The organism is Neorhizobium galegae (assembly GCF_021391675.1).
Lineage (GTDB): Bacteria > Pseudomonadota > Alphaproteobacteria > Rhizobiales > Rhizobiaceae > Neorhizobium > Neorhizobium galegae_B.
Genome location: NZ_CP090095.1, coordinates 2,706,310 through 2,818,228, shown reverse-complemented (window position 1 = coordinate 2,818,228; position 111,919 = coordinate 2,706,310). Strand labels below are relative to the sequence as shown.

Sequence of the window (111,919 nt, the reverse complement as noted above, 5' to 3'; positions counted from 1 at the left end):
AGGATTTCGGCGGTGATCGACAGGGAGATGGCGATTGCCCAGGTGACGGCGTGGACGACCAGCCAGTAGCCGAGGCGGATGCCGAGCGTCATCCGCTCCAGCGTGCCATAGGGTCCGCTGACGACGAAGATCAGGATAACCAGCGTAAAGGTCGTCCAGAAGCGCCAGGAGCGGGTGAAGAGCTGCAATTCACGAAGCGTGGAGCTCAAAAACGGGTGATTCACGAAGTTTGTCCGTTGTCTGCGCCATTCTGGTTGAGGGTGAGCCAGTCATGGCGGAAACAGGCGATCAATTCAATCGCTTGGTGATTTCGAACAGGTATTCCCCATGAACCTCCAACCGCTCCTCGATGCTCCGTTCGCCGTCCAGATCCACGTCGCGGCCGTGCTGCCGGCCTCCGTGCTCGGTGCCTATATCCTGCTCAACCGCAAGGGCACTCCGGTACACCGCCTGCTCGGCAAGATCTGGATGGTGCTGATGGTGATCACCTCGATCTCCAGCTTCTTCATTCACGAGATCAATCTGTTCTACGGCTTCAGCCCGATCCATCTCCTGTCGGTCTTCGTGCTCGTCGGGGTGTGGCGGGCGATCAGCTCGGCGCGCGCCCATAATATCCGGGCACACAAGGCGGCTGTGATCGGCATGTATTTCGGCGGCATCGGGATCGCCGGCCTCTTCACGCTGATCCCGGGGCGGATCATGAACGCGGTCGTCTTTTCCGGCGGACCAAGCTGGATACTGATCCTGACGCTGCTTGGTATCGCTGGAACGGTTCTCCTCCAGCAGCGGCTGACGACGCGCCGGCCCTGATCCCCCGCATCAACAATTTCCTCAAAGCGTACCGTTCGGCGCCTTGCTGTCATGGACAGGCCCGACTTGCGGGATTAGTGCTGCACCTAAGAAACTTGCAGCAACGGCCATCCGCGATGACGACCGCTTGCGCGGAGGAAATTTTATGGCCGATGCAACATCCAAACCCGTTTCCGCCACTGCCGCCGAAGTGACGGTGCTGCCGATCATCCTGGCGGTCAGCTTCTGCCACATGATCAACGACATCATGCAGTCGATGATCTCGGCGATCTATCCGATGCTAAAAACGGATTATGCGCTCGATTTCTGGCAGATCGGCATCCTGACGCTTGCCTTCCAGTGCACCGCGTCGCTGCTGCAGCCGGTGATCGGCATCGTCACCGACAAGAAACCTTTCCCCTATTCTCTGCCGGTCGGCATGGGCTCGACCTTCATCGGCCTGTTCATGCTGGCGAACGCGCATTCGTATATGGTGCTGGTCATTTCCGCGTCGCTGATCGGCATCGGTTCGGCGGTCTTCCATCCGGAATCGTCGCGTGTCGCGCGGCTGGCATCCGGCGGTCGTTACGGGATGGCGCAGTCGGTCTTCCAAGTCGGCGGCAATTTCGGCCAGTCGATCGGTCCGCTGCTCGCAGCCTTCATCATCGTGCCGAACGGGCAGGGCAGTGTTGCCTGGGTTTCGGCCGGCGCACTTCTCGGCATCGCCATCCTCACAGGCGTGGCGCGCTGGTACAAGGCGCATATGCTTGCCAACCAGGGTCGCAAGCGAGTGCTGAAGGCCCATAACCTTTCAAAGCGCACGGTCGTCATCGCGCTGACCGTGCTGACCGTCCTGACCTTCTCGAAGAACGCCTACATGGCGTCGATCAGCAGCTATTATACCTTCTTCGTCATCGAGCGCTTCCAGGTCACGGTGCCGCAGTCGCAGGTCATGCTGTTCATCTTCCTCGGCGCCGTGGCACTCGGCACCGTGATCGGCGGGCTGGTCGGCGACCGATTCGGTTCGAAAGTGGTGATCTGGTTCTCGATCCTCGGCGTGCTGCCGTTCACGCTCGCCATGCCGTTTGCCAACCTGCCGGTGACGATCGCGCTTTCGGGCATTATCGGCTTCATCATGGCCTCGTCCTTCCCGGCGATCGTGGTGATGGCGCAGGAACTGGTGCCGGGCCGGGTCGGCATGATCGCCGGCATCTTCTTTGGGATCGCCTTCGGGATCGGCGGCATCGCGGCGGCGGTGCTCGGCGTCTTTGCCGACCAGTACGGCATCACCTTCGTCTACAATGTCTGCGCCTTCCTGCCCGTGCTTGGGCTGCTGACGGTTTTCCTGCCAGGGAAAAAGGCTCTGCGGGTCGCCTGAGGACGAATCTTCAGCTATGTGATGCTGGTACGGATCGCTTTTGCGGCCGCCAGCGTTATATCGCGCAACGGGCGTAACGTTGCCGAAGAGGAGTGAGCGAGATGGAATGGAAAGGCCGCCGGCAATCGGACAATGTCGAGGACCAGCGTGGCGCTTCCATGGGCGGCAGTCCGCTCGGCCGGGGCGGATTTCGCATTCCGGTCGGCGGTGGTGGCCGCCGCGGGGGCGGGCTCGGCATCGGCGGGATCATCGTCATCCTGATCATCTGCTGGATCACCGGCATCAATCCGCTTTCGCTGCTATCGGGTGAGCTCGGCATGGATGGCTCGGGCTTCGAGCAGCAGCAGACGGCCCCGGGCGCGCCGGCCAATGATGATACAACTGCGTTCGTGCGCACCGTGCTCGCCGAGACGGAAGATACCTGGAACGGCATTTTCCAGGCGAACGGCCAGCAATATCAGGAGCCGGTGCTGGTGCTGTTTTCCGGCCAGGTGAATTCCGCCTGCGGATTTGCGTCTTCCGCGACCGGGCCTTTCTATTGCCCCGGCGACCACAAGCTTTACCTCGACACCAATTTCTTCAAGGAACTCGAACAGCGCTTCGACGCGGCCGGCGACTTCGCCGAGGCGTATGTGATCGCTCACGAGGTCGGCCACCACGTGCAGAACCTGCTCGGCATCCTGCCGAAGTTCAACCAGGCCCGCCAGCGGATGAGCGAGGCGGACGCCAACCGCATGTCGGTGCGCGTCGAGTTGCAGGCCGACTGCTTTGCCGGCGTCTGGGGCAAGTTCACCCAGCAGAAGGGCATTCTCGACACCGGCGATCTCGACGAGGCGCTGAATGCCGCCCAGCAGATCGGCGACGATACGCTGCAGAAGCGTAGCCAGGGCTATGTCGTGCCGGAGAGTTTCAACCACGGCACCTCGGCGCAGCGCGCGCGCTGGTTCAAGCGCGGGTTTGATACCGGCGACATGAAGTCCTGCGATACGTTTTCGGGGAATGTTTGAGGTTTGTGGATCCTCGGGTTTAACCCGAGGATGACGACGGTGAGGGTGGAGCCAGGATGCCCCCCTCTGCCCTGCCGGGCATCTCCCCCACAGGTGGGGAGATCACAATCGGCGCGATCCCTGCCTCCAAAACATCGCCGCGAAGGATGCGACGCTCAATGGAGGGCTATGAGCAGGCTCCCAGCCCATCTCCCCACCTGTGGGGGAGATGCCCGGCAGGGCAGAGGGGGGCAGAATGGGCACTCCTTGAGATGTTTTGCTCCTAACGTGTCGGGCCTCTCGTGGGCAACTTACTTATACATCCCCTCGCGCAGGTTGATGCCGTATTCGACATAGGCCTTCATGGCGCAGAGCATCTGCGACCAGCCCTGGCAGTTGCCGTAGGAGGCTTCTAGCCCGCCCTTCGTTTCGCGCCAGCCTTCCTCGGCGATCGTCACCAGCGTGCGGTTTCCGTCAAGCGGCTCGAAGGTCATGGTGACCGTCGTCTTGTAGTCGGCGGGCGCGACGTTTTCCGGTCCCTGTTCGGCCGCATTGCCTTCCGTCGCATCCCAGCGCAGCACGATCTTCCTGTTCTTCTCCACCTCGACGACGTCGACCGGGAAGGCGCCTGGGAAATCGTGAAAATCCCAGGTGACCGTCGCGCCGGGTTCGAGCCGTCCCTTCGCGCCGCCTGTGGTGAAATAACCCGACAGCTTCTTCGGATCTGCGACAGCTTCGAACACTTCCTCGACCGGTTTTGAGATCCGGCCCGATACCTTGAACTTCAGTTCCATGATCTTTCTCCCTTGTTTCTCTCTCCATCATGTTATAAAAACATAACATGTCAAGCGATGAAAAAAATGACCTTATTTTCAAGGCCCTGGCGGCGCCGGTTCGCAGGGAGATTCTCGACGAGTTGAAGGATCGGCCGCAGACGACGGGCGATCTCTGCGCCCGGTTTCCCAAGCTCGACCGCTGCACCGTGATGCAGCATCTGAAGGTTCTGGAAGGCGCGGACCTGGTGCTGGTGAAGCGCGAGGGCAGGGAGCGCTGGAACCACCTGAACCCGCTGCCGATCAAGGCGATCCACGACCGCTGGATCGGGGCCTATGCGGCGCACGCGGTCGACATGCTCGACCGGATGAAGCGGGATCTGGAAGGTTAGCGGATCAGCAGCGCGGTGCCGTAAAGCCCGAGCGCGAAAACGGTGTGGGCGGCGAAATTGAGGAGACGTACTTTGTTCGGCCTCGGCGTTTTCGACGCGGCCCAGCCGAGACCGAGGCCCGGCTGCATCAGGAACCATCCGGCGCCGATGGTGACGATGCCGAAGATCCAGGCGGGAATGAAGGTCGGGGCGGCGAACCAGTTCGGCCCCACGATCAGGGCGAGGATTACCCCGTAGAGAAAACCGACGGCATAATGGCCTGCCCAGCCGAGCGCCAGCTCATGTTCGTAGGGTTCGGCTGCCGCGATGCTGTCGTGAAAGACTTTTGCCCGCCCCAGGTGCCAGAACCAGCGACCGGCCGGTGCCCAGTTGGCTTTTGGCTGGCCGAAGACCTTGTTCAGGACGATCGCCCAGAGATCCATCAGGATGGTTGCGCCAAGGCCGATGAGGATGCCGCGCCAGAGAAGTTCGATCATGAGAGAGGTCTGCCGGAGAGAAGGAGGTCACCTCCAATCTCTATGGGCTCCGATTCGGGCTGTCGAGCCCTTCCGGACTTCCGGACGGGAAACATCTTGCCGGCGGGTGCGCCCGACACCGAGATTGCCGAACCGGTTGAACGATGCCTGCGGTTGTGTCTTTCATCAAAAACTTTGCAATGTTCACGTATTGTTTCGATTTTCTTTTGCCGTTATGTAAGCAACCCGGCGAGCTGATCGTCTTTCCAGAAAACACCATTGCTAGAGAGACATTCTAATGCTCGACCCGAAATTTGTGCGCCGCGGCCTTTTCCTCGTCTTCATGATCCTTTTCCTCGATGTCATCGGAATCGCGATCATCATGCCCGTGCTGCCGGCCTTCCTGCGCGAACTGACCGGCGACGACCTGAGTGCGGCGGCGGTCGATGGTGGCTGGCTGCTGCTCATCTATTCCGCCATGCAGTTCCTGTTTGCGCCGTTGCTTGGCAACCTCAGCGACCGTTTCGGCCGGCGGCCGATCCTGCTCGCTTCGGTCCTTACCTTCGCGCTCGACAACCTGATCTGCGCGGCTGCCACGAGTTTCTGGATGCTGTTCGTCGGCCGTGTCCTCGCCGGCATTTCCGGCGGTAGTTTCGCCACCTGCTCGGCCTACATTGCCGACATCAGCAACGACGAGAACCGCGCCAAGAATTTTGGGCTGATCGGCATCGCCTTCGGCGTCGGTTTCACGGTGGGGCCGGTGATCGGCGGGCTGCTCGGCGAGCTCGGACCACGCGTGCCGTTCCTCGGCGCCGGTCTGTTGTCGCTTGCCAATTTCGTTGCCTCCTGGTTCCTCCTGCCGGAGACGCTCGACAAGGCGAACCGACGCAAGTTCGAGCTGAAACGCGCCAATCCGCTGGGCGCCCTGCGCCAGATGCGCCACTATCCGGGCATCGGCTGGGTCATGCTGGTGATGTTTCTCTATTGGCTGGCGCATGCGGTCTATCCGTCGGTCTGGTCCTTCGTGTCTGCCTATCGCTATGGCTGGAGCGAGGGGCAGATTGGCCTGTCGCTCGGGCTGTTCGGCATCTGCGCCGCATTTGTCATGGGGTTCATCCTGCCGAAACTGGTGCCGGTGCTCGGCGAATGGAGGACCGCGGTGCTTGGGCTTTGTTTCTCCTGCCTCGGCCTCACCGGTTATGCCTTCGCGTGGCAGGGGTGGCTCGTTTACGCCGTCATCCTCGTCACGACGATCGAGAACGTCGCCGACCCGGCGCTCCGCAGCATTGCCTCGGCCAAGGTGCCGCCGTCGGCGCAAGGGGAGCTGCAGGGCGCGATGACCAGCCTCACCAGCCTGACGACGATCGTCGGCCCGGCGATCTTCACGCTGCTGTTCAGCGCGTTTACCGGAGAGAATGCAGCAATGGAGTTCGCAGGGGCGCCATACATGATGGCGGCGATTTTCATGGCTTGTGCCATTTTGGTGTTTTTGACCCGGATTTCACGAAAGACGGCCGCGGGTCCGCTCGAAGGCGAGCTTACGCATCAGATTTCTTGAAGAGACGTCCAAAAATTCTGCTGAATCGCCTGTAAGTGTTGCCGCACGGATGATGCTCCTCTATAGGCTGCATCATCCGCCGCTCGCCAGTTTCTGGAAGCGGCTTTTTTCGTCTGCGGAGGAGTGTCATGTCGAGCCTTTCCACAACCATGGCTGTGACGACAACGGACAATTCCTGGTCCGCGCATATGCGCGCGACCCTGGCGCTCGGCGTGCCGCTGGTCGGGGCGCAACTGGCGCAGATGGCGATCAACACGACCGACGTGATCCTGGTCGGCTGGCTCGGGACAACCGAGCTCGCCTCGGTGGTGCTCGCCACCCAGATGTTCTTCCTAGTCTTCATCTTCGGCACCGGTTTTACCAGCGCCGTGGTGCCGATGGTGGCACAGGCGCTCGGGCATGGGGATACCCGCTCGGTGCGCCGTTCGGTGCGCATGGGGCTGTGGATCGCGCTTGCCTTCGGCGTGCTGACGGCGCCGCTGCTCTGGTTTTCCGAACCCATCCTTCTGGCGCTCGGGCAGCAGCCGGATGTCGCGGCGAACGCGCAGAGCTACCTGCGCATCGCCCAATGGGGCATTTTCCCGGCACTCGGGCTGATGGCGCTTCGAAGCTTTGTCACCGGGCTCGAGAAGGGCGGCATCGTGCTCTACGTCACGATCGTGATGTTCTTCATCAATGCCGGCCTCGCCTATCTGCTGATCTTCGGCCATTTCGGCGCGCCGGAAATGGGGCTGCACGGGGCTGCGATCGCTTCGGTCGCTGCCAACCTGTTCGGGTTCGTAGCCGCCCTCCTTTATGTGGAAAGCCAGCCGAAGATGCGCGCCTACGAGATCTTCGTGCGTTTCTGGCGGCCGGACTGGAGCATGGTGCGCGAGATCATCGTCCTCGGCCTGCCGATCAGCTTCACCATTCTGGCGGAGACCAGCCTGTTTTCGGCCGCTTCCCTGCTGATGGGCGTCATCGGCAAGCTGGAACTCGCAGCCCACGGCATCGCGCTGCAGCTCGCGGCGATCGCCTTCATGATCCCGCTCGGCCTGTCACAGGTGGCGACGGTGCGCGTCGGGCTTGCCAATGGCCGCGGCGATCTTCTGGGCGTCAAGCGGGCCGCCATCGCCGTGCTGGTGGTCAGCGTGCTCTTCACGACGATAGGCAGCGTGCTCTATGCGACGATCCCGCGCTTCTTCGGCAATCTCTTCCTGGATATACGCAAGGAGGATGCCGCGACCGTGCTGGAACTGGCGGTGCCGCTGATCGTGATCGCCGGGGCTTTCCAGCTGGTCGACGGGCTGCAGGTGGTCGGTGCCAGCCTGTTGCGCGGGCTCAAGGATACGCGGGTGCCGATGGTGCTGGCGCTGATCGCCTATTGGCCGATCGGTTTCTCCTGCGCCTGGGTATTCGCATTCCCGCTCGGTTTTCGCGGCGAGGGCGTCTGGTTCGGCTTCGTCACCGGCCTCGCAGCGGCTGCGGTTCTGCTTTGCGGCCGATTCTGGCTGCTGGTGAGACGCCAGGGCAGAACGACCCACTGAAGTGCCAGCGGGCCGTCTTTGTTGGTCAGGCCGGTAGGAGCTCTTCTAAAACCGCCCTGTGGTAGAAGCCGATATTGGTCTCCACGCCGAGGCGTCGGCTCAACGCCTGCCGATCGATGCCTGCCTCCTCATCCGATTTTGCGACTGCGGCGATGACCGGCTGAAGGACGTGCTCGCCTTCGAACTGGAGGATGGTGATGACGTTGAACAGTCCGGCGCTGGAAGCCTGTTCCAGGATCAGGTCGTCGACGAATCCCGGCTGGGCGCGGATTACCTGATGCGTCCTGTGCACCAGCGCCATGAATTCTTCGCGCCCTTCGACCGGGACCGCAAACCTGTTGACGCGAAAGATGCGTCGATTCTGTATTTCGCTCATAAGAAAAACCCCTGCTCGATCTTGAACAGGGGCGTTTATGGGACCTCAACCAATGTTGAGGTCAATAGGCGTCTGCGGATTTTTTAAGGTCGCCGGAAATCAGCGTTCCGCAAGGGCAGGTTCGCCCTTTTTCTCGCGCACCATGTTGATGAAGCGACGGAAGAGGTAGTGGCTGTCCTGCGGGCCGGGCGAGGCTTCCGGGTGATGCTGGACCGAGAAGACCTGCTTGCCGGTGACGCGCAGGCCGCAATTGCTGCCGTCGAAGAGCGAAATGTGAGTCTCCTCAACGCCTTGCGGCAGAGACTTCGAATCAACCGCGAAGCCGTGGTTCATCGAGACGATCTCGACCTTGCCGGTGGTGTGGTCCTTGACCGGGTGGTTGGCGCCGTGATGGCCCTGGTGCATCTTCTCGGTCCTGGCGCCGAGCGCCAGACCGAGCATCTGGTGGCCGAGGCAGATGCCGAAGGTCGGGATGTCGGTCTTGATGACGTTCCTGATCACCGGCACGGCATATTCGCCGGTCGCGGCCGGGTCGCCCGGGCCGTTCGACAGGAAGATGCCATCCGGCTTCAGCGCCATGATGTCTTCGGCCGAGGTCTGGGCGGGGACCACCGTCACCTTGCAGTCGAGGCCGGCGAAGAGGCGCAGGATGTTGCGCTTCACGCCGTAATCGACGCAGACGATGTGATATTTCGCGTCTTCCGGCTTCAGTTCGCCGTAGCCCTCGTTCCAGACCCATGGCTTCTGGTCCCATTGCGAGGACTGGCCGGAGGTGGCCTCCTTGGCGAGGTCGAGGCCTTCGAGCCCACTCCAGGCACGGGCTTCGGCCTTCAGCGCCTCGATGTCGAAGACGCCGTTCGGGTCATGGGCGATGACGGCGTTCGGGGCGCCGTTCTGGCGGATCCAGGCGGTCAGCGCACGGGTGTCGATGCCGGACAGGCCGATGATGCCGCGGGCCTTCAGCCAGCCGTCGAGATCCTTGGCGGCGCGGTAGTTGGAGGGCTCGGTGATGTCGGCCTTGAAGATCGTGCCGACCGCGCCGCGGCGGGCTGCCGGCGTCAGGTCCTCGACGTCTTCCTCGTTGGTGCCGATATTGCCGATATGCGGGAAGGTGAAGGTGACGATCTGGCCGAGATAGGAGGGGTCGGTCAGGATTTCCTGGTAGCCGGTCAGTGCGGTGTTGAACACTACTTCGGCCGGCACCTTGCCGGTCGCGCCGATGCCGGTTCCTTCGATCACGGTGCCGTCGGCCAGAACGAGCAATGCGGTGGGTTTCTTGGTGGTCCAGGGAGCGGTCGCGGTCATATCCATCCTTCTGCCTCACCGGTCCCGTCCCTTGAAGGAACAGGCTGTGAGGGCCATCTATGGTCGTGAGAGACGGGCGCGCGGAAATCCCGGCGCAAGCCCAAACCTCTAAATCTCGTGCAGGTGCCGGAAAATAGACAAAGCGGGCGAGGTGGTCAATCTCGCAGCCCAAGAATTCCATGGAGATTATAGACCATGGGATTCAACGGTTTGGGTGATTTGATTTGATCGGCCCGAGCCCGTCGTCTATGACAGCGGGGTGAATGCCAAGGAAAAGCCACAATTCACCCTGCCTGCGCCAGAGCTTTTCCCAAGGAGAAAAAACGATGTTGCGCGACAAGCTTTCCGATGCGCTCAAGGAATCCATGAAGGCCAAGGACACCCGCCGGCTTTCGACCGTGCGGCTGATCCAGACTGCGATCAAGGATCGAGATATCGCCAATCGCGGTCTCGGCAAGGACCCGGTCAGCGATGACGACATCCTGCAGATCCTGCAAAAGATGGTGAAGCAGCGCGAGGAATCGGCGAAGATCTACCAGGATGCCGGACGCGCCGAACTTGCGACGCAGGAGCGCGAGGAAATCGACGTCATCAAGGGGTTCATGCCGGAGCAACTCTCGGACGAGACAGTGCAGGGACTGATCAAGGCGGCGATCGCCGAGTCCGGCGCGCAAGGCCTGCGCGACATGGGCAAGGTCATGGCGGTGCTGAAGGAAAAGCATCCGGGCCAGATGGATTTCGCCAAGGCGTCCGGCGTGGTGAAAGAGCTTTTGAAATAAACGGCCTTTTTTGATGTCGGTAAACGAAAGGCGGGAATCCGATCATCTGCGTCCCGCCTTTTTGCTTTTCCGGATCTCGCCGGCCGGACTGCGGAGTTGCCGCCGGCGAGACGGTACGATTCCTATTTGTTACGGCGCTTCTGTTCGCGCATGTAGTGTCTGAGCACCGCGTTGATGCGGGTCTGGTAGCCTTTGCCTGTCGACTTGAAGAAATCGATGACGTCCTCATCGACACGCAGCGAGATGGATTTCTTGGGCTTCGGCACGACAAGCACCGCCTTGGACCAGTCGATATCCTTGAACTCCGCCCAATCGGGGTCATCCGCAATCGCGCGGTCGATATCCTCATCGGTCATGGCATCGACACGCGCCCAGTCGGTCTTGCTTTCGCCTCTCGCGACTATTGCGTCGATGTCTTCAGCCGAATATCTGACGATACGCTCTTTGCTCATGTTCGCTCGCAGTTCTGGCGGAAATGATCCTGCAGACCTCGCCGCGCATCGTGTAGACTACGGCGATCAGGCGTTGCTGCTCGGGACATATGGCCAATGTCCGGATTTCTCCGTTTCGTTGGGTCTCAACCTCTATATGGGGCGACTTCAACGCTTTTGCCGCGTCCGGAAAGTCTATTCCATGTTTCTGAAAGTTGGTCTGCCTTTTGGCTTCATCCCACTCAAAGAATGGGAATGGTCTTTCCGCCTTGATCATGGTGACCCGTTTCTGAGATGTAGCAAGGGGAAATAACCATGGGGCGGCCTCCTGATTTGGTGTGGCACAGCGTAACTACGATTTGTATATACGCTGACGCTGCCAGTCAAGCCTGTGAATAGCGGGCAGCGTTTGTCTTGATGGTAGCGTTCCTTCCCACCCATGCTTATATGGAAGAGCCAAGGCAGAGGTAGAAATGCGCTTTTCCAACAGTTTTCTCGACGAGATCCGCGACCGCGTGCCGATATCGGCCGTCGTCGGCCGTCGGGTGACGTGGGATCGCAAAAAGACCAACGTCTCGCGTGGCGACTACTGGGCCTGCTGCCCTTTCCATGGCGAGAAGAGCCCGAGCTTCCATTGCGAGGACCGCAAGGGCCGATACCACTGCTTCGGCTGTGGTGTCTCGGGCGACCATTTCCGGTTCCTGACCGATCTCGAAGGGCAGAGTTTCCCCGAGGCGGTGCAGACGGTCGCCGACATGGCCGGCATCGCCATGCCGCAGCCCGACCCCCAGGCCGAAAAGCGCGAGAAGGAACGCACGACGCTGCTCGATGTCATGGAGCTGGCGACGCAGTTCTTCCAGGACCAGCTCCAGAGCGCCGTCGGGGCCAAGGCGCGCGCTTATCTGCGCGACCGCGGGCTGACCGGCCGTACCATCGAGACCTTCCGTCTCGGCTATGCACCGGAAAGCCGCAATGCGCTGAAGGAGCATCTGGCGGCTAAGGGCGTGCCGAAGGACCAGATCGAGGCTTGCGGCCTGGTCGTGCACGGGGAGGGGATCGCTGTCTCCTACGACCGTTTTCGCGACCGCATCATGTTTCCGATCCTGTCGTCGCGGGAAAAGGTGATCGCGTTCGGCGGCCGCGCCATGGCGGCGGACGCGCCGGCGAAATATCTCAACTCCAACGAGACCGAGCTCTTCCACAAGGGGCAGGTGCTCTACAATTTTTCGCGTGCCAGGCGGGCTCAGGGTGTCGGCAAGCCGGGACAGGGCGAGGGCACGATCATTGCGGTCGAAGGTTACATGGACGTCATCGCGCTGCATCAGGCGGGCGTCGAGAATGCCGTGGCACCACTCGGGACCGCGCTCACCGAAAACCAGCTCGAGCTGCTCTGGCGGATGACGCCGCAGCCGGTGCTCTGCTTTGACGGCGACGGAGCGGGCCTCAGGGCCGCAAGCCGTGCCGCCGATCTGGCGCTTCCGTTCCTGAAGCCCGGAAGGTCGGTGCGTTTCGCCCTGCTTCCCGATGGCAAGGATCCGGACGATCTCGTCCGCCATGAGGGCCGTGCGCCGTTCGACAAGGTGCTCAACGAAGCCCGGCCGCTCGTGGAGATGATCTGGCAGCGCGAGGCGTCGTCGGCAAGTTTCGATACGCCGGAAAAGCGCGCCGAACTGGAGGCGCGGCTGAAGCAGATCGTTTCCGTCATCGCCGACGAAAACGTGCGACGCCATTACCAGCAGGCCATCCGCGACCGGCTGAACAGTTTCTTCGCGCCGGCGCCGCGCGGCGGTGGCGACCGGCGCCAGAATTTTCAGCGTGGTGCCGGTGGCGGCAGACCCGGGCAGGGCGGTCCGCCCCAGGGGCCTCGGGCTGCAGGGCGGGCTGCGGGGGTTTCAGACCGGCTTGCCCGTTCCGGTCTCGTGCGCGGTTACCGCGACCTGCCGGCGCTTCGCGAAAGCGTGCTGGCGCTCACCATCGTCAATCATCCGCAATTGCTGCTGGAGGAATATGACGAGATCGCCGCGATCGATTTCGAGAACCGCGACCTGCAGCGCTTCTGGTCGGCGATGTTGCCGGCCGCCGCGACAGCGGGGCCTAACCTTTCGCGCGAATACCTGATGCAGCGGCTTGCGGGCGAAGGGTTCGACGTGATGCTGAAGTCCCTGGACCAGCAGGTGCGCAACGCGCGGCTCTGGACTGCGACCGAGATCGCCGCGCTGGAAGACGCGCGTGAAGGCTATCGGCAGGCGCTGTCGCTGCACAAGCGTACCAAGGCGCTCAGGCTCCAGAAGATTGAACTGGAGCGGGAAATCGCCGAAACGACGGAAGCTGGCGATGCGGGTGAGATCGAGCCGCTGCTGCGCGCGCTCTCCGAAGTTCAGCTCGAAATCCTCCGGATGGAAAACCAGGAAGCGATCATCGACGGGTTCGGGGTGCTTTCCGGCCGGGTGAAGGGGGCTGCCGTCAGCCACGGCTGAGGGACATGCGGCTTGGAAATCCCGCCCTTGCCGAATGATGGCGCGGCCCTATTGTATCGGCGTTGAGTCGGCTGAGTGGGGAGCTTGATGCAGATTTCGGGAAGTTGTCATTGCGGCAATATAGCCTTCGAGGCGGAGGGCGAGTTTGGCACCGCGATGGAATGCAACTGTTCCCTCTGTCGGCGGAAGGGCGTGCTGCTGGCTTTCGTCCCGCGCAGCCAGTTCCAGCTCGCGACCCCGCGGGAGAACCTTTCCTCCTACCAGTTCAACAAGCATGTGATCACGCACTACTTCTGCGCCAGTTGCGGCGTCGCACCGTTCAGCGAGGCGACGATGCCGAATGGCGCGGAGATGGCCGCGATCAATCTGAGATGCGTGCCGGAAATCGACATTGCCACGCTGACGGTAACTCAGTATGACGGTGCTTCCCGCTAGGGAATATGCCGGACGAAAAGCATAAGCCTTTATGTCTACGCAAACCCTTGTCTTTCAGGGCCTACCGCCTACATATCGGTTAAATCTGGTGAGCGTACCCCTATTGGAGCCCCTCAAAGGGCATATTTTCGACTTTTCCTGGGTATGACCTATGGAAATGCTTGACGGGGCGTTAATTTGTGGGAATCACCATTTCAAGGCAAAATAGGCGGAGTGGGTCAATAGCACCGAACATGACCGGTGATCCTCTTGTAGGACGGTCCTGAGTCAAAAACGGCCGCCGAATGGTAATCGGGAATTAAAGGTCATTCCGTTACGTGTTGGACAGTGATTCGCGACTAAGGCGGTCAACCCCGTCTTCAGCCGGTGGCCACGAAGCGCGGCGAAAGTAGCGTTCAGGGAAAGCGACTAAATACATGGCAACAAAAGTCAAAGAAAACGAAGAAGCAGAGAACGAACGCGAAGGCTCGCACGACGGTCCGCTTCTCGACCTTTCTGACGACGCCGTCAAGAAGATGATCAAAGCCGCAAAGAAGCGCGGCTATGTCACCATGGACGAGTTGAATTCGGTGCTGCCGTCGGAGGAGGTTACCTCCGAGCAGATCGAAGACACGATGGCGATGCTGTCGGACATGGGCATCAACGTCGTCGAAGACGAAGAGGCGGAAGAAACCACCGCCAGCGACGACGACGCTGACGGCGACAGCGACGACAATGAGAGCGAAGGCGGCGAAATCGCCACCACCTCCAGCACTGCGCTCGCGACTGCGAAGAAGAAAGAGCCGACCGACCGTACCGACGACCCGGTGCGCATGTATCTGCGCGAAATGGGTTCCGTCGAGCTTTTGTCGCGCGAGGGCGAAATCGCCATCGCCAAGCGCATCGAAGCCGGCCGCGAAACGATGATCGCCGGGCTCTGTGAGAGCCCGCTGACCTTCCAGGCGCTGATCATCTGGCGTGACGAACTGAACGAAGGCACGACCCTGCTTCGCGAGATCATCGATCTCGAAACGACCTATTCGGGTCCCGAAGCCAAGGCTGCGCCGCAGTTCCAGAGCCCGGAAAAGATCGAGGCCGACCGCAAGGCTGCCGAAGAGAAGGAAAAGACCCGCAAGGCTCGTTTCTCCGCTGCCAATGACGACGACATCACTGCCGTCGGCGGCGAAGGCATGAACCTTGAGGAAGAGGAAGAGGACGACGACGAGTCGAGCCTTTCTCTCGCCGCGATGGAAGCCGAGCTGCGTCCGCAGGTCATGGAGACGCTCGACACGATCGCCGACACCTACAAGAAGCTGCGCAAGCTGCAGGACCAGCAGGTCGAGCAGCGTCTGGCAGCGACCGGTACGTTGTCGTCTGCCCAGGAGCGTCGCTACAAGGAGCTCAAGGACGAGCTGATCACCGCGGTCAAGTCGCTGTCGCTCAACCAGAATCGTGTCGATTCGCTGGTCGAGCAGCTCTACGACATCTCCAAGCGCCTGATGCAGAACGAGGGCCGTCTGTTGCGTCTCGCCGAATCCTACGGCGTCAAGCGCGACTCGTTCCTCGAACAGTACCAGGGTGCGGAGCTCGATCCGAACTGGATGAAGTCGATCGCCAATCTGGCCGCCCGCGGCTGGAAGGAGTTCGCGCGCGCCGAGAACACGACGATCCGCGACATCCGCCAGGAGATCCAGAATCTGGCGACGGAAACCGGCATCTCGATCGCCGAATTCCGCCGTATCGTGTCGATGGTGCAGAAGGGCGAGCGCGAAGCGCGTATCGCCAAGAAGGAAATGGTCGAAGCGAACCTTCGCCTCGTCATCTCGATCGCCAAGAAGTACACGAACCGCGGCCTGCAGTTCCTCGACCTCATTCAGGAAGGCAATATCGGCCTGATGAAGGCGGTCGACAAGTTCGAATACCGTCGCGGTTACAAGTTCTCGACCTATGCCACATGGTGGATCCGGCAGGCGATCACCCGTTCGATCGCCGACCAGGCCCGCACGATCCGTATTCCGGTGCATATGATCGAGACGATCAACAAGATCGTCCGCACATCGCGCCAGATGCTGCACGAGATCGGCCGCGAGCCGACCCCGGAAGAACTGGCCGAAAAGCTCGCCATGCCGCTCGAAAAGGTCCGCAAGGTCCTGAAGATCGCCAAGGAGCCGATCAGCCTCGAAACCCCGGTGGGTGACGAAGAGGATTCGCATCTCGGCGACTTCATCGAGGACAAGAACGCGCTTCTGCCGATCGACGCGGCCATCCAGGCGAACCTGCGCGAGACCACGACCCGTGTTCTCGCCTCGCTCACGCCGCGTGAAGAACGCGTGCTGCGCATGCGCTTCGGCATCGGCATGAACACCGACCACACGCTCGAAGAAGTCGGCCAGCAGTTCTCGGTCACCCGCGAACGTATCCGCCAGATCGAAGCGAAGGCGCTGAGGAAGCTGAAACATCCGAGCCGCAGCCGCAAGCTGCGTTCGTTCCTGGACAGCTGATCGGTTTTACCCGTTCGAAGACAATCAGAGACCCGGTTTGCGAGAGCAGGCCGGGTTTTTCATTTTAATGCCCGACCGAGCTCGAAAACACGTTGACCACCACGACGCCGGAGATGATCAGGCCGAGGCCGATGATGGCGGCGATGTCGAGGGTCTGGCGGAACAGGATGGTGCCGACGGCCGAAATCAGCACGATGCCGAGGCCGCTCCAGATCGCGTAGGCGATGCCGACAGGCAGCGTGCGCAAGGCGATCGACAGGAGATAGAAGGCGATACCATAGCACAGCCCCATCAGGATGGTCGGCAGGGCGCGGGTGAACTGCTGGCTCTGCTGCAGGAAAGTCGTGCCGATGACTTCCAGCACGATTGCACCGGCGAGCGAGCCGTAGGTGAGGATTGCGGGGTTCATTTTCGTTACTCTTGTTTCGTGAGGCCTTGCAGGTGGTCGCGCAGTTCGGCGAGTTCTTTTGCCGGTAAACCGTCCGCCTCCATGAGATTGGCGAGCCAGATGCCATCCGCCGCGTAGCGCGCGAGCTTGAAGGCCGGATGACTGTCGGTCTGCGCATGTCGCGCGAGCCGATCGCGCATCCATTCCGACCAGATTTGCCTGAGCCGCGCATCGGTCATGCAGGAGATCGACAGTGCCGCCCAGGGGCTTTCGATCCCATCGCGAGTCACCTGGAAAAAGGCGTCGACATAGGCGCGCGTGAACCGGCCCCGGCCGGTTTCGTCCTCGCTCATCAGCCGGTCGATTTCCATATCGAGCTTGCCGAGCAGGTCTTCGAAGACGGCTTCGATCAGGGCCTGCTTGCTCGGGAAATGATGCAGCAACCCGCCCTTGGTGACGGAGGCCGCATCGGCGACCGCCTGCAGGGTCAGGCTGCCGAGACCTTCGTCCACGGCGCATCGCGCCGCATGATCCAGAAGGGATCGCCGCACCTGTTCGGGCTGTTTTTCGCGTCTGTGAGCTTTCGACATGAATTAAACATACCGTATGGTCGGTTTGTTTGCAAGCGGCAAACCATCTTCGAATCCCATTGAAGAGGGGCGGCAGCGCAACTTGCTGTCGGAAAGCTGGAGTTTGCATTGTTTTGATCACTCGGGGACTCGATCCGGCCGGCTTTCCATCTTACATCCGCTGCCATGACGGATTTATCTGGAAAGCCGCGCGGCGACATAAGATGGGGCATCCCTGCCTCCATCCTGGTGCATGTCGTTTTCGCGGCGGCCCTGTTCTTCCACCTGCCGGTCGATCAGTCCGAGCCGGAGAAGGAGGAGACCGTCCAGGTCGAGATCGTGCCTCCACCGGAAGAGCCGGAGAAGAAGCCGGAAGAGCAGAAGCCTGAGGAAAAGAAGGCCGAAGAGGCGAAACCGGAGGAGAAGAAACCTCCGGAACCTGCAAAACAGGAAGAGGCCAAGACGGTGGAGCCGCCCCCGCCGCCTGAGCCACCGAAGCAGGAGGAGGCCAAGAAGCAGGAGCCACCTCCGCCGCCTCCGCCGGCGCCTGAGGAGAAACCCGCCGAACCGCCGCCCTCCGCCGACCAGGCCAAGGGGCAGCCCTTGCCGGTTCTGCGTCCCGTTTTCGAATTCGGCGAGAAGGATGGCGGGCCGAAGAAATCCGAAACCGGCAATGCATCGAAGGAAACGACCAACCCGCCCGCCGAGAGCAAGGCGGATGCGGAGGCCGTCGAGCCGGTAAAGCAGGCGAAGGAGGCGCCTACCGTCGTGGAGGCGCCACCGGCCAATCCGGTGCCTGACGATATCCAATTGCCGGAGGTCGGAGTTGCGGCAGCCAACGGATTGCAGAACGGCCCCGTTGCCGGCACCTCGCCGGATGCGGCGAAGACCGAAATCGTGACTGCGCCGCCGGCCGCTTCGCCCAAGGGCGACCCTTCCAAGACCCCGACCCCCGGCAAGCCGGTCGAACTGACGGAGGCAAAGACGCTGTTTTCGCAGAGCGAGACGGGCGACACTATTGCCACGACGGCGATGGGCAATGTGCCGCGAGGGGTGCGTGCCGGCCAGCTCTGCGCGACGGAACTTCGCGAGCAGCTGCGACATTCGGCTCAATCCTACAGACCGGAAATGCTGCCGGCCTATCGTCTACCGAGCGGCACTGTCCTCGAAGTCAAGCGGGGCGCATTCCGGGCCAATGCGCAGTGGTACGACCTGAGTTTCCGCTGCGAGGTTGACGACGACGCCACCAAAATCGTGTCCTTCGCATTCGACATCGGCGCGCCGGTGCCGCAAAGCGAGTGGCGCAAGCGCGGCTTTCCGGAATTGTGAGAAGCCTCCGGCGACGCCTAGTCGTGACGTAATCGATGCAGGTTTCGCAAAAGGTGCCGCATGGGTTGATTGACCCGCGAGCCGCGTCGACTATGCTGCGGCCACGTTCAAGATGAGGCCTGCCATGAAAGCCATGTTCTACGATGCCTTTGAAAAGGCACCCGAAATCCGCAATCTACCCGACCCGGAGCCGACATTTGACGGCGTCGTGGTCAAGGTCGGCGCGAGTGGGCTCTGCCGCAGCGACTGGCATGGCTGGATGGGGCATGATCCGGATATAAAGCTGCCGCATGTGCCGGGCCATGAACTGGCCGGCAAGGTGGTGGCGACCGGCAAGGGCGTGATGCGCTTCAAGATCGGCGACCGGGTGACGGTGCCGTTCGTGTCGGGCTGCGGCCATTGCTCCGAATGCCATTCAGGCAACCAGCAGGTCTGCCCCAACCAGTTTCAGCCGGGCTTTACCCATTGGGGCTCGTTCGCCGAATATGTGGCGATCGATTATGCCGACACGAACCTCGTGCACCTGCCCGAAGAGATCGACGATGCGACGGCGGCCAGCCTCGGCTGCCGGTTCGCCACCTCCTTCCGCGCCGTTGCCGACCAGGCCCGCACCGGGCCTGGCGACTGGGTGGCCGTGCATGGCTGCGGCGGGGTAGGGCTCTCTGCCATCATGATCGCCACCGCGCTTGGAGCGAACGCAATCGGCATCGATCTCTCCGAAGACAAGCTGGCATTCGCCCGCCAATGCGGTGCGGTCGCGACGATCAATGGGAGCACCGTGCCGGATGTGGTCGAGGCGGTTCGCGAGATCACCAAGGGTGGAGCGCATGTGTCGATCGACGCGCTCGGCCATCCCGTCACCTGTTTCAATTCGATCAAGAATCTGCGCCGCCGCGGCCGGCACGTGCAGGTCGGTCTGATGCTCGGCGAGCACGCTACACCTTCGATCCCGATGGCGCAGGTGATCGGCCACGAGCTGGAAATCTACGGCAGCCACGGCATGCAGGCCTGGCGCTACGACGCCATGCTCGCCATGCTGAAGGCCGGCAAGATGAAGCCGCAGCAGCTGATCGCCAAGCGGATCAGCCTGGAAGAGGCGGTGCCGGGGCTGATGACGCTCGACAGATCCGAAACGCCCGGTATCAGCGTGATCACCACGTTCTGACGGGTGACGCGGCGATTGTTCGCCGTCGATGGCCGGAGCATTCCGCTTCGGCCGCTTGGTGGCGTTTCGGGGCGCCCTATATCGGGGGCATGCGTCGAACCCGAAAGGACGAACCATGAATGTCAGGGCACAGAAAATTCCAGGGCCGGATCACCCGATCACCGTTGCGCACAATCCGGCGCGGGTGGTGGTGAAGCTTGGCGGCAAGGTGATCGCCGACAGCATCAATTCGCTCACCTTGCGCGAGTCCTCCTATCCGCCCGTCCACTATATTCCGCGCAAGGATGTGGATATGTCGCTCCTTGAGCGGACCGACCACCAGAGCTATTGCCCGTATAAGGGAGAGGCTTCCTATTTCAGCATTCCGGCTGGTGGCGAGCGCTCGAAGAATGCCGTCTGGTCCTACGAAAACCCTTACGAAGCCGTCTCCGGGATCAAGGAACATGTCGCCTTCTATCCCGACCGGGTCGATTCCATCGAGGAGTTTGGCGCGCCTGAAGCGGGTCAGTTCTGACAGGAGGACAGGCGGCTGAGCATGCGCTTGCCGCACTTCGGAGCTTTGCGGGTGAAAGCCCTGGAGGATAAAGAAAAAGCCGGTGCACTTGTCGGCTTTGCTTTCCCTCCCACGTCCTTGGGGTGCGACTCAACCAAGGAGGAAAATCATGCCCTATGTCGACGGGTTTATTCTTGCCGTGCCCAAGGCCAATCTCGAACGCTACAAGGACATGGCGCGCCTTGCCGGCGCGGTGTGGATGGAAAACGGCGCGTTGTCCTATGTGGAGTGCTTGGCTGACGACGTGCCCTACGGAGAGCTCACCTCCTTCCCGCGGGCCGTGCAGGCCAAGGAGGACGAGACTGTCATCTTCTCCTGGATCACCTATGAAAGCCGGGCCCGCCGGGACGAGATCAATGCCAGAGTGATGAAGGACGAGCGGTTCTCCGGAGCCGAATGGACGCAGGTCTTCGACGGCAAACGGATGATCTTCGGCGGCTTCGAGCCCTTCCTGACATTGTAGCCGGCGGGTGATAGGAGTGGCGTCTCCCTGCCGACGCTTCTATTTTTGCCGCCGGCGCTTTTGTCGATGAGGACCCCATGCCCCAGACCGTGATTTCGATCTCCACAAGCGGCCAGGGGCTCTACGAATTCACCGACACGGCGCAGGACTTTTTGCGCCGCACGCAGGTGGGCGAGGGGCTGCTCACCGTGTTCGTTCGCCATACGTCCTGCTCCCTGATCATCCAGGAAAATGCCGATCCGGATGTCCGCCGCGACCTGAAGACCTTCTTCTCCCGGCTGGTGCCGCCGACCACCGATCCTGACATGCGCTGGGTGACCCACACGACCGAGGGCCCCGACGACATGCCGGCGCATATCAAGGCGGCGTTGACTGCCGCCTCGCTCGGCATTCCCGTCCGGGACGGTCGGTTGATGCTTGGCACCTGGCAGGGCATCTACCTCTTCGAGCATCGCGACCAGCCGCATGTCCGCCAGGTCGTGCTGCATCTTTCGCCATGATCTTCTGGCTATGAGCGAGACATGAATACCGGCTGAATGACCAGTTAGGATGTTGTTCAGGCCCCTTGGGCTAGGGTCGCGCCAATCGCTGGGAAGGCGAGAGCAACAACCTTGGGGGCCGCAAAAATTGGCCCGAATTTCGGAGAACCATTCTATGACCAGCATGATCGTCAAAGCCGGTGTGGCCGCTCTCATCGCGCTTACCGGCCTTTCCGCAACGGCCCCTGTGGCTGCCGCCGCCGGCCCGGACTTCGCCATCCAGGTGCAGTATCGCGACCGTGATCGCGATTGGCGTCCGGATCGCGGTGGTGATCGCGACTGGCGTCCGGATCGCGGCCCGCGCGGTTGCGCTCCCGGGCTGGCAGAAGAAAAGGCAAGCCGCATGGGCCTGCGCCGCGCCCGCGTCGTGGATGCCGGCCGCCGCGTCGTGATCGTTGCCGGCTTCGGCCGTCGCGGCCCTGACCGCATCGTGTTCGCCAACGAGCGTGGCTGCCCGGTCATCCGCCGCTAGGCTTCATCCCAAAGAACCCTTCCGTCTCCATCGCCCGTTGACGGAGGACAAGCGCCCCCACCAGGTCTGACGATCTGGTGGGGGCGTTTTATTTTGCCTTGTTTGCGGGCGAGGGAGGGCCGGGCGCCATTGCGGGACGGCGCCCGGCTGCTGTTCAAGAACCCGTAATTACTGCTCGAGGGCAAAGGTGACGTTGACGGTCACCGTATAGGTGTTTTCGCCGCCGGCGACCGGAACCGCTTCGGCGGCGGCCATGTCCTTGGCCATCGCCATGCGCATCATCTGCTGCGGCGCGGGGCGCATGGAGTTCTCGCTGATTTCCAGGATCCGGCCGAGCTTGACGCCGGCCGCCTCCGTCAGCGTCCTTGCCTTGGCAAGCGCCTCGGCGACCGCCTTCTTGCGCGCCTCGGTCATCACGTCGTCGGGCTTGTCGTTGGTGAAGGCGATCTGGCCGCCCTGGTTGACGCCGAGCTTCACCGAACGGTCGATGAGACCGCCGAGTTTCTGAAGGTCGCGGACCTTGAGGGTGAGCGTGTTGGACACCTCGTAGCCGATCACCTGCGGGGGCTCGATGACGCCACCCTTCGGTTCGGTGTGGCGATATTGCGGATAGATCGAGAAATTGCTGGTCTGCATATCGCGATCGGCGATTCCATCGCTCTTCAGGGCCGAAAGCACGTCCTTCATGGCGGCGCTGCTGGCCGAAAGTGCCGCTTGCGCGGTCTGGCCGTTGCGAACCACCGAGAGCGTCAGGACGGCCATGTCGGGCGCCACGGAGGCCTGGCCCTCGCCGAGCACATTGATGACCGGCTCGCGGGGACGGATATCCTGGGCCAAGACCTGGCCCGCGGAAGAGACGGCGACCGCACCGGCAAATGCGGCTGCAAGGACGAGACGTGACGACGAAAGCGCAACGCGCATGGATGTTCTCTCCGATCTGTCAGGGCGGGGGAATACTGTTCCCAGACCCGCCCGTCATGTTCCGTCTGCCGCGCGAACGCGCCGAAACGGGAATCGGCTCGGCCTGTTCGCGCCAGACGAGCCTACCTGCCGGTTGATTGTGAAGCTATTGCGGCAACGGCTTGTAGCATCTCTTGAATTGCGTTAGAGCGGACATCGATGTGACGGCGGACCATTGCGCCCCACTTCTGCCGGATCGGCGGGCCTGTAGCTCAATGGTTAGAGCCGGCGGCTCATAACCGCTTGGTTGGGGGTTCGAGTCCCTCCGGGCCCACCATTTTATTGAATTTTCAAGGGCTTATGGGGTGGTTAGCCAATGTCGCCAGGCGGCTACTTCCGGATTTTTTTCACCTGGACCCGGAATTTCAAAAATTTCCCCGGGAAACCTCGAAGGCTATTCGAAGGCGGCTCGAATCATCGAGTTCCAGATCGATCTTTCGATCACCGCAGCTGATATTCAAATCGCGGTCGGATCAATCTCCTGTCTCCAACGATGATGGGGTAGGATCTAGCGAATCTCAACAACGACCGACATGATTGCTGGCATGGATATAGAACTCTCTGCACTTGAAGAACGAGCCGAAGTCCAAGAACACATGGCGGAAGCACTCCGCATCCTGAACGCCGCCATCCGACGAACCCACAGAGCCGGCCTCTCAGTCCTGACCATGTACTCCCGGGAGGAAACCTGCCGCAATTGGAGCTTGGCACCCTGGATAGGCAACACGGGACGATCTGACCCCACAAGATGATGGGGCGGTGGGCTAGGCGGCTGCCATCGCGCGCTTACGAGTTAGGGCTTTACCTAGCGCCTGACCGGGAATCTCAATCCATCTGTATCCAATCGCAGCAATCAGATATGTGACCGGCACGGTGATCGCCAGCGCGGTAGCCCATCGGGCCGGGTTTGACATCGGATGGTTCGCGATAAGATACGCGATAACTGGTTGCATCACGAGAAGGTGGGCGAGGTAGGCGCCAAACGAGAGCTCGCCGAGCAGATGGAAGAACTTGTTCCCAAGTAAGCTACTGATCTTCGACAGCAGCGGCCTGAGTGGTTGCCACACCACACGATGATGAAGGAGAAGGAAGAACACTCCGACAATCGCCAGCCGCGCACCGTGATGGATTATGCCCATTGCGCCGCCGATCGGGATCAACATAAGCGCCGCCGACAGAGCGGCGGCTAGCCAGACACGCTTCGTGTCCGCGCCGAGAACACTTGCCATCAAAATTCCGACCGCGAAGACATGCATCTTCAAAGGCAAGAATGCAGGCATTGGGAAGCGATATCCAAGCGCATAGGAAATCACCGCAGCAGCCAGGCCGGCGAACACAACAGCACCTATGCCCACAAAGAGGTTCAAACGTTTGATGACGAGCATCACAAACGGAAGCACGAGGTAGAACTGCATTTCGAGGCCGATACTCCAATCAGGGAGCGCAGTTCGATATGCATATCCCGGCATGGCACCGAACGCGAATGTCAGATGCGCCACCCAATTCCAGAAGCTTTGATCGAGGTAACGCCCTGCCGGCTGCACCGGAACAGAGTTGTAAGCGTCGATCATTACCCGCGCTTCGTAGATCGCGGGGCCGAGGGTTATCGCAAAAATCAACATGATGTAATAGAGCGGCGCGATCCTAAAAAAGCGGCGCAGCCAAAATGTTCGCCACGTGGATGGTAGCTCCCATGGTTCCTTCGCTTCCCGCAGCCGATAATGAAACACCATCAAGAAGCCAGAAAGGACAATGAAGAGATCTACGCCAAGGTCCGGATCACCGATTAAAGGCACCCGGAACCGGGTCAAGAGGTGCGCATGACCTATCAAAACCCATAGCGCCGCGATACCTCGCAATCCATCAAGGCACTCAATGCGGTTTGGCGCAGTTTCGGTCATTAGGTTGCCTCCGATGGAAATGCAGTATTCGTGCACCATCTAGACGATTACAGCAACCGGATGATCCAAAGAGTGTGAGAGTTAAGATCACAGGGGATTTGCGGATTTTGGTCACGCCAGCACCCGACCACCGGTGGTCCTCTTGCAAATCCGGCCTCACTGGCGTATCCATGATTCAATATTTCAAGGATTGTATGAATGTTGAATCAGCAGCAGGCTCTAGGCGCCTTCGGTGCTCTCTCGCAAGAAACGCGACTGCACATTGTCCGGATGCTGGTTGTCGCCGGGCCCGAGGGCATGGCCGCAGGGTTGATTGCCGAGCGGGCAGGGGTGTCGGCGTCCAATATTTCGTTTCATCTCAAGGAGCTCGAACACTCGGGTCTGATCCTCCAGCAGCGTGAATCGCGCTCGATCATCTACAGGGCGAATATCGAGGTCCTCGGCGATCTGGTGCGCTTTCTGATGGAGGACTGCTGCGCCGGCCATCCGGAAATTTGCGCTCCCGCTGTGGAGGTTGCCGCCTGCTGCGCTCCCGCCGGGGCGAAGGCATGACGGCTCGAAATCGCCGGTACCGTCGTCCTTGGCGGTCGGTCCGGAGCATCTGAAGCGGAAAATAGAAACAAGCCCATCGGAACAACGTCATCAGGGACAACCGTCATGTCTGATCGCACTTACAACGTCCTCTTCCTCTGCACCGGGAATTCCGCCCGCTCGATCATCGCGGAGGCCATCCTCAACAGGATCGGTCAGGGCAGGTTCAAGGCCTATTCGGCCGGCTCCCAGCCGAAAGGCGAGGTCCATCCTTACACGCTCCAGCTCCTGAAGACCCTGAACCACGATACCAGCTTCGCCCGCTCGAAGAACTGGGAGGAGTTCGCGGCTCCGGGCGCTCCGCAGATGGACTTCGTGTTTACCGTCTGCGACAACGCCGCCAACGAGGCATGCCCGGTTTGGCCGGGACAGCCGATGACCGCCCACTGGGGCGTTCCCGATCCCGCCGCCGCCGAGGGGACCGAAGCCGAAAAGCACTTCGCTTTCGACGACACGTACAGGATGCTCAACAACCGCCTCTCCATCTTCACCAGTCTGCCGATGACAAGCCTCGACAGGCTGGCGCTCCAGAAACGGCTGGACGAGATCGGCCGCAGCTCTCAGAAGGCCGAATGAGCGTGGCCGTCGATCTTGGACGCCGTCTGGTCGCGGAGGCGCTCGGCACCGCAATCCTCGTCGCAACTGTCGTCGGTTCGGGCATCATGGCGGATCGCCTCACCGACGACACGGCCATGTCCCTGCTGGGCAATACGATACCGACCGGAGCAATCCTGTTCGTGCTGATCACGATCCTCGGTCCGATCTCGGGCGCGCACTTCAATCCCGTTGTGACAATGGTTTTCGCCGTGCGTGGCGAATTCAAGGTCGCTTTGGTCGCCCCTTACATCCTGGCGCAGATAGCGGGCGGAGTGTCCGGAACGATGGTCGCTCATGCAATGTTCGACCTTTCGCTCCTCCAAATGTCTGGAACGGTCCGTACGGGATCGGCTCAATGGATCGCGGAAGCGGTGGCGACTTTCGGCTTGCTCCTTACCATTCTCGGCGGCTTGCGCTTCAGGGTCGACGCGATCCCTCTGTTGGTGGGTCTCTATATAACGGCAGCCTACTGGTTCACCGCATCCACATCCTTCGCCAATCCGGCGGTCGCCATTGCACGGAGCATCACCGATACTTTCTCCGGCATTCGCCCCACCGATCTGCCGGGTTTCATTGTTGCCCAGATTCTTGGAGCGCTTATCGCCGCCGCTCTGGCTGGATGGCTATTTGCCGAACGCCGCAACGAAGTTCCCCCTATCCTTGCTCAAGGAGCCGACTGATCATGGACGTCACCATCTATCACAACCCCGCCTGCGGCACCTCCCGAAACACTCTGGAGCTGATCCAGCACGCCGGCATCGAGCCAACGGTGATCGAGTATCTGCAAAACCCGCCGACCCGCGAGCAGCTCGTCCGGATGATCGCTGACGCCGGATTGACCGTCCGCCAGGCGATCCGCGAAAAGGGCACGCCCTACATGGAGCTCGGCCTCGACAATCCCGAGCTGACCGACGACCAGCTTCTCGACGCGATGCTGAAGGACCCGATCCTGATCAACCGGCCGTTCGTCGTCACGCCGATGGGTACGCGCCTGTCGCGGCCGTCCGAGCTGGTCCTGGATGTCCTGCCTGCGGACGCGTTCAAGGGGGCGTTCACAAAGGAAGACGGCGAACGCGTCCTCGACGATGAAGGAAAGCGTATTGCCTGAAACTTTTCCTGCCGCGTCGCCCGAACATTTCCGCATGGCCGATCCCGATGCGCTGCGCCCTGCGTTCTCGACGCACAAGCCGCGCATCCTGATCCTCTATGGGTCCCTGCGCGAGGTATCCTACAGCCGATTTCTCGCTCACGAGGCCCGGCGTCTTCTGGAGCATTTCGGGTGCGAGGTGCGGATATACGACCCGAGAGGTCTGCCGCTGCCGGACGAGGCGCCCGTCAGCCATCCCAAGGTCCAGGAACTGCGGGAGCTATCGCAATGGTCCGAGGGCCAGGTTTGGGTCAGCCCGGAGCGCCACGGCGCAATGACCGGGATCATGAAGGCGCAGATCGACTGGATTCCCCTGGCTCTCGGTTCGATCCGGCCGACACAGGGAAAGACCCTGGCGGTCATGGAGGTTTCCGGCGGGAGCCAGTCCTTCAACGCCGTGAACCAGATGCGCATCCTGGGAAGATGGATGCGGATGATCACCATTCCGAACCAGAGCAGCATCGCGAAGGCCTACCAGGAGTTCGATGCCGCCGGACGGATGAAGCCGTCCTCCTATTACGACCGCGTCGTCGATGTCTGCGAAGAACTGGTCAAGTTCACCCTGTTGACGAGGGACGCGTCGGCTTACCTCACCGATCGCTACAGCGAACGCAAAGAAGACGCCGAGACGCTTGAAAGCAGGGTCAAGCTCAAATCGATCTGACATATTTCGATGATTGTGGAAATAGCCTTGACCACTCCGGCTTTCGCCGTTATCCTATTTCCATGATTATCGAAAAAGCCGCATCTCAGCTTGAAGCCCTCGGCAACGTCACCCGCCTCCAGATCTACCGTGCCCTGGTTCGCGCGGGCGAGGAAGGTCTTCCGGTCGGCCGTCTTCAGGAGAAGCTCGAGATCCCGGGGTCAACCCTCTCCCACCATCTGAAGCGTCTGGTCGATACCGGCCTGGTCGTTCAGGACCGCCAGGCGACGACGCTGATCTGTACCGCAAACTACAACCACATGAATGCGCTGATCGGCTACCTCGTCGATGAGTGCTGCGCTGACCAGGGATGCGACGGGCCAGGGACCAGGATCGTCGCCTGACCGCATTTTTTTATGTAGAAATTTCGAAGTTTCCAGAAATACCGATGGAGATCAAAATGAGGTCGGATGACATGTTTCCCGTTGCGGTAGTCGGCGCAGGTCCAGTCGGGCTGGCGGCGGCGGCAAGGCTGCTTGAAGCTGGTATGACGCCGATCATTTTCGAGAGGGGAAATTCCGTCGGGACCGCGCTTCTTGAGTGGGGCCACGTCCGGGTGTTCTCGCCATGGAAGTACAATATCGATGACGCCGCTCGGCGACTGCTGGAGAGCAACGGCTGGGCCGCCCCTTCACCTGACTGCCTGCCGACCGGACGCGAGATTGTCGACGACTACCTGCTGCCTCTGTCGCGCGTTCCGGTCATCGAGCAGGCGACAAGGCTCGGTGCGACCGTCACGGCCATCACCCGCCGGGGTCTGGACAAGCTTTCTTCCGGGGGGCGCTCGGACGCGCCTTTCGCGATCCGGTACCGGGACGGAAACGGGGAGCATGAGGTCGTCGCGCGAGCGGTGATCGACGCCTCCGGCACATGGACGCAACCGAACCCAATGGGTGTAAACGGCATTCCAGTTCTCGGCGAGAGCGCAGGCGGACCGGTTTCCTACGGCATACCGGACGTTACCGGGGGCAGGCGCCCGGACTTCGTGGGCAAGCGTACGCTCGTAGTGGGAAGCGGCCATTCGGCGATCAATGTCGCCCTTGCGCTCCTGGAGCTTCAGCAGGCCAACCCGTCGACCGAAATCCACTGGGCGCTTCGCAATCACGGCGTTGCCAAGCTGCTGGGCGGCGGTTTGAACGACCAGCTGCCAGAGCGGGGCGCTCTCGGTCTTGCGGCGAAGAAGGCCATGGATGCGGGAAAGCTCAAGATGCTCACGTCCTTTTCGGCAAGCAGGATCGCCAGGAGAAATGACAAGGTCGTCGTGACCGCGACGGCCGATGGGGAGGCGATCGAACTGGAATTGGATCAGGTCGTCGTCGCGACCGGGTTCCGACCTGACTTCTCGTTCCTGAGGGAGCTGCGGTTGAGCGTCGATCCGGCCGTCGAGGCGCCGCCGGCACTGGCTCCTCTTCTCGACCCGAACCTTCATTCCTGTGGCACCGTCCCCCCGCACGGGGTCGATGAACTGTCGCATCCGGAGAAGGACTTCTACATCGTGGGATCGAAGTCCTACGGCCGGGCGCCGACCTTCCTGATGAGGACGGGTTACGAGCAGGTGCGATCTGTCGTCGCGGAACTCGCTGGTGATCACGCCGCCGCGCGACGGGTCGAACTCGTGCTTCCCGAAACGGGCGTCTGCGCCGCTACTCCGCGGATTTCGACGTCTTCGGGATGTTGCGGAGGTCCGGCCCCTGCTACGGTAGATGCATGTTGTGTCGCTGACGCCGAAGCCAAATCCGAAGGCGGGTCTGGCTGCGGCTGCGGCCAGACAAAGGTCGAGACCGAGCACGCATGATGCCCAACGAACAGAAGTTGCCGCTCTGGGCCCTGATTGGTCTTGGAGCCTCGCAGAACATCGGCTACGGCACACTTTATTATGCCTTCAGTATTCTGGTTCCGGAGATCGCCCGCGACGTCGGGCGATCGGAACAGTGGGTGTTCGGAGCGTTTTCGATCGCACTGCTGGCCGGCAGCCTCGCCGCTCCGCTTTCGGGGACCCTTGCCGACCGGATTGGCGCGGGACGCCTGATGGCCGCAGGGTCGCTGCTGGCCGCCGCCTGCCTGGTGATGATGTCCGTGTCGTCGGGGCCGCTGACCTTTGCCGTTTCGCTGGCGTTGACAGAAGTGGTTTCCGCTGCGGTTCTCTACGCGACGGCTTTCACCGCCATCGTGCAGGCGGGAGGAAAGAAGGCCCAGACCTCGATCGTTCACCTGACACTGATGGCCGGGTTCGCGTCGTCGATGTTCTGGCCCCTGACTTCCTGGATGCACGGTTTCCTGTCGTGGCGTGAAATCTACCTGGTCTTCGCGGCCATGAACCTGGCCGTCTGCTTTCCCGTCCACCTCGCCCTGGCGCGTCTGACGACCAGTGCCGTGTCCGCGTCCAAAGCGACACCTCCGACGACCGCGCCGGTTCGCGCAGTTGCAAACAGGAACCTGCTGTTCTTCCTGATGCTGTTTGGCTTCGCCATCGAAGGATATGCGTTGTCCGCCATCCTCGTTCACATGGTCCCGCTGACCCAGGCGCTGGGTATGGGAGCCGCGGGCCTCGTTGTCGCCTCTCTGTTCGGCCCTTCACAGGTGGCCAGTCGCCTGATCAACCTGGTCTTCGGCCGCGAATTGCCGCAAAGATGGCTGGCGGTGATTGCCACGGCGTTGATCCCGTCCGGCCTGACGATCCTCATGTTGACGACACCATCCGTCCCCGGTGCCATCCTGTTCGCCGTCTGCTTCGGACTTGGTTCCGGATTGACAAGCATCGTGAGCGGTACCCTGCCGCTGGAGTTGTTCGGCAAGGCCGGCTACGGCAGCCGCATGGGCTGGGTGACCTCGGCCAAGCAGATGATGTCCGCCGTCGCTCCGCTCGCAATGTCGATCTTGCTGGCGGGGATAGGTGTCGTGCCATCGATCTGGTGGACAGTGGCGATCGGGACGATTGCGGCCGTAGCGTTTCTGGGAATTGTCATGACAATCCAGCTGGGTGCACGCGCGTCTATTCCGGAGACCTCAAGTCGATGATGCCTCGCCCTGCACCAAGGACCAGGAATTTCGGTTAGATCCGTTCCGTTTTTGCTCGGAACAAAGCCTTGGGTCGTGCGTTCCGGCCCAATGTCTGGCTGACGGCCGATGGCGCGATGGGTGCTTGCCGAATGGATGATGACCGCTTGACCGGCGCTGGCCGGCCAATCCGATCAGGACGAGACATCGGCCGGGACGGCATTCCGGGCAGCTATCGCCCGGCAATCCGGGCAACCACGTTCATCCTTGTTCTCTCTCCGCTCCTGGCGTCGTGTTCCGGCGTCCAGTCGGCACTCGATCCGGCTGGCCGCGAGGCGAGCGATGTCGCCAACCTGTTTTTCGTCATGCTGATCGGCGGCGTGGTCATCTGGGCGGGTGTCGTCGGCCTGCTGTTCCATGCGGGGCGCAAGCGCAGACCCTATTCGGAAAAGCGGGCGGGGCAGATCATCCTCTGGGGTGGGGCCGTTTTCCCGACGGTAACCCTCGCCGCCTTGCTTTCCTATGCCGTCTGGCTGATGCCCAACATCCGGCCCTGGATCGGTGAGGATGTGGGCGTACGCCGCGTCGAGGTGACAGGCGAGCAGTTCTGGTGGCGGGTGCGCTATCTCGACGAGGGCGGCGCGGTCGCTTTCGAAACGGCCAATGAGGTACGCGTACCGATCGGAGAGCGCGTCGTCTTTTTGCTGAATTCGCCCGACGTCATCCATTCCTTCTGGATACCCGTGCTCGGCGGCAAGATGGACATGATACCCGGTCGTGAAAACCGCCTGACGCTACAGGCGGAAAAGCCCGGTACCTATCGGGGCGTCTGCGCCGAGTTCTGCGGTACCAGTCACGCGCTGATGGCTTTCACCGTCCATGCGATGGAACCGGAGGCATACGAGGCCTGGGTCGCTGCGCGTCGCAAAACGTCCGGCGGGCAGGATAAGGAGGGGGTGGAGCTCTTCCTTCGCCACGGTTGTGCCGCCTGCCATGCCATTTCCGGCACGGAGGCGAGGGGGACGATCGGTCCCGATCTGACCGCCTTCGGAGAGCGCGGTTCCGTGGGAGCGGGCGCGCTTCCCAATGGAAAGGAGCATGTCGCCCGCTTCATACGCGACGCCGGCCAGGTCAAGCCGGAGGCGCGCATGCCGCACTTCTCCATGCTGGAAGAGGCGGATATCGACCGGATAGCTGCCTACCTGAAAGGGCTCAGATGACCATGGAGCTCGGCAATTTTTCGCCGGAAGAGCGGGCGGCGCAGGAGGAACGGCTCCGCAAGGTATGGGAGACGCCGAAAGGCATCCGCTACTGGACGTCTGTCAACAACAGCCAGATCGGGCTGTGGTACGGCGTCACCGCCTTTGCCTTCATGCTGTTCGCGGGCATGCTCGGGCTCTTGATGCGCCTGCAACTGGCGGTGCCGCAGAACGACTTCATCTCCGCCGAACTCTTCAACCAGGCCTTCACGCTGCATGGCACGGTGATGATGTTCCTGTTCGCGGTGCCGATCTTCGAAGCCGTTGCGATCTTCCTGCTGCCGTCGATGCTGGGCGCCCGGGAACTGCCTTTCCCGCGGCTGTCCGGCTTCGGATTCTGGAGTTTTCTGATCGGCGGCGTCTTCGTCTGCGGGTCGATCTTCTTCAACGCCGCGCCGAATGCCGGCTGGTTCATGTATCCACCGCTTGCGACCGACGACGAATATGCCGGCATCGGCGCGGATATCTGGCTGCTCGGCCTGTCCTTCATCGAGGTGGCGTCGATCGCCGCCGCCGTCGAGATCATCGTGGGTATCATGAAGTGCCGGGCGCCAGGCATGCGGATCAACCTGATGCCGATGTTCGCCTGGTACCTGCTGATCGTCGCGGGCATGATCCTGTTCGCCTTTCCGCCGCTGATTGCCGGCGACATCCTGTTCGAGATGGAGCGGATGTTCGACTGGCCGTTCTTCGACGCGACGCGAGGCGGCGATCCGCTGCTTTGGCAGCACCTGTTCTGGATCTTCGGCCACCCGGAAGTCTACATCATCTTCCTGCCCGCGATCGCGCTGATGGCGATGATCGTGCCGACCTTCTCGCAGCGGCCGATCGTCGGTTATTCCTGGATCGTGTTGGCGGCCGTCGGCACGGGTTTCCTGAGCTTCGGGCTCTGGGTGCACCACATGTTCGCGACCGGCCTGCCGCAGATCTCGCTTGCCTTCTTTTCGGCGGCGTCGGAAGCGGTGGCGATCCCGACAGGGGTGCAGATCTTCGTGTTCATCGCCACCATGCTCGCCGGCCGGGTGATCTTTTCGGTACCGATGCTGTTCGGGGCAGGCGGGCTGATCATCTTCGTGATCGGCGGACTGACAGGGGTGATGGTGGCGCTCGTACCGTTCGACTGGCAGGCGCACGACACCTATTTCGTCGTCGCCCACCTTCACTACGTGCTGATCGGCGGCATGCTGTTTCCGGTCGTCGCAGGCATCTATTACTACTTTCCGTTCGTGACGGGTAAGAAGCTCAGCGATGCCTGGGGCAAGACTGCTTTCTGGCTGATGTTCGTCGGTTTCAACGTCACCTTCTTTCCCATGCACTTCTCCGGCCTGCGCGGAATGCCGCGACGGGTCTTCACCTATCCGGAAGATATCGGCTGGGACTGGTTCAACCTCATCTCGACCATCGGCGCCTTCGTCTTCGCCGCCGGTGTCGCGACCTTCGTTATCGACATTTTTCGCCCGAAACAGCAACCGGCAGGGCGCGATCTCAACCCCTGGAATTCCGGGACGCTCGAATGGACCAACGATCCGGCGGAAAGCTGGGGCATGCGCTCGGTACCGATCATCACCAGCCGCTATCCGCTCTGGGATCAGCCGAACCTGCAAGCGGATATCGAGGCCGGGCGCTTCTATCTGCCGGACGCCAAATCCGGCAAGCGCGAGACGCTGGTGACCTCCGTTCTGGATGCGAATCCGATCCAGTGCCTGCGGGTCGGCGGCGTTTCCTACGTGACGATCGTCGCGGCGATCGCGCTCGGCGGCGTGTTCATCGCGCTGACCTTCAAATTGTGGATCACCACGATCGTCTTCGCGATCATCACCTTCATAGCCATCGTCCACTGGCTCTGGAACGGAACAGCGCCGATCCCGGAGGCACCGGAGATCGATGTCGGGCTAGGCGAGACGCTGCCGATCTATGTCTCCGGCCCGGCTTCGGTCGGCTGGTGGGCGATGTTCATCACCATGGTCGGCGACGGCACGGCATTTGCAAGCCTTGTCTTCGGCTATTTCTTCTACTGGACCATCCACGACGACTTCACCACGATCGCCAATGGGCCGGGCGTCCTGTGGCCGATGGCGGCGCTGGTGCTCTACGTCATCGCTTGGGCGCTGACGCTGCTGGCGCGCGAACTCAACGAGAAGGGGCCAATAGGTGCGCGGCTGGCGCTTACCGCGGCCTTCGCCGTTTCGATCGCGGCCTCGGTTGCAGGCCTCGCCGGTCCCTATCTGCACGGCATGGACCCGACCGCACATGTCTATCCGGCCATCGTGTGGATCGTCGCAATCTGGACGGTGACGCATGGCATAGTCGGCGCGATCATGCAGGGCTATTGTCTCGCGCGCAGCATAGCCGGCCGGATGACTGCGGAATACGACCAGGATATCCGCAACGTCGCGCTTTACTGGCACTTCATGGCCTTTACCGCCGTCGTCACCTTCGCGGCCCTCGGCCTGTTTCCTTTGGTGAACACATGAAGAGCTTGATTCCGCGCGAGGTTGAGACCCTCTGGACCCTGTTCACCGCCCCGACCGTCTGGGCTCTCCATTTCCTTGTCTGTTACGCGACGGTTGCGGTTTTCTGCGCCAAGGGCCTCGCTTCCGAGATATCGTTCGATACGGTGCGGATCGGGCTCGGCGTGGTGACGGTGCTGGCGCTGGCGATGATCGTGCTGTCGGCATGGCTTGCCTGGCGGCAATGGGGTTTCGGCTCCGACGATCCGCCGCACGACGAGGCGACTCACAATGCACGGACCTTGTTCCAAGGGTTCGCGACGCTGCTGCTGTCGGGCCTCAGCTTTGCCGCCGTCCTCTACATGGCCATTCCGATGATCTTCATCGCGGGATGCCAGCCATGAGGAAGACGGCGCTGATCACAGGCCTTGTTCTGCTGTTCGTCCTGTGGACCGTCCTCCCGCTTGCCGACCGGGCGTCGTTTACGGTGCATATGATTGCCCATATGGGCGTCGTGGCGGGTGCTGCGCCGTTGATTGCGATCGGCCTTTCCGGAACGCGCTTCGATTTGTTGTCCAATCTGCCCTGGCTTACTCCGCTCACCGCCTCGCTGATCGAATTATTCGCCGTGTGGATCTGGCATATTCCCGCCCTCCGGAGCCTGTCCGAAACCTCGTCCCTCATTGCGGTGCTGGAGCAGCTCATCTTTCTCTGCGCAGGTCTCGCTCTCTGGCTCTCCTGCCTCGGCGGAGCGGCGACGGGCCGCGAGGAGCGGCGGCTTGCCGGCACATTCGGCCTGCTCTTTACCTCCATGCACATGACGCTGCTTGGCGCGCTGTTGGCGCTTTCGCCGCGTTCGCTCTACGGCGATGGCGAAGTGAGTTGCCTCGGCGTGACCTTGTCCGCTGTGGTGGACCAGCAGGCCGGCGGCGTTGTCATGCTTTTGGTGGGCGCTGCGGTCTATCTGGCCGGGGGCGTGGCGCTGCTGGCCCGCACGCTGAACGCGCCGCTGCCGGATCGGTGAGTCTGGGGCGTAGAGATGGACGTCCTCCCGCTCTGTCGAGCCGCCGTCGTCTTGCGTGAAAAAGGAGAAGGAAAGAGCGGCCGCGGTTGACATCACCATGTGCATGACGCGGATCGGTGCGATCTCCCCAGCTATTTGGCGCGACCCTGGCCCTCCGGCCGAAGTTGGCGTTGCAACTTTCGGGCTCTAGCCTATTTGATGGAGTGTGAACAACAGATATCGGAGTGTCAGTTGAATCAAACCCGGCCAGCGCTCCTCCTCGTCACTGCGTCGCTGATCCCGCTCATCATTCTCGCCGCCGTGATGGGCAGGTTCTTCATTCAGGAACAGCAGAACGCGCTCGACGCCGACATTCGCAGCAAAGCGACCATCATGGCCGCGACGCTTCAGCGGGAGCTTAAAAGCCAGATCCAGCTTCTATCCGTCGTTGCGGATTCGCCCCGGCTCGATCCACCTATACCCCGTTCCGCCTTCGCCGAAACCGCGCGGCGCCTGCGCGAAAGGGTGCCTGAATGGGAGCAGATCCGGATATCGGACGAGAAAGGCGAGGTCGTGCTGTCCTCACCGGCGCTTGAAGGTTCGGCTGAGAAACAGGTCGTGGACGTGGAGAGTCACCGGACCCTGGTTCGCACGGGCGCCGCTGTGATCGGCAATGTTTCCATCGGGCCTCGCGGGCAGGCGGCCTTCGCCGTGAGGGTTCCGATCGAGAGGAACGACAAGCTGCGAGCCATTCTGTCGGTTGTCATCCGCCCGACGATCGTGACAAACCTCCTCTACGCCAATGGGCTCCCGGAAAGCTGGGCGGCCTGGATCGTCGACGGTCAGGACCGCCTTGTCGCTTCGACCGGCGCTCCCGCGCTTGCCGGCAATGCGGCAAGCGAGTTCGCAAGCTTTACCGGAACGGAGGGCCTGGCGACGCTCAAAAATGGGCTGGAGGTACGGGTTGCCGAAGTTGCGCTTGGAGAAACCCCGTGGCGGGTGAGGGTGGGCCTGCCGGTTGCAGAATACGATAGGCTGGCACGCAAGGCGACGTTGCTGCTCGCCGCAGCCAGCTGTTTCACGCTGCTGCTCTCAGGTTCGGCTGCGTTTCTCTTTCACCGGGAAATTCGCGCAAGGAACCGGGAACGCGAAAGCATAGCCAATTGGCAGCGGATGGATGCGCTTGGAAAGCTGACGGGCCAGGCAGCGCACGATTTCAACAACCTCCTCATGGTGTTTCAATCGGGTGTCGAGGGCATCAAGAGGAGGCGGAACGACGAGCAGCGAGTGACGCAGCTCCTTTCGCACATGAGCGAGGGAGTGACGAGGGGAAAGGCGATCACGCAACGTCTGCTGTCCTTCTCGAGGCGCTCCAATCAGGGTGCCGGGCATGTCGAGCTGGACATCAAACTCCCCGAATTGAGACCGCTGCTGCGACAGGCCATCGATGACACGATCGTCATGGACATCAACGTTCCGGACGACATCTGGCCCGTTCACGTCGATCCCGCGGGGCTGGAAAACGCGCTGATCAATTTCCTTACCAATGCGCGCGAGGCCATGGGCGGCGGTGGTCAGGTGACGATTTCGGCCAGAAATGTCCTCGATGGCGCTGCGGAAGATCCGACGCTTCAAGGACAATTTGTTGCCGTGACGATCGCAGACACCGGAACAGGCGTCGCATCCGAGCATTTGGGGCGGGTGTTCGAGCCGTTTTTCTCCACGAAGAAGAATGGCGGCCCGGGCCTCGGGTTGACCCAGGTCCACAGTTTCGCCAAGGGCAGCGGCGGTGCCGTGAAGGTCGCGAGCGTGGCCGGCCATGGCAGCGCCTTCACGCTGCTTCTCCCCCGGTCCAACGAACAGCGCGTCGCGCGCGAGCCCGCAAGGCCGGCGGTAAATCTTCCGGCCAGGCTTTTGATCGTGGACGATACCCCATCGTCTCTGGAATCGGTGCGCCTGGCCCTGGAAGGACTTGTTTCGACGATCTTCGTGGCGACAAGCGGCAGCGAGGCAATTGAGGTTCTGGAGCGTCACCCCGACATCGAGGCGGTGATCAGCGACATCATGATGCCGGGAATGTCCGGCATCGAGCTTGCCGAGGAGATACGCCGGAAGAACTCGCGCCTGCCGGTTGTTCTGATGACCGGCTACAGCGACAAGCTGGAGGCCGGCACAGAGGTCGGCTGTCCGGTTGTGGCGAAGCCGTTCAAGATCGAAGACCTTGCCGCTTCACTGGAGGCGGCGAAAACGTCGACGGAACAGTCGGCCAACGTCGTGCGCCTGGAGATCCTGGCGAAAAGCTGATCGGCTCACGCTTCTGTTTACCCGACCAAACTGAGCGGCTTATGGACCTGCGATGGAAGGGGATCCAGAAGCCCGGTTAGATATCGCCCATAGGCGCTCTTCCCATATTGCTTGGCGAGGCATTCGAGCTGGTCGGCGTCGATAAAGTTCTGGTGATAGGCAATCTCCTCGGGGCAGGAAATCTTGACGCCTTGTCGGCGCTCAAGCGTCGATACGAATTCAGATGCTTCAAGCAGGCTGTCGGGCGTGCCTGTGTCGAGCCAGGCATAACCGCGCCCCATCATCTCGACATGCAGCATTCCGCGATCGAGATAGGCCCGGTTGACATCGGTGATCTCCAGTTCGCCTCTGGCGGACGGCCTGAGGTTGGCCGCAATGTCGATGACGTCCTTGTCATAGAAATAGAGGCCCGTGACCGCCCAGCTGGAGCGTGGGTGTTCCGGTTTCTCTTCGATCGAAGCTGCCTTCATCTGCTTGTCGAACTCGACCACGCCGTAACGCTGCGGGTCGTTGACGTGGTAGGCGAAAACCGTGGCTCCGCTATCGCGCGCCATGGCGCTTTTGAAGAGGTCGGTGATGCCATGGCCGAAGAAGATGTTGTCGCCGAGGACCAGACAGGAGGAGTTGGAGCCGATGAAATCGGCCCCGATAATATAGGCCTGCGCAAGACCGTCAGGAGAGGGCTGTTCCGCATAGGACAACGAGAGGCCCCATTTGGAACCGTCGCCCAGCAGCTGCTGGAAATTCGGCATGTCCTTTGGCGTCGATATGATCAGGATGTCGCGGATCCCCGCGAGCATCAGCGTCGACAGCGGATAATAGATCATCGGCTTGTCATAGATCGGCATGAGCTGTTTCGACAGCACCTGCGTCATCGGGTGTAGCCGCGTGCCGCTGCCGCCGGCGAGAATAATCCCCTTCATCAATTCACCTCCCGTATTTTCTGTTGTCAAGGTCAACCGGTTGCAGAAGGCGCCTGACGACGTCTCCCGCCGAGCCCCGCCAATCGGGCATGACGATGCCGTGGCGCCTGTACAATTTCGAGCAGTCCAGTTGTGAATTGGCCGGTCGCCGAGCCGGCGTCGGATAGGCGCTGGTGGGGATGCGGACGACCCTTGCCGAAGGCCCGCCATTCGCCCCCGAGATTCTGAAGATCTCGTCTGCGAAGTCCGCCCAGCTTGCAGCGCCCGTTCCAGCCATATGAAAGACGCCGCGCAAGGCGGGATTGTTCGAAGCCAGCAGGTTTTGCCCGACCACCATGATGGCTTCGGCGATATCGGTTGCCGAAGTCGGGTTGCCGATCTGATCGTCGACGACTTGCACCTCTTCCCTTGTCTCAGCGGCCTTCAGCATCGTGCGCAGGAAGTTTCGGCTGAACCGGCTGTAGATCCAGGCGGTGCGAAGGATGGCATGATTTTCGGTCGCCGCAGCGACGTTCCGCTCGCCCACCAATTTGTCGCGGCCATAAACGCCCAGCGGTGCGACCGGATCGGATTCGACATAAGGGGAGGGCTTGCTGCCGTCGAAGACATAGTCTGTGGACAGATGAACGATCGGGACCTGCAGCGTTTTCGCTACCCGCGCCAGTTCCGCCGGGCCTGCGGCGTTGACGGCAAAAGCCGTTGCCCTTTCGATTTCGGCCTGATCGACACCCGTGAAGGCAGCCGCGGAGACGATCAGGTCGGGACGGGCGGCCTCGACCGTCGCCGCGATGGTCTCCGGCCTTGCCAGATCGAGATCGGGGCGGCCGAGCGGAATAATCTCGACCTCGCTTTGCCCGATCGCGGTTTCGATGAGGGATTGGACGACCTGTCCATTAAGCCCGGTTACCACGTATCGCCTGGGTTCGCGCATCATCCGGCCCCGGCCTTGAGGAGCCCGAGGCGGCTGCCGTCGTACCCTTTTCGGAGCGGCGCCCACCACCATTCGCTGTCGAGATACCAGCGCACCGTCTTTTCGATGCCTGTCTCGAAGCTCTCCTTTGCCCTCCAGCCCAGTTCCGTTTCCAGCTTTGTCGCGTCGATCGCATAACGCACATCATGCCCGGGCCGATCGGCGACGAACTGGATCAGGTTTTCGTGGGAGAGGCCGATTGCGTGCAGATCGTCGAGGATCGCGCAGATCCGCTTCACGACATCGATATTGCTGCGCTCGTTCCGGCCTCCGACATTGTAGGTTTCTCCAACCCTGCCTCGCTCGGCGATGAGATCCAGCGCCTGAGCGTGATCCTCCACATAAAGCCAGTCGCGGATGTTGGTCCCGTTTCCATAAACCGGCAGGGGTTTGCCCTCCACCGCGTTCAGGATAATCAGCGGAATGAGTTTTTCCGGAAAATGGTACGGCCCGTAGTTGTTCGAGCAGTTGGAGACAATGACCGGCATGCCGTAGGTTCGGGCCCATGCCTTGGCGAGATGGTCGGATGCTGCCTTCGATGCCGAATAGGGCGAGCTCGGATCGTAGGGCGTTGCTTCCGAGAACGCCCCCTCCGCTCCGAGGGAGCCGTAGACCTCGTCGGTTGAGACATGCAGGAAGCGGAAGCGGCTTCGGTCCCGGGGAAGAAGTGCCTGCCAATATGCTCGCGCGCATTCGAGCATGGTGAAAGAGCCGAGTATATTGGTTTCAACGAATTGCCGTGCGCCGAGGATCGAGCGGTCGACATGGCTTTCGGCAGCCAGATGCATCACCCGGTCGGGTCTGAACGTCGACATCGCGGACGCTATCGCCGCGGCATCGCATATATCGATCTTGAGAAACCGGTAGGACGGCTTGCCCTCAACCGACCTCAGCGAGCTCAACGTGCCGGCGTAGGTCAGTTTGTCGATGTTCAGGACCTCATATCCCTTTTCGAGCACGAGATGGCGGATGACCGCCGATCCGATGAAACCTGCCCCACCCGTTACAAGCACGCGCATGCTGTCGATTACCCCCAAAAAATTCTCGTCACCGGCTCCGACTGCGTTTGCCGAATTCATCGTTGACGGCATAAATAAAGTTGGATTGAAGCTCGGCGAGCCTGGGCTGTCCCCGATCCTTCTCCGACAGGATTGCCTTGTCTGCTGCGACTGGCCATTCGATCCCAAGCTCCGGATCATTCCAGAGCAGGCCGCGTTCGTGTTCGGCGCTGTAATAGTCAGTCACCTTATAGGTGATGACCGTATCTGCCGTCAGCGTGCAAAACCCATGCGCGAAACCTGGCGGCAGCCAAAGCTGGAGGGCATTTTCGGCCGACAGTTCCACCGCGACGAACTTCCCGTAGGTCGGCGATCCGATACGGATATCAACCGCCACATCCAGGAGCGCGCCGCTCGAACACGACACGAGCTTACCTTGTGAATGAGGATGGGTCTGAAAGTGCAGACCACGAACAGTTCCTGCCTCTGCCGAGTAAGACCTGTTATCCTGAACAAACGTGAAAGAACCGACTTCTGATTCAAAGAGGTTCTTCCGAAACATTTCCATAAAATAGCCTCGAGGATCGCCGAATTTCTTCGACGTTAAAAGAAGTACATCTTCAATGATCGTACTCTCGAAGCGCACAATTTCCTCATGATCCTGAATTTCCGGCTGTTTGGTTATAAAGCCATACTGATATTCTGAGCGCAATTCGGATGCGGCTCATCAGATGGGCGATGGGATAGTCAATTAGCGGTAGGCTGAAGGCTACGCCCCGTTCTCCCGGTTACCCGGACAGCTATGCTGTTCTCATCAGAACAATGAGGTTCGCGGCCAGCACATGACTTGGCCGGAGGCAACGGAACGGTGCGGGGAAATGGGTACGGCCGCAAATCACCGGGCGGCGCAAACAAGATCAGAGACGCTTTATCTGGCTACCGTAAACACGTCGCTCGCGGAGTTGCGACTTGCCGGTTCCGGCACCAATGAATGATAGAACGGACCCTAAGGAGAGTGGCTGGGGCGCCTGGATTCGAACCAGGGATGACGGTACCAAAAACCGTTGCCTTACCGCTTGGCGACGCCCCACCATGATGGCGGCGATGGTGCCGCTCAGGGAATGCGAGTTGCTCTAGCAAAGCTTCATTCGCCGGGCAATCACAGAGCGGCCGTTTTTTGTTAAATCTCATACTTTCATTCGGCTTTGGAAATTTACTCAGGGGCGGTGCGCCGCCGCCACGTGCCCCCGAGTGCCAGCGTTCACTTTTCGCAAAGCCTGCGCTCACCGCGAAAAGGTTGATAGGTGCAGTCGGAGGCCCGAAAAGATCGGTAGCTGCGGGAGCAGGCAGTGATGTTGCAGGAGGGCGCGGTCCCCGGGTTGCCTGCCGCCAGCCCCTTGTCCAGATCGAAATCAGGAGCGGGCTCGGCCATCGCAGCGCGGACGAAGTCCCGCCAGATCCGAGCCGGAAGCGAGCCGCCCGTGACGCCTTTCATCGGCGTGTCGTCATCATTCCCGACCCAGACGCCGACGACCAGCGGCTCGGTGAAACCGACAAACCAGGCATCGCGATTGTTCTGGCTGGTGCCTGTCTTGCCGGCGGCGAATGTGCCGGGATCCGCGTCGCGGCCCGTGCCGCGTTCGACGACGAGCTGCAGCAAGCCAAGGAGGTCGGACTGGTAGGGTGAGAGATCGATCGAAGGCGCTGTCTTCTTGCCCACCCTGAAGGCCTGGGATTGGCCCGCGGCCTGGAAATCGATAATCCCCCAAGGTTCGACCGGCGCTTTCCCGAGGCGAACCGATGCATAGGCGCTGGTGAGATCGAGTAGGTTGGTCTCCGAAGTGCCGAGCGCGAGGGATGGCGTCGGCGCGAGCGGCGTGTCGATACCGAGTTCCTTGGCAGCCGCAATGACGTTATCGAGTCCGACTTCCTGCGCCAGGGCGACGGTTGCGGCATTCAACGACCGGGCAAAAGCTTCCGCCAATGTGACCCAGCCACGGTAACCGCCGCCGGAGTTTTCGGGCGACCAACCGTCAATCTCGATCGGGGCGTCGAGAACGCGGTCGGAAAGGGTCAGTCCTTTTTTCAAGGCCGCGTAATAGACGAACAGCTTGAACGTGGAGCCCGGTTGCCGCATCGCCGTGACGGCGCGGTTGAACTGGCTCGTCTTGTAGTCGTGCCCTCCGACCATGGCGACGACCGCGCCTTCGGGTGTCATCGCCACCAGCGCCGCCTGGCTTGCGCCGAGCGTCTTTCCGTCTTCGTCCAGAGCCTGTGCAACAACCCTTTCGGCAATGCGCTGCAGGCGGGGCACGAGCGTCGTGCGGACCGTCGTCGAGCCCGGCGAGGTGCCGGCGATCTCGCTTGCCTGCGGCGATATCCAATCGGCAAACCAGCTTCCCGAGCGGGGCGTCGGTGTTGTCGGGCGAAGTTTGCCGAACTCCGCCTTGGCGGCCGCGGCTTCGTCGGGCGTCAACTTGCCATTTGCGACCATTGCGGCGAGCACCGTCGCCGTTCGCTGACGGGCGCCTTCGAAATTGGCGATGGGGTTCAGCTGGCTCGGCGCCTTCAGGAGACCGGCGAGCATGGCAGACTCCGAGACGTCGAGGTCTCCGATGTCCTTGTTGAAGTAGATCCGCGCGGCGGCCGGCATTCCGGTAGCACCGGAACCGAGGTAAGTCGCGTTCAGATACCGTGTCAGGATTTCCCGCTTGCCGAGCTTCCATTCGAGCCAGAATGCAATGACCACCTCCTGGATCTTCCGCTTCAGCGTTCGGTCGCTTTCCAGATACTGCACCTTGATCAATTGCTGCGTGATCGTGCTTCCGCCCTGGGCGACCGAGCCCGCCTGAAAATTCCGGATCAGCGCACGGCCGATACCCTTCGGATCGATACCGTAGTGGCTCATGAACCGCCTGTCCTCGATCGACAGGACGGCCTCGATGAGGGACTGTGGAAACTGGCCGTAAGCGGCATATGGCCCCTGATAGGGACCCTGCCGGACAAGCGGGGCGCCATCCGCCGTTTCCAGCACGATGACCGGCTTCAGCGTGCCGGCAGCAATCTCCCGCCATGGCACGTCCTTCAATGCCCATGTCAGAACGCCCGCCAGGACAAGGACGCAGGCGAAGGACGCGAGTGCGGCAACGGTTATCCACGACCACCGCCCGGAGGGCCGGTTCTGTCTTGAAAAGTGTCGCCAAGGCCGCCAGGCTTTTATTTGGAAAAGGGTTTTACCGCAGAAGGCTGAAAAGCGCTCCGCCGCCGCTTCGGATGTCGGATTTGGTTCTTGCTCTTTCGGTCCTGCGTATTTCTCCCGAAGAGCGGCAGCGGAGTTGCTTATCCAGAGGGAACCTGATTGCCACGACGTTCGGAGATCATGGCGCAGCGCCGCCAGCAATTCACGGATGGCCCGTCCGCTTTGCCCAAAAGCCGGAGCGGAATTGTCACCCGCTTTCGGTTCGCCCGACGGTTTGCCGGAATGTGAGCTTTCTTCGCGACGCTTGTCCGTCTCCGGCGCGCCTTCCGGTACTGCCTCTCTGTCAGTCACGGGCGCAGGCTCGCTGGGGGCATGTTCATCCGGGTTCTTGGAGCTGTCCTCAGGGCTGGTCATTCACTGCGTAGCGGTTGGAATTTGAAGGGGGAACTAGTGCATCCTAGCGCAAAAGGAAGATGCTGTGGCACCTGCCGATGATCACAATCAGCGATGCCCTACTCCCAATGAGGTAAGTCAGGTCAAATAGATAGGCGGCGGAAGCCGTGCCACACTCCGATCGGCAAGGTTTGGCCTGCAGGCGGAGGAAATGCATGAAAAAACGGGTGAAAAGCGATCCGAACTGGCCGGAACCGGTGGTCGTAGCGGTCGGGCGGCGGTCTCCGGAGATTATTCGAACGCCCGCAGAGGCCTTGATCTATCTCACCAACAAATGGCCTGCGGCGCGCAACGAACGCTACCGAGCGGCGACCGAGGTCTGCTCCGCCGCGCTGCGCAGACAGATAGACGCGGCGGCCGCGCGTGAGACATTTTTATCTGCCGCACTCGAGGCGGGAATGCTCCAATAAGCAGCTATCCGTTCGGGATCGAGTTCCGTATGGAGGCCTTCCGCGAGACTTCGCGCCGGAGCAGCATGCCGAAGAGGTCGCGCGGCTCGTCGGGGTCTGCGAGGAGGTCGAGATTTTCGTAGAGACCGGTGCCGGCGAGCTTGTCGCGGATATAACGAAGCGCCGAAAAATCCTCGGTCGCAAAACCGACGCTGTCGAACAGCGTCACCTGAGCGCTGCTCGTCCTGCCTGTCGTTAGACCGGAAATCACCTGCCAGAGTTCGGTGACAGGATAGTCCGCCGGCATTTGCTGGATTTCGCCTTCGACACGGGTCTGCGGCGGATATTCGACGAAGATGTCCGAGCGCAGCAGGATGTCCTTGTGAAGCTCGGTCTTGCCGGGGCAGTCGCCTCCGACGGCATTGATGTGGACACCCGGTCCGACCATGTTGTCGGTGAGGATGGTGGCGTTCTGCTTGTCTGCCGTCGCGGTGGTGATCACATGGGCACCTTCGACCGCCTCCTGGGAGGAGTGGCATCGGATGATTTCAAAGCCCATCCCGGAAAGATTCTTGGCGCAGCGTTCGGTGGCATGTGGGTCTATGTCGTAGAGCCGCAGTTTCTTGATGCCGACCAGTGCCTTGAAGGCGATCGCCTGGAACTCGCTCTGCGCGCCATTGCCGATGATCGCCATGCAATCGGCCCCTTCGGGCGCCAGATATTTGGCCGCCACGGCCGAGGTCGCCGCGGTGCGCAGCGCCGTCAGGATGGTCATTTCGGAAATGAGGAGCGGATAGCCGCTGTCGACATCGGAGAGCACCCCGAAGGCCGTCACGGTCTGGCGGCCGGTGCGGGTATTCTTGGGGTGACCGTTGACATATTTGAAGCCATAGAGCGTGCCGTCGCTGGTCGGCATCAGCTCGATCACGCCTTCTGCGGAGTGCGAAGCGATGCGCGGAACCTTGTCGAAGGTCTCCCAGCGGCGGAAGTCGGCCTCGATATAGCCGGCCAGCTCCTTGAGAAATGTCTCGATCCCGATATCGAGTACGAGATCCATCATGTTCTCGACGCTGATGAATGGCACGATGTTCAGGTTGGGTAAAACTGGCATGGTCGGCTCCTCGGGGAGATCATATCCTTTTCAGGCAACACACGCCATGCATGCCATAAAAGCTCCCCGTCATTCACCCCTTGTCGTTCATCGCTTCGCGGAGCGCGTCGTTGATGCGATCCTGCCAGCCAGGGCCATCCTCCTGAAAATAGGCGAGCACGTCGCTGTCGAGCTTCAGGGACACAAGTTCCTTGACGTTCGGCGGCGCTCGCCGCTCGACCGCGGGAGCCGGGGTGACCTTCTTGGCCGGTGCAAACAGAGCCTCTGCGGCATCGAGCGGATTGACGGGCCGGCGCGGGGGACGTGTCATGATCATCTCCGTATGAAGGGAAGGGGCCCGCCGCAGTTCCGGCCTGCAGACGCGGCTCCCGTCTCGAACTATCAGCAAGCATGGCGAAATAGCAATCGCCGAGCAGGGGGCGACCCGACCGGTGCCCGATCCCGATGCCGGCCGAGACACCTTGACGATCGAACCGGGTGGCGTCTATCTCACTCCGAAAGCTCATTCTCGTCATTCGGAAACATCAGGGGAGGACACGCTTCATATCCTGATCCTCTTCGATCGGGGCAGCCCCGGCGGCATCGGCTATCGATTTGTCGCCGCGTCCCGGCAGGAGTATCACCGCCACCGAACCCTCTGTTCAAAGAACGCACTTCCGGACCTCAGGGTCCAGCATGCGGTCCGACGATCGTCCGTCGGGTCAATCCCGTTCCACTGGCCTCCGCTCAGTTATTGTCAAAGTCCCGAAGCCCATCCGTCTCACCCAAGGAGAATAAGCATGGACCGCACTGCAGTTGAAAGGCGCCGCAAGGCATCGTTGAACACTCCCTCCGACCTGCCCTCCAACGCCACTGCCGATATCTCCGGGGCGCTTGCGGCGCTCCTTGCGGACACGTTCGCGCTTTACCTCAAGACCAAGAATTTCCACTGGCATATGAGCGGCCCGCATTTTCGCGATTACCACGTGATGCTCGACGAACAGGGCGAGCAGATTTTTGCCATGACCGACGCGATTGCCGAACGGGCCCGCAAGATCGGCGGCACGACCATCCGCTCGATCGGCCATATCGGCCGGCTGCAGCGCCTTCTCGACAACGACGCCGACTTCGTCACCCCGCGAGACATGCTCGCGGAACTCAAGGACGACAACCAGCAGCTCGTCTCGTTCCTGCGCCAGGCCCACGAAGTCTGCGCCGAACATAACGACGTGGCCACGACGAGCCTGCTGGAAGTCTGGATAGACGAGACGGAGCGCCGGGCCTGGTTCCTGTTCGAGACGACGCGCGGTGCCGAATAAGTCTGTCGCCAATCGAGATCTATGAAGGCATCCTGGCGGCGGCATCGCTGCCGCCGCTCGCGTTGCGGTCACATCTCGTTCATCGTTCAAAACCAGTACAGGCTTTTCATGATCCAGGACTTCTCTTCCATCATCCAGCGTTTCGGTGTCGGCAGCCGTGGAAGTTCGGCTGTCGTGCATCAGGGCACCGGCTATTTCGCGGTGACGCCCCAGTCACCCTATGACGGGGATTTGAGCATTGCCGAGCAGACCCGGCAGTTGTTGGCCAAGGCCGAAGCGCGGCTTGTGGAAATCGGCAGCGCCAAGCAGGGTCTGATCTTCTGCGCCATCATGCTTGCCGACATGGACGGTTATGCCGAAATGAACGAGGTCTGGGACGCCTGGGTTTCGGGCATGGCTCCGCCCGCCCGGGCCTGTTTCGAGGCGCGGCTTGCAAATCCCGCGCTCAAGGTCGAGATGATCATGGTGTGCGCTGCGGTATCGGCCGAGGCGTAGTCTCAGGATTGATGCGCCTTATGCATGGGTGGCCTGAAGTATTGTTGCTTTTCCGGGCAGTTCCGAGCGCCTATATCATCGTCATCGAACGACGCCGGAGCCAAGAACGGTTGCTGACGTCAGATAGTCTCAGGAAAGGGACCCGATCATGAACGTTGCACGCTCTTTCAACAACTGGCGCAGGTATCGCCAGACCGTCTCCGAACTCGGCCGCATGACCAGCCGCGAACTGCAGGACCTCGGCATCGACCGCGCCGACATCCGTAACGTCGCTCGCGCCGCCAGCGCTCGCTAACCGCGATATCTCTTCCCGGAATTCGCATGACGCCCGCCATTGCCGCGGGCGTTTTCGCGTCGAACGCCTGCTGTCTTCCGGATCTCTTCAGGCTCCATGTTCCGGTATGCATTTTTCGCATAGCTGCACTGCAACATAATGGGTGTCAATCGAGCCGGACGGGTGTATAGTCATACTTATCGAAGCAATGCACCTCCTCCCGCAGAGCTTCGTGTTATCAGACGGCCCACTCCTCCTCCCAGGGGCGTCTGTAGGAACGGCGGCACTCCTCCTCCCAGCCGCTGTTCGGTTCTTTTCGGAAAGCCTGCCGCACCTCCTCCCGCGGCAGGCTTTTTCGTTTTGGGACTGAGGGTTTTCCGAAAATCAAATTGTGCGTCTTCGGTCGTGTCCGCCCGGTGCGGCATCCGGTGGTCTCGATTCGTGCCTGAAAGTCGAGCGGGCAGGGAGGCTATTCATCGCCCGGGAAGGCGGCGGCGCCTGCCGGGCGCCTCCTTCGAGTCACAGGAAGCCGCCTGTGAATGCTCATGGCGAGACCGAATCTCCTGTGGCGGGCCAGAATCACAGCCGTCACCGAACCGCCAGAAGAGATGGTTTTGTGCTGCGCGCGGTCGTTCTGACGTGCATTTTTTCTCTTCGCGCCTGGCATTTTCTTCATCGCGAAGCCAATGTCCGCCGAGGCGAGCTTGATGGAGAGGAAGATCGTAACGATCGGTTAAAACCAGGCTCTTTGCGAGGCCTATGTTTACCATTTGTTAACCATGTCGGCGCTAGAAATCAGTCAACGATTTCTTTACGCAGATGACCAAAATGCTAACAGACGCTCGCTCTATCCGCATCAAGGGCCGTTCTTTTCTGGCGGTCGTCCTTGCCCCTGATCTTCCCTTCGACGACTGGCTCATCCGGCTGGATGACCTTGCGGCGCGTTCTGCGGGTTTCTTTCTGGGCCGGCCTGTCGTGCTCGACGTGACCGATCTGCCGATCGATCGCGCCCAGCTGAAGGATCTCATCACCGAACTGGCCGGACGCAACGTCAATATCATGGGCATCGAGGGCGGTCGTCCTTCGATTCTCGGTCCCGGCATGCCTCCGGCGCTTAAAGGTGGCCGGCCGGTCTCCGACGAGGCCGTCGCCAAGGAGCCGATCATCGAGCTGCGCAACGGTGAGCCGAAGCCGGTCGCGCCGGAGGTTCGTTCCGCGTTGCAGTCGATGGTCATCCGCGAGCCGGTCCGCTCCGGCCAGTCGGTCATCTTTCCGGAAGGCGACGTGACGATCATAGGCTCGGTCGCCTCAGGTGCCGAAATCATCGCCGGCGGATCGGTGCATATCTATGGGACCCTGCGTGGCCGGGCCATGGCGGGATCGCTTGGAAACGCGTCGGCGCGCATCTTCTGCCGCAAGCTCGAAGCCGAGCTGGTGGCAATCGACGGCATCTACAAGATGGCGGAAGACATGGCCCCGGGCCTTCGCGGACAGTCAGTCCAGCTTTGGCTCGAAGGGGATTCGATCATTGCAGAGAAACTTATTTGAGCCGAAGCCGGCCAGCAAACAGGAGAGCAAGATGGGGAAAGTCATCGTAGTCACTTCAGGCAAGGGCGGGGTTGGCAAGACGACCTCGACTGCCGCTTTGGGAGCGGCTCTGGCGCAGCGAAACGAACGGGTGGTCGTCGTCGATTTTGACGTCGGGCTGCGCAATCTCGACTTGGTGATGGGCGCCGAGCGCCGGGTTGTCTACGACCTGATCAACGTCATTCAGGGCGAAGCCAAGCTCACGCAGGCGCTGATCCGCGACAAGCGGCTGGAGACGCTGTACCTGCTGCCGGCCTCGCAGACACGCGACAAGGACAATCTGACACCCGAGGGTGTGGAGCGGGTCATTACCGAGCTGAAGCGGGTCTTCGACTGGGTCATCTGCGACAGCCCGGCCGGGATCGAAAGCGGCGCCACGCTCGCCATGCGCCACGCCGACATGGCGGTGGTGGTCACCAATCCGGAAGTCTCGTCCGTTCGCGACTCGGACCGCATCATCGGCCTGCTCGACTCGAAGACGATGAAGGCTGAGCGCGGCGAGCGCATGGAAAAGCACCTGCTTCTGACGCGCTACGACGCCAACCGCGCGGAGCGGGGCGACATGCTGAAGGTCGAGGACGTGCTGGAGATCCTCTCCATCCCGCTCATCGGCATCATCCCGGAAAGCATGGATGTCCTGCGCGCATCGAATATCGGCGCGCCGGTTACCCTGGCGGACGCACGCAGCGCACCGGCCATGGCCTATTTTGATGCCGCGCGCCGGCTTGCAGGAGAAGTTCTGCCGATCACGATCCCCGGGGAAAAGCGGGGAATATTCGGCAAGATCTTCGCACGGAGGGCCGCATGACTATATTCAACCTTTTCCGCAGACAGCGCTCCGCACCGACGGCGCGTGAACGCCTGCAGGTGCTTCTCGCCCACGAACGCTCGTCGAGCGGCTCAGACCTCGTATCCTTGCTTCGCGAGGAGATTCTTGCCGTGATTGCCAAACACGTGCAGGTCGATAGCGACAAGGTGCAGGTCAAGATGGATCGCGACGAGGACGTCACGATCCTGGAGATCGACGTCGAGATCCCATTGGGTGCCGTCAGCCAGGCCGCTTGAGGCGATAGGCTGCCAAAAGCTCGGTCCGAAACGCGGATAACCCAGTTGTCCGCGTTTTCTCTTGCGTGACGAAGTCAGCGTGCCTGGCACGTCGCTTGCTTCGTAAAACGGTTGCCCCTGCAAAAGGAAACGGCCGTGTACGCGAACATAAATCCCTCCATCGACGTCAGGTTGCTGCGCACCACCTATCTGCTGCTCAGGGAGCGCAATGTCTCCAAAGTCGCGGTGCTGCTCGGACACAGCCAGCCGGCGATCAGCGCCTGCCTCAAGAAGGCACGGGAAATCTTCTCCGACCCGCTTCTGGTGCGCAGCGGCCAGAAACTGGTGCTGACCGAGCGCGGTGAAGAGGTGATGACCTCGATCGCGGCAATGCTCGAGGGCCTGCTGGACACGCTGAACCGCAGCAGCCAGTTCGATCCAGGCATGGTCCACAGCCGGATGCGGATCGCCGCGGTCAATTGTTTCGGCACCTTCCTCATCCCGCCGATCGCCACCAGCATCCGGCGCGAAGCGCCCGGCATATCGGTCGATTTTTTTGCGCCCTCGGAGCAGAGCGATCTCATCGAGGATCTGGGGTCTGGCCGGGTAGACATGGTGATCGGCAACTGGCCGGCGCCGCAGCAGAGCCTGAAGTCGAGCACGCTTCTCCATTGTGACATTGCTTGCGTTGTGCAGAAGTCGAACCCGCTTGCCAAGCGCGGACGCCTTTTGCTTGAGGACTATCTCGATGCCGACCATGTTTCGCCGACGCCAGGCTCGAATGCCGTCTACAGTCCCATCGATGGCCGGCTGGCGCAGCTTGGGATGCGCCGACACATCGCCATGTCGGTCCCCGAATATGCGCTGATCCCGGCCATTCTGGCCGAAACGGACCTGATCTTCACCACTGCGCGGCCCTACGCCGAATATATCGTCGCCAATGCGCCAACCGATCACCTGCAGCTCGTCGATGCGCCGCGGGAGTTCGATCAGATGAACCTCTACCTTCTATGGCACGAACGGGCCCATAACAGCGGCGCCAACCGGTGGCTGCGCAATGTCATCCGCACCGTCGCCCGCCGTTTCGACCAGACGCTTCATCCACTGCCGTCCGGAATCCCGCTTCGGGCGGTCTCTTGAGGGCCGACAGGTATAAGCAAACGGATATACCCGCTATCGACGGTCGTGGCATTCACCCGCAGACAAAATTTGCCCATGCTGCAGGCAGGATTTACATCTGCCAAAGAATTGAGCAGGCAGATTTAGCGCCGGGGAATTTCGAATGCTGATGCACACCCTTCTCGTGGATGGCGCCAATCGCGATCCCGACCACGCGTGTTTCCACTGGGTCGACCGCGACAGGAGCCTGACCTATGCAGGGGCCGTCGAAGCGATGGAGCGCGCTGCGGGCGCGTTGCATAGCCTCGGGGTCAGGCCGGGCGACCGGGTGACGATCTTTGCCCACAATGGCATGGACTATCTGACGACGATGTTGGGCTGCTGGCGGCTCGGGGCGATTTCAGCTCTCGTAAACGTCAAATTCGCCGATGAACTTGCCTATTATTTCGGCGATCACCAGCCGACCGCGGTCGTTTATACCCATGACAAACATGAACAGGTCAGCGCCGCAGCCGCCGGCGTGCCGACGATCCGGGCATTGATCTGCATGGACGGGCCGCAACCGGGTGCTCACTCACTGCCGGAGTTGATGGCGGCTGCCCTGCCGGCGCCTGCCGATCCGGGCAATGAGGATGCGATTGCCCATCTTTCCTATACGTCCGGGACCACCGGCAAACCGAAGGGCGCCTGCCTCAAGCATGAGCCGACGGTTCGTGCGACGCGCTGCATCGCCGAGCGGCTGCAGATCACGGCGGACGACGTTTCGTTCGGCCCAAGCGCCTTGTCGAGCTCCTATCAGCTAGTCGGTAATCTCCTGCCGCAGCTTTCCCGTGGCGCTGCGATCAACGTGATGGGCCGCTGGACGCAATCGACCGGTTTCGATGCACTCGAAGCTCGCGGCGCGACCATGCTGATCGCCAATCCGCCTATCCTGACCGATGTGCTCAACGAGGCCGCCATCCGCGGCCATGCGCCGGCGAAGCTGCGCATGAGCATGTCGGGCGGCGGGCCGGTTCCGCCGGTGCTCAAAGCCGGCTGGCAGGAAAAGCTGAAGCTGCCGCTGGTCGAAAGCTACGGCCAGTCGGAGCTGGGCGGTTTCGTGGCGCTCGGCTTTCCGAAGCTCGACAGCGCCGACATCGAGACCCGTCGTGCGGGGATGCCGCTGCCGGACAAGGAGGTCCGCATTCTCAATTCCGACGGTTCCGAACTTCCCTGCGGTTCGGTCGGCGAGATCGCGCTTCGTGGCGGTTTCATGTGGGGTTACTGGGGCAAGCCCGAAAAGACCGCCGAGACGCTGCGCGACGGCTGGCTGTGGACCGGCGATATCGGCACGATGGACCGGCACGGCTTTGTCACCATGATGGGACGTCGCTCCGAGCTTCTCGAGGTCGGCGGCAAGACCTGGTATCCGCGCGATGTGGAAGAGGCCCTTTCGACGGTCGCCGGCATCGAGCAGGCAGCAGTCGTCGGCGTGCCAGATCCGACCATGAAGACCCGGCCGGTCGCCTTCGTACAGGCCGCCGCACCGGTCGACGGCGAGGCCGCCAAGGCGCAGATCGCAGCGACGCTTCCCTACGACCTCTCCGTCATGACGGTGATCTCGCTCGCAGAGCTGCCCATGACCCCCACCGGCAAGATCGCCAAGGCGGAGCTGGCGGCACGCGCCGCTGCGGCCTGACACTGAAACCGAGGACATGTCGATGAAGCTGAAATCGCATTGGTGGTGGGACCACACGGCAAGGGACTTCTCCGAATTCGAGATGGAGAAGTTCGTCGCGATCCTGCCGATCGCCGCAGTCGAGCAGCACGGGCCGCATCTTCCGGTCCGCGTCGATGCTGCGATCAATGCCGGCGTCGTCGCCCGCACGGTCGAACTGATGGAAGACGACCTGCCGGTTCTGGTCCTGCCGATGATGCCGGTCGGCAAGTCGGTCGAGCATACCGCTTATCCCGGCACACTGACCTTCAACTACGACACGCTCGCAAAGATGTGGTTCGAGCTCGGAGAGAGCGTCAATCGCGCAGGCTGCCGCAAGATCATCTTCGTCAATTCGCATGGCGGCCAGCCGCAGGTGATGGACATCGTCTGCCGCGAGCTGCGCATCAAGCTCGACATGTTCGCCGTCAGCGCCTGGGCAAGCGCCGGCGCCGATTTCTCCGACCTGTTCAGCGCCCACGAGATGAAGCACGGCATCCATGGCGGCGAGGCGGAAACCAGTGTCATGCTGCACCTGCATCGCGAGCTGATCGACATGCAATATGCCGAGGATTTCGTTCCCGTCTCCGTGGAGTTGGAAGCGGCCGGCGGGTTGCTGATGCCCGAAGGTCGGATCGGCTATGGCTGGCAGACCCAGGACGTGCAGCCGTCGGGCGCTTGCGGCAATGCGGCTGCCGGCGATGCCGAACGCGGCCGGCTCTATGTCGAGCGCAGCGCCGCCAACCTCCTGAAGCTGATCAAGGAAGTCCTGGATTTCCCGCTCGACCGGATCACCTCCAAAACCATGTACAAGGGGTGATGGCTTGACGAACCGGCCCGCATCATATGGCGTTGCCGGCCCCGAAAGGGGCGAGCTTTTGCTCGATGACGGCGTCGTGCTGGTGTCCGATATCTATCGTCCGGTCGGGGACGGCACGTTTCCGGTCCTGTTGATGCGGCAGCCCTACGGGCGGGCCATCGCCTCCACGCTCGTGCTCGCGCATCCCTCCTGGTACGCCGCGCATGGTTATATCGTGGTCATCCAGGATGTGCGCGGCTGCGGCGATTCCGGTGGTGTCTTCGAGGCCTTCGTCAGCGAGCTCGCGGATGGTGCGCGCACTCTGGAATGGGCGGCCGCATTGCCTGGAAGCAACGGCAAGCTCGGCCTCTACGGCTTCAGTTACCAGGCGGTGACACAGTATTTTGCCATCGCCGGAAAGGGGTGTGTGCGGCCGGATGCGATCGCGCCTGCCATGGGCTCGTGGATGCCACGCGACGACTGGGCCTATGAGGGCAATGCCTTCCGGCTCGGGCTCAATGCCGGCTGGGCGGCGCAGATGGCCCGGCTGACCGCGACGCGGTGGGAGGATGCCGGGACCTTTTCCGCCCTCGACGGAGCGGCAGATGATGCGGCCCTTCGTGACCTGCTCGTCTCCCGGCCCGACATATCGCATCTCGCCAAATGGGTAGCGGACGAGAGCGACTATTGGGACGCGGTATCGCCCGGCGTACTGCTGGCCGATGATCCGCTGGACATACCGGCTCTTCATACCGGAGGCTGGGCCGATTTCCTGCTTCAAGGCACCTGGGCCGCCGATGCGGCCTTTCGACGGAAACATCCGGAGAGTTCACATCTGGTGATCGGCCCTTGGGCGCATGCGCCTTGGAACCGGGCATGCGGTGCCACCGACATGGGGCAGGCGGCGGAATTCTCGGTCGATCGCGCCCAGCTGGCCTTCTTCGATTTCTATCTCAAGGGGCTTGGCGAACGGCCGCAGCCGGTGAGGCTGTTCGACATGGGGCGGCGCTGCTGGTGCGATTTCGCAGATCGTCCCGTCAGCTCCGAAGCCGAGTTTTTCCTCTCATCCTCAGGCCTTGGCGCAGCCATGGTCAGCGATGGCAGGCTGTCGATGGGCAGCGGTGCTGAGGAGCGGGACACGTTCGTCCACGATCCCACCCGCCCGACACAGCTTGTCGGCGGTCATCTCGGGACGCCGGCCGGTTTTGCCGATCGCAGCGGCCACGACAACCGCGCCGACGTTGCCGTCTACACAAGCGCGCCCTTCGACGCGGCGAGGTCCTATATCGGGAAAGCCTTTGCCGAGATCGAGGTCGAGACGCAGTCCGAAGGTTTCGATCTCTGCGCGACATTGTCGCTCGTCAGCCCGTCTGGAGAGGCGAGGGTGCTCAGTACCGCTTATGCCCGCCTCGTCGGCGGCCGGCGGATTTTGGCACGCGTAAGCCTTCGCCCGATCTGCGTCACCGTCCCGGAAGGTTTTGCGTTGCGGCTTTCGCTGCAGGGCGCCGGCGCGCCGGTCTTCGAAGTTCATCCCGGCGACGGGCCGTTCGCTTCCGCGCCCGAGATGGCGCGCCGACCCATCACGATTTCCATCTGCCATGGTGGGACGACCGGTTCCCGCCTGATCATGCCCGAGGCTCCCGACAATGTCGCATAAGCACTACCTGACGCTCGACAATATCACGGCCACCTACGGCGATTCCGTCGCCGTCAGCGGCCTCACGATCGAGGTCGCCAAGGGTGAACTCCTGTCGCTGCTCGGGCCGTCCGGATGCGGCAAGACGACGACGCTGCGGATGATCGCCGGCTTCGTGCAGCCGTCGGAAGGGCGCGTCATCCTTAATGGCGAGGACATCAGCAGGCGTCCGGTGCATACCCGCAATATCGGTGTCGTCTTCCAGTCCTACGCACTGTTCCCGCATCTGACCGCGCTCGACAATGTCGGTTTCGGCCTGCGCATGCGCCATGTGGGCAAGGCGGAGTGCCGCGCCCGTGCCGCCGCCGCACTCGATACGGTCGGGCTGACTGCCTATTACGATCGCTATCCGGGCCAGCTTTCCGGCGGCCAGCAGCAGCGCGTGGCGCTTGCCCGCGCGCTGGTGATCGAGCCGGACGTGCTGCTCCTCGACGAGCCGCTGTCCAATCTCGACGCCCATCTTCGTGCCGACATGCGGACCGAAATCCGCACGCTGCAGCAGCGGCTCGGGATCACCACCGTTTTCGTCACCCACGACCAGCAGGAAGCGCTTGCGATGTCCGACCGCGTCGCGGTGATGAACAAGGGGCTGCTCGCCGAGATCGGCACGCCCGTTGCGCTCTGCGACCGGCCGCATTCGCCGTTCACCGCCTCCTTCCTCGGCGCTCGCACGGTGATCGAGGGGAAGACCGAGAGCGGCCTGTTCACCGCGCCGGGGCTCACCTGCGAGGGGGCGCCTTCCGGCGCCACCCGCCTCGTTCTGCGTGCGTCGCGGCTCAGGCTCTCGGACGGGCCGGGGCCGCTGCATGTTTCGGGCACGCTCGTCAATTCCGCATTCCTCGGCGACACGTACGAAGCCGATATCCAATCCGCATGCGGCACGATCCGCCTGATCGTGCCTTCGGATATGCCGCCTCCGCCCCTCGGGACGCCGTGCAGCATCCAGACCCAGCCGGGTGGCGCCACATTCATCTGACCGAAAAGGGGAACAAAGACATGAACGTTTCGCGTCGTACATTCAACAAGCTTATCGCCGGTGCCGGTCTCGCCGCACCGTTCCACATCATCCGTCCCGCCTCAGCGCAGGAGCCCAAAAAAGGCGACGAACTCGTCGTCGGCATATGGGGCGGCGCGCAGGAAAAGATCGTCAGGGAACATGTCGAGAAGCCGCTCGTGGAGAAATACGGCTGCAAGATCAGCTACGTTCTCGGCGGCACCGGCGACCGCCGTGCCCGCGCCTATGCCGAGCGCGGCCGCCCGAGCTTCGACGTGCTCTACCTCAACATCTTCGAAAGCCGCCAGGCCGTGAAGGACGGCGTGACCCAGGCGCCGACGCCTGCCGTCAAGAACTTCGAGGCGCTCTATCCGAGCGCGCGAAAGGGCGGCTACGGCGTTGCCTTCAACCCCTGCACGATCGTCTACGACAAGACCAAGGCGTCGAAGCCGATCACCTCCTGGAAGGACATGTGGAACCCGGAATGGAAGGGCCGCATCGCCTGGCCGGATGGCCTGGGCGCCGAAGGCATTTCCGCGCTGATGATGGCCGCCCGCGTCTGGGGCGGGGACGAGAAGAACGCCGACATCGCCTTCGAAAAGGTCAAGGAGCTGAAGCCGTTCGCAGCGATTCAGGGCAGCCAGGCCCAGCTCTTCGAAATGTTCGACCAGAAGCTCGCGGATCTTTCCGTCGAGTTCGGCAGCTTCACCCAGTCCTATGTCGAAACGCGCAATCCCAATATAGCGATCGCCAAGCCGGTCGAGGGGCAGGCGCTTTCGATGAACGTCGCCTGCATCACCGAAGGCACGAAGAACCAGAAGCTCGCCGAAGAGTGGATCAACCTGCACCTCTCCGAACCCTGCATGCTCGCCTACGCGCGCCAGATCTACTACTCGCCGACTGTCAGCAACATCACGGTCCCGGACGACATCAAGTCGAAGCTCGTGCTCGGCGATGCCGATGTCGCCAAGCTCGTCGATTTCGATTGGGACGTGATCAATGCCAGCCGCGCCAAGTGGCAGGCGAAATACGATCGGGAGATCGCGGGATGAACCGTTGGATCGGGCCGGCGCTTGCAGCGCCGGTCACCCTTTGGCTGCTTCTATCCTTCGCGGCGCCGATGTTCGTGGTACTCGTGCTCTCCCTGCACGAGTATCCCGATCCTTTCGGTCCGCTGTTCATAACGCCGTCGATCGCGCAGTTCCGGGACATCGTCTCGGACGGTTTCTATTTCGGCGTCGTCTCCGAAACCATCCTGCTCGGCCTAGGTGTCACCGTCATCACGGCGCTTCTCGGTTATCCGCTCGCCCATTGGCTGGCCCGGATGCCGGTGAAATACCGCGCGGCCGCGTTCGCCGTCATCCTCATTCCGCTGCTCACCAATGTCGTGGTGCGCTCGCTCGGGATCATCCTGCTGCTGGCGCCCGAGGGCCTGATCAATTCGGTCACCGGCCTCATCGGAATTCCGCCGGCGAGATACATGCTGTTCACCCACGGCGCGGTCGCCGTCGCATTGGCGCAGGTCTTCCTGCCGTTCATGGTGCTGGCGCTCTACGACAACCTGCAGAACACTTCGCCGCGTGTGCATGAGGCGGCCCAGAGCCTTGGGGCGTCTCCGGCGGTCCGGTTCCTCACCGTCGACCTGCCGCTGTCGCTGCCCGGCCTTCGCTCCGGGGCCGTCATCGTTTTCCTGATGGCGACCACGGCCTATGTTTCCGCTTCGCTGCTTGGCGGCAAGAAGGTCTGGACCACGGGCATGCTGGTGCTGCAGGAGGCGATCAAGAATCTCAACGCGCCGCTTGCCGCAGCACTTGCGATCATCATGACCGTGACCGGTCTCGCGTTTGCGGCGCTCTGCGCCTATCTCCTCAACCGCCTGATGCCGTGGCTGAAGGGCAAGCCCAGCAATCCGTGGAGCATTCCGCGCTGGATCGTGCCGGTCATCAACATCCTCGGGCCGATCGTTTCGAAACTGCTGCTCGCCGCCTCGCTGCTGCTCCTGCTTCTGCCGCTGGTGCTCGTCTGCATCCAGAGTTTCAACGACGTGCCGCAGGCGACCGCGTCCGGTTTCCGCGGCTTCACGCTGAAATGGTACGAAGCGGTGTTCTTCGCCGGGACCTATGCGGATGCCTTCTGGGTGTCGGTGCGGCTTGCCGTGACCTCGATGCTGGTGGCGCTGGCGCTGTCGTTGCCGGCGGCCTTCGCGCTCGCCCGTTATCCGTTCAAGGGCCGTTCCGCGCTTCTGACGTTCTGGTTGCTGCCGATGTCGCTGCCGCATGTGGCGATCGGCGTCGGCATGCTGAGGCTGCTGCAGATCTACCTGATCATCCCGCCCTTTCTCGGCCTCGTGGCGATCCACGTGATCGTCATCCTTCCTTTCGCCATCACGCTGCTGACCACCTCGGTCATGGGGCTCGACCGGGCGCAGGAGGAGGCGGCGGCGAGCCTTGGTGCGAGCCCGGTGCGGCGGTTCTTCCTGATCATCATGCCGGGACTGGCGCCGGGACTGTTTGCGGCTGGTATCGTCGGCTTCCTCCTGAGCTTCGGCGAGGTGACGGTGACGAGTTTCCTGACCACCGCCCGCCTGACGACGCTTCCGGTCCGCATCTACTCCGAATCGACCTTCAGCCTGGAGCCGACCGCGCATGCGATCTCCGCCGTGCTGATCGTCTTCACGGTCATTGCGCTGGTGCTGGTGGGTAGGGTGGTTCGCCTCGACAGGCTCTACGCACGCTGAATTGGAAACGATAGCGGGCCGGCCGGCCCGCTTGACAGGCATACTGAAAACCGACAGTTATCGTCCTATTCCGAGGGGAGCATCTTGACGATGCTGAGATGGCGCTGAGCCGGACCCTTGAACCTGATCCGGGTCATGCCGGCGTAGGAACGGAAATAGGCGTCGCCCGACGATTTTTTCTCTTCTCCGCTTCACCTGGGTCTCCGTGATTGATTTGATCTGGAGATCGACCGATGACATCCATTCTTTTCGTTGCCCGAAGGGGACATCCGGCCGCTATGCGTAGTTACGACGTGTAGCACCATGCGCGCGTCCCATGCGCTCTTTGGCCTCGTCCTGCTTGTCGTTTTCTGGCAGGCCGGCGTCTGGCTGTTCGCTCCACCCCGCTACATTCTGCCGTCTCCCATTGCCGTCGCTTCCGCCTTTCTGCGGCAGCCGGGTTTCCTGCTGCAGAACAGCGCCGTCACGCTGACGGAAATCGCGCTGGGGCTGGTGATCGGTGCCGGCCTCGGCATTGCCACCGCCTTCGGCGTCGCGGCGCTGCCGCGGTTCGGTCGTCTTGTCTGGCCGATGGTGCTGATTCTGCAGGCCTTTCCCGTCTTCGTCCTGGCGCCGATCCTGGTTCTCTGGCTCGGTTTCGGCCTCGCCTCGAAAGTGGCGATGACGACGATCATCATCTTCTTTCCGGTCGCCTCCGCCTTTGCCGACGGTCTTCGCCGCACCGATCAGGAAATCCTCGACGCCGTTTCGCTGGAGGGGGCAAGTCACTGGCAGACGCTGGTGTCGATGCGTGTGCCGCTGGCGATCCCGAGCCTCGTCTCGGGCCTCAGGGTCGCGGCACCGCTGGCGCCGCTCGGGGCGGTCGTCGGCGAGTGGGTCGGGGCATCCGGCGGGCTCGGCTTCGTGATGGTCCAGGCCAATGCGCGCATGCAGACCGATACGGTGTTCGCGGCCATGACCATACTCGCCATCCTCACCCTCATCTTGCGGCTTCTCATTGACCGGCTGACGGCCGGTCTCGCCCCCTGGGCCAGCGAAGCCGATCCCGCATTCTCATCCGCATCAAGGAGTTCCGTCCGATCATGATCCGTATCCTCACCGCGTCCTTCATCGCGCTGGCCAGCCTCGCGGCGCCCGCGCCCTCCCAGGCCGCCGACAAGCTCAGTGTGCTGCTCGAATGGTTCGTCAATCCGGATCATGCGCCGATGGTCATCGCCCAGCAGCGCGGGCTGTTTGCCGATGCCAATCTCGATGTCGAACTCATCGCGCCGTCCGATCCATCCGCTGTGCCGCGGCTGGTTTCTGCCGGCCAGGCGGATATCGGCATCCATTACCAGCCCAATCTCTATCTCGACCATGAAGCAGGCCTGCCGCTGGTACGGTTTGGTACCCTGGTCGAAACCCCGCTGAACACCGTGACGGTTCTGGCGGACGGCCCGATCAAGAGCCTCAAGGACCTGAAGGGCAAAAAGGTCGGCTTTTCGGTCACCGGCTTCGAGGATGCCATGCTGAAGCGCATGCTGGCCTCGGAAGGGCTTTCCAACGACGACGTGGAACTGATCAACGTCAACTTCTCCCTGTCGCCGTCGCTGATCGGCGGCAAGGTTGATGCGACGCTCGGTGGCTTCCGCAATTTCGAGCTGACCCAGATGAAGCTGGAAGGCCATGCGGGGCGCGCGTTTTTCCCCGAGGAGCATGGCGTTCCGGCCTATGACGAACTGATCTTCGTCACCCGCCGCGATTCTGCCGCCGACAGCCGCCTGCCGCGATTCCTGCATGCGGTCGAACAGGCTTCGATCTTCATCACCAATCATCCGCAGGAAGCATGGCAGCTTTTCATCAAGGCCTATCCGAACCTCGACGACGAGCTGAACCGCACCGCATTCTTCGACACGCTGCCGCGCTTTGCCAAGCGCCCGGCCGCACTCGACCATGGCCGCTACCAGCGTTTCGCCGCCTTCATGCAGGAAATGAGGCTGATCAAGACCGTGCCGCCGGTCGGGGACCTTGCGGTCGAAATCAAGTAGGCCAAGCTGCTGATATTGTTTGATTTGAACTCCGGGGTTCGCGTAACGTGATTTCCATGCCAGATAGGCTTTCCACGTTACGGACCCCGGAGTTTGTTTGACCATCGGACTTGCCCATGCGGAACTGATCGCCGTTCTTTCCGCCGTCACCGGCGACGAGCCGCGCGTGATGACGGTTCGCTCCGGAGATGCGCTGCCGTCCGGGCCTTTCGAACTCGGCCACAGGAGCCTTCAGGCTGGGCTGCGGGAATGGGTGGGGGACCAGACGGGCCATCCGCTCGGTTATCTCGAACAGCTCTATACCTTCGCCGACCGCGACCGGACCCACGAGGATGCCGAGGGGCGGACGATCTCGATCAGCTATCTCGGCCTCGTCCGTGAACAGGCCGCACCCGGTGCCGGAAAACCCGGCTGGCACGGCTGGTACGAATATTTCCCCTGGGAAGACCATCGCGGGGGTGGGCCGGACATTCTGGCCGACATCACCGGGCGTCTTCGGGGCTGGATCGCCTCGGAACCGGCGCGCCGGGAACACCGCCAGCGCCGCGTCGACTTCGCCTTCGGCCTTGATGGCGCCGTCTGGAACGAGGATCTCGGCCTACAGCGCTACGAACTGATGTACGAGGCAGGGCTGGTGACCGAGGCCGGTTGTCCGCCGGCAAAAAGCTTCGGCCGCTCAATGTTTGCCGATCACCGCCGCATCCTGGCGACAGGCATCGCGCGGCTGCGCGCCAAGATCAAATATCGTCCGGTCGTCTTCGAACTGATGCCGGAGAGTTTTACGTTGTCGCAATTGCAGCGCACCGTCGAGGCGCTTGCCGGCCTCACCCTGCACAAGCCGAACTTCCGCAGGCTGATCGACCAGCAGGAGCTGATCGAGGAAACCGGCGAGGCAACCAGCGAGACCGGCGGTCGGCCGGCCAAGCTCTTCCGCTACCGTCATGCGGTCCTCGAAGAGCGCGCGCTGTCCGGTTCGAAACTTCCGCTTTCACGCAATTGACATAAACTCGAATCGAGAATATCTCTTTGCGCCGGATATACTCACTTCGAGTATAAAAGGAGCTGTTCATGAATTCTCCGGTTTCGGTTTCCTCGCTTTACGATCGTGTCAGCCGCGTCATCCCCAAGGCCGAGTGGATGAGCTACGAAGCGGATGTCGCAGCGATCCTGGAGCTCAAGCGCACTCGCAACGCCGTCATCCTCGCCCACAACTACCAGACGCCGGAAATCTTCCATGGTGTCGCCGATATCGTCGGCGACAGTCTGGCGCTTGCCCGCAAGGCGATCGACGTGGATGCGGATGTCATCGTGCTTGCCGGCGTGCACTTCATGGCCGAGACGGCAAAGCTGCTCAATCCGGGAAAGACGGTGCTGATCCCGGACATGGCGGCGGGCTGTTCGCTGGCGGATTCGATCACGCCTGAAGATATCGCGCTGCTGCGGCAGGCGCATCCGGGCGTGCCGATCATCACCTATGTGAACACGTCTGCAGCAGTGAAGGCGGCATCCGATATCTGCTGCACCTCCGGCAATGCCAAGCAGGTGGTGGAATCGCTCGGCGTTCCGAAAGTGCTGATGATCCCGGACGAATATCTGGCGCAGAACGTGGCGCGGGAAACCAATGTCGAGATCATCGCCTGGCACGGCCATTGCGAAGTGCATGAGCTGTTCAATGCGCAGGACGTCCGCGATCTGCGCGAGGCGCATCCCGGCGTCGTGGTGCTGGCGCATCCGGAATGCCCGCCGGAGGTGGTTGCAGAGGCCGATTTTGCCGGTTCGACCGCCGTCATGTCGGACTATGTCGGCCAGAAAAAGCCGGCCCGCGTCGTGCTCCTGACCGAATGTTCGATGAGCGACAATGTCGCCGTGCATCATCCGGATGTGGAGTTCGTGCGGCCCTGCAATCTCTGCCCGCATATGAAGCGGATCACGTTGTCGAACATCCGCAAGGCGCTTGAGGAGAACCAGCACGAGGTGACCGTCGATCCGTCGATCGCGGTCGCCGCCCGCCGCGCAGTCGAGAGGATGCTCGCCATATGACCGAGATTTTAGACCATCTCGCCGGCCGTGTCGCGATCGTCGGCAGCGGTCTGGCGGGGCTTGTGACGGCGCTGACCTTGGCACCGCAGCCCGTTGTCCTGATCACCCGCGCCGCGCTGGGTGCAGAAACCTCCAGCGCTTGGGCGCAGGGCGGTATTGCGGCGAGCCTCGGCACCGACGACAGCGCGGATCTGCATCTGGTGGATACGCTCGCAGCCGGCGACGGACTTTGCGATCCGACTGTGGCGGCTTCGATCCTGAGGCAAGCTCCGGACGCCATCGCCGTCTTGGAAAAATTTGGCGTGCGTTTCGACCGGGCAGAGAATGGTTCGCTTTCGCTCGGCCTGGAGGCTGCCCATTCGCGCCGCCGTATCGTGCATGTGGCGGGCGACGGCTCGGGTGCGGCGATCGTCCGGGCTCTGGTCGAAGCCGTTTCAGAAACACCGTCGATCACGGTGCTTGATGGTGTCGAGGTTCGTCGGCTGCTGACGGATGGCGAGGCGGTGTCCGGCCTGCTTTGCGCGGCGGCCAAGGGCGCGGTCATCCTGCCGACTGCGCGGGTGGTTCTGGCGACCGGCGGTCTCGGCGGGCTGTATGACGCGACCACCAATCCCCCCGGCAATTTCGGCCAGGGCGTGATGCTTGCGGCACGGGCCGGTGCGCTGCTTGCGGATATGGAATTCGTGCAGTTCCACCCGACGGCGCTCGATTCCCAGCGCCAGCCGCTGGCGCTGGTCAGCGAGGCGGTGCGCGGAGAGGGGGCGGTGCTCGTCAACGAAAAGGGCGAGCGTTTTCTCGCCCGCGAGCCCGGCGCCGAACTGGCTGCGCGCGATATCGTGGCACGTGCCATCAGCGCCGAGATCGCCCGCGGCGGGCGCGTGTTTCTTGACGCGCGGCCGGCGCTCGGAAACGGCTTTTCTCGCCGGTTCCCGGCGATCGACGCGCTGTGCCGGGAGGCGAGCGTCGACCCCAATTCCGACCTCATCCCTGTCCGTCCTGCCGTTCATTACCACATGGGCGGTGTGGCGACGGACGCGAATGGCCGTAGCTCCTTACCCGGTCTCTGGGTGGTCGGGGAGGCGGCTTCGACCGGTCTCCACGGCGCCAACCGGCTGGCCAGCAATTCGCTGCTCGAAGCGGCCGTGATGGGCATGCGGGCCGCGCAAGATCTCTCGGCAACCTCCGCTGAAACGCCTCACCGGGTCGCCGATGCCGAGCTGCCGGTGCCGGCGGATATTTCCGCCGTTCGGCCGATCGTGTCGCGGCATCTCGGCGTTTTGAGAAACGCAGGTGCCATTCATGGCGCAATCGCGAGCCTGCTGCCGCTCGTCGAGGGCGAAGGATCGGCTGCCGATCCGGCGATCGTCGCGCTGCTGATCGCGGTCTTCGCGTCGCTGCGAAAGGAATCCCGCGGCGCGCATGCGCGCACCGATTTCCCGCTGAAGCTCGCCTATGCGGAACGGCGGCAGATGCGCCTTGCCGATGCGCTGGAAATCGCCCGCGCGACCGCTTCCCATCCCCTTGCCCGGAGTGCCTGACATGATCCTTGCCGCCCTTCCGCGACTTCTCGTCGAACCGCCTGTGCGCGCAGCACTGCTGGAAGACCTCGGCCTTGCCGGCGATGTCACGTCCACGGCAGTCATTCCAGCCGGTCATCGCTCGACCGTTGTCATGGCGGCTCGTAAAGCCGGCGTCATCGCCGGGCTGGATGCGGCCGAACTCGCCTTCCAGCTCGTCGATCCGAAGATCGTCATGACGCGCCATATCGAGGATGGCGGGGCAGTAAAGCCTGGCGACGTAATCGCGACGATCGAAGGCCCGTCCAGAGGCCTTCTCACCGGCGAACGGACGGCACTCAATTTCCTCGGTCATCTCTCCGGCATCGCCAGCGTCACGGCCGGCATTGTCGCGGCGATCGAAGGCACCAAGGCTTCGGTCGTCTGCACCCGCAAGACGACACCGGGGCTTCGGGCGCTGGAGAAATACGCGGTGCGCGCCGGCGGCGGCATGAACCATCGCTTTGCTCTCTATGATGCGGTGCTGATCAAGGACAATCACGTGGCGATTGCCGGCGGCATCGCCGAATCCATCCGCCGCGCCAAGGCGGGCGTCGGGCACATGGTGAAGATCGAGGTGGAGGTGGATACGCTCGACCAGCTTCACGAAGCCATGGAGGTCGGTGTCGATGCGGTGCTGCTCGACAACATGACGCCGGAGCAGCTTCGCGAGGCGGTCGACATCGTCGCCGGCCGGGCGATCACCGAAGCGTCAGGCGGGATCACGCCGGCGACGGCCGCCGCCGTGGCCGCATCGGGCGTCGACCTGCTCTCCGTCGGCTGGATCACCCACAGCGCGCCGACGCTGGATATCGGGCTCGATTTTCGCTCTGCAAGTTAGGATGGGCGGTGCCAGAGGCTTCCGGTGCCGTTGAAAACAATGGTACATCCTTGATCCGGAACACCGAACGGGCAAGGAGCGCAAGATGCCGAAAATACCCGAAGACCAGATTGACGCCGTGCTGGCTCTTGTCGATGCCGAAATCGACGAGAGCCTCGCGCGCCTCTTTGATCTGATCCGTATTCCGAGCATCTCGACCGACCCCGGCTATCGCGACCAGTGCAAGGCGGCAGCCGATTGGCTGAGCCGCGACCTCGCCTCGATCGGCTTCGATACGTCCGTCCGGCCGACGACAGGCCATCCGATGGTCGTCGCGCACCAGAAGGAGGCGGCCGGGCCGCATCTGCTGTTCTACGGGCACTACGACGTCCAGCCGGTCGATCCGCTGGCGCTCTGGACCAGCGATCCGTTCGAGCCGCGGCTGGAGCCGCTGCCGAATGGCGATACCGCGATTGTCGCGCGCGGCGCTTCGGACGACAAGGGCCAGATGATGACCTTCGTCGAGGCCTGCCGTGCCTGGAAGGCGGTGACCGGCAAGCTGCCGGTGCAGGTCAGCATTCTTTTCGAAGGCGAGGAGGAGGCGGGCAGCCCGAGCCTTGCGCCCTTCCTCGATGCAACCGCCGGCGAGCTGAAGGCCGACATGGTCTATGTCTGCGACACCGACATGTGGGACCGCGAAACGCCGGCCGTCACCACCATGCTGCGCGGGCTCTACAGCACCGAGGTCGGGATCACCTGCGCCGATCGGGATCTGCATTCCGGCATGTTCGGCAATGCTGCCCGCAACGCGCTGCAGGTGCTGTCGGATGTCGTTGCGAGCCTCAGGACGCCGGATGGCGGGGTGGCGGTCGTAGGTTTTTACGACGGCGTCAAGGAATTGCCGGAAGCCATCAAGGCGCAGTGGCAGCGGCTGCCGTTCGACGAGAAGGGTTTTCTCGCCGATATCGGTCTCAATATCCCGGCGGGCGAAGCGGGCCGGTCGATCCTCGAACAGGTCTGGGCGCGGCCGAGCTGCGAGATCAACGGCATGAGCGGCGGCTATACGGGCGAGGGCTTCAAGACCGTCATCCCAGCCAAGGCGACCGCCAAGATTTCCTTCCGGCTGGTCGAGGGCCAAGTGCCGGAAAACATCCGCGATGCCTTCAAGGCGCATGTCCAGGCACGCATCCCGGCGGATTGCTCGGTGACGTTCAAGGATTTCGGGTTGGCGCCAGCGACCGTGATGCCGGTCGAGAGCCCGTTCCTGACGAAGACACTTGCCGCGCTTTCCACCGAATGGGATTGCGAGGCGGCGCTTGCCGGAACCGGCGGGTCGATACCGATCATCGGCGAGTTCAAGCGCCGGCTCGGCTGCGATGCGCTACTTGTCGGCTTCGCCCGCTTCGACAACCGCGTTCACAGCCCGAACGAAAAATACGATCTCTCGAGTTTCCACAAGGGTATCCGCTCGTGGGTGCGCATTCTGGCCGAGCTTGCCGACTGACCCCGCCGCCGGTCAGGCTTTTTCGAAGAGCGGCGAGATCACCATTTCCGGCACCAGCACAAGTCCCTTGTCGGTGATGCGGATTTCCGGGATCACCGACAGCGGGATGAGGTTGAAGCCCATATAGGCGATGGTGCAGCCGGCCTTTTCCCATTCCAGCTTGAGGGCCTTCACCTCGTCGGCGACCTCGTGGACGCGCTTGTCGGAGAGCAGGCCGGCGATCGGCAGCGGCACCATGGCCGTCACCTTGCCGTCCATGACAACGCAGACGCCACCCTGTTTTTCCTCGATCGCGTCCAGCGCCACCTGCATGTCCGCCTCGTTGGTGCCGGCGACGATGATGTTGTGGCTGTCATGACCGACGGAGGAGGCGACCGCGCCCTTTTTCAGGCCGAAACCGTTCAGCAGCCCGTGCGCGACATTACCGGATGACTTGCCGTGGCGCTCGACGACGGTGACGAAGCAGAGGTCATGATGGTCGAAATGGGCCTGCCAGTCGTTGGCGGGTTCGAGCGTCACCGTGACATGGCCGAGCGTGATGCCGGGAAGCTCCGTGCGGATCGTATGGGCAGTGACGGTGTCGACGGGAAGATCGGGCGCCAGTTTGAGGTTTTTCGGCAGCTTGACGGTATGATAGGCGGCCTCCGGATAGCGATAAGGCTTCGAAAGTGCCTCATCGAGGACCGCGGTGACCTTGCGGTCATCGACCACCAGTTCGCCTCCGTACCAGGTGCTGACCGGTTTCAGGTCGTCGGTCAGAAGCACGAGGTCGGCGCGGCGTCCGCCGCCCATCCCGCCGATGTCGCCTTCCATGCCGAAACGGGTCGCGCCATGCAGCGAGCCCATGGCCCAGGCCTGTTCCGGCGTCATGCCGGCCTTGACGGCTTCGCGGGTCACCCAGTCGAGGCCGAAGGCGAGCAAGTCCTCGGCGTCGCGGTCGTCGGTGCAGACCGCGACGCGTTTATGCGAGGCGCCGAGTTCGGTGATTGTCCTGATCGCATGCGGCAGCGAATGCCAAGGCGTCGTCGGCGGGCCGCCGCGCAGGAAGAGCCAGACGCCGGCCTCGAGCAGGTCGTCGGCAATATCGCGGTCGATCGCCTCATGGGTATCGGTGACGCCGGACGCAGCATAGGCAGCGACGAATTCCCGGCCGTAGACGTGGCCGGAGACCGGTCGGCCGCGCTGGAGCGCTGCGGCAAGGATCGCATGGCTGCGCTCGTCGCCCATGGCGACGGGGACGAAATCCATCTTTTCGCCGAGCGCCACCGCTTCCGGCCATTTGTCGAACAGCGCAGCGATCTTGGCCGGCGTCAGGTCGCCGCCGGCGGTTTCGAGTTCCGGAGATGTCGCGGGCACGGTGCTGGGCACAGTGAGGAAGATCGACAGAGGGGCAAGCCGGGCATCTTCGAGCATGGCCTCGACGCCCGCGACGTCCATGACATTGCCGATCTCGTGGCTGTCGCAGAAGATCGTCGTGGTGCCGTTGAGGAGTGCCGCTTCGGCATAGGCGCAGGCCGTTACCATCGAGGATTCGATGTGAATATGCGGATCGACGAGGCCGGGCGCGATGATGCCGCCCTTGGCGTCGTAGAGTTTCGCCGAGCCGCTCCTGTAGCTGCCGGCCGGTTTTACGGCTGCGATGCGGCCGCCCGAAATCCAGACTTCGCGACCGTCGAGAATGCGCTCCGAATAGGTGGACAGCACGCGCGCACCCTGGATGACCAGATCGGGGTCGCGACGGGCCGAGGCGACATCGGCGAGACGGCGGGTCATGGTCGAAAGCGGCTGAACGGAGAAGCGGGTGAGGGTGCTCATGAAAATCTCATTTCCAGGACTTAGGGGAGGACAGGCGGGATTGTAGGGAAAGCCGCCGAGGCAAGGAAGCGCCAAATAGGGCGGGAAGATTATTGGAGCGTTGCTGAAATTCGAACTCTCCAAGCGAAATATGCTGCTTTTCAGCAACGCTTAGGTTTGGGATAGTGCCTCGATACAATGAGAGGCAAACGATCCGATGGCCTATATCATCACCGAACCCTGTATCGACGTGAAGGACGGTGCATGCACCGCAGCCTGTCCCGTCGACTGCATCTACGAGGGCGGGCGGATGTTCTATATCCATCCGGACGAGTGCATCAATTGCGGCCTCTGTCTCTCCATCTGTCCGGTCGATGCCATCGCTTATGACGAGGAGGCGACCGAGGCACAGATGGCGTTCATTCCCGTCAACCGGGATTATTTCGGGCCCGATGTGACCGGGTTGGGATCACCCGGCGGCTGGGACAAAAGCCGGACGCGGGCCGTAGATCACCCGGCGGTGACAGCCGCGCCCGTGCGTGAGGCGGCTCACTAGGCGTTCGTCCAGCTTCCATAATAGGCGCGGGTGGCAGTGATCAGTTTGCCGCATCTTTCCCGCTCGATGGTGAGGCGCGGCAGGTCGGCCTTGGCCTGCGCCAGCAGTTCCTCGCGGGCCGCATCGAAATCGACATTCACGAGCCTGCCGTCCCGCATGACCGGCCGGCCGGCGACATAGACGGCCTTGGCATGGGCGGCGGACATGCGGTTCAGCAAGACTTCGGCCTCATCGAGATCGTCGAAGACGCTGTCGGCGATCAGCGCCTCGTAGTCGATGACCGTAAAGTCCTCTCCGAGCGGGGCGTTGACGACAGTTGCGCCGGTGCGGATCGCGGCGTCGAAGATGCCGGCCGCCGTGAAGCTCCGTTCGAGCCCTCGTCCACCATGCAGGAAATAGAGGAGCCGCATTTCGCGCCAGAGATCCTGGTCGTCGTCGAAGGCGCTGCCGTCGAGCCCGATGCCGAAGCGCAGGCCGCGCTTGACGGCGTCCGCGAGCGGCGCGGTGCCGGAGCGCAGGCGAAGGTTGGCGGAGGGATTGGAGACGAGCTGGACGCCACGTTCGGCCAGCAATTCGTATTCGTCCGGCCGGAGCTGAACGCCGTGGGCGACCGCCAGGCGCGACGAGAGGAAGCCGATCTCGTCGAGATAGCGGACGATGCCCTGCGGGAAGCGACGGTCCAGCCATGCTCTCTGTCGTGGGCTTTCGAGCAGGTGCATGTGGATACGGCGATCGTTGGCGGCGGAGGCCTCGGCGATCGCTTCGAGCAGGGCGTTCGAGCACCATTGCGGGCCGATCGGGCCGTATTGGACATCGACCAGCGGATTGGAATTGGCAGCGGCAACGGCATCAGCGGCGGCGAGCTGATCGCGGAACGGGGCATATCGAGGCGCAAGCGGGGAAAGAGCCTCCCAGTCCGCTGGGCTGAGGAAGGGCTTCAAGCGCTCAGGGCCGCCGTCATAAGCCCAGGCGTCGTGGTCGAGCAGTGGGCAGGAGAGGCCGAGCCGGATGCCCATATCCCTGGCCGCCCGGATCACCTCCAGGGCCTCGTCGACCATGCGGGCCGCATTCAGGGAATTGTGGCAGTGGATGGTCGCCGCGACGCCAGTCTTTGCGAGGCGCCCGAATGCGACGAGGGCTTCGAGATAGGCATCGGTGCGGGGCCGCAGCCGCATCGTTGGGATCCAGGTTTCGAGCGCGTCGTCGAGGCTGCCGAAATCGAGCGTGCGGATGCCGTAGCCGTGGTCATGGGCGTTGACCGGCATCGGCAGAAGCAACTCGCCGCCGGAAAGCGGAATGGCCGAGGCGAGAGCGGGAAGGGCGGCTTGTGCCGCATCGCCACGCAGGGCTTTTTGATGGCCCGGATGCTGTAGGAAACGCGTGTCCTCGTTCGATGTCACCGCTTGATGACCTCCGCAATCTGGTTGCTGAATTTTTCGAGATCGACGCTGAGCGCCTCGATCACGGCTTCCGTCGCATGGGTGAGCTGACGGTTATGGGGCGCGACGATGCCTACCTCCATGTTCTGCAGGCGGGAGCCGGCGATCGGCAGGGCGACCACGTCGCCGGCCTTCAGTTCCTTCAGCAGCCCGAGCGGAGTGAAGAAGGCGACGCCTTCGCCGGACAGGATCAGCGGCTTCAGCATCATCTGGTTATTGGTGGCGACAAGCGTGCGGCCGACGCGGTCGAGCGAGGCGAGTTCGACGGCGATCATCGAACTCATCACCTCGTTGTCGAGTTGCAGCAGCAGCTTGAACTGGGCGCACTCCTGCAGCGTCGCACTCTTCTGGCGGGCCAGCGGATGATGTTTGGCGACGATCACCATCAGCGGCATGCGCACGCCATGCACCAGCTTGATATCGTGGGGGCGGGCGAGATCGAAGGTGATGCCGATATCGCAATCGCCGTCGGCGACGAAATGGAAGATGTTGTTGAAATTGTCGGCACGGATGCGGAAATCGACGGCCGGGTTCTTGCGGTGGAATCCCATCACGAATTCCGGCAGGAACTGCACGGCCAGACTGTCGAGACAGGCTATATGAACGCGGCCGGTGCGCTTGCCCTGGAGATCGCCGAGATCGGATTTCATGATCTCGTAGTGGTGGATCGTCTCCTTGGCGTGCTTCAGCACCACCTTGCCGGCGGAGGTGAGGCGCAGGCCATCGGAAAACCGTTCGAACAGCGGCGTGCCGAGTTCGTCCTCAAGCTTGCGAATCTGGCGGCTGACGGCAGAGGTCGCCACATGCAGTTCTTCGGAGGCCTTGCGGATCGAGCCCGCGCGCGCGACTTCGACGAAATATTTCAGGATACTGGCGTGCATACTCATCCCCCAAGATCCTGAAATTCATACCATGCCTACCGGCCCTGCCAAACCGGAGCGCGCTTTTCGCGGAAGGCCGTAACGCCTTCGACGGCGTCTTCGCTCTGCAGCGCACGGATCAGCGCGGGGGTGCGCAGGCCTTGAGCTTCGGCGGGGCTGAGATGACCGGTGCGGTTGACTGTCTGCTTGATCGCCTTCAGCGACAGCGGTGCACAGGCGACGATATCGCTTACCCATCGGTCGACGGCGGCATCCAGTTCGTCGAAGGGCACGGTCTCGTTGACGATGCCGAAGCCCTGCATTTCGGCTGCGGTGAACTGCCGGCCGGTCAGCATCACGGCCATGGCGAGGTTATGGGGGATTTTACGCTGCAGCAGTACCATGCCGCCGTCGAGCGGCATGCGGCCGACGCGTGCCTCCGGCAGGCCGAACTTGGCGGTATCGGCGGCAATCACGACGTCGCAGCCGAGCACCATCTCGAAGCCGCCACCGAGCGCATAACCGTTGACGCGGGCGATGACCGGCACGTCCAGCGATTTGCGGAAGGCGAGGCCGCCGAAACCGTTGGTGCGGCTTTCCGCCCAGTATTCTAGCCCGCTCTTGGTGGCGCCGCCCTTGAGGTCGGCACCGGTGCAGAAGGCCTTTTGGCCGCTGCCGGTCAGGACCACGCAGGAGATGTCGTCGCGGGCCTCGATCTCGGTCCAGATGGCGTCGAGTTCCTTTTCGGTCGCGGCATCGACGGCGTTCATGCGGTCCGGGCGGTCGAGCGTGACCCGCGCCACACGGTTCTCGACGGAAAATCCCACGGTCATGCCGCGTCTCCGCGGCGAGCTTCCAGCGAAGCGAGGATCTCGTCATTGTGCTGGCCGAGGCTCGGCGGCGCGATGCGGACCGTAACCGGGGCCGCCGACATGTCGATCGGGGAACCGATCAGGCGTATCGGACCGGCTGCGGTCTCGCCGGCTTCGAGGATCATCTTGTTGATGACTGTCTGCGGGTCCTGCAGCGCTTCGGCGAGGTTGCGCACCGGCGCGCAGAGAATATCGACCTCTTCCAGGCGCTTCAGCCAATGGGCATTGCTGTTCCTGGCAAAATTCGCGCGAAAAATCTCCTGCAGTTCCGGGCGATGCGCCATCTGGGAATCGAAATCCTTGTAGCGCGGCTGGGCCGACAGATCTTCGATTTCGAGCGCGTTGCAGATGTCCTGCAGCGGGTTCTGCTTGAAGGCGCCGACCATGACGATCGCGCCATCGGTGGTGTCGAACACGCCGGTCAGCGGGAAGGCGCCCCAGTTCAGGTCCTTCTCGCGCATCATGTGCGCGGCACCTTCCTGCATCTGCATGGCGAGCATGGAATTGTAGAGGCTGACCGCAACCTGCTGGCCTTCGCCGGTCTTTTCCCGGTGCAGGAGCGCCAGCAGGATGCCCTGAACGAGATGCATACCGGCGGAATAGTCGGCGAGCGGGGTGGCGTAGATCGAAGTCGGATGGGCGCTATCCGACTTGCGGCGCATGACGCCGGAAAGCGCCTGGGCGAGAATATCCTGGCCGCCCTTGTGCTGGTAGGGGCCGGTGAGGCCGAAGCCGGTGCCGACCGCGTAGATCAGCCGCTTGTTGATCTTCTTCAGGTCGTCGTAACCGAAGCCCATGCGTTCCATCACGCCGGGGCGGAAGTTGTTGACCACCACGTCGGCGCCGGCAATCAGCGCCAGCACGGCGTCGCGGGCTTCGGTGAGCTTCAGATCGAGTGCCAGGCTCTTCTTGTTGCGGTTCAGCGAGCAGAAGACCGGGTTGTTGAGGCCGTCAGGGTCGGAACCGAGCGACCAGCGCGACAGGTCGCCGATCTTCGCCTTCTCGATCTTGATGACTTCAGCGCCGTAATCGGCGAGCGTCTGGGTGCAGCAGGGGCCGAGCATGACCTGCGTGAAGTCGATCACGCGGACGCCGTCGAGTGGGAGAGAATTCATTCCGCAGCCTCCAGGAATGTTGCATTGTCGGACGGGATATCGCCGGGATCGGCTCCCTGGGCCCGCATCTGTTTCTGGATCTTGCCGATATCGGCTTTCCGAACGGTGGTTCCGGCATTGAGCGCCACGACGGCGGCAACGCCTGCAGCTTCGCCCATCGCCATGCAGGGCGGGATTTCGCGGCTCGACTTCTGAGCCTGGGGTGTCGCCGAGTAGTGACGTCCGGCGACGATCAGCTGGTCGACCTCGCGTGGCAGCATCGACCGGTAGGGCGTGTAATAGTCGCGGCCGCGGCAGACGGTGTCGGAGAAGTGGATGCGGTTCATCACGTCGTCCTTGGTGACGACATATTCGCCTTCGAGCAGCCGGGTCTGGCGCACGCCGGTCTGCGGCGCGAAATCGACCACATAGGCCTTTTCGAAGCCGGGCATCTTTTCGCGGGTGAAATCGAGCAGGCGGGCGATGCGGTTGCGGCCTTCGAGTTCGGCCTTGGTCAGGTCCTCGGTCTTGAGACCGGAGAGGTTCGGCATATGCGGGCAGTTGAGCCAGACGACGCCCGGCAGCGGGGTCTTCAGCCACCAGAAGGACCAGCAGCCGCCGATCAGGCGCTTGGCCTCGTGGTCAATCTTCTTGAAGGCTTCCGGCTCCTCGAATTCGAAACGCTCGGCGGCTTCCGTATCGACGCCGCCCCAGCGGGAGACGGTGGTCAGGATGAAGTTGGATTCCACATGCGAGGCGCCGGCAGAGGCCGCGACATCGAGGTCGCCGGTCGTGTCGATGACGACATCGCCGAGGATCGCTTCCATGCCGGACTTGGTTTGGCAGATGACGCCCTTGATGGTCTTGCCTTCCATGATCGCGGAGGAGAACCAGCTATGGGTCCGAAGCTTGACGCCGGCTTCGGTCAGCACGTCATAAGAGGCGCGCTTGAAGCCGTCGGGGTCGAAGGCGGCGGAAAAGCAGATGGGGTGCGGCATGGACTGGGTGTGGAAATCGAACAGGCCCCAGCGCGCCCAGCGCCGCCAGGCTTCCGGCGTTTCGCGGATGTCGAGTTCGCGGTCGCGGCCGGTTGGCGTGACGCAGAGGTTCCATTTCTTCATCCGCTCGATCATCTCCATGCAGATGCCCTGCACGGTAATTTCGAGGTTGTTGATCATGTCGTCGAGCACCAGCACCATGCCGCCGGCGGCAAGTCCGCCGACATAGGGGTAGCGCTCGAGAAGGGTCACCTTGGCGCCATTGCGGGCCGCGGAAACGGCCGCGGAAATGCCTGCCGGTCCTCCGCCGACCACGACCACATCGGAACGGTCGACCACTGCGACGTTGCGCGCCGCCTGAAGAATTGTCTGTTGCATTGGTTCAAACTCCCAAAGAGTTGGGCCTGAGGACAGTTGGCTCAGTGTGTTGGGCTCAGTGCGATCCGGCCGGCTTCCAGCGGATCATCCGGGCTTCGATCACCGAGACGATGAAGAAGAGGACGACGGCGAGGACCGCGGCGATCACGACGGTTGCGTAGAGCAGGGGCGAGCGGAAATTGTAGGTAGCCTCGATGATCAGAGCCCCAAGGCCGAAGCTCGAGCCGATCCATTCGGCGACGATGGCGCCCATGACGCTGCTGGTCGCGGCGATCTTCAGTGCCGCGAACAGGAACGGCATCGAACTCGGCAGCCGCACCTTCCAGAGGATTTCCGTGTTGCTGGCGGAAAGCACCCGCATCAGGTCGAGCATGGCGGGGCTCGCGGATTTCAGGCCCTGGACCATGTTGACCAGTGTCGGGAAGAAGCAGATCAACCCGGCGATGATGATCTTTGGCGCAAGCCCGTTGCCGAAGATCAGCACCAGGATCGGGGCGAGCGCAATGATCGGGATCGCCTTGATGAACACGGCGATCGGGTAGAAGGCTTTTTCCGCCGTCGCGCTGTGGACGAACCAGATCGCCAGAAGGATGGCGACGAGATTGCCGAAGACGAAGCCGAGGAAAGCCTCGAGGATCGTCGGCAGCATGTTGGTCCAGAGGATCCCGGCGTTGTCACGGAAGGCGTAGGCGACATCGACAGGGCTCGGGGCCATGAAGGTCGGGATCTTGAAGAACCAGACGACGAACTGCCAGAGGACGACGAGCCCGACGGCGGCTGCGATCGCCGGCATATGTTTGGCGAATACGCCGGCGGTCGCATCGAGAAGCGCGATCTTGCGATCGGCCTCGGTCTTGCGGGTGGAGGAAACGACGTGGCTCACAGGCATTCCTCCAGAAGGCGGCGCAGATGCGCGGTGACGCCGATGAATTCAACGGTGTCACGCACGGCAAGCGAACGCGGGAAGGGCAGGTCGACCTTCATGAACTCCTTGACGCGGCCCGGGTGGGCCTGGAGCATCAGCACGTTCTGGCCGAGGAAGGCCGCCTCCGGAATGGAATGGGTGACGAACAGGATCGTCGTTCCCGTTTCCTGCCAGACGCGCAGCAGTTCCTCGTTCAGTCGGTCGCGGGTGATCTCGTCGAGCGCCCCGAAGGGCTCGTCCATCAGAAGGATGCGCGGCCGCGTGATCAGCGCCCGGGCAATTGCCACGCGCTGGCGCATGCCGCCCGAGAGCTCGTGAGGGAGCGCATTTTCGCGCCCCTTCAGTCCGACCATGGCCAGCAGTTCATGCGGGTCCGCATGGTCGCCGGTCTGGGCGTGTTTTCCGACTTCCAGCGGCAGTCGGACATTGTCGAGCACGTTCCGCCAGGGAAGCAGCGTCGCGTCCTGGAAAACGAAGGCGAAGTCGCGGCTCTCGCGAGCCTCCTGCGGGCTGCGGCCAAAGACGGAAATCGAACCGTCGCTGATGTGGACGAGATCCGCCACGCATCTGAGCAGGGTCGATTTTCCACAGCCGGACGGGCCTAGCATGGTCACGAAGGCCCCTTCTTGTATTTCCACGGAAACATCGGAAAGGGCCGTGAACTCGTTGTTCCTGTCACCGAACCGGACGGAGAGGTTTCGGATCGAAACCGCCGTGGCTGCCGGTTCGGTCTGGGGAACGTTCGGCATCAACTTCGCCGTTCCTAACATGGCTATCACCCCACCTGTTTGCGGATGTCGCTGGTGGCTTCGAGGATGGAGAAGTTCGCGACGTCGTCGACCGTCGGAACGGTACCCTTGAACTGCTTGAGATCGGCATAGGCCTTGATCTGCGCCGCCCAGTTTTCACGCGACATTGTGCCCCAGCCGGATGCCTTGGTGGTGGCACCGAAGGAGAAGTCGACGCACGGGACCACGGCCTTCATTTCGCTTGCCTTGTCGAGGATCGGATAGGCCTCGCAGAGCATCTCGACCGCTTCCTTCTGATTGTTGCGAACGTAACCCCAGCCCTTGGCTGCGGCGCGGGTGAAGCGTTCGAGAACGTCGGAGTGTTTGGCGATCTGGTCGTCGGTCGTGTAGTAGACGTTGGCGTAGAGCTGCAGGCCGCTGTCCCAGAGCATCATGTCGACCCGGTTGTCGCCGAGCACATCGAGAGCGTTGACATTGGTGAGCCAGCCGGTGACCGCATCCGCCTGGCCGGTGATCAGCTGGTTCATGTCCGAACCCATGTTGACCATCTTCACCTGGTCCTCGGCGATGCCGTTCTGGGCGAGAAGTGCGCGCAGCAGGATGAAGGCGGTCGGCTGGGTGGCGATCGTCTTGCCGATCATGTCCTTCGGGGTCTTGATCGCCTTGTTCTTCAGAGAGAAATAAGTGAATGGGTGCTTCTGGTAGCCGGACAGGAAGGCCTTGACCGGCAGGCCTGCCGAACGCGCCAGCATGACGGACGGGCTGGAGGAAATCTGGCCGGTTGCGGACTGGCCCGATGCCACGCCCGCGACGCCATCGACGCTCGGTCCGCCGGGGACGATCTCGAGCTCGATACCCTGTTCCTGGAAAAAACCCTTCTTCATGGCGGCGACTTCGCCGAGCACGCCGTTCGAGGCAAGCCAGCCGAGCTGCATGCGCACTTTGGCCACGTCCTTGGCGTTGCCGGCCCGGATGCCGAGGAAGCTGGAGGTGGCGGCAAGGCCGCCCAAGGCCGCGGCATTGGAGATGAAGCGGCGGCGATTCAGTGTGAAATGAGACATAGCGTTCCCCTGTTGGCCTTTTGGCCTGATACATTTTCGCTTGACTTAGCCGGTCTCAGCTGCCGGATTGCGGAGAGGATGGCGCAATGTTGCGTTCTAATAAAGAACAATAATTCGCATATTTCGTTGCCGAAAAGGCAACGCTATCGTGTCGGGGATTTTCGAAAACTGACAAGTGGAAGGTGTCTTCGCGCACCACAGCCTCGATGGCGATACCGGAAATGCCGCTGGTGCCGGCGTTCATGGTCGACAGTTTATTTATTTATCCACTCAAGATAGAAAATGCTTGAAGGGTACTCGGCAACCTATCGATGATAGGATACAAATAACACCTATGTATCCTAGCGCCGGAGAGATGGTCCTTCAGTGAGCAAAGCACCGAATGCCGCCGACAGAGAGGTTGGAAAGCGGATCCGCCTCTACAGGCGAGAGAGAAAACTTACGCAGCCGCAACTTGCCCACCATGTGGGCATCACGTCTCAGCAGCTTCAGAAATATGAAAACGGCATCAATCGGATTGCTGTCGGCAAGCTGGTGGAGATCGCAACCGCGCTGAAGGTCGAGATGGTGGCGTTCTTCGACCGCATCCCGACAGTCGAGCCGTCGAATGACAATCAGCTCGAAGACCCGCAATTCGATTTCACTCATGAAGCGCTGCTGATGAGCACGGCATTCATGAGCATTTCGAAGCCGGTTCTTCGCAAACGCATCCTGGAACTGGTTCAGGCGGTTGCCGCAAAGGAATCCGAGGCGGAAGCGCTTTTCGCCGAGATCGAAAGACGACCGGCCCAGTGATCGGTCCCTGATGTTTAAGGCCTGGGACTATCGTCATCGAGGGCCAGCTTGGTCTTGTGGCGGAATATCGCATTCAGTTTCACGCTCCTCTCGTTTTCGGGGCTGACGCCCTCCCAATCGAGCGAGAGTTGAAGGAGTGCCATGTTCGTCAGGTGGACGACCGTGGAGAGATGAAGCGATTCCGCTTCCCTGTTGACCGCGGAAAGCATGCGGAACAGGCGGGCGTATTCGTTGCTGGCGACGTCATTTGCGAGATCAATCATTTCATGGATCCTTGCGCCGAGTCGACCTCGTCGCGCAGTTTTTCCCAATGGGCGGTCTGTGCGAACGTCCATTTGGAGTGCTTGTTGGAACTGCTGATGCCGTTTAGCCAGACGAGGACGGCTCTCGCATCCTCACGCTTCAATTCCACTTGGTGGCGTTTGATGTCGTGAAGGATTACTGCACTGCGCTGAGGATCGCTGAAATCGCATCGTTCGAGAATGGCCTGGTAGGTTCGCTCGGTGTAGTGCATGAAATTGGCGGCAAGGAAAAATCTCTCACGCTCAGCAGCCGAGATGAGCCCCATCCGCCCAAGCTTGCGGATTGTCGCCTCGTAATCGACGCGCGGCACCGAGAGAGGCATCCAACCGAGCTCCTCGGGGCCGTGGATCAGTGCGACGGCTTCGTCATCGATCAACCGGCCGGCGGCATAATCGGAATATATCCTGCCGATGCCGACCATGCCGAATGCCTCGCATTCGGCAGCGCGCAACGCTCCCATGCTCGAGCCGCCGCCGACGGAGACATCGCAGCTCAGCGCATACAGAATCTCCTTGTGCCATACGGAGGCGGACTCGCCGAAATAACCGTCGATGAGCGCGATCGCCTTGGCGCCGTCCTCGACCGCCTTCAGAATGTCGCCACGCGCCGCAGGCCCGCGGAAGGTCAGCGAGGGAAATCGTTGCTTCATCTGGCGGGTCGAAGACCCGAGACTCGGTCCGACAAAAACCACTTTCAATGCCGTGACCTCCTTATGGCGTTTGCAGCGCGGATACCGAGCTGCAAATATTGTCCGGAAAGTTCGACTTCCAGGCCAGGAACGACGACGCGGACGACCGATACAGGGAGCCCCGCATCCTGCATGGGAACCGCAACCACCTGCCTGATGCCGGCAAGCCTGAGACGACCGAGTATGTGATCGATCGTGCCGTTGATGGAGTGGCGAGTTACGTCAAGCTCGCGATACTGGACCGGACGCCTGTCCAGCGACGACAGGGCGACCAGGCGGCTGAGAGCGTTATCCGCCCGTATATGCTGATAGATGCGAGGCGAAAAATCGTCGCGGCTGCCGGCAATCGCGGTCAGACGACTCTGCGCCGCTTCGGTGATGGCGCGCAGCATTGCGCGTATCGGATCGGGATGGCAACCGCAGCCGCCGCAAATCTGGCTCCAGCGCGGGTCTGACCGTTTGGCCGTGGAGTCCGGGATCAGCACGGCCAGGAATGCCGAAACCTGGAGATCTGTCGTCATGTCGAGGAGGAGGAGCTGCATGCCTGCATCGCGGAGGCGGCCGACCAGCAGGTCGATCAAGGCATCCTCGACCGTGGCTGGATCGACGAGGCAGGCATTCAATTCTTGTTCGGATTTGAGCTGGACAAGGGTCCAGGCGTCGCGCTCGACGAGTTCGCAGAGCCCGTGCAGAAGTGCCTCGGCGCGGGTATTTCCGGATGCAAGACCATCGCTGGACTGTTCGAAACCGGCCGGCCGTTCGCCCCGGTGATCCATTCCGGCAAGCCACCAGGGCACCATGACTTGATTGCCGGAAAGGATATCCAGACCGGGGACCCAAGGTATCTGGCGGTCGCCAATTTCGGAGGGCACACACCGTGCGGTCGAATGAAGATCGATCATCCCCGCCGCAGAGCCCGCGACGTCGTTGACAGTCGCCCAGGTGAGCGACGCCGGTTCGACTTCGGCGACCCGTGTCTCCAAGGCCTCCATGGCGGCCGAGGTGCGCGCGGCATCGGCATCGACGCCTTTGCCCTGGAATACGGAGAGAGTGTAGCTGTTGGGCCGTGTCGCAAAGGCGACGGGAATGCCGACACGGTCGAGGCCGGTCAGGAAGCCGACCCGGGTAATGCCGAGATCTCGGAAGAACGGGCTGATCGCGTCGAAGGTTTCCGCCGGCGAAACGCGCCGGTCATGATACGTGCTGAAACCCTGCTCCCGCTGGGTCAGCGAGGCTGCGAATGTCTGGATCGTCTGCGTCGATGACTGGATCTGCATCATCGTTTCCGGCGGCCGAATTTCAAGGGACCCTGACCTCAAGCGAGATTGGGCGAGCGACTGCCGGGTCTGCAAAAGTGGTTGCGATGCCGAACTCATCTGGTCGAATCGTCCTCTCCAAGGGTCTGTAGCGGAGAAGAAACCAAAAGCACCGTGACTTGGGCGTGACAGGCTTGTTTAGGGGGCTCGTCTGGCTGCTTGAACGATCTTTTGCTTGGCGGCTCGTGGTTAAGCCCAAGGCAGCCGTCGGCACCTTGGGCTTTCAGGCTCATTACTGATATCTCATGGCATGCGTGACCTGAGAGAGCGCGTTCGGCGCAATTTCGGTCCGGCCGCCAAGCACGGCTTCGGCAGCGGCGGAAAACCGCAGTGTCGGGGCAGAGGCAGTGGTTTCAACCGGCTTGGAGGTCTTGAACTTCGTTTCCATGCTTTCTCTCCGCTAATAGGCAGCGTGTGCTGCGTTGCGTAGAGAAAGGACCACACCGGGTGTTATTCCAGCGTGACAGGCATTTTCACGCCTGTTTACGGCAGCCCGGCGAGCCGGAGGCCATGAATGAGAAGCTCGGCATGGGCCGGGTCGCGGTCCGGCACGAAGTAACGGATGTCCTCGCTGCGGAAATCGGGGAAATTTTCCCGGACGATCGCCGCATATTTACGCGCGGCAGGCATGTCACCTGCCATCGCGTGACTGGCTGCAAGCAGCCGCGCGGTGGCGTGTTTGGTGCGGACCGGGTCGATGGTGTCGATCGCCTTCGAATATTCCTGGCGGACGTAATAGGTGGAGCCCAGTATCCAGTAGTAATAATCCGGCGGCAGCGGGTTCAGCTTGAAAGCCGCGAGCCCGAGATCGAGGGCCTTGTCCAGGTCGCCCGCATGCGACAGCGCGTCCGAATAATCGATTAACACGTCCGCATCGCTCGGATTGAGGTTCTGAGCCTCCTGAAAAAGATCCAGGCTTTCATCGAAACGCCGGCGGTAGAGGGAGATGAAGCCCAGCTCGCGGAAGGCGCGGCCGCTGCCGGGATCGAGATCGCGGGATGCGCGGGCGGACTGATTGGCCACATCCAGCAGCTCATTGTCCTTCATGCCGCGAACCAGCCATTCCATGCCGAGCGAGCGTGAAATTCCGGCATGCGCCGGCGAAAAACTGTCACACCGCTTGACCGCCGATTTGAACCATTTGCGCGCCTGACGCAGATGCTGCAGGTCGGTGCCGGACAGATAGCGCTTTCCCTCGAGATAGAGGCGGTAGGCCGAGGGATCGACATCATCGAGGGACCTGGCGATTTCATGCCGTTCGATGACATCGGTCAGCGACATCGAAATACGCCGCGCCAACTGGCTGAAAGATGCCCTCATCTGCTGAACGTCGAGCGGCAGGTTGATGGCCCAGAGTACTTCGCCGGTGCCGACCCTCGTCAGCCTGCAGGTCGCAAAAATCTCGTCGCCTTCGCCCTGGATCGTCACGAACACTGAATAGTCGAACTGAAGGTCACTGAGGGCCGACTGGCGCTGATTTGAATCGCCTGATCGATTGAGCAGTTCAAAGCTCGTATGGGCGGCGATGATCTTGAAAACACGCTGATGGCTGAGGCCGATCGTGACGTCTTCCAAAAGAGCCCTGCCGAGGCGCTGGACCAGCGCATCCTGAACGATCGTCTCGGGCGGAAGGATCACCACGCGCGGCTGTGCCGGCATGACACCCTTTGGGCGTTCCTCCGCTTCGGGCGTGCGGTCCGAGCCGGGCCGGCTCAGGATGCCGAGTTCGTGGGCGAGCCCAACCGTCTCAGGTGTCGGCGGCGTACCGTAATCGGCCCTGAGCTGGTCCCGGCATCGGCTATAGGCCTGGCGGGCGGCGGCGAAGTCACCATGGCCCACATGATACTTCATCAACGCCCGCGCGGCGCCCTCATGGGAGGCATCCAGTTCGATCAGGCGGTTGGCAAGCAAGGGCAATGACGAGGACTGCTGATGGGACGATATCGCCAGCAGGCTTTCGATGTGGCTCGATCGCCAATCCCCGACCTTGCGCCGTGCGTCCAATAACCAGTCTTCCGCGCCGCCGGTCGGAGCCTCCACGGCTTCGAGCAGTTCGCCTCGAACAAGGTCCCAGTCCTCTTCCCTGAGGGGACCGGGCTCCATCAGGGCGAGGAGATCGACGTCGGACCGATCGCAATCAAGCCTCAGCGCTTCTTCGTCGGTGACAAGGATGGCCGGGGCATCCGGACCGACAGCCTTGGCGATGCGTGCCAAAAGCTGACGCAGGCTGTTTGCACGCTTCTCCGCGTCGTGGGAAGGCCAGAGAAGCCGCCGTATCGTTTCGCGGTCGACCGTCAATCCGGGCGCCATTGCAACGACGGCAAAGAGAAAATACGCTTTTTCCGGCAACGCTATGCTCGCGCCGTCCAACTCAAGCGAAGGGCGACCGAGCAACCGGATTTTGAGCGTCGTATTTTCGAGCATTATGTTGTTGTTCGGAACTACGAGTTGTTGTCAGAAATGTGTATCGTTAAGGGGACTGTATGTACATGCATTTCTTGAGACTGTTGGACCATTAGGATACAGCTATCGCGAGCTTCGTCAAACCGGCTTTTATCGCCATGGTGGAATCGCGTTCCTGTTCCCTCTTCGGGTTGAAGGCGGCGCGCCGAAAGCAACAACGAAAACGGCGTGTCCAGAATACAGGCGCCGATTCAAACAGGAACCCGGAATTACGCCGGGTTTCCGAGGAATTGGAAATACGCCCACGCGAGAACAAGGCACACGATCACGGCTGCAACAACCGCCAACTTGCGGAGCAGCGGATTCGGCTCTCGCGGCGGCGGTTCCGGGCGTCGGAATTTGATGATGTTGTCGTTCATGTATCTGCTTTTACCGCTGAATGTCCTGAACCGCTATGGGGTTGCAATTGATTTGTGATGTTGCGGCTGCGAGCGGCATCCAAGACGGGCATAATGGCACAACCATCGGCATTCAACTGACCATATTCGCGGCATGCCCCCGTTCACTGGCCATTCCCAGCGCGGTCCTTTGCCGGCCTACTTCACGGCTCCCGCCGTCATGCCGTTGATGAACTGGCGCGACAGGATGATGTAGACGATGATGACAGGGGCGGAGGACAGCAGAAGCCCCGCAAACAGCACGCCCCAATCGGTCGTGTATTCGCCCATGAAGGTCGTCAGGCCCTGCGGCAGGGTCTTCAGATTGTCCTTCTGGATGAAGATCAGCGGGAAGAAGAAGTCGTTCCAGATCGGCACGACGTTCTGGATGCCGGCGATCACCATGGCGGGCCTGACCAGCGGCAGCATGATCGACCACATGATCCGGGGTTCGCTGGCGCCGTCCATGCGGGCCGCGTCCTCGAGTTCGTTCGGAAGCGTGGCGATGAAGCCGGTCATGATAAAAACTGTGGTCGGCAGACCCATCGCCACATAGATGACGATCAGCGACAATTGGGTATTGAGGATGCCGAGGTCGCGCATCAGGATGAAGAGCGGGATGATCGCGAGCTTCAGGGGAAGCGTCAGTCCGGCCAGGAAGAACATCAGCACGAAGCTCGAGCCCCGGAACTTGTAGCGACCGATCGCATAGGCCGCCATCGTCCCGAGCGTCAGGATCACGACGATCGACGCACCGGTGACGATCACCGAATTCAGGAAATAGCGCAGGAAGTTGGTCTGGCTCCAGATCTTGGTGATGTTGGCGAAGTTGGAAAAATCAGGGATTGAGAATGGCGATTGGAAGATCTGGGCGTTGGTCTTGAACGCGGCAAACAGCATGATGACGATGGGAGCGAGCATCACCACGGTATTCAGGATCAGGATGATCTGGATCAGCCCATCCTTGCCGAGCGTGGCAAGCATGCCGCGCCGATCGTAATAGCTTTGCGAAGCAGCGCTCATATCTGAATTTCCCTGGCCCGCAGCTTGAAGGTGATGACGCCGGCGACAAGGGCGATGAAGACGAAGATCAGCACGGCAAGCGCGCTGCCGGCTCCGAAATCCTGGCCCGAGCCCGACATGTTGCCGAAGGCGGTGCGGTAGAAATAGAGCCCGAGCACATCCGTCGCGCCGTGCGGAGAGCCTTCAAGGCCGACCATGACGTAAGGGATCTCGAACCAGTTGAAGCTCCCGACGAAGAGAAGCGTGAAGACGACCGTGGCGCTTGGCGCGACGAGCGGCCAGACGATCTTGGTGATCTTCGTCCATTCGCTTTCGGTTTCCATGCGTACGGCATCGAGGATCTCTCCCGGGATTCGCTGCATACCGGCGAGGAAGACCAAAGTCGGGAAGCCCACCATGTGCCACGCATTGGCGATGATCAACGACCAGAGCGCGGTGGAATCCTGCCCCAGCCAGGGCTGGGCAAGTCCGCCCAGGCCCAGCCCGCGGAACGAGATGTTGACCACGCCGAAGAGCGGATGGAGGAAAAGCTTCCAGAGAAAGCCAACGATGATGGTCGACAGCACGACCGGCAGGAAGACGGAAATCCGATGGAAGGCCGCACCCGGCAATTCGCGCCACAGGCAATAGGCGAGCAGGAAACCGAGCCCGTTCTGCAGCACCATCAGCGCGAAGAAGACCCAGACGTTGTGGAGGAACGCGTTGACGGTCCAGTCGGCATAAGGCTGGGTGAACAGAACCTTGTAGAAGTTTGCGAACCCCACGAATTCCCCGCGCGCCAGCCCGTTCCAATGGAAGAAGGCATAGGCGAAGGCCGAAATGATCGGGTAGACGACAAACAGCGCCACGAAGGCAAGCGGCGGCACGATCAGCACCGAAATCCAGAGCCTTCGTGAAACAAGGGGCGATCCGGGCATCACAACTCTCTTGAGGTTTGAAGGCAGGGCGACTTCCAAGCCGCCCCGCCGCTTGAGTTCACTTTTTGAACGGGGCGTACCAGGCGGCAAGGCCGGTCGTCAGGTTCTTGCCGACTTCTTCCGGGGTCGCCTTGCCGCCGAGCAGCTTCTGGATCTCGCTCTGCAGCAGGACGGAACCCGACGGCTCGCCGTAACGGAAATGGACCAGCATCAGATAGGGGATCGAGTGCTTGTTGAGGTCGGCCACTTCGCCAAGCAGCGGTTCCTTGAACGTCACGCCCGGCACCGCCGAGATGTTGTTCAGGTCGTTGGCGAACATCTGGCCGTATTCCTGGCTGGCGAGGAAGTTCAGGAACTTGACCGAAGCTTCCTGGTTCTTGCCCTTGGCATTGGCCGCATAACCGCCGTCGAAATAGAGGGCGACGAGCTTCTCGTCCTCGGCCTTCAGGCCGGGAGCAGCGAAGATGCCCATCTTCATGTTGGGGTTCTGCTTCTTGAAGTTGGCAAGCTCGTAGGAGCCGCCGACGAACATGCCGGCCATGCCGGAGGAGAAGAGCTGCTGGGCGGAAGCGTAATCAAGACCGATGAAGCCGTCCGGGAAATATTTGGTGATTTCCTTGAGCTTGGTGAGCGCCCCGACATAACGCTTGTCGGTGAAGTCGGCCTTGCCGGCCATCAGATCGTCGTAGAAGCCGCGGCCCATCATCGAGGAGACAAGGCCGCCGACCACGACTTCGTTCTGCCAGGCGGTCGCCGTGCCGTTGGCGAACGGCATGACGCCGGCAGCCTTCAGCTTTTCGGATGCCTTGATGAAGTCATCCCAGCTCTGCGGCTCGCTCAAGCCGTTCTTGTCGAAGATGTCCTTGTTGTAGATCACCAGCATGGTCTGGCTGGCAAAGGGAACGGCATAGGTGGTCTTGTTCGAGCGCATCGTTTCCGAGGCAAGCGCCGGTGCGGTGAACGTCGAGAGGGCAGGGACATTTGTCTTGTCCAGAGCCAGAAGATAACCGCCGCTCGCGACCGTTTCCATGCCGCCATAGGTGCGGGTGAACATCAGGTCCGGTCCCGAACCGCCGGCAAGTGCTGTCGACAGGATGGTGTTGTAGTTCGTCGCTTCGAACGTCTCGAACTTCACGGTGATGCCCGGGTTCTTCGCCTCGAAAACGTCGATGAACTTTTCGTACTGGGCCTTATCTTCCTGGCGCCAGCTCCAGAAGGTCAATTCCTGCGCCATTGCCGGCAAAGCCGTCGCCAGGGCTCCCAGGGCTATTATCGTGCTGCTAACTAGCTTTTTCATCTGGTTCCATCCTCTTGGTATTTATAGGAGACGAAAAGTGCTCTCAGGCCGCCAACCTCTCCCTCGTTGCGCGGCTGAAATAGTGGATTTGCTCGGAAGCGACCGTGATCACGACCGGCGTGTCCGGCGGCAGGTCGACCGAGGCCGAGGACCGGATACCGACCAGCGTACCGTCGCCGAGGCGCACATATACATAAGTGTTCTCGCCCAGATATTCGGTGTAGACGACGCTGCCCTTGAAGCCCTCGGTGTTCGCGTCCGTGGAGATCGTCATCGCATCCGGCCGGACGCCGATGACCAGATCCCGTTCGTCCGAATGGGGGAGGCGGGAGGCGCTGACCGCACCTGATCCGGCAAGCGCCAGATGATTGCCGTTTCGCTCGACATCGAGAAGCGACATGCGTGGCGAGCCGATGAAGGTCGCAACGAAGGTGTTCGCCGGCCTCTCGTAGAGTTCTCGCGGGCTGCCGAACTGCTCCACGTTGCCATTGTTCATGACGACGATCCGGTCGGCAAGCGTCATGGCTTCGACCTGGTCGTGGGTGACGTAGATGGTGGTGCCGCCGATTTCCCGGTGAAGCCTTGCGATTTCCAGGCGCACGTCGGAGCGCAGCGCCGCATCCAAGTTGGAAAGCGGCTCGTCGAGAAGCAGGACTTTAGGCTTTCTGACCAGGGCGCGGCCGATCGCGACGCGCTGACGCTGGCCGCCGGAAAGCTCTCGGGGCTTGCGCTTCAACAGCGGATCGAGCCGCAGCATCTTGGAGGCTTCGTCGATGCGCTTTTCGACTTCGTCCTTTTCGAGGCCCATCAGCCGTGCGCCAAAAGCCATGTTCTCGTAGACATCCATATGCGGATAGAGAGCGTAGGACTGGAAGACCATGGCGATGCCGCGGCGCGAGGGGGCGACGTCGTTCATCCGGCGGTCGTCGAGGTGAAACTCACCCGAGCTGATCGTGTCGAGGCCGGCGATCAATCGCAGCAGCGTGGATTTTCCGCATCCCGACGGGCCGACGAAAACGACGAACTCCCTGTCGGAAATCTCGAGGTCGATCCCGTGCAGCACGTCGACGGATTTGAAGCTTTTCTTGATGCCGCTGAGGGTCATTCGAGCCATGCCGAAACTCCGTACTCGTCAATTCAAAGTCTGCTCAGCGGCGAGCGCCGTGAGCAATTTAGCCGTTTCAACCGAATCGCGATGGACGATGCAATGCTGCCATCCGACTTCGCGAGCCGACAGAACATTTTCCTCCATGTCGTCGATGAAGAAGACCTCCTTTTCCGAACATCCCTCCGCCTGCGATACTGCCTGGAAAATCACGCGGTCCGGTTTCTCAAGGCCCATTTCATGGGAAAGATATTCGCGGTCGAAGTAACCGGCGCCCAGAAGGTTCTCGCTGATATGGCGCCAATGGATCGCCTGATTGTTGCTGAGGCAAACGACGCGATGGTTTTCCCGGAGCCTGCGGACAAACTCGATGAACTCGTGAAAACCTTCGGCAACATAGGCATGTTCGGCTTCGTAGATGCTTTCATGCGGCACATCGAATATCTCAGCAAGCGCCTGCACGTAATCGGATTCGGTGGACCGCCCCAGCCGGAAATCGCGGAAGATCGCTTCCGGAACATCGCCGTACCGCAGGGACGGGCCTACTGCGTCGGGTCTCGATACCGCGCGGTCACGGGAGGCCGGATCGAGTTTCACGAATACTCCGCCAATATCAAAAATGAAGAGTTTTTCGCGTTTCTTCATGAGCCGGTTCCAGCACCACTCCCACCCCTCGAGCGTTAACAACCTATTAGATAATTCCGCCCTGTCAATTAAGTCTGGAATTTTTTATTCGCGTCGAATGTTTTCAACAGGCTGATGCTGACTTCGCTACATTTCAAGGGCGGATCTACCAAGGGCATTGGGGTGGGACGCAATGAGCCGCAGGCGATAAGGCCTTAGAAATACGCCTGATTTGGGAGCGGGCAGGTCATGCCGCTACCGCAACGCCGCGAAGTGAAATGGAATATAAAATTCGTTATGGTTTTGTCGTTGGGAATTTTCTATCGTAATGGGTTCGGGTCGCCGATCGAACGATGGGCGGGAAGGCCGATATCGTCCAGGTGATCGCCATCAGCCTTCGATGCATTCAAGAATGGCAGGCGTTGATTGTGTTGGGGACGCGCGGCCGCTCGGATATTACCGGCAGTAAGGTCGTCTGTGGTGTTCGTGGCAGACGTCGTGGGTGAGAATGGCCTGGTGCCATGCCCGGACCAGCACAAGTCGAGCCGGCCCCGGGGGAGGGCTGCTTCTCAAGGTCCGCAGCACAATGCAGTCGTCCTCTACCGCGAGCGGGCCGCGGTGGGAGAGGGCGACGAGATATAATGAGTTATCCGATCGCCTGAATCTCTTGGACCAGGCGATCGGAGGACGGTTCCGACAGGAACTTGGTCGGGTCGATCGTTACGCCGCGACGGGCTGAGCGGGGGCCTTGGCGCCGGTCATGAAGGCGACCGCGTCGGACATCGTGTATTCCTTCGGATCGATCACGGTCAGCCGTCGTCCAAGCCGATGGATATGAATGCGGTCGGCCACCTCGAACACATGCGGCATGTTGTGCGAGATGAGCACGATCGGGATGCCCCGCGAGCGCACGTCGAGGATGAGCTCCAGAACCTTCCGGCTTTCCTTGACGCCGAGCGCGGCGGTTGGTTCGTCGAGAATGATGACCTTGGAGCCGAACGCTGCGGCACGTGCCACGGCGACGCCCTGGCGCTGGCCGCCCGACAGGGTCTCGACGGCCTGGTTGATGTTCTGGATCGTCATCAGCCCGAGTTCCGTGAGCTTGTCCCGAGCCTGCTTTTCCATCGTCGGACGGTCGAGCATGCGGAACCACTGTCCGAGTACGCCCGGTTTGCGGATTTCGCGACCGAGAAACATGTTGTCGGCGATCGAGAGGGCGGGGGAGAGCGCGAGGTTCTGGTAGACGGTCTCGATGCCTGCATCGCGGGCTTCGAGCGGGGACCTGAACTGCACCGGTCGGCCTTCCAGCGTGATCTCGCCTTCGTCGGGCCGTACCGCGCCGGAGATCGCCTTGATCAGCGAGGACTTGCCGGCGCCGTTGTCGCCGATGACGGCAAGGATTTCGCCGGGGTAGAGATCGAAGTCGGCATTGTCGAGAGCGGTCACGCGTCCGTAACGCTTGACCAGGCCGCGGGCTGTGAGAATGGGTTCGACGCTCATGATTACACCGAGACCTTTCTGATCCACTGATCGATTGCGACGGCGGCGATGATGAGCCAGCCGGTCAGCATGACTTTCCATTGGGGATCGGCGCCGAGCATGTTGAGCCCCATCGACATGACGCCGACGAGCATGGCGCCAAACAGCGTGCCGAGGATGGAACCGCGGCCGCCGAACAGTGAGATTCCGCCGATCACCGTCGCGGTGATTGCCTGCAGGTTGAAGTCGGTCACCGCCGAGGAAGGCGAGATCGAGCCGTTGCGACCGATCGATACCCAGGCGGCGAAGGCGGCGATGACCCCCGCGATAGTATAGACGCTGAGCAGAACCTTGCGGGTCTGGATGCCGGAGAGTTTTGCAGCTTCCGGGTCGTCACCGACGGCGTAGACATGCCTTCCCCAGGCCGTATGGTTGAGGATGTACCAGAGCACCGCCACGAGCAGGACCATGGCGATGACGCCAAGCGTCAGGATGGCGCTGCCGATCCTGAAATTGAGCGCGAAGAGATGGAGGAGCGGTGCCTTTTCGTCCACGTCGGTGTCGCGGATCGTCTCGTTGGCGGAATAGATAAAATTCGTCGCCATGATGATGTTCCAGGAGCCGAGCGTCACGATGAACGGCGGCAGCCGCATGACCGCGACGAGGAATCCGTTGAAAAAGCCGCAGGCGCCGCCGGTGATCAGGCCGACGAGGATGGCAATGCCTGTGGGCATGCCATAGGTCACGGCGAAATTGCCCATGATGACAGCCGATATCACCATCACAACCCCGATCGAGAGATCGATGCCGGCGGTGAGGATGATCAGCGTCTGGGCAGCGCCGAGAATGCCGACCACCGCGATCTGCTGGAGGATCAGCGTCAGCGTGTAGGACGAGAAGAACCGCCCGCCGATGGCGACGCCGAAGATGATGATGGACAGGATCAGCACGATCAGCGGCACGGCAGCGGGTGTCGAGTGCAGAAAATGCTGCGCGCGTTTTAAGAGAGAGACGTCCTGGCTCTCGAACGAGGCAACGCTCTTGTCGCTGCCGTCGAGAACACGCTCGAATTCCTGGGTTTCGCTCATGTTTCCTCCTCCGCGCGTCGAATGCGCAGGAACCGTCCGTTGAGTTTGACCGGTCTTCGCCGGTTGTTCCCAGCGGCGCATCGCTGGTCGAAAATGGCCGGGGATCTCAACCCCGGCCGGGATGGGCTATATGGTGAGGATCAACCCCAGCACTTGGCCGTACCTTCCTTGACGTCGATCGACTTGACGCCGGGGACCGGCTTGTCGGTGACGAGCGCAACGCCGGTGTCGAAGAAGGACTTGCCTTCGGTCGGCTTCGGCTTTTCCTTGGTGTCGGCGAACTTCTTGATCGCCTCGATGCCGAGCGATGCCATCAGCAGCGGATATTGCTGCGAGGTGGCGCCGATCACGCCTTCCTTGACCGACTTGACGCCGGGGCAACCGCCATCGACCGAGACGATCAGCACGTTCTTTTCCATGCCGACAGCCTTCAGGGCCTGATAGGCGCCGACGGCGGAGGGCTCGTTGATCGTGTGGATGACGTTGATGCCGGAATTCTTCTGGAGGAGGTTTTCCATGGCCTTGCGGCCGCCTTCCTCGTTGCCGTTGGTCACGTCGTGGCCGACGATGCGCTTGTCGGTTTCGTCGCCGATCTTGTCCGGGTTCTTGGGATCGATGCCAAAGCCGATCATGAAGCCCTGGTCGCGCAGCACGTCGACCGTCGGCTGATCCGGGGTCAGGTCAAGGAAGCCGACCTTGGCATCCTTGGCCTTGTCGCCCATGGTTTCCTTTGCCCACTGGCCGATCAACTTGCCGGCGAGAAGGTTGTCGGTCGCGAACGTGGCATCGGCGGCACTGATCGGATCGAGCGGAGTGTCGAGCGCGATCACCAGGACGCCGGCGTCGCGGGCCTTCTTGACGGTCGGCACGATGCCCTTGGTGTCGGATGCGGTGATCAGAATGCCCTTGGCGCCGTCGGCGACGCAGCTTTCGATGGCTGCAACCTGGCTTTCGCTGTCACCGTCGATCTTGCCGGCATAGGATTTCAGCGTCACGCCGAGTTCCTTGGCCTTGGCCGTCGCACCTTCCTTCATCTTGACGAAGAAGGGGTTGGTGTCGGTCTTGGTGATCAGGCAGGCGGATACGCCTGCGGCCTCCGCGGGGGCGGAAAACGCAACGCCCAGGACAAGGGCGCCGAATGCGGCGGACAATACGGATTTCTTCATGGTCTCCTCCCAGAGTTTAAGACTGTCCGCCATGCGGACCAACGTTCACGCGTAATAAATGGGCACCGGTGCCACCGAGTTCGACAGGCGTCTCCTCCAAGCCGTCCTGTGCCCTTACACCCTAATTAAGAACGAGTTGAAATAGCCTGTCAATAATTAATTCCGATTGAATTATTTATTTCTCGTGCCATAGTTTGCCGAAGTGGAGGTTCGGAATCTGGCGATCTGTGTACGGAGTACCTTGGGGTTTAACTCGGGATATCAGAAGGATACCCTGCATTCCCGAATGAGGTGCTTCAGTCGATTCCACGCTTCTGGGAGGGAGAGCCATGTCAGTTTCAGATAGCGTGGCGCAAGGCCATGCGCTGCTGGGCAATTTCACCGGCGGCTCAAATCAGGTGCGGGTAAGGGCCTATAACGAGCGGCTCGTGCTTTCGCTAGTGCGTCTGAACGGCTCCATGTCGAAGGCGGATATCACGCGGCGCAGCGGGCTTTCCGCCCAGACCGTCTCGGTCATCATGCGGGCGCTCGAAAAGGACGGCCTTCTGTTGCGCGGTGAGCCGGTGCGCGGCCGGGTGGGGCAGCCTTCGGTGCCGATGCGACTCAATCCGGATGCGGTCTATTCGTTCGGCGTGAAGATCGGCCGGCGTAGCGCCGACCTGGTCCTGATGGATTTCGTCGGCCGCATCCGGCTGCAATATCACGAAACCTACGCCTATCCGCTTCCTGCAAAGATAATCGAGATCATCACCTCCGGCATTGCGCGGCTCGAAGGCCAGCTGACCGAGGTGCAGCGCGGCCGTATCGCCGGGATCGGCATCGCCGCGCCATTCGAACTGTGGAACTGGGCCGAGGAGGTGGGCGCGCCGCAAGGGGCGATGGAGGTCTGGCGCGGGTTCGATCTGCAGGCTGAAATCGCGGGCAAGGTCCAGCACGCGGTCTACCTGCAGAACGACGCGACAAGCGCCTGCGGCGCCGAACTGGTGTTCGGCGTTGGCCCCTCCTACCCGGATTTCGTGTATTTCTTCATCGGATCGTTCATCGGCGGCGGGATCGTTCTGAATTCGGCGATTTTTTCCGGACGGACCGGGACCGCGGGCGCTGTAGGGCCGCTTCCCGTGCGCGGCGGCGATGGCGAGACACGCCAATTGCTCGACATCGCCTCGATCTTCGTTCTCGAGAATCTCCTGAAGGAGCGGAACGTCGATCCGCAGCCGCTCTGGTATTCCGCAGACGACTGGATCGATTTCGGAGAGCCGCTCGATCTGTGGATACGGCAAACCGCGGCCGCGCTTGCCCAGGCGATCGTTGCGGCAGCCTCGATCATCGATTTCGGCGCGGCCGTGATCGACGGCGGCTTTCCGGCCTGGGTCAGGCAACGGATCGTCGCTGCGACCATCGAAGCCGTGACGCGGCTCGACCTGCAGGGTGTCATCATCCCCGATATCATCGAGGGAATGGTCGGCTCCCAGGCGCGGGCGATCGGCGGGGCCAGCCTGCCGATCTTTGCCAAGTACCTGTCCGACCAGAACGTGCTTTTCAAGGACCTGCGCGAAACGGCGGCAGGTCCATAAGCGGTGGGATATCGGCCAGCCGTCGCCTCAGCGGCCCTTGGCCTGACGCCAGCGGGCGAAGTCGGATTTGCTCTCCTCCTTCGTCGCCGGGTAGAGGCCGATGATCGAGCGGCCTTTCAGGACTTCCTCGGTCACGAAATCCTCAAACGCAGTCATTTCGATCACCTCATCGGCGATTTCGTCGGCGATATGCGCGGGGATGACGACGACTCCCTCGTTGTCGCCGACCATCACGTCGCCCGGCCAGACGGCGACGTCGCCACAGCCGATGGGCACGTTGATGTCGAGTGCCTGGTGTAGAGTGAGGTTGGTCGGGGCGGAGGGGCGGTTGTGGTAGGCGCGGATGCCGAGTTCGGCGATCTCCGGGCTATCGCGAAAACCGCCATCGGTGACGACGCCGGCGACACCGCGCACCATCAGGCGCGATACGAGGATAGAGCCCGCGGAGGCCGCGCGGGGATCCTTGCGGCTGTCCATGACCATGACATGGCCGGGTGGGCACTGCTCGACGGCGGCGCGCTGCGGATGCTCCGGGTTCTGAAACGCCGAGAGCGGGTTGAGGTCTTCGCGTGCCGGGATGTAGCGCAACGTGAAGGCCTGGCCGACCATGTTTCCAGGTTTCTGGGAAAGCGGCCGGACATCCTGGATGAACTGGTTGCGCAGGCCGCGCTTGAAGAGCGCGGTGCAGATCGTCGCGCAGCTGACGCTTTCGTATTTCTGGCGTGTGGCGTCGGAAAGAATGTAGTCGGTCATAGGGTTCCACTCAGACATGTCGGGTCAGAAAATCTCGGGCTCGCCGACGGCGGCACCGAATTCCCGTTCGAGGAAGTCGAAGTCGCAGCCTTCGTTGGCCTGCTTGATGTGCTTGGTAAACATCCAGCCGTAGCCGCGTCCGTATTTGTCGGCAGGCGCCACCCATTCGGCGCGGCGCCTGGCGAGCGTTGCATCGTCCACCAGCATGTCGATCGAGCGGTTCGGCAGGTCGACGCGGATGATGTCGCCGGTGCGCACCAGCGACAGCGGGCCGCCGATATGGGCTTCAGGCGCCACGTGCAGGATGCAGGCGCCGTAGCTCGTGCCGGACATGCGGGCATCGGAAATGCGCAGCATGTCGCGAAAACCCTGTTTCAGGATCTTCTTCGGGATCGGCAGCATGCCCCATTCCGGCATGCCGGGACCGCCTTTGGGTCCGGCGTTGCGCAGGATCAGCACGTGGTCGGCGGTGACGTCGAGGTCTTCGCGGTCGATCATCGCCTTCATTTCCGGATAGCTGTCGAAGACGAGGGCAGGGCCTTCGTGGACCCGCAGCCGCGGTTCGCAGGCGGAAGGCTTCATGACGCAGCCGTCCGGCGCGAGGTTGCCCTTGAGGACCGCCAGCGAGCCTTCATGATAGATCGGGTTCGACAAGGGGCGGATGACGTCGCTGTTGTAGACTTCGGCGCCTTTCAGCGTCTCGCCGAGCGGGAAACCGCTGACGGTCATGGCATCGAGCTTCAGGAGATCCTTGATCTCCGACATCAGGGCGCGCAGGCCACCGGCATAATAGAAATCTTCCATCAGATATTTGTCGCCGGATGGGCGGATGTTGGCGACAACCGGCGTCGTGCGTCCCGCCTTGTCGAGATCGTCCAGCGTCAGCGGCACGCCGGCGCGGCGAGCCATCGACAGCAGATGCACGACCGCGTTGGTGGAACAGCCGGTCGCCATGGCGACCGTCGTCGCATTGTGGACTGCATCCGGCGTGATGATCTTGTCAGGCGTCAGTTCGTCCCAGACCATTTCGACGATCCGGCGGCCGCAGCGGGTGCTCATCCGTATGTGGTTGACGTCCGCAGCGGGAATGGAACTGGCACCGGGGAGGGTAAGGCCGAGCGCTTCGGCAATTGCGGTCATGGTGCTTGCGGTGCCGAAGGTCATGCAATGGCCGTAGGAGCGGGCAATGCCCTCTTCGACGCCGGTCCATTGTTCTTCGGAAATCGTGCCGGCGCGGCGTTCGTCCCAGTATTTCCAGGCGTCCGAGCCGGAGCCCAGCCATTCGCCCTTGTAGTTGCCGCGCAGCATCGGGCCGGCGGGCAGGAAGATCATCGGGAAACCGGCGCTGATAGCCCCCATGACCAGAGCCGGTGTGGTCTTGTCGCAGCCGCCCATCAACACCGCCCCGTCGACAGGGTGGGCGCGCAAGAGCTCCTCGGCCTCCATGGCGAGGAAGTTGCGATAGAGCATCGATGTCGGCTTCAGCGCGCTTTCGGAGAGCGACTGAACCGGCAGTTCGACCGGGAAGCCGCCGGCCTGAAGCACGCCGCGCTTAACGTGTTCGACGCGATCCTTGAAATGGGCATGGCAGGCGTTGAGGTCGGACCAGGTATTGAGGATGGCGATGATCGGCTTCTTGCCCCAATCCTTCTCGTCAAAACCCATCTGCATCATTCGGGAACGGTGTCCCGACGAACGGAGATCATCCGGCGCGAACCAACGGGCGCTGCGGAGATCGGCTGCTTCCTTAGTCATGCTTGCTCTTCCAGAAATCCTGCCATCGTTCCGGAATCGATTCTGTCGCGATCCCAGGGACGGAGCTCCTCCCGCCCGGCGCCAACTTAAACACGCTCGTTTTAAATTGATATATCAAATTTCAGATGCTAGGTCAGCCCAACGGACAAGGTGGAGGACGCGGATGGGGATTGACAATGCGCTTCTGCCAGTGGCGCCGGTTTTTCTGAAAAGCCTGCGCGACCATGTTTACGGGCTGGTACGCGATGCCATTCTTTCCGGCCGGCTGAAGAGCGGCGAGAGGCTGAACGAGCGCCATCTCGCGGGCCATCTCGGCATAAGCACGACACCGCTGAAGGAGGCTTTGCGCGTGCTTGAGGCCGAAGGGCTGGTTCGGTCGGAGCCTCGCCGCGGGATTTATGTCACCTTCAATGCCGGCCAGGCGGAAGAGATGATGCTGGCGCGTGCTGCACTCGAGAGCATGATTGCTCGCCAGGCCGCCAAGCGGGTGAAGGATGAGGACTTGGCCCTGATGCGCGAACTCATCGTCGAGATGCGGGCAGGCCTCAAGACGGCGGACGTGCTGCAGCTCATCGCTCTCAACGAGCGCTTCCACGACGTCATCCATGAAGCATCCGGCTGCGGCTATCTGCGTCGCCTGCAGGGCGGCCAGAGCATCTACACCCATACCGCCCGTCTCAGTGTGCTGTCGGAAGAGCGGGAGCGCTTTCTGGCGGTCGAGGAGCATGAGGCCATTGCCAATGCGATCGCCGACCGCGATCCCGATCTCGCCGAGCGCCTGATGCGAGATCACGTCATTCGCTCGGGCGAGAAACATCTGATCCGCGTGTCTCAAGCGTGAAGTCGTGGGAAGCGACGGTTTTGATTGTGAGGTTCGACGACGCCAATGAGATCGATGGCTGAATAGCGTGCGGCAAATCTTATGAGTTAGGTCGATCGGCGGATAAAAATGCACCGCACAAAATATTTGTCCGATGCGTCCTTCCGGAACTCGCACATTGCATAAGTCGCCCTACATAACAGTGGCTTTTATGTGTTCCAGGCCAAGTCAAACGAGGTGGTGACTGGCGATCCGGAGGGAAATTCTGTCATGTCTTTGAAAAAGAAGCTTTTAGGCATTGCTTTCGCGCTTGGCGTTTCGGCCACCATGGCGAATGCCCAGGTCGTCGTCTCGTCCAAGATCGATACCGAAGGTGGCGTGCTGGGCAATATCATCCTTGCCATGCTCAAGGCGAACAACATCCGGGCCACCGACCGCATCCAGCTCGGTGCGACGCCGGTGGTGCGCAAGGCGATTACCGCCGGCGAGATCGACATCTATCCGGAATATACCGGCAACGGCGCCTTCTTCTTCGAGAAGGGTGACGATCCGGCCTGGAAGGACCCGCAAAAGGCCTATGAAGCGGTCAAGAAGCTCGATTACGATGCCAACAAGATCGTCTGGCTGGCACCGTCTTCGGCCAACAACACCTGGGCGATCGCGGTGCGCAAGGACGTTGCCGACGCCAACAAGCTGAAGACGCTGACCGACTTCGGCAAATATGTGACCGGCGGCGGCAAGATCGTGCTGGCGGCCTCCTCCGAATTCGTCAATTCGGCCGCAGCCTTGCCGGCCTTCCAGACCACCTACGGCTTCAAGCTGAAACCCGACCAGCTGATCACGCTCTCGGGCGGCGATACGGCGGCAACCATCGGCGCGGCCGCCAACCAGACCAACAATGCCAATGCCGCCATGGTCTACGGTACCGACGGCGGCATCGCGCCGTCCGGCCTTGTGGTTCTCGAAGACGACAAGGGCGTCCAGCCGGTCTACCAGCCGACCCCGATCATCCGCGAGGAGGTGCTCAAGAAGAACCCGACCATCGAGGCGGTGCTGAAGCCGGTCTTCGCCAAGCTCGATCTCGTCACACTGCAGGACCTCAATGGTCGCGTGCAGGTAGGTGGCGAACCAGCCAAGGCGGTTGCCGAGGATTTCCTCAAGAAGAACGGCTTCCTGAAGTAATTCCTTTTCGGAGCGGTTTCGTGTCAACATGGGCCGGGCGCTCGAACGCCCGGCTTTTTCATCAGTCGTAAGGCAGGGGGCGGTTTGAGAGTTCGGTTCGACAAGCTCGGCATCGTCATAGCCCTTCTTGCCGCCTATGGCGTGCTCTGGTCGTCCTTCGCGACGCTCAAGCCCAACCGCATCGTGCAGGGACAGGCGGAGTCGATGCTGCAGTCGCTGCCGGCCTGGGCGGGCTGGGGTCTGATCGGCGTGCTGGTTCTTGCGACCGCAGCAGCACTCTTTCGCACGTCCCCCTGGATAAAGCTGCTTGCCGCCGTCGCGGCGCTTGCGGCGCTGACGCTTTCGATCGGATACGCCGCGACATTCCTGACGCCGCCCGGCAATACCTATGCCCGCGTCTCACCCGCTTCGGGTTTCTGGATCCTGCTGTTCGCCTTTGCGCTTCTGGCTGCCGATGCGATCACGCGGCTCGATCCGCCGCCGGCGATGCGGGTGCTGTTTCTGGTCCTGGCCGCGGCGGCGATTGGCACGCTGCTGATGTCGGGAAGCTGGAACGGGCTGTCGATCATGAAGGAATATTCCGGCCGCGCCGACGTCTTCTGGGTCGAGGCGGGCAAACATGTGGAACTGGCGCTTGGCTCGCTGTTTGCCGCCGTCCTGGTCGGGCTGCCGCTCGGCATCCTCTGTCATCGGGTGGCGCCGCTGAGGGACGGCGTGCTCAACACGCTGAACCTCGTCCAGACCATCCCGTCGATCGCGCTTTTCGGCCTGTTGATTGCGCCGCTCGGCTGGATCGCCGCCAATGTGCCGGGTGCCGCGGCGATCGGCATCCGCGGCATCGGGGGAGCCCCTGCCTTTGTTGCGCTGTTTCTCTATTCGCTGCTGCCTGTCGTCGCCAACACCGTCGTCGGGCTTGCCGGCGTGCCGCGCGCTGCAAACGACGCTGCCCGCGGCATCGGGATGACCGGCCGGCAGCGGCTGTTCAAGATCGAGTTTCCGCTGGCGCTGCCGGTGATCCTGACCGCGATCCGCATCGTGCTCGTCCAGAATATCGGCATGGCGACGATTGCCGCGCTGATCGGCGGCGGCGGTTTCGGCGTCTTCGTCTTCCAGGGCATCGGCCAGACCGCCATGGACCTAGTGCTGCTCGGCGCCGTGCCGACGGTGGCGCTCGCATTTGCCTCGGCCGTCGTCCTCGACGCGCTGATCGAGATGAACTCCCGCGTTCCCAACGGAGCCAGATCCGCATGATCGAGATCGACGCCATCACCAAGCGCTATGACGGTATCGCCGTCGTCGACAATGTCTCGATGGTGATCGAGCCGCGCACCGTCACGGTCGTCGTGGGCACGTCCGGTTCCGGCAAGACGACGCTGATCCGGATGATCAACCGGCTGGTGGAAGCGACCGAAGGGGCCATCCGGCTCGATGGCGAGGACAACCGGTCGATACCGGGCTACGAGCTGCGGCGCCGGATCGGCTACGCCATCCAGGGCCATGGGCTTTTCCCGCACCGGACGGTGGCGCAGAACATTGCGACGGTGCCCGGCCTGCTCGGCTGGACGAAGGCCCGTATCGACGCCAAGGTCGAGGAATTGCTGACGCTCTTCCAGCTCGAGCCGAAGACGTTCGGGCCGCGTTATCCGCACGAACTCTCCGGCGGCCAGCAGCAGCGCGTCGGGGTGGCGCGGGCGCTAGCCGCCGAACCGAACGTGCTGTTGATGGACGAGCCCTTCGGCGCGCTCGATCCGATCATCCGGGCCAAGGCGCAGGAGGACCTGCTGGCGATCCAGAGATATTTCGGCACGACGATCGTGCTCGTCACCCATGACATGAACGAGGCTTTCCATCTCGCTGATAAGATTGCCGTGATGGACAAGGGCAGGGTGGTGCAATACGGGCCGCCGGCGGAACTCGTCCGTGCTCCGGCCACGCCCTTCGTCGAGACGCTGATCGGCGATGCGGAACGGCCGTTCCGGCTGCTTTCGATTGCAAAGACCGGCGCTGCGGCGGAGCCCGGCGAGGCGGAAGGCGAGCCGATCCGCGAGGACAGGAGCCAGCAGGAGGCGCTTGCCGATCTCATCTGGAGTGGTCGCGATGCGCTTCCGGTCATCTCCAGGAGCGGCGCTCCAATGGGCCGGGTGACGCTTGATGCGATCCTCAAGCGCGCCGCGAGGCCGCGATGAGGGCTTGGGTGCCGACCGTCCTGCGCAGCCTTCTGCTTCTCGTGCTGATCATCTTCCTGCTATCGCCGGGCAGTTTCGAGCCGCTGCTGAAACCGCTCGTGCAGCCGAACGCGCCGGCGATCTACAATCAGGGCAGCCTGCTCAGCCTGACGCTCCTGCATCTGCGGACGGTCTTGATCGCGACGTTGGCGGCGACGATCATCGCCGTGCTGCTGGCGATCCTCGTCACCCGGCCGTTCGGGGCGGAGTTCCTGGCGCTTTCCCGCAGCCTCGTCAATATCGGCCAGACGTTCCCGCCGGTCGCGGTTCTGGCGCTTGCCGTGCCGGCCGTCGGTTTCGGCGAGAAGCCAACGCTGATCGCGCTGTTTCTCTATGGGCTTCTGCCGATCTTTGAAAACACGCTGACCGCGCTCACCAATCTGCCGCGATCGGTGATGGAGGCGGCGCGTGGTTCCGGCATGACACCTTTCCAGCGGCTCATTCAGGTCGAGTTGCCGTTGTCCTTGCCGGTGGTCGTCGCCGGCATCCGGCTGTCGGTGGTGATCAGTCTCGCCACCGCGACGATCGGTTCGACGGTCGCGGCAAAGACGCTCGGCGAGGTGATCATTGCAGGGCTGCAATCCAACAACCTCGCCTTCGTGCTACAGGGCGGGCTGATCGTCGGTGCGCTGGCCGTGCTGATCTACGATGGTCTCTCGGCGATCGAGGCCATGATCGCCCGCCGGACGGGTGCGGCCTAGCCGTGACTGGAATCGGTCGGCACGACCGGCTCGACATCCTGTTTCAGGCTGCCGCGGTGGAAGATGAACAGCCCGGCGATGACGATGATGCCGGCGCCGATCCAGGTCTGCGCATCCGGCAAGTCCCCGAAGAACAACCAGCCGAGAATGACCGCCCAAACCAGCAGTGTATATTGCAGCGGCGCGAGCACTGAGGCCGGCGCGAGCTTCAATGAGCGGGTGATCAGGAGATGGGCGATGCAGGCGACCACGCCGAGCAGCAGCAGCGCCAGCAACTCGCCGGTATTGAACGGGCTCCAGTGGCCGATGCTGAGAAATATGCCGGCGATCAGGCCGGCAATCGTCTGCCAGGTGACGAGCGTCGCATCGGTCGTGGCGCGCAGCCTGCGGTTCAGGACGAGGGTGAGCGCGAAGGACAGGCTGCCGACAAGCCCGAAGACGGAAGGCCATGCGAGCATTTCGGAAGAGGGGCGCAGCGCGATCACCACACCAACGAACCCGATCAGGACGGCGAGCCAGCGCCGCCAGCCGATGCGCTCGCCGAGCAGGAAATGCGAAAGGGCCGCCACATAGATCGGTCCTGCCATGTAGAAGGTCATCACGTCGGCGAGCGGCAGGTAGGCGACGGCGGCGTAGAAGAGGGCCAGATCTCCGGTGGCGAACAGCACGCGCAGCACTTGGAGCGGCATCCGCTCGACTTTGTACAGGGCCGATATCGGCTGGCGAGCGATCATCGGACCAAGGATGAAGAAGGCGCCGAACGAGCGGATCACCAGGACCTGGCCGACCGAGAAGCTGGCGACCAGCCATTTGCCCATGGCGTCGTTGAGCGAAAACATGAAGGCGCCGAGCAGAAACAGCAGGACGCCGGCCAGTGCGGCGTTGCTGCCGAAAGCGGAAGAGGCTCTTTTGTCCATGATGTTTTAGAGTCCCCCGACTCTGATCCTGCAATTTCGAAAGCCGGGACTTACCCGGCGAGCCTGCCACCTTGCAAGGGCCTTGGTGCACCGGTGGTTGTGGGAAAACTGATCGGCAGGCCGCGCAATACGCGAACCGCGAGGAATGCGAAGCACTCGGCCTCCACCGCATCGCCGCGCCAGCCGAGCGTATCGGCGGAAACGGCCTTCACGCCGGCGCGGCTTTCGAGCATCGACATGATCGTCGGGTTGTGGCGGCCGCCACCACTGACGATGAGGCGTTTCGGCCGGTGCGGCAGCAGATCGAGCGCCTTGCCGACTGCGGACGCCGTGAAAGCCGAAAGGGTTGCCGCGCCGGTGGCATCGTCGAGACCGTCCGCCATGGCGGCGGTGAAATCGAAACGATCGAGCGATTTCGGGTAGGGCGCCGTGAGATAGGCATGATCGAGAAGCTTTGCGAGGCGGTCTTCATCGACCTTGCCGGAGGCGCCGAGCGCGCCGTTGCGGTCCATCTCGCCGAGGCCGCGTGCCTTGATGAAATCGTTGAGCGGCGCATTAGCCGGGCCGGTGTCGAAGGCGATCATCAGATTCTTGCCGTCCCACCAGGTGATGTTGGCGACGCCGCCAAGATTGAGCACGGCCGTATCGCCGCTCGTATCGACACCGCGTAGCAGGGCGGAATGATAGGCGGCGGCAAGCGGCGCGCCCTGGCCGCCGGCACGCACGTCCGCCGAGCGGAAATCGTATGCGACCTTGGTGCCAAGGATCGAGGCCATCAGCTCGCCATCGCCGAGCTGGCGGGTGTCGCCGAGCCTGTCTTTGGTGGGTGCCCGGTGCAGCACGCTCTGGCCGTGGAAACCGACGATGCCGATATCGGCCATGGTCAGCCCCGTGCTTTCGACCAGTTCCCTGACGGCGTAGGACTGCGCCTTTGTAAGCGCCTGTTCGGCTTCGCGGAAGATTGCCGGATCCGGTCCTTCGAAATTCCAGACGCGGGCCTGAGCGAGCGTTTCCTCCAGGAGAGTGCGGATTTCCGGCGGATAGGGGGCGAGCGTATAGGCGCCAAACGTGTCGATCGTCTCGCCGTCCGTCTTCAGGAGCGCCACGTCTATATTGCCGTCGAGAACGGTTCCGGTCATCAGGCCGACAGCCCAGATTGGCCCCATGATCAGCTCCTCAGGTTTGGTTCACGAGATTGCAGACCGCCTGCCTGAGCGGCAGGATGCCGCTGTCGAAATGGCGGGTCGGGTGGATGCGGTTGGTGAGCAGGGTCACGGCACGACCCTTGTCGAAATCGATCAGCAGGCTTGTGCCGGTAAAGCCCGTGTGGCCGATCGTTCCGGGGCCGCACAGACTTCCACCCCACCAGTCGGCATAGGGATGCTCCCAGCCATGGGTCCGCCGGTTCGAGAGGGGCGTGCGCATCAGCGCTATCGCATTCCTGGACGCTCCGGTGCCGTCGAGCAGGCTTTCGGCGAAGTCCAGAACCGACTTTACCGTGCCGAACAGGCCCGCGTGGCCGGAACCCTGCAGCGCCGAGCAATTTTCGTCGTGCACTTCGCCCGAGAGGATCCGCTGCCGCCAGGCACAGTCTTCGGTGGCGGCCGAGTTTTCCGGATCGGCAGACCAGGCGAAACCCGGACCGGGATCGATGTCGCGGATCGTCTTCTTCGCCAGCCGTTCGAGCGCCAAACCGAGCAGGATGAAGTTGATGTCGGAATAGACCGGCGGACCGGCTTTCCATTCCCGCTGCAGGATGAAAGCGCGCAGCAGGTCCGGATCGCGGCCGTACGTATAGATCGGTTCGACACCCGGAAACGGCGTCTGGTGGCCGAGGCACTGTCGAAAGGTAATCTTCCGCTCCCAGGCCTCTGCATTGTATTGGCGCAGGTCCGGCAGCAGGGAGGTGAGCGGCGCGTCGAGATCGATCGTGCCGTCGTCGGCAAGCTTCAGGATGCGCGTCGTGGTGAAGATCACCTTGGTGAGTGAGGCGAGATCGAACCAGGTGTCTACGGTCATCGGACGTTCAATCGGAACGACTTGCGCCGAGCCGACGGCGCGGGCCATGCGCCCGTGTTTCAGATCGACGATGCCGAGCACGCCGCCGGGGATGCGCCTGTCGGTGACGGATTTTTCGAGCGGGGCGAAGGCCCGCTCGAAGACGGCGGCAAGTTCGAGACTGGCGGAAGCTTTGTCTTTCATATCGTTACATCCTCAGGCTTCCACCCGCGCCCGGTGATCCGGTCCACAGGTCTGCCACTCGGCGGGCGGCGGCTCAAAGCCCGGCGGCCGAACCAGAGACGGGACCTGGCGCGTATCGAGTTCGAAATGCTGGTTGCGGCGCTCGATGCTCGGCACGGCGGAAATCAGCCGCTTGGTATAGGAATGCTGCGGGCTGGACAGCACCGACGCGGCATCGCCGATCTCGACGATCTGGCCAGCATAAAGCACCGCGATTCGGTGGGCGATACGTTCGACGACCGCCATGTCGTGCGATACGAAAAGATAGGCGAGGCCGTATTCGTGCTGAAGATCGACCAGCAGTTCCAGCACCTTGGCCTGCACCGAGACATCCAGCGCCGAAACTGCCTCGTCAAGCACGACGATCGACGGATTGAGCATCAGCGCGCGGGCGATGCAGAGGCGCTGGCGCTGGCCGCCGGAAAATTCGTGCGGGTAACGCAGGAGGCTGTTTTCGGGCAAGCCGACGCGCTTCAGCAGGGCTACCATTTTCGCCCGGGTTTCCGCGTCGATGCGGCCACCGGCGGCGATCACCGGTTCGGCGAGGATGCTGTCGATCCGCAGGCGCGGATTGAGCGAGGCGTAAGGGTTCTGGAAGACCATCTGCACGGAGGGATCGCTGCCGTCGACGATTGCTCCGTTGTTGGCGGAAAAGCTGCCGCGGGTGGGCTTCACGAGACCGAGGATGGCGCGGGCCGTGGTCGACTTGCCGGAGCCGCTTTCGCCGACGATCGCCAGCGTTTCGCCCGGCATCAGGTCGAAGCCGACATTCTCGACTGCATGGACCGAGCCCGGCGAACGGGTGAGGATGCTGCCGGCCACCTTGAAGCGCACCGTCAGGCCGTCGACTTTCAGGGCAGGGACAATCGCCTCGGATTTTTGCCGGCTGAAATCGGAACGGGCGGCGCGGCCGGATTCGAAATGCGGCACGGCGCTTAGCAGATGCTGGGTATAGGGATGTTTCGGCTGGTCGAGGACGTCGCCGAGTGGTCCCTGTTCGACCGCTTCGCCGGCCTGCATGACCATGATCTTGTCGGCAATGCCGGCGACGAGGCCGATGTCATGGGTGATGAAGATCATCCCCATGTCGGTCTCGCGCTTCAACTCGCCGAGCAGCGCCATGATCTGCGCCTGAACGGTCACGTCGAGCGCCGTTGTCGGTTCGTCGGCGATCAGCAGGCGCGGATTGCAGGCGAGTGCCATGGCGATCATGACGCGCTGGAGCATGCCGCCGGAAAGCTGGTTCGGGGTATATTTGAGGCGCCGGGCGGCATCGGGGATACGGACGCGGTCGAGCGCGTCCTTCGCCGCAGCCGTCGCCTGCCTGCCGGTCAGTCCGCGATGCAGACGAAACGATTCCTCGATCTGCCGGCCGATCGTCAGCACCGGGTTGAGCGAGGTCATCGGCTCCTGGAAGATCATGCCGATCTCGGAGCCGCGGATCTTTTCGAGCACCGGCTCTTGCGCCCCGGTGATGTCGAGAATGCTGTCGTCTTCGCGTTTCAGGGTGATCGAACCGCCGATGATCCGGCCGCCGCCGAAATCGACCAGCCGGTTGATGGAGAGCGCGGTGACGGATTTGCCCGAGCCGCTTTCGCCGACGATCGCCAGCGTTTCGCCGGCATCGAGGTCGAAGCTGACGCCTTTGACGATCTCGTTTTGCTTCGGGTCACGCCCGAAACCGACGCGCAGGCCGGATACCGAGAGAAGCGGCGTCATGGCGCGGACCTCCGCGTCTTGGGGTCGAGGATGTCGCGCAAGGCGTCACCGAGCAGGTTGAAGCCGAGAATGCTGATCATGATGGCGACCGCCGGGAAGATCAGCAGCCAGGGCGCGTTTTCCATCAGGTTGCGGCTATCGGCCAGCATCAGCCCGAGCGAGGAGGCCGGCGGCTGAGTGCCGAGGCCGAGGAAGGAGAGACCTGCCTCGGTCAGCAGCGACCAGGCCAAAGCCAGCGTCACCTGAACGGTCAGTGGTGCCACGAGATTGAGGAGCAGGTGCCGGGTCAGGATATACCTACGGCTGGAGCCGAAGGTGCGGGCGGCATCGACGAATTCTCGGGCCTTGATGGAGAGTGCCGGACCACGCACCACGCGGGTGAAGATCGGCGTGTAGACGATGGCGATGGCCGCGACACTCGTCCAGGTACCTGGGCCGACAACGGCAATGATGAGGAGGGCGAGCAGGATCGCCGGGAAGGCGAGCAGCACATCCATGATGCGCATGACGATGCCGTCCCAGGCCTTGCCGAACCAGGCAGCGGTCAGGCCGAGCACGGTTCCGGCAACAGTCGCCAGCGTCACCGAGCAGAAAGCGACAAGGAAGGACTGGCCGATGCCGTTCATCAGCCGGCTTGCGACGTCGCGGCCGAACAGGTCGGTGCCCATCCAGTAGACTGCGTTCGGCGCATGCAGACGGTCGATGCGGAACTGCTGCAGGGGGTTATGAGGGGTGACACCGAACATGCCGAGCAGCGCCACGACGACATAGATCACGACGATCGTGCCGCCGATCCTGCCGCTGGAATGGCCGAAAATTGCACGCAGCATCGACATCAGTTGCTCTCTCCGAGCCGGATACGCGGATCAAGCGTCACATAAGCGAGGTCGACGAGCAGGTTGACCACCATGAAGTTGAAGGCAATGAACAGGACGCAGCCCTGCACCAGCGCGTAATCGCGCTGCAGGATCGCTTCGAGGACGAGGCGACCGAGGCCGGGCAGGGCGTAGATCTGCTCCACCAGCACGGCGCCGCCGAGCAGGTAGCCGAATTCGACGCCGCTCAACGTGACGACCGGGATCAGTGCATTCGGCAGGGCATGGCGCCAGATGACGCTACGTTTCGGCACGCCCTTCGAGCGGGCGGTACGCACATAGTCGTCGCTGAGCACATCGAGCATGGCGGAGCGGGAGATGCGGGTGACGGAGGCGGCGAAGGCAAAACCGAGCGTGATCGCCGGCAGGATCATCTGGCCGAGATTGCGCAATGGATCGGTGAACAGCGGCGTGAATTCGCCCATGGTCGGCAGGATGCCGAAACCGGCCGACAGCGCATAGATGATCAGCAGGCCGACGACGAAATTCGGTGTCGACTGGCCGATCATCGCGAAGATCCGCACTGCAAGATCAGACATCCTTTCGTTGCGGGTGGCGGCGAACACGCCGGCCGGCAGGCCGACGAGCAGCGCCACGCACATGGACATCAAGGCGAGCTGCAGCGTCAGCGGAAAACGTTCGAGGATGATGGTGAGCGCCGGCTTGCCGTGGATGACGGAAATGCCGAGATCGCCCTGGAGGACGCCGAGAAGCCAGCTCCAGTATTGCACCAGGATCGGCTTGTCGATGCCGAAATAGGCGGCGAGCGCGGCCCGTTGTGCGGGCGTCAGAAGGCCGGCTTCGGTGCCGAGCATCGCGGTGATCGCGTCACCCGGCACCAGTCGAATTGCGACGAACACGAGGATGGAGACCCCGAGCATCACGAGCGGAAACGTCAACAGCCGTCGCGCCAGGTAACTCATTCGTTCACCAACCTCGTATCCGTACCGTCAGTCTTTTCGCGATTACTGCAACGTGACCTTGCTCAGGCCGAACAGCGAGCCTTCCGGCGTCGGCACGAAGCCGGACACGTTCTTCTGCTGTGCGGTGTAGCTGTAGGACGTGTAGAGCCAGGCCCAGGGCGCGACTTCGACGAGGTGCTTTTCGAAGTCGGCGAAAATGACCTTGCGCTTGGCGGGATCGGTCTCGACGCGGCCCTTCTGCATCAGGCTGTCCAGCGTGTCGTCGATATAGTTGGTGACCTTCTGCAGGTTGCCGGTCTTGGTCCAATAACGATTGTACATCGAATACGGATCGGCACGGCCGCCGTTCAATGCCACCGCCATGTCGAAGTCGCCCTTCAGCCAGGCGTCGACATAGACGTTGAGCTCCATCATCTTGATGTTGAGCTTGACGCCGATTTCGGCCAGCTGGGACTGCAGGACCTGCGCCTCTGCAGCCGCAGTCGCAGGCTCGCCATTGGCGGCGATCACGGTGGCGGTAAAGCCGTTCGCAAAGCCGGCGTCGGCCATCAGCTTCTTCGCCTTGGCGATATCCTGCTTGTAGCAGAACAGCGCGCTGGCATCGGAGGTATAGCCGGGCATGGTCAGCGGACCGGTGACCTTGCCTTCGCCGACCGAAGCCGTGTCGAGCACGTCCTTGCGGTCGATGGCGCAGGAGATCGCCTGGCGCACGGCGAGATTGTCCATCGGCTTGCGGGACGGGTTCATCTGCAGAACGTGGTAGGCGAGAACCGGGGTGCGGTTGAGCACCAGGCTGGCTTCCTTCGGCACCAGCGTGGCGACCAGCGGATCGTTGATCAGCGCGAAATCGACCTGCTTGGTGCGCAGCGCCGCGAGGATCGCGGTCTCGTCCGGCAGGACGCTGATGTCGATGCCGTCGATCGCGATCTTGCCGCCGGCCCAGTCCTTGTTGGCGGAGAGGGTTTCCTTCGAGTTCGGCTCCCACTTGTCGAGCTTGAACGGGCCGGAGCCGAGCGCCTTGGTGCCAATGGTGCCGGCCGCGATTTCGGCCGCCGGTACGATCGATGCGTTGATGCTGGCCATGGCGGTCAGAAGCGGCACGTCGGGCTGAGACAGCTTGAAGACGACGGTCGTCTGGTCCGGGGTCTCGATCGAGGCGATCGACAGGAAGTTGGCGCGCGCGGCAGCGGCCGTCTTTTCGTCGAGAAGGCGCTCAAACGAGGCCTTCACGTCGGCGGCCGTCACCGGCTTGCCGTCCTGGAACTTGGCGTTCGGGTTGAGTTTGAACGTGATCTGCTTGGCGTCGGCGGCGAATTCCCACGAAGCGGCAACGGCCGGGACGATCTGCAGGTCCTTGTCGAAGCGCACGAGCGGCTCATAGATCAGTTCCAGCAGGCGGATCGAGGAAAATGCAGTCTGCTTGTGCGGATCAAGGCCGGTTGCATCCTGCTTCCAGGCCATTTTCAGCGACGCGGCGGAGGCCGGCGAGGCGATTGCGGTGGCGCCGATGGCGACAGCCAATGCGAGGCCGGACAGCAATTTAGTCGAAAGATGTCTTCCCATTTTTATTCTCCCTCTTTTGATATCTGTTCGTCGTCTCGACCCAGCCATTTTCGAGCAGCGGCCGTCATTCAGCAGCTTTACGCTGTCTTCCCATCAATTGCCTTGCGGAGGAAGCCTCCGGCATCGTCGAGCGCCACACGCGCCGTATCGACATCCATTCCTGTCAGCGCGATCAGGATCGCCAGTTTGACGTCGTTGCCGGTGAGGTCAAGCACGCGGCGCGCCTCTTCCGTCGTGCAGCCCGTCGCCTGCATGACGATGCGGGCGGCGCGGGCGACGAGCTTCTGGTTGCTGGCATGAAGGTCGACCATCAAGTTCTGATAGCTCTTGCCGATGCGGATCATGCTCGCCGTGGTCAGCATGTTGAGAACGAGCTTCTGGGCCGTGCCGGATTTCAGCCGCGTCGAGCCGGTGAGGATTTCCGGGCCGACGACCGGCGAGATGGCAATATCGGCAATATCGGCGATGACGGCATCGGGATTGCAGGAGAGGGCGACCGTCTTCGCCCCAAGCCCCTTGGCATAGTTCAGGGCACCGATGACGTAAGGCGTGCGGCCGCTGACGGCGATGCCGACAACGACGTCGTCTGCGGTCAGACCGATGTCGACGAGATCCTGCTGACCCTGTTCCGGGCTGTCCTCGGCGCCTTCGACGGCATGCTGCAGGGCGTGGCTGCCGCCGGCGATCAGGCCGACGACCATGCCTTCCGGGACGCTGAAGGTCGGGGGGCATTCGGAAGCATCGAGCACGCCGAGGCGGCCGCTGGTGCCGGCGCCGATATAGACGAGCCGCGCGCCCTTCTGGAAAGCCCGAACGATCTCCTCGACGGCCTCGGCGATCTGCGGGATCACCTTTTCGACGGCTGCGGGAACGCCCTGATCTTCCTCGTTGATCTCGCGCAGCACATCGACTGTCGGCAGGAGATCGATATCCATGGAGCGGGGATTGCGGTCTTCCGAAACCAGTCTTTCCAGTTCGGATATCAGCCGTTCGTCGCTCATGACCCTGCCTTCGAGATCGGGGTGCGGTGCAGCGCTTCGCAGGATCTGCGTCATACGATGTTGCTCCTCACCCTTCGTTACCCTTTCCTCAAAGGATTAGGATCATCCATTCCATGAGTCAATTGAAAATTGGAATATATTATTCCATGTGGCTCGGCTTTTTCAGAACGCGGGTCGCGGTTCAGGGGACTTTGACAGCTTGGCGGGCGAGGATGATCGCGCCTGAGACGGCATCGCCGTCGGCGGGCTTTAGGCGGCGGCGGACGTCCGGCGCCAGCCAGGCCTCGAGCGGACTCGACAGGCCGCCGAGCAGGGTAACGCGCGGGGCGCCTTGATCGAACAGTGTGCGGACCAGCGTGTCGATCTGCTCGGCAGCACTTTGGACGATGCGACGGCCGGCAGAATCGCCCTGGTCGGCATGGCGTATGACCATCGGCGCAAGCGAGGCGTAGTCCGTGGCAGAGGAACGGTCCATCCAGGCTATGGCTTCGAAAGGATCGTTCTGGAAGCGCTGCATGACCTCGATCAGCAGAGCGGTTTTCTCGATCCGTCCGTCATGAGCGCGAAGCGCCAGCTGTACGGCTTTGAGGCCGAGATCGGCGCCGCTGCCTTCATCGGAAATGGGAAAACCGTAACCGCCGACGCGCAGGCTGCGCCCTTCGACGAAGCCCAGTCCGATGGAGCCGGTGCCGGCGATCACGATCGCGCCGTCGCGGCCTGAATGGGCGCCGAGGCAGGCACCCATGCCGTCGCTGACGAAATCGATGCTGGCGAACGGGTGCGGGATCGCCTTCAAGGCTTCGACGGAACCCTTGCGGCCGGTACCCGCTAGGCCGACGCCCACATGGGTGCGGGCCAGTTTGTCAGGTCCGAACCCGGCTTCTTCGAAGGCGGCATTGAAGGCGCGCGAGATCGAGGCCCAGGCCTGTTCGATGCCGAGCCGCGTCGTTGCGGGGCCGGAAAGACCCTGTCCGAGCACGGCGCCGGAGCCGTCCTCGATACGGGCGCGGCAGCCGGTGCCGCCGCCATCAACGCCCAGGAAAA

Annotated in this window: 111 protein-coding genes, 2 tRNA genes and 1 riboswitch (2 of these 114 running past the window's edge); of the genes, 59 read left to right on the top strand and 54 right to left on the bottom strand. The window is 62.1% G+C overall.

The window, feature by feature from the left end; translation table 11 throughout:
- Positions 1-224, bottom strand: partial view of a LytTR family DNA-binding domain-containing protein gene (locus tag LZK81_RS13975; RefSeq protein ID WP_233953667.1) — the 5' portion only. The gene continues 601 nt to the left of window position 1, outside the view; the window shows 224 of its 825 coding nt (coding positions 1-224); the start codon lies at positions 222-224; its stop codon lies off the left edge, out of view.
- Positions 225-327: 103 nt separating this feature from the next.
- On the opposite strand from LZK81_RS13975, the gene LZK81_RS13970 reads away from it, so the two are divergent.
- From LZK81_RS13970 to LZK81_RS13960, 3 genes are all read left to right on the top strand, one after another.
- Positions 328-810, top strand: a complete 483-nt coding sequence (locus LZK81_RS13970) for a DUF2306 domain-containing protein (RefSeq protein WP_046628586.1) — start codon at positions 328-330, stop codon at positions 808-810.
- A gap of 145 nt (positions 811-955) precedes the next feature.
- A complete protein-coding gene (locus tag LZK81_RS13965; RefSeq protein WP_233953666.1) occupies positions 956-2,167 on the top strand; it encodes an MFS transporter in 1,212 nt (403 codons plus the stop codon).
- Positions 2,168-2,268: 101 nt separating this feature from the next.
- A complete protein-coding gene (locus LZK81_RS13960) occupies positions 2,269-3,174 on the top strand; it encodes a neutral zinc metallopeptidase (protein WP_046609292.1) in 906 nt (301 codons plus the stop codon).
- Between the two features lie 290 nt (positions 3,175-3,464).
- Here the strand turns inward: LZK81_RS13960 and LZK81_RS13955 are convergent, their stop codons facing one another.
- Positions 3,465-3,947, bottom strand: coding sequence for an SRPBCC family protein (locus LZK81_RS13955; RefSeq protein ID WP_233953665.1), 483 nt, complete (start codon positions 3,945-3,947; stop codon positions 3,465-3,467).
- Between the two features lie 47 nt (positions 3,948-3,994).
- Between LZK81_RS13955 and LZK81_RS13950 the strand changes: the two genes are divergently transcribed.
- Positions 3,995-4,318, top strand: a complete 324-nt coding sequence (locus tag LZK81_RS13950; protein ID WP_233953664.1) for an ArsR/SmtB family transcription factor — start codon at positions 3,995-3,997, stop codon at positions 4,316-4,318.
- On the opposite strand, the gene LZK81_RS13945 is transcribed toward LZK81_RS13950, so the two are convergent.
- Positions 4,315-4,794, bottom strand: a complete 480-nt coding sequence (locus tag LZK81_RS13945; protein ID WP_233953663.1) for a DUF2938 domain-containing protein — start codon at positions 4,792-4,794, stop codon at positions 4,315-4,317. The two genes, LZK81_RS13950 and LZK81_RS13945, sit on opposite strands and share 4 nt — an antisense overlap.
- Positions 4,795-5,071: 277 nt before the next feature.
- On the opposite strand from LZK81_RS13945, the gene LZK81_RS13940 reads away from it, so the two are divergent.
- The gene (locus LZK81_RS13940; RefSeq protein WP_233953662.1) at positions 5,072-6,331 is read left to right on the top strand and encodes a TCR/Tet family MFS transporter; all 1,260 of its coding nucleotides are present in this window, start codon (positions 5,072-5,074) and stop codon (positions 6,329-6,331) included.
- 128 nt (positions 6,332-6,459) lie between these two features.
- Positions 6,460-7,857: an MATE family efflux transporter gene (locus LZK81_RS13935; protein ID WP_046603905.1), complete on the top strand. Its 1,398-nt coding sequence runs from the start codon at positions 6,460-6,462 to the stop codon at positions 7,855-7,857.
- A gap of 25 nt (positions 7,858-7,882) precedes the next feature.
- On the opposite strand, the gene LZK81_RS13930 is transcribed toward LZK81_RS13935, so the two are convergent.
- Positions 7,883-8,233, bottom strand: coding sequence for an antibiotic biosynthesis monooxygenase (locus tag LZK81_RS13930; protein ID WP_233953661.1), 351 nt, complete (start codon positions 8,231-8,233; stop codon positions 7,883-7,885).
- Between the two features lie 99 nt (positions 8,234-8,332).
- Positions 8,333-9,538, bottom strand: a complete 1,206-nt coding sequence (gene carA / locus LZK81_RS13925) for a glutamine-hydrolyzing carbamoyl-phosphate synthase small subunit (RefSeq protein WP_046609384.1) — start codon at positions 9,536-9,538, stop codon at positions 8,333-8,335.
- A gap of 326 nt (positions 9,539-9,864) precedes the next feature.
- Between carA and LZK81_RS13920 the strand changes: the two genes are divergently transcribed.
- On the top strand, positions 9,865-10,317 hold the full coding sequence (locus tag LZK81_RS13920) for a GatB/YqeY domain-containing protein (protein ID WP_046628604.1): 453 nt from the start codon (positions 9,865-9,867) through the stop codon (positions 10,315-10,317).
- 122 nt (positions 10,318-10,439) lie between these two features.
- Here the strand turns inward: LZK81_RS13920 and LZK81_RS13915 are convergent, their stop codons facing one another.
- Both LZK81_RS13915 and LZK81_RS13910 read right to left on the bottom strand, forming a co-directional pair.
- Positions 10,440-10,769 carry a BrnA antitoxin family protein gene (locus LZK81_RS13915; protein ID WP_046603909.1) on the bottom strand — a complete coding sequence of 110 codons (330 nt, stop codon included), beginning with the start codon at positions 10,767-10,769 and terminating at the stop codon, positions 10,440-10,442.
- On the bottom strand, positions 10,735-11,025 hold the full coding sequence (locus LZK81_RS13910; RefSeq protein ID WP_233953660.1) for a BrnT family toxin: 291 nt from the start codon (positions 11,023-11,025) through the stop codon (positions 10,735-10,737). The genes LZK81_RS13915 and LZK81_RS13910 overlap by 35 nt, the downstream gene beginning before the upstream one ends.
- A gap of 196 nt (positions 11,026-11,221) precedes the next feature.
- Between LZK81_RS13910 and dnaG the strand changes: the two genes are divergently transcribed.
- From dnaG to rpoD, 3 genes are all read left to right on the top strand, one after another.
- On the top strand, positions 11,222-13,225 hold the full coding sequence (gene dnaG / locus LZK81_RS13905; RefSeq protein WP_233953659.1) for a DNA primase: 2,004 nt from the start codon (positions 11,222-11,224) through the stop codon (positions 13,223-13,225).
- An 87-nt stretch (positions 13,226-13,312) separates the two neighbouring features.
- The gene (locus tag LZK81_RS13900; protein WP_046603912.1) at positions 13,313-13,660 is read left to right on the top strand and encodes a GFA family protein; all 348 of its coding nucleotides are present in this window, start codon (positions 13,313-13,315) and stop codon (positions 13,658-13,660) included.
- A gap of 416 nt (positions 13,661-14,076) precedes the next feature.
- Positions 14,077-16,140 (top strand): RNA polymerase sigma factor RpoD, encoded by a 2,064-nt coding sequence (gene rpoD / locus LZK81_RS13895; protein WP_037076197.1) that lies wholly within the window; start codon positions 14,077-14,079, stop codon positions 16,138-16,140.
- 64 nt (positions 16,141-16,204) lie between these two features.
- On the opposite strand, the gene LZK81_RS13890 is transcribed toward rpoD, so the two are convergent.
- Positions 16,205-16,537: a DMT family transporter gene (locus LZK81_RS13890; RefSeq protein ID WP_418936503.1), complete on the bottom strand. Its 333-nt coding sequence runs from the start codon at positions 16,535-16,537 to the stop codon at positions 16,205-16,207.
- A 17-nt stretch (positions 16,538-16,554) separates the two neighbouring features.
- Complete coding sequence (locus LZK81_RS13885; protein WP_046603916.1) at positions 16,555-17,118, bottom strand: TetR/AcrR family transcriptional regulator; 564 nt, start codon at positions 17,116-17,118, stop codon at positions 16,555-16,557.
- A gap of 165 nt (positions 17,119-17,283) precedes the next feature.
- On the opposite strand from LZK81_RS13885, the gene LZK81_RS13880 reads away from it, so the two are divergent.
- The 6 genes from LZK81_RS13880 to LZK81_RS13855 all read left to right on the top strand — a co-directional run bounded on the left by LZK81_RS13880 (position 17,284) and on the right by LZK81_RS13855 (position 21,618).
- Positions 17,284-18,426: a DUF930 domain-containing protein gene (locus tag LZK81_RS13880; protein ID WP_046609301.1), complete on the top strand. Its 1,143-nt coding sequence runs from the start codon at positions 17,284-17,286 to the stop codon at positions 18,424-18,426.
- Between the two features lie 124 nt (positions 18,427-18,550).
- Complete coding sequence (locus tag LZK81_RS13875) at positions 18,551-19,591, top strand: zinc-dependent alcohol dehydrogenase family protein (protein ID WP_233953657.1); 1,041 nt, start codon at positions 18,551-18,553, stop codon at positions 19,589-19,591.
- 115 nt (positions 19,592-19,706) lie between these two features.
- Positions 19,707-20,105, top strand: coding sequence for a DUF427 domain-containing protein (locus LZK81_RS13870; RefSeq protein WP_233953656.1), 399 nt, complete (start codon positions 19,707-19,709; stop codon positions 20,103-20,105).
- 148 nt (positions 20,106-20,253) lie between these two features.
- Entirely contained in the window at positions 20,254-20,607 is a 354-nt protein-coding gene (locus LZK81_RS13865; protein ID WP_046609304.1) for a DUF1428 domain-containing protein, read from the top strand.
- 77 nt (positions 20,608-20,684) lie between these two features.
- On the top strand, positions 20,685-21,107 hold the full coding sequence (locus tag LZK81_RS13860; RefSeq protein WP_046625742.1) for a secondary thiamine-phosphate synthase enzyme YjbQ: 423 nt from the start codon (positions 20,685-20,687) through the stop codon (positions 21,105-21,107).
- A gap of 154 nt (positions 21,108-21,261) precedes the next feature.
- Positions 21,262-21,618, top strand: a complete 357-nt coding sequence (locus LZK81_RS13855) for a hypothetical protein (protein WP_046625743.1) — start codon at positions 21,262-21,264, stop codon at positions 21,616-21,618.
- 168 nt (positions 21,619-21,786) lie between these two features.
- Here the strand turns inward: LZK81_RS13855 and LZK81_RS13850 are convergent, their stop codons facing one another.
- Complete coding sequence (locus tag LZK81_RS13850) at positions 21,787-22,539, bottom strand: SIMPL domain-containing protein (protein ID WP_233953655.1); 753 nt, start codon at positions 22,537-22,539, stop codon at positions 21,787-21,789.
- Between the two features lie 240 nt (positions 22,540-22,779).
- Here LZK81_RS13850 and LZK81_RS13845 point away from each other — a divergent pair.
- A tRNA-Ile gene (locus tag LZK81_RS13845) sits at positions 22,780-22,855 on the top strand.
- Between the two features lie 487 nt (positions 22,856-23,342).
- On the opposite strand, the gene LZK81_RS13840 is transcribed toward LZK81_RS13845, so the two are convergent.
- On the bottom strand, positions 23,343-24,479 hold the full coding sequence (locus LZK81_RS13840; protein WP_233953654.1) for an acyltransferase family protein: 1,137 nt from the start codon (positions 24,477-24,479) through the stop codon (positions 23,343-23,345).
- A 201-nt stretch (positions 24,480-24,680) separates the two neighbouring features.
- On the opposite strand from LZK81_RS13840, the gene LZK81_RS13835 reads away from it, so the two are divergent.
- From LZK81_RS13835 to LZK81_RS13775, 13 genes are all read left to right on the top strand, one after another.
- Positions 24,681-25,031: an ArsR/SmtB family transcription factor gene (locus LZK81_RS13835; RefSeq protein ID WP_233956558.1), complete on the top strand. Its 351-nt coding sequence runs from the start codon at positions 24,681-24,683 to the stop codon at positions 25,029-25,031.
- A gap of 105 nt (positions 25,032-25,136) precedes the next feature.
- The gene (locus LZK81_RS13830) at positions 25,137-25,646 is read left to right on the top strand and encodes an arsenate reductase ArsC (RefSeq protein ID WP_046603932.1); all 510 of its coding nucleotides are present in this window, start codon (positions 25,137-25,139) and stop codon (positions 25,644-25,646) included.
- On the top strand, positions 25,643-26,347 hold the full coding sequence (locus LZK81_RS13825) for an aquaporin (RefSeq protein WP_233953653.1): 705 nt from the start codon (positions 25,643-25,645) through the stop codon (positions 26,345-26,347). Before LZK81_RS13830 ends, LZK81_RS13825 begins: the two co-directional genes overlap by 4 nt.
- A 2-nt stretch (positions 26,348-26,349) precedes the next feature.
- On the top strand, positions 26,350-26,775 hold the full coding sequence (gene arsC, locus LZK81_RS13820) for an arsenate reductase (glutaredoxin) (RefSeq protein ID WP_233953652.1): 426 nt from the start codon (positions 26,350-26,352) through the stop codon (positions 26,773-26,775).
- Positions 26,753-27,478: an arsenical resistance protein ArsH gene (gene arsH, locus LZK81_RS13815; RefSeq protein ID WP_418936440.1), complete on the top strand. Its 726-nt coding sequence runs from the start codon at positions 26,753-26,755 to the stop codon at positions 27,476-27,478. Before arsC ends, arsH begins: the two co-directional genes overlap by 23 nt.
- A gap of 62 nt (positions 27,479-27,540) precedes the next feature.
- Positions 27,541-27,861 carry an ArsR/SmtB family transcription factor gene (locus LZK81_RS13810; RefSeq protein ID WP_233953651.1) on the top strand — a complete coding sequence of 107 codons (321 nt, stop codon included), beginning with the start codon at positions 27,541-27,543 and terminating at the stop codon, positions 27,859-27,861.
- Positions 27,862-27,917: 56 nt separating this feature from the next.
- Positions 27,918-29,312: an NAD(P)-binding domain-containing protein gene (locus LZK81_RS13805; protein ID WP_233953650.1), complete on the top strand. Its 1,395-nt coding sequence runs from the start codon at positions 27,918-27,920 to the stop codon at positions 29,310-29,312.
- Complete coding sequence (gene arsK / locus LZK81_RS13800; protein WP_233953649.1) at positions 29,309-30,535, top strand: arsenite efflux MFS transporter ArsK; 1,227 nt, start codon at positions 29,309-29,311, stop codon at positions 30,533-30,535. The genes LZK81_RS13805 and arsK overlap by 4 nt, the downstream gene beginning before the upstream one ends.
- 131 nt (positions 30,536-30,666) lie before the next feature.
- Positions 30,667-31,734 (top strand): cytochrome c oxidase subunit II, encoded by a 1,068-nt coding sequence (coxB, locus tag LZK81_RS13795; RefSeq protein ID WP_233953648.1) that lies wholly within the window; start codon positions 30,667-30,669, stop codon positions 31,732-31,734.
- On the top strand, positions 31,731-34,247 hold the full coding sequence (gene ctaD, locus LZK81_RS13790; RefSeq protein ID WP_233953647.1) for a cytochrome c oxidase subunit I: 2,517 nt from the start codon (positions 31,731-31,733) through the stop codon (positions 34,245-34,247). Before coxB ends, ctaD begins: the two co-directional genes overlap by 4 nt.
- Complete coding sequence (locus tag LZK81_RS13785; RefSeq protein ID WP_233953646.1) at positions 34,244-34,627, top strand: hypothetical protein; 384 nt, start codon at positions 34,244-34,246, stop codon at positions 34,625-34,627. The genes ctaD and LZK81_RS13785 overlap by 4 nt, the downstream gene beginning before the upstream one ends.
- A complete protein-coding gene (locus LZK81_RS13780; protein ID WP_233953645.1) occupies positions 34,624-35,247 on the top strand; it encodes a cytochrome c oxidase assembly protein in 624 nt (207 codons plus the stop codon). The genes LZK81_RS13785 and LZK81_RS13780 overlap by 4 nt, the downstream gene beginning before the upstream one ends.
- A gap of 231 nt (positions 35,248-35,478) precedes the next feature.
- Positions 35,479-37,530: a response regulator gene (locus LZK81_RS13775; protein WP_233953644.1), complete on the top strand. Its 2,052-nt coding sequence runs from the start codon at positions 35,479-35,481 to the stop codon at positions 37,528-37,530.
- Positions 37,531-37,547: 17 nt separating this feature from the next.
- On the opposite strand, the gene rfbA is transcribed toward LZK81_RS13775, so the two are convergent.
- The 6 genes from rfbA to LZK81_RS13745 form a co-directional block, all read right to left on the bottom strand.
- Entirely contained in the window at positions 37,548-38,453 is a 906-nt protein-coding gene (rfbA, locus tag LZK81_RS13770) for a glucose-1-phosphate thymidylyltransferase RfbA (protein WP_233953643.1), read from the bottom strand.
- Positions 38,454-38,457: 4 nt separating this feature from the next.
- Complete coding sequence (gene rfbD / locus LZK81_RS13765) at positions 38,458-39,387, bottom strand: dTDP-4-dehydrorhamnose reductase (RefSeq protein WP_233953642.1); 930 nt, start codon at positions 39,385-39,387, stop codon at positions 38,458-38,460.
- Positions 39,384-40,442: a dTDP-glucose 4,6-dehydratase gene (rfbB, locus tag LZK81_RS13760; protein ID WP_233953641.1), complete on the bottom strand. Its 1,059-nt coding sequence runs from the start codon at positions 40,440-40,442 to the stop codon at positions 39,384-39,386. Before rfbB ends, rfbD begins: the two co-directional genes overlap by 4 nt.
- A gap of 28 nt (positions 40,443-40,470) precedes the next feature.
- Entirely contained in the window at positions 40,471-41,067 is a 597-nt protein-coding gene (gene rfbC / locus LZK81_RS13755) for a dTDP-4-dehydrorhamnose 3,5-epimerase (RefSeq protein ID WP_046608541.1), read from the bottom strand.
- A gap of 370 nt (positions 41,068-41,437) precedes the next feature.
- Positions 41,438-41,511 (bottom strand) — tRNA-Gln (locus LZK81_RS13750).
- Between the two features lie 171 nt (positions 41,512-41,682).
- Positions 41,683-43,500, bottom strand: coding sequence for a PBP1A family penicillin-binding protein (locus LZK81_RS13745; protein WP_233956554.1), 1,818 nt, complete (start codon positions 43,498-43,500; stop codon positions 41,683-41,685).
- A gap of 728 nt (positions 43,501-44,228) precedes the next feature.
- Here LZK81_RS13745 and LZK81_RS13740 point away from each other — a divergent pair.
- On the top strand, positions 44,229-44,483 hold the full coding sequence (locus LZK81_RS13740; protein ID WP_052753938.1) for a DUF982 domain-containing protein: 255 nt from the start codon (positions 44,229-44,231) through the stop codon (positions 44,481-44,483).
- Between the two features lie 4 nt (positions 44,484-44,487).
- Here LZK81_RS13740 and LZK81_RS13735 read toward each other — a convergent pair whose 3' ends face one another.
- Positions 44,488-45,573 carry an ornithine cyclodeaminase gene (locus LZK81_RS13735; protein WP_233953640.1) on the bottom strand — a complete coding sequence of 362 codons (1,086 nt, stop codon included), beginning with the start codon at positions 45,571-45,573 and terminating at the stop codon, positions 44,488-44,490.
- Positions 45,574-45,646: 73 nt separating this feature from the next.
- Positions 45,647-45,883 (bottom strand): BrnA antitoxin family protein, encoded by a 237-nt coding sequence (locus tag LZK81_RS13730; protein WP_046626072.1) that lies wholly within the window; start codon positions 45,881-45,883, stop codon positions 45,647-45,649.
- A gap of 469 nt (positions 45,884-46,352) precedes the next feature.
- Here LZK81_RS13730 and LZK81_RS13725 point away from each other — a divergent pair, with 469 nt between their 5' ends.
- From LZK81_RS13725 to LZK81_RS13630, 20 genes are all read left to right on the top strand, one after another.
- On the top strand, positions 46,353-46,871 hold the full coding sequence (locus tag LZK81_RS13725; protein ID WP_233953639.1) for a Dps family protein: 519 nt from the start codon (positions 46,353-46,355) through the stop codon (positions 46,869-46,871).
- Between the two features lie 108 nt (positions 46,872-46,979).
- Positions 46,980-47,366 (top strand): RidA family protein, encoded by a 387-nt coding sequence (locus LZK81_RS13720; RefSeq protein WP_233953638.1) that lies wholly within the window; start codon positions 46,980-46,982, stop codon positions 47,364-47,366.
- Positions 47,367-47,514: 148 nt separating this feature from the next.
- The gene (locus LZK81_RS13715) at positions 47,515-47,661 is read left to right on the top strand and encodes a DUF1127 domain-containing protein (RefSeq protein WP_080952435.1); all 147 of its coding nucleotides are present in this window, start codon (positions 47,515-47,517) and stop codon (positions 47,659-47,661) included.
- A 798-nt stretch (positions 47,662-48,459) separates the two neighbouring features.
- On the top strand, positions 48,460-49,188 hold the full coding sequence (gene minC / locus LZK81_RS13710; protein WP_046625763.1) for a septum site-determining protein MinC: 729 nt from the start codon (positions 48,460-48,462) through the stop codon (positions 49,186-49,188).
- Between the two features lie 31 nt (positions 49,189-49,219).
- On the top strand, positions 49,220-50,035 hold the full coding sequence (minD, locus tag LZK81_RS13705) for a septum site-determining protein MinD (RefSeq protein ID WP_046603948.1): 816 nt from the start codon (positions 49,220-49,222) through the stop codon (positions 50,033-50,035).
- Positions 50,032-50,292, top strand: coding sequence for a cell division topological specificity factor MinE (gene minE / locus LZK81_RS13700; protein WP_046603949.1), 261 nt, complete (start codon positions 50,032-50,034; stop codon positions 50,290-50,292). The genes minD and minE overlap by 4 nt, the downstream gene beginning before the upstream one ends.
- A gap of 135 nt (positions 50,293-50,427) precedes the next feature.
- The gene (locus LZK81_RS13695) at positions 50,428-51,411 is read left to right on the top strand and encodes a LysR family transcriptional regulator (protein WP_233953637.1); all 984 of its coding nucleotides are present in this window, start codon (positions 50,428-50,430) and stop codon (positions 51,409-51,411) included.
- 142 nt (positions 51,412-51,553) lie between these two features.
- Complete coding sequence (locus tag LZK81_RS13690; RefSeq protein ID WP_233953636.1) at positions 51,554-53,068, top strand: class I adenylate-forming enzyme family protein; 1,515 nt, start codon at positions 51,554-51,556, stop codon at positions 53,066-53,068.
- 22 nt (positions 53,069-53,090) lie between these two features.
- Positions 53,091-53,906, top strand: coding sequence for a creatininase family protein (locus tag LZK81_RS13685; RefSeq protein WP_046626075.1), 816 nt, complete (start codon positions 53,091-53,093; stop codon positions 53,904-53,906).
- Positions 53,907-53,910: 4 nt separating this feature from the next.
- On the top strand, positions 53,911-55,542 hold the full coding sequence (locus LZK81_RS13680; RefSeq protein ID WP_046625766.1) for a CocE/NonD family hydrolase: 1,632 nt from the start codon (positions 53,911-53,913) through the stop codon (positions 55,540-55,542).
- A complete protein-coding gene (locus LZK81_RS13675) occupies positions 55,532-56,557 on the top strand; it encodes an ABC transporter ATP-binding protein (protein ID WP_233953635.1) in 1,026 nt (341 codons plus the stop codon). Before LZK81_RS13680 ends, LZK81_RS13675 begins: the two co-directional genes overlap by 11 nt.
- A gap of 20 nt (positions 56,558-56,577) precedes the next feature.
- Positions 56,578-57,627 carry an ABC transporter substrate-binding protein gene (locus tag LZK81_RS13670; protein WP_046603953.1) on the top strand — a complete coding sequence of 350 codons (1,050 nt, stop codon included), beginning with the start codon at positions 56,578-56,580 and terminating at the stop codon, positions 57,625-57,627.
- Positions 57,624-59,312, top strand: coding sequence for an ABC transporter permease subunit (locus tag LZK81_RS13665; RefSeq protein WP_233953634.1), 1,689 nt, complete (start codon positions 57,624-57,626; stop codon positions 59,310-59,312). Before LZK81_RS13670 ends, LZK81_RS13665 begins: the two co-directional genes overlap by 4 nt.
- Positions 59,313-59,375: 63 nt before the next feature.
- Positions 59,376-59,479: riboswitch (TPP riboswitch) on the top strand.
- 136 nt (positions 59,480-59,615) lie between these two features.
- Positions 59,616-60,398 carry an ABC transporter permease gene (locus LZK81_RS13660; RefSeq protein ID WP_233953633.1) on the top strand — a complete coding sequence of 261 codons (783 nt, stop codon included), beginning with the start codon at positions 59,616-59,618 and terminating at the stop codon, positions 60,396-60,398.
- Positions 60,395-61,339: an ABC transporter substrate-binding protein gene (locus LZK81_RS13655; protein ID WP_233953632.1), complete on the top strand. Its 945-nt coding sequence runs from the start codon at positions 60,395-60,397 to the stop codon at positions 61,337-61,339. Before LZK81_RS13660 ends, LZK81_RS13655 begins: the two co-directional genes overlap by 4 nt.
- A gap of 97 nt (positions 61,340-61,436) precedes the next feature.
- Positions 61,437-62,339: an NUDIX hydrolase gene (locus tag LZK81_RS13650; RefSeq protein WP_046608551.1), complete on the top strand. Its 903-nt coding sequence runs from the start codon at positions 61,437-61,439 to the stop codon at positions 62,337-62,339.
- A 68-nt stretch (positions 62,340-62,407) separates the two neighbouring features.
- Positions 62,408-63,379, top strand: a complete 972-nt coding sequence (nadA, locus tag LZK81_RS13645; RefSeq protein ID WP_046603958.1) for a quinolinate synthase NadA — start codon at positions 62,408-62,410, stop codon at positions 63,377-63,379.
- Positions 63,376-64,917, top strand: a complete 1,542-nt coding sequence (locus LZK81_RS13640) for an L-aspartate oxidase (RefSeq protein WP_233953631.1) — start codon at positions 63,376-63,378, stop codon at positions 64,915-64,917. Before nadA ends, LZK81_RS13640 begins: the two co-directional genes overlap by 4 nt.
- 1 nt (position 64,918) lies before the next feature.
- Positions 64,919-65,776: a carboxylating nicotinate-nucleotide diphosphorylase gene (gene nadC, locus LZK81_RS13635; protein ID WP_233953630.1), complete on the top strand. Its 858-nt coding sequence runs from the start codon at positions 64,919-64,921 to the stop codon at positions 65,774-65,776.
- 85 nt (positions 65,777-65,861) lie between these two features.
- Positions 65,862-67,259 (top strand): M20/M25/M40 family metallo-hydrolase, encoded by a 1,398-nt coding sequence (locus LZK81_RS13630; protein WP_233953629.1) that lies wholly within the window; start codon positions 65,862-65,864, stop codon positions 67,257-67,259.
- A gap of 12 nt (positions 67,260-67,271) precedes the next feature.
- On the opposite strand, the gene LZK81_RS13625 is transcribed toward LZK81_RS13630, so the two are convergent.
- Positions 67,272-69,074: an adenine deaminase gene (locus LZK81_RS13625; RefSeq protein WP_233953628.1), complete on the bottom strand. Its 1,803-nt coding sequence runs from the start codon at positions 69,072-69,074 to the stop codon at positions 67,272-67,274.
- A 196-nt stretch (positions 69,075-69,270) separates the two neighbouring features.
- On the opposite strand from LZK81_RS13625, the gene fdxA reads away from it, so the two are divergent.
- Positions 69,271-69,609 (top strand): ferredoxin, encoded by a 339-nt coding sequence (fdxA, locus tag LZK81_RS13620; protein WP_046599685.1) that lies wholly within the window; start codon positions 69,271-69,273, stop codon positions 69,607-69,609.
- Here fdxA and LZK81_RS13615 read toward each other — a convergent pair.
- From LZK81_RS13615 to LZK81_RS13575, 9 genes are read right to left on the bottom strand one after another with little or no spacing between them, the layout of a single operon-like run.
- Positions 69,606-71,009: an amidohydrolase family protein gene (locus LZK81_RS13615; protein WP_233953627.1), complete on the bottom strand. Its 1,404-nt coding sequence runs from the start codon at positions 71,007-71,009 to the stop codon at positions 69,606-69,608. The two genes, fdxA and LZK81_RS13615, sit on opposite strands and share 4 nt — an antisense overlap.
- A complete protein-coding gene (locus tag LZK81_RS13610) occupies positions 71,006-71,929 on the bottom strand; it encodes a LysR family transcriptional regulator (RefSeq protein ID WP_046625783.1) in 924 nt (307 codons plus the stop codon). The genes LZK81_RS13615 and LZK81_RS13610 overlap by 4 nt, the downstream gene beginning before the upstream one ends.
- 35 nt (positions 71,930-71,964) lie before the next feature.
- Positions 71,965-72,741 carry an enoyl-CoA hydratase-related protein gene (locus LZK81_RS13605; protein ID WP_233953626.1) on the bottom strand — a complete coding sequence of 259 codons (777 nt, stop codon included), beginning with the start codon at positions 72,739-72,741 and terminating at the stop codon, positions 71,965-71,967.
- On the bottom strand, positions 72,738-73,895 hold the full coding sequence (locus tag LZK81_RS13600) for a CaiB/BaiF CoA transferase family protein (protein WP_233953625.1): 1,158 nt from the start codon (positions 73,893-73,895) through the stop codon (positions 72,738-72,740). Before LZK81_RS13600 ends, LZK81_RS13605 begins: the two co-directional genes overlap by 4 nt.
- Positions 73,892-75,250 (bottom strand): FAD-dependent oxidoreductase, encoded by a 1,359-nt coding sequence (locus tag LZK81_RS13595; RefSeq protein WP_046625792.1) that lies wholly within the window; start codon positions 75,248-75,250, stop codon positions 73,892-73,894. Before LZK81_RS13595 ends, LZK81_RS13600 begins: the two co-directional genes overlap by 4 nt.
- A gap of 55 nt (positions 75,251-75,305) precedes the next feature.
- On the bottom strand, positions 75,306-76,133 hold the full coding sequence (locus tag LZK81_RS13590; RefSeq protein WP_046603968.1) for an ABC transporter permease: 828 nt from the start codon (positions 76,131-76,133) through the stop codon (positions 75,306-75,308).
- Positions 76,130-76,924 (bottom strand): ABC transporter ATP-binding protein, encoded by a 795-nt coding sequence (locus tag LZK81_RS13585; protein WP_233953623.1) that lies wholly within the window; start codon positions 76,922-76,924, stop codon positions 76,130-76,132. Before LZK81_RS13585 ends, LZK81_RS13590 begins: the two co-directional genes overlap by 4 nt.
- Before the next feature lie 26 nt (positions 76,925-76,950).
- Entirely contained in the window at positions 76,951-77,985 is a 1,035-nt protein-coding gene (locus LZK81_RS13580) for an ABC transporter substrate-binding protein (RefSeq protein WP_046603970.1), read from the bottom strand.
- 55 nt (positions 77,986-78,040) lie between these two features.
- Positions 78,041-78,229 (bottom strand): hypothetical protein, encoded by a 189-nt coding sequence (locus LZK81_RS13575; protein WP_233953622.1) that lies wholly within the window; start codon positions 78,227-78,229, stop codon positions 78,041-78,043.
- A 122-nt stretch (positions 78,230-78,351) separates the two neighbouring features.
- On the opposite strand from LZK81_RS13575, the gene LZK81_RS13570 reads away from it, so the two are divergent.
- Positions 78,352-78,780, top strand: coding sequence for a helix-turn-helix domain-containing protein (locus tag LZK81_RS13570; protein WP_046603971.1), 429 nt, complete (start codon positions 78,352-78,354; stop codon positions 78,778-78,780).
- A 14-nt stretch (positions 78,781-78,794) separates the two neighbouring features.
- On the opposite strand, the gene LZK81_RS13565 is transcribed toward LZK81_RS13570, so the two are convergent.
- The 14 genes from LZK81_RS13565 to LZK81_RS13500 all read right to left on the bottom strand — a co-directional run bounded on the left by LZK81_RS13565 (position 78,795) and on the right by LZK81_RS13500 (position 92,626).
- Entirely contained in the window at positions 78,795-79,043 is a 249-nt protein-coding gene (locus LZK81_RS13565; protein WP_233953621.1) for a hypothetical protein, read from the bottom strand.
- The gene (locus LZK81_RS13560) at positions 79,040-79,780 is read right to left on the bottom strand and encodes a TfuA-like protein (RefSeq protein ID WP_046625796.1); all 741 of its coding nucleotides are present in this window, start codon (positions 79,778-79,780) and stop codon (positions 79,040-79,042) included. Before LZK81_RS13560 ends, LZK81_RS13565 begins: the two co-directional genes overlap by 4 nt.
- Positions 79,777-81,048: a YcaO-like family protein gene (locus LZK81_RS13555; protein WP_046604145.1), complete on the bottom strand. Its 1,272-nt coding sequence runs from the start codon at positions 81,046-81,048 to the stop codon at positions 79,777-79,779. Before LZK81_RS13555 ends, LZK81_RS13560 begins: the two co-directional genes overlap by 4 nt.
- A 271-nt stretch (positions 81,049-81,319) precedes the next feature.
- The gene (locus tag LZK81_RS13550; RefSeq protein ID WP_172717019.1) at positions 81,320-81,475 is read right to left on the bottom strand and encodes a hypothetical protein; all 156 of its coding nucleotides are present in this window, start codon (positions 81,473-81,475) and stop codon (positions 81,320-81,322) included.
- A gap of 95 nt (positions 81,476-81,570) precedes the next feature.
- Entirely contained in the window at positions 81,571-83,436 is a 1,866-nt protein-coding gene (locus LZK81_RS13545; protein ID WP_326491489.1) for a BTAD domain-containing putative transcriptional regulator, read from the bottom strand.
- Positions 83,437-83,759: 323 nt separating this feature from the next.
- Positions 83,760-83,909: a hypothetical protein gene (locus LZK81_RS13540; RefSeq protein ID WP_167336304.1), complete on the bottom strand. Its 150-nt coding sequence runs from the start codon at positions 83,907-83,909 to the stop codon at positions 83,760-83,762.
- A 177-nt stretch (positions 83,910-84,086) separates the two neighbouring features.
- Positions 84,087-84,950 carry a carbohydrate ABC transporter permease gene (locus tag LZK81_RS13535; protein WP_233953619.1) on the bottom strand — a complete coding sequence of 288 codons (864 nt, stop codon included), beginning with the start codon at positions 84,948-84,950 and terminating at the stop codon, positions 84,087-84,089.
- Positions 84,947-85,867 (bottom strand): carbohydrate ABC transporter permease, encoded by a 921-nt coding sequence (locus LZK81_RS13530; RefSeq protein WP_046625804.1) that lies wholly within the window; start codon positions 85,865-85,867, stop codon positions 84,947-84,949. Before LZK81_RS13530 ends, LZK81_RS13535 begins: the two co-directional genes overlap by 4 nt.
- A 58-nt stretch (positions 85,868-85,925) precedes the next feature.
- On the bottom strand, positions 85,926-87,164 hold the full coding sequence (locus LZK81_RS13525; RefSeq protein ID WP_233953618.1) for an extracellular solute-binding protein: 1,239 nt from the start codon (positions 87,162-87,164) through the stop codon (positions 85,926-85,928).
- A gap of 43 nt (positions 87,165-87,207) precedes the next feature.
- Entirely contained in the window at positions 87,208-88,278 is a 1,071-nt protein-coding gene (locus tag LZK81_RS13520) for an ABC transporter ATP-binding protein (RefSeq protein WP_046603977.1), read from the bottom strand.
- An 18-nt stretch (positions 88,279-88,296) separates the two neighbouring features.
- Positions 88,297-88,914 carry an HAD-IA family hydrolase gene (locus LZK81_RS13515; RefSeq protein ID WP_046603978.1) on the bottom strand — a complete coding sequence of 206 codons (618 nt, stop codon included), beginning with the start codon at positions 88,912-88,914 and terminating at the stop codon, positions 88,297-88,299.
- A 699-nt stretch (positions 88,915-89,613) separates the two neighbouring features.
- Entirely contained in the window at positions 89,614-90,393 is a 780-nt protein-coding gene (locus LZK81_RS13510; protein ID WP_046603980.1) for an ATP-binding cassette domain-containing protein, read from the bottom strand.
- Positions 90,394-90,395: 2 nt separating this feature from the next.
- A complete protein-coding gene (locus LZK81_RS13505) occupies positions 90,396-91,460 on the bottom strand; it encodes an ABC transporter permease (RefSeq protein ID WP_046668591.1) in 1,065 nt (354 codons plus the stop codon).
- A 140-nt stretch (positions 91,461-91,600) separates the two neighbouring features.
- On the bottom strand, positions 91,601-92,626 hold the full coding sequence (locus LZK81_RS13500) for a sugar ABC transporter substrate-binding protein (protein WP_046603982.1): 1,026 nt from the start codon (positions 92,624-92,626) through the stop codon (positions 91,601-91,603).
- Positions 92,627-92,955: 329 nt separating this feature from the next.
- Here LZK81_RS13500 and LZK81_RS13495 point away from each other — a divergent pair, with 329 nt between their 5' ends.
- A complete protein-coding gene (locus LZK81_RS13495; RefSeq protein ID WP_046625810.1) occupies positions 92,956-94,200 on the top strand; it encodes an ROK family transcriptional regulator in 1,245 nt (414 codons plus the stop codon).
- Positions 94,201-94,227: 27 nt separating this feature from the next.
- On the opposite strand, the gene LZK81_RS13490 is transcribed toward LZK81_RS13495, so the two are convergent.
- Both LZK81_RS13490 and araD read right to left on the bottom strand, forming a co-directional pair.
- Positions 94,228-94,953, bottom strand: coding sequence for a ribonuclease activity regulator RraA (locus LZK81_RS13490; RefSeq protein ID WP_233953617.1), 726 nt, complete (start codon positions 94,951-94,953; stop codon positions 94,228-94,230).
- Between the two features lie 24 nt (positions 94,954-94,977).
- The gene (gene araD, locus LZK81_RS13485; RefSeq protein WP_233953616.1) at positions 94,978-96,708 is read right to left on the bottom strand and encodes an L-arabinonate dehydratase; all 1,731 of its coding nucleotides are present in this window, start codon (positions 96,706-96,708) and stop codon (positions 94,978-94,980) included.
- Positions 96,709-96,871: 163 nt separating this feature from the next.
- Between araD and LZK81_RS13480 the strand changes: the two genes are divergently transcribed.
- The 5 genes from LZK81_RS13480 (at position 96,872) to LZK81_RS13460 (ending at position 101,636) form a co-directional block, all read left to right on the top strand.
- The gene (locus tag LZK81_RS13480) at positions 96,872-97,549 is read left to right on the top strand and encodes a GntR family transcriptional regulator (RefSeq protein ID WP_233953615.1); all 678 of its coding nucleotides are present in this window, start codon (positions 96,872-96,874) and stop codon (positions 97,547-97,549) included.
- 249 nt (positions 97,550-97,798) lie between these two features.
- A complete protein-coding gene (locus LZK81_RS13475) occupies positions 97,799-98,710 on the top strand; it encodes an ABC transporter substrate-binding protein (protein ID WP_233953614.1) in 912 nt (303 codons plus the stop codon).
- Positions 98,711-98,794: 84 nt separating this feature from the next.
- The gene (locus LZK81_RS13470; RefSeq protein WP_233953613.1) at positions 98,795-99,961 is read left to right on the top strand and encodes an ABC transporter permease; all 1,167 of its coding nucleotides are present in this window, start codon (positions 98,795-98,797) and stop codon (positions 99,959-99,961) included.
- Complete coding sequence (locus LZK81_RS13465) at positions 99,958-100,896, top strand: ABC transporter ATP-binding protein (protein WP_233953612.1); 939 nt, start codon at positions 99,958-99,960, stop codon at positions 100,894-100,896. The genes LZK81_RS13470 and LZK81_RS13465 overlap by 4 nt, the downstream gene beginning before the upstream one ends.
- The gene (locus LZK81_RS13460; RefSeq protein ID WP_233953611.1) at positions 100,893-101,636 is read left to right on the top strand and encodes an ABC transporter permease; all 744 of its coding nucleotides are present in this window, start codon (positions 100,893-100,895) and stop codon (positions 101,634-101,636) included. The genes LZK81_RS13465 and LZK81_RS13460 overlap by 4 nt, the downstream gene beginning before the upstream one ends.
- Here LZK81_RS13460 and LZK81_RS13455 read toward each other — a convergent pair.
- From LZK81_RS13455 to LZK81_RS13415, 9 genes are all read right to left on the bottom strand, one after another.
- Positions 101,633-102,553, bottom strand: coding sequence for a DMT family transporter (locus tag LZK81_RS13455; protein ID WP_233953610.1), 921 nt, complete (start codon positions 102,551-102,553; stop codon positions 101,633-101,635). The two genes, LZK81_RS13460 and LZK81_RS13455, sit on opposite strands and share 4 nt — an antisense overlap.
- 50 nt (positions 102,554-102,603) lie before the next feature.
- The gene (locus LZK81_RS13450) at positions 102,604-103,719 is read right to left on the bottom strand and encodes an anhydro-N-acetylmuramic acid kinase (protein WP_233953609.1); all 1,116 of its coding nucleotides are present in this window, start codon (positions 103,717-103,719) and stop codon (positions 102,604-102,606) included.
- A gap of 10 nt (positions 103,720-103,729) precedes the next feature.
- Positions 103,730-104,755, bottom strand: a complete 1,026-nt coding sequence (locus LZK81_RS13445) for a serine hydrolase domain-containing protein (RefSeq protein ID WP_233953608.1) — start codon at positions 104,753-104,755, stop codon at positions 103,730-103,732.
- Positions 104,756-104,767: 12 nt separating this feature from the next.
- Entirely contained in the window at positions 104,768-106,513 is a 1,746-nt protein-coding gene (locus LZK81_RS13440; RefSeq protein ID WP_233953607.1) for an ABC transporter ATP-binding protein, read from the bottom strand.
- Positions 106,510-107,349, bottom strand: a complete 840-nt coding sequence (locus tag LZK81_RS13435) for an ABC transporter permease (protein ID WP_233953606.1) — start codon at positions 107,347-107,349, stop codon at positions 106,510-106,512. The genes LZK81_RS13440 and LZK81_RS13435 overlap by 4 nt, the downstream gene beginning before the upstream one ends.
- The gene (locus LZK81_RS13430; RefSeq protein WP_233953605.1) at positions 107,349-108,311 is read right to left on the bottom strand and encodes an ABC transporter permease; all 963 of its coding nucleotides are present in this window, start codon (positions 108,309-108,311) and stop codon (positions 107,349-107,351) included. The genes LZK81_RS13435 and LZK81_RS13430 overlap by 1 nt, the downstream gene beginning before the upstream one ends.
- Before the next feature lie 42 nt (positions 108,312-108,353).
- Positions 108,354-109,874 (bottom strand): ABC transporter substrate-binding protein, encoded by a 1,521-nt coding sequence (locus LZK81_RS13425; RefSeq protein WP_233953604.1) that lies wholly within the window; start codon positions 109,872-109,874, stop codon positions 108,354-108,356.
- Between the two features lie 77 nt (positions 109,875-109,951).
- Positions 109,952-110,875 (bottom strand): N-acetylmuramic acid 6-phosphate etherase, encoded by a 924-nt coding sequence (gene murQ, locus LZK81_RS13420; protein WP_046633822.1) that lies wholly within the window; start codon positions 110,873-110,875, stop codon positions 109,952-109,954.
- A gap of 181 nt (positions 110,876-111,056) precedes the next feature.
- Positions 111,057-111,919, bottom strand: partial view of an N-acetylglucosamine kinase gene (locus LZK81_RS13415; RefSeq protein ID WP_046625677.1) — the 3' portion only. The gene runs 22 nt beyond the window's last position; the window shows 863 of its 885 coding nt (coding positions 23-885); its start codon lies off the right edge, out of view; the stop codon is at positions 111,057-111,059.

Excerpts from the sequence above, each read along its gene's own strand:
- minC (WP_046625763.1), top strand. The coding sequence starts at position 48,460 with ATGACCAAAATGCTAACAGACGCTCGCTCTATCCGCATCAAGGGCCGT.
- LZK81_RS13910 (WP_233953660.1), bottom strand. The coding sequence starts at position 11,025 with ATGATCAAGGCGGAAAGACCATTCCCATTCTTTGAGTGGGATGAAGCC.
- minD (WP_046603948.1), top strand. The coding sequence starts at position 49,220 with ATGGGGAAAGTCATCGTAGTCACTTCAGGCAAGGGCGGGGTTGGCAAG.
- LZK81_RS13970 (WP_046628586.1), top strand. The coding sequence starts at position 328 with ATGAACCTCCAACCGCTCCTCGATGCTCCGTTCGCCGTCCAGATCCAC.
- LZK81_RS13690 (WP_233953636.1), top strand. The coding sequence starts at position 51,554 with ATGCTGATGCACACCCTTCTCGTGGATGGCGCCAATCGCGATCCCGAC.
- minE (WP_046603949.1), top strand. The coding sequence starts at position 50,032 with ATGACTATATTCAACCTTTTCCGCAGACAGCGCTCCGCACCGACGGCG.
- LZK81_RS13435 (WP_233953606.1), bottom strand. The coding sequence starts at position 107,349 with ATGTCGATGCTGCGTGCAATTTTCGGCCATTCCAGCGGCAGGATCGGC.
- araD (WP_233953616.1), bottom strand. The coding sequence starts at position 96,708 with ATGACTAAGGAAGCAGCCGATCTCCGCAGCGCCCGTTGGTTCGCGCCG.
- LZK81_RS13840 (WP_233953654.1), bottom strand. The coding sequence starts at position 24,479 with ATGACCGAAACTGCGCCAAACCGCATTGAGTGCCTTGATGGATTGCGA.
- LZK81_RS13780 (WP_233953645.1), top strand. The coding sequence starts at position 34,624 with ATGAGGAAGACGGCGCTGATCACAGGCCTTGTTCTGCTGTTCGTCCTG.
- LZK81_RS13490 (WP_233953617.1), bottom strand. The coding sequence starts at position 94,953 with ATGACCGACTACATTCTTTCCGACGCCACACGCCAGAAATACGAAAGC.
- LZK81_RS13530 (WP_046625804.1), bottom strand. The coding sequence starts at position 85,867 with ATGCCCGGATCGCCCCTTGTTTCACGAAGGCTCTGGATTTCGGTGCTG.
- LZK81_RS13450 (WP_233953609.1), bottom strand. The coding sequence starts at position 103,719 with ATGGGGCCAATCTGGGCTGTCGGCCTGATGACCGGAACCGTTCTCGAC.
- LZK81_RS13915 (WP_046603909.1), bottom strand. The coding sequence starts at position 10,769 with ATGAGCAAAGAGCGTATCGTCAGATATTCGGCTGAAGACATCGACGCA.
- LZK81_RS13735 (WP_233953640.1), bottom strand. The coding sequence starts at position 45,573 with ATGCCAGTTTTACCCAACCTGAACATCGTGCCATTCATCAGCGTCGAG.
- LZK81_RS13640 (WP_233953631.1), top strand. The coding sequence starts at position 63,376 with ATGACCGAGATTTTAGACCATCTCGCCGGCCGTGTCGCGATCGTCGGC.
- LZK81_RS13950 (WP_233953664.1), top strand. The coding sequence starts at position 3,995 with ATGTCAAGCGATGAAAAAAATGACCTTATTTTCAAGGCCCTGGCGGCG.
- arsC (WP_233953652.1), top strand. The coding sequence starts at position 26,350 with ATGGACGTCACCATCTATCACAACCCCGCCTGCGGCACCTCCCGAAAC.
- LZK81_RS13565 (WP_233953621.1), bottom strand. The coding sequence starts at position 79,043 with ATGATTGATCTCGCAAATGACGTCGCCAGCAACGAATACGCCCGCCTG.
- LZK81_RS13500 (WP_046603982.1), bottom strand. The coding sequence starts at position 92,626 with ATGAAGAAATCCGTATTGTCCGCCGCATTCGGCGCCCTTGTCCTGGGC.
- LZK81_RS13525 (WP_233953618.1), bottom strand. The coding sequence starts at position 87,164 with ATGAAAAAGCTAGTTAGCAGCACGATAATAGCCCTGGGAGCCCTGGCG.
- fdxA (WP_046599685.1), top strand. The coding sequence starts at position 69,271 with ATGGCCTATATCATCACCGAACCCTGTATCGACGTGAAGGACGGTGCA.
- LZK81_RS13875 (WP_233953657.1), top strand. The coding sequence starts at position 18,551 with ATGAAAGCCATGTTCTACGATGCCTTTGAAAAGGCACCCGAAATCCGC.
- LZK81_RS13630 (WP_233953629.1), top strand. The coding sequence starts at position 65,862 with ATGCCGAAAATACCCGAAGACCAGATTGACGCCGTGCTGGCTCTTGTC.
- LZK81_RS13740 (WP_052753938.1), top strand. The coding sequence starts at position 44,229 with ATGAAAAAACGGGTGAAAAGCGATCCGAACTGGCCGGAACCGGTGGTC.
- arsH (WP_418936440.1), top strand. The coding sequence starts at position 26,753 with ATGAAGGAAAGCGTATTGCCTGAAACTTTTCCTGCCGCGTCGCCCGAA.
- LZK81_RS13455 (WP_233953610.1), bottom strand. The coding sequence starts at position 102,553 with ATGGACAAAAGAGCCTCTTCCGCTTTCGGCAGCAACGCCGCACTGGCC.
- LZK81_RS13885 (WP_046603916.1), bottom strand. The coding sequence starts at position 17,118 with ATGTCGAAAGCTCACAGACGCGAAAAACAGCCCGAACAGGTGCGGCGA.
- LZK81_RS13685 (WP_046626075.1), top strand. The coding sequence starts at position 53,091 with ATGAAGCTGAAATCGCATTGGTGGTGGGACCACACGGCAAGGGACTTC.
- LZK81_RS13955 (WP_233953665.1), bottom strand. The coding sequence starts at position 3,947 with ATGGAACTGAAGTTCAAGGTATCGGGCCGGATCTCAAAACCGGTCGAG.
- LZK81_RS13810 (WP_233953651.1), top strand. The coding sequence starts at position 27,541 with ATGATTATCGAAAAAGCCGCATCTCAGCTTGAAGCCCTCGGCAACGTC.
- LZK81_RS13900 (WP_046603912.1), top strand. The coding sequence starts at position 13,313 with ATGCAGATTTCGGGAAGTTGTCATTGCGGCAATATAGCCTTCGAGGCG.
- LZK81_RS13660 (WP_233953633.1), top strand. The coding sequence starts at position 59,616 with ATGCGCGCGTCCCATGCGCTCTTTGGCCTCGTCCTGCTTGTCGTTTTC.
- LZK81_RS13960 (WP_046609292.1), top strand. The coding sequence starts at position 2,269 with ATGGAATGGAAAGGCCGCCGGCAATCGGACAATGTCGAGGACCAGCGT.
- LZK81_RS13805 (WP_233953650.1), top strand. The coding sequence starts at position 27,918 with ATGAGGTCGGATGACATGTTTCCCGTTGCGGTAGTCGGCGCAGGTCCA.
- LZK81_RS13785 (WP_233953646.1), top strand. The coding sequence starts at position 34,244 with ATGAAGAGCTTGATTCCGCGCGAGGTTGAGACCCTCTGGACCCTGTTC.
- rfbD (WP_233953642.1), bottom strand. The coding sequence starts at position 39,387 with ATGATGCGCGAACCCAGGCGATACGTGGTAACCGGGCTTAATGGACAG.
- coxB (WP_233953648.1), top strand. The coding sequence starts at position 30,667 with ATGGATGATGACCGCTTGACCGGCGCTGGCCGGCCAATCCGATCAGGA.
- LZK81_RS13555 (WP_046604145.1), bottom strand. The coding sequence starts at position 81,048 with ATGCAGATCCAGTCATCGACGCAGACGATCCAGACATTCGCAGCCTCG.
- LZK81_RS13850 (WP_233953655.1), bottom strand. The coding sequence starts at position 22,539 with ATGCGCGTTGCGCTTTCGTCGTCACGTCTCGTCCTTGCAGCCGCATTT.
- LZK81_RS13580 (WP_046603970.1), bottom strand. The coding sequence starts at position 77,985 with ATGTCTCATTTCACACTGAATCGCCGCCGCTTCATCTCCAATGCCGCG.
- LZK81_RS13595 (WP_046625792.1), bottom strand. The coding sequence starts at position 75,250 with ATGCAACAGACAATTCTTCAGGCGGCGCGCAACGTCGCAGTGGTCGAC.
- LZK81_RS13865 (WP_046609304.1), top strand. The coding sequence starts at position 20,254 with ATGCCCTATGTCGACGGGTTTATTCTTGCCGTGCCCAAGGCCAATCTC.
- LZK81_RS13675 (WP_233953635.1), top strand. The coding sequence starts at position 55,532 with ATGTCGCATAAGCACTACCTGACGCTCGACAATATCACGGCCACCTAC.
- LZK81_RS13440 (WP_233953607.1), bottom strand. The coding sequence starts at position 106,513 with ATGACGCCGCTTCTCTCGGTATCCGGCCTGCGCGTCGGTTTCGGGCGT.
- LZK81_RS13670 (WP_046603953.1), top strand. The coding sequence starts at position 56,578 with ATGAACGTTTCGCGTCGTACATTCAACAAGCTTATCGCCGGTGCCGGT.
- LZK81_RS13430 (WP_233953605.1), bottom strand. The coding sequence starts at position 108,311 with ATGAGTTACCTGGCGCGACGGCTGTTGACGTTTCCGCTCGTGATGCTC.
- carA (WP_046609384.1), bottom strand. The coding sequence starts at position 9,538 with ATGACCGCGACCGCTCCCTGGACCACCAAGAAACCCACCGCATTGCTC.
- LZK81_RS13610 (WP_046625783.1), bottom strand. The coding sequence starts at position 71,929 with ATGCACGCCAGTATCCTGAAATATTTCGTCGAAGTCGCGCGCGCGGGC.
- ctaD (WP_233953647.1), top strand. The coding sequence starts at position 31,731 with ATGACCATGGAGCTCGGCAATTTTTCGCCGGAAGAGCGGGCGGCGCAG.
- LZK81_RS13600 (WP_233953625.1), bottom strand. The coding sequence starts at position 73,895 with ATGAATTCTCTCCCACTCGACGGCGTCCGCGTGATCGACTTCACGCAG.
- arsK (WP_233953649.1), top strand. The coding sequence starts at position 29,309 with ATGATGCCCAACGAACAGAAGTTGCCGCTCTGGGCCCTGATTGGTCTT.
- LZK81_RS13665 (WP_233953634.1), top strand. The coding sequence starts at position 57,624 with ATGAACCGTTGGATCGGGCCGGCGCTTGCAGCGCCGGTCACCCTTTGG.
- LZK81_RS13505 (WP_046668591.1), bottom strand. The coding sequence starts at position 91,460 with ATGAGCGAAACCCAGGAATTCGAGCGTGTTCTCGACGGCAGCGACAAG.
- dnaG (WP_233953659.1), top strand. The coding sequence starts at position 11,222 with ATGCGCTTTTCCAACAGTTTTCTCGACGAGATCCGCGACCGCGTGCCG.
- rpoD (WP_037076197.1), top strand. The coding sequence starts at position 14,077 with ATGGCAACAAAAGTCAAAGAAAACGAAGAAGCAGAGAACGAACGCGAA.
- LZK81_RS13855 (WP_046625743.1), top strand. The coding sequence starts at position 21,262 with ATGACCAGCATGATCGTCAAAGCCGGTGTGGCCGCTCTCATCGCGCTT.
- LZK81_RS13445 (WP_233953608.1), bottom strand. The coding sequence starts at position 104,755 with ATGAAAGACAAAGCTTCCGCCAGTCTCGAACTTGCCGCCGTCTTCGAG.
- LZK81_RS13730 (WP_046626072.1), bottom strand. The coding sequence starts at position 45,883 with ATGACACGTCCCCCGCGCCGGCCCGTCAATCCGCTCGATGCCGCAGAG.
- nadC (WP_233953630.1), top strand. The coding sequence starts at position 64,919 with ATGATCCTTGCCGCCCTTCCGCGACTTCTCGTCGAACCGCCTGTGCGC.
- LZK81_RS13480 (WP_233953615.1), top strand. The coding sequence starts at position 96,872 with ATGGGGATTGACAATGCGCTTCTGCCAGTGGCGCCGGTTTTTCTGAAA.
- LZK81_RS13460 (WP_233953611.1), top strand. The coding sequence starts at position 100,893 with ATGAGGGCTTGGGTGCCGACCGTCCTGCGCAGCCTTCTGCTTCTCGTG.
- LZK81_RS13550 (WP_172717019.1), bottom strand. The coding sequence starts at position 81,475 with ATGGAAACGAAGTTCAAGACCTCCAAGCCGGTTGAAACCACTGCCTCT.
- LZK81_RS13495 (WP_046625810.1), top strand. The coding sequence starts at position 92,956 with ATGTCAGTTTCAGATAGCGTGGCGCAAGGCCATGCGCTGCTGGGCAAT.
- LZK81_RS13860 (WP_046625742.1), top strand. The coding sequence starts at position 20,685 with ATGCCCCAGACCGTGATTTCGATCTCCACAAGCGGCCAGGGGCTCTAC.
- LZK81_RS13605 (WP_233953626.1), bottom strand. The coding sequence starts at position 72,741 with ATGACCGTGGGATTTTCCGTCGAGAACCGTGTGGCGCGGGTCACGCTC.
- LZK81_RS13655 (WP_233953632.1), top strand. The coding sequence starts at position 60,395 with ATGATCCGTATCCTCACCGCGTCCTTCATCGCGCTGGCCAGCCTCGCG.
- LZK81_RS13830 (WP_046603932.1), top strand. The coding sequence starts at position 25,137 with ATGTCTGATCGCACTTACAACGTCCTCTTCCTCTGCACCGGGAATTCC.
- LZK81_RS13535 (WP_233953619.1), bottom strand. The coding sequence starts at position 84,950 with ATGAGCGCTGCTTCGCAAAGCTATTACGATCGGCGCGGCATGCTTGCC.
- LZK81_RS13540 (WP_167336304.1), bottom strand. The coding sequence starts at position 83,909 with ATGAACGACAACATCATCAAATTCCGACGCCCGGAACCGCCGCCGCGA.
- LZK81_RS13715 (WP_080952435.1), top strand. The coding sequence starts at position 47,515 with ATGAACGTTGCACGCTCTTTCAACAACTGGCGCAGGTATCGCCAGACC.
- LZK81_RS13935 (WP_046603905.1), top strand. The coding sequence starts at position 6,460 with ATGTCGAGCCTTTCCACAACCATGGCTGTGACGACAACGGACAATTCC.
- LZK81_RS13475 (WP_233953614.1), top strand. The coding sequence starts at position 97,799 with ATGTCTTTGAAAAAGAAGCTTTTAGGCATTGCTTTCGCGCTTGGCGTT.
- LZK81_RS13825 (WP_233953653.1), top strand. The coding sequence starts at position 25,643 with ATGAGCGTGGCCGTCGATCTTGGACGCCGTCTGGTCGCGGAGGCGCTC.
- rfbA (WP_233953643.1), bottom strand. The coding sequence starts at position 38,453 with ATGAAGGGGATTATTCTCGCCGGCGGCAGCGGCACGCGGCTACACCCG.
- LZK81_RS13625 (WP_233953628.1), bottom strand. The coding sequence starts at position 69,074 with ATGAGCACCCTCACCCGCTTCTCCGTTCAGCCGCTTTCGACCATGACC.
- rfbB (WP_233953641.1), bottom strand. The coding sequence starts at position 40,442 with ATGCGCGTGCTTGTAACGGGTGGGGCAGGTTTCATCGGATCGGCGGTC.
- murQ (WP_046633822.1), bottom strand. The coding sequence starts at position 110,875 with ATGAGCGACGAACGGCTGATATCCGAACTGGAAAGACTGGTTTCGGAA.
- LZK81_RS13965 (WP_233953666.1), top strand. The coding sequence starts at position 956 with ATGGCCGATGCAACATCCAAACCCGTTTCCGCCACTGCCGCCGAAGTG.
- LZK81_RS13575 (WP_233953622.1), bottom strand. The coding sequence starts at position 78,229 with ATGAACGCCGGCACCAGCGGCATTTCCGGTATCGCCATCGAGGCTGTG.
- LZK81_RS13520 (WP_046603977.1), bottom strand. The coding sequence starts at position 88,278 with ATGGCTCGAATGACCCTCAGCGGCATCAAGAAAAGCTTCAAATCCGTC.
- LZK81_RS13920 (WP_046628604.1), top strand. The coding sequence starts at position 9,865 with ATGTTGCGCGACAAGCTTTCCGATGCGCTCAAGGAATCCATGAAGGCC.
- LZK81_RS13515 (WP_046603978.1), bottom strand. The coding sequence starts at position 88,914 with ATGAAGAAACGCGAAAAACTCTTCATTTTTGATATTGGCGGAGTATTC.
- LZK81_RS13945 (WP_233953663.1), bottom strand. The coding sequence starts at position 4,794 with ATGATCGAACTTCTCTGGCGCGGCATCCTCATCGGCCTTGGCGCAACC.
- LZK81_RS13880 (WP_046609301.1), top strand. The coding sequence starts at position 17,284 with ATGACGGATTTATCTGGAAAGCCGCGCGGCGACATAAGATGGGGCATC.
- LZK81_RS13870 (WP_233953656.1), top strand. The coding sequence starts at position 19,707 with ATGAATGTCAGGGCACAGAAAATTCCAGGGCCGGATCACCCGATCACC.
- LZK81_RS13720 (WP_233953638.1), top strand. The coding sequence starts at position 46,980 with ATGATCCAGGACTTCTCTTCCATCATCCAGCGTTTCGGTGTCGGCAGC.
- LZK81_RS13930 (WP_233953661.1), bottom strand. The coding sequence starts at position 8,233 with ATGAGCGAAATACAGAATCGACGCATCTTTCGCGTCAACAGGTTTGCG.
- LZK81_RS13585 (WP_233953623.1), bottom strand. The coding sequence starts at position 76,924 with ATGCCGAACGTTCCCCAGACCGAACCGGCAGCCACGGCGGTTTCGATC.
- LZK81_RS13725 (WP_233953639.1), top strand. The coding sequence starts at position 46,353 with ATGGACCGCACTGCAGTTGAAAGGCGCCGCAAGGCATCGTTGAACACT.
- LZK81_RS13940 (WP_233953662.1), top strand. The coding sequence starts at position 5,072 with ATGCTCGACCCGAAATTTGTGCGCCGCGGCCTTTTCCTCGTCTTCATG.
- LZK81_RS13510 (WP_046603980.1), bottom strand. The coding sequence starts at position 90,393 with ATGAGCGTCGAACCCATTCTCACAGCCCGCGGCCTGGTCAAGCGTTAC.
- nadA (WP_046603958.1), top strand. The coding sequence starts at position 62,408 with ATGAATTCTCCGGTTTCGGTTTCCTCGCTTTACGATCGTGTCAGCCGC.
- LZK81_RS13465 (WP_233953612.1), top strand. The coding sequence starts at position 99,958 with ATGATCGAGATCGACGCCATCACCAAGCGCTATGACGGTATCGCCGTC.
- LZK81_RS13425 (WP_233953604.1), bottom strand. The coding sequence starts at position 109,874 with ATGGGAAGACATCTTTCGACTAAATTGCTGTCCGGCCTCGCATTGGCT.